General features: G+C 68.8%; 80 protein-coding genes. 39 read left to right on the top strand and 41 right to left on the bottom strand.

Annotated elements, in window-relative coordinates; all coding sequences use genetic code 11:
• Positions 1-244: 244 nt before the first annotated feature.
• Entirely contained in the window at positions 245-1288 is a 1044-nt protein-coding gene (locus ACWGE0_RS27605) for a DUF4192 domain-containing protein (RefSeq protein WP_452263798.1), read from the top strand.
• Here the strand turns inward: ACWGE0_RS27605 and ACWGE0_RS27600 are convergent.
• The 4 genes from ACWGE0_RS27600 to ACWGE0_RS27585 are packed head-to-tail and all read right to left on the bottom strand — an operon-like array spanning position 1258 to position 6134.
• A complete protein-coding gene (locus tag ACWGE0_RS27600) occupies positions 1258-3261 on the bottom strand; it encodes a prolyl oligopeptidase family serine peptidase (RefSeq protein ID WP_452263797.1) in 2004 nt (667 codons plus the stop codon). The two genes, ACWGE0_RS27605 and ACWGE0_RS27600, sit on opposite strands and share 31 nt — an antisense overlap.
• Before the next feature lie 6 nt (positions 3262-3267).
• Positions 3268-4230: a UDP-glucose 4-epimerase GalE gene (gene galE, locus ACWGE0_RS27595; protein WP_452263796.1), complete on the bottom strand. Its 963-nt coding sequence runs from the start codon at positions 4228-4230 to the stop codon at positions 3268-3270.
• A 36-nt stretch (positions 4231-4266) separates the two neighbouring features.
• Complete coding sequence (gene galK, locus ACWGE0_RS27590) at positions 4267-5442, bottom strand: galactokinase (RefSeq protein WP_452263795.1); 1176 nt, start codon at positions 5440-5442, stop codon at positions 4267-4269.
• The gene (locus ACWGE0_RS27585; RefSeq protein WP_452263794.1) at positions 5439-6134 is read right to left on the bottom strand and encodes an iron dependent repressor, metal binding and dimerization domain protein; all 696 of its coding nucleotides are present in this window, start codon (positions 6132-6134) and stop codon (positions 5439-5441) included. Before ACWGE0_RS27585 ends, galK begins: the two co-directional genes overlap by 4 nt.
• 78 nt (positions 6135-6212) lie before the next feature.
• Here ACWGE0_RS27585 and ACWGE0_RS27580 point away from each other — a divergent pair, with 78 nt between their 5' ends.
• Entirely contained in the window at positions 6213-7064 is an 852-nt protein-coding gene (locus ACWGE0_RS27580) for a sulfurtransferase (RefSeq protein ID WP_452263793.1), read from the top strand.
• A 31-nt stretch (positions 7065-7095) separates the two neighbouring features.
• Here the strand turns inward: ACWGE0_RS27580 and ACWGE0_RS27575 are convergent, their stop codons facing one another.
• The gene (locus ACWGE0_RS27575) at positions 7096-7698 is read right to left on the bottom strand and encodes a hypothetical protein (RefSeq protein WP_452263792.1); all 603 of its coding nucleotides are present in this window, start codon (positions 7696-7698) and stop codon (positions 7096-7098) included.
• 156 nt (positions 7699-7854) lie between these two features.
• On the opposite strand from ACWGE0_RS27575, the gene ACWGE0_RS27570 reads away from it, so the two are divergent.
• From ACWGE0_RS27570 to ACWGE0_RS27550, 5 genes are all read left to right on the top strand, one after another.
• Positions 7855-9027 (top strand): acetoin utilization protein AcuC, encoded by a 1173-nt coding sequence (locus ACWGE0_RS27570; protein WP_452263791.1) that lies wholly within the window; start codon positions 7855-7857, stop codon positions 9025-9027.
• A gap of 5 nt (positions 9028-9032) precedes the next feature.
• A complete protein-coding gene (locus ACWGE0_RS27565) occupies positions 9033-11678 on the top strand; it encodes a bifunctional acetate--CoA ligase family protein/GNAT family N-acetyltransferase (RefSeq protein ID WP_452263790.1) in 2646 nt (881 codons plus the stop codon).
• A 146-nt stretch (positions 11679-11824) separates the two neighbouring features.
• Complete coding sequence (locus tag ACWGE0_RS27560) at positions 11825-12658, top strand: glutamate ABC transporter substrate-binding protein (RefSeq protein ID WP_452263789.1); 834 nt, start codon at positions 11825-11827, stop codon at positions 12656-12658.
• Positions 12659-12689: 31 nt separating this feature from the next.
• The gene (locus tag ACWGE0_RS27555; protein ID WP_452263788.1) at positions 12690-13457 is read left to right on the top strand and encodes a GntR family transcriptional regulator; all 768 of its coding nucleotides are present in this window, start codon (positions 12690-12692) and stop codon (positions 13455-13457) included.
• 362 nt (positions 13458-13819) lie between these two features.
• A complete protein-coding gene (locus ACWGE0_RS27550; RefSeq protein WP_452263787.1) occupies positions 13820-14161 on the top strand; it encodes a hypothetical protein in 342 nt (113 codons plus the stop codon).
• A gap of 87 nt (positions 14162-14248) precedes the next feature.
• On the opposite strand, the gene ACWGE0_RS27545 is transcribed toward ACWGE0_RS27550, so the two are convergent.
• The 6 genes from ACWGE0_RS27545 to ACWGE0_RS27520 all read right to left on the bottom strand — a co-directional run bounded on the left by ACWGE0_RS27545 (position 14249) and on the right by ACWGE0_RS27520 (position 19273).
• Entirely contained in the window at positions 14249-14908 is a 660-nt protein-coding gene (locus tag ACWGE0_RS27545) for a hypothetical protein (RefSeq protein WP_452263786.1), read from the bottom strand.
• Entirely contained in the window at positions 14901-15491 is a 591-nt protein-coding gene (locus ACWGE0_RS27540; RefSeq protein ID WP_452263785.1) for a hypothetical protein, read from the bottom strand. Before ACWGE0_RS27540 ends, ACWGE0_RS27545 begins: the two co-directional genes overlap by 8 nt.
• A 68-nt stretch (positions 15492-15559) precedes the next feature.
• Entirely contained in the window at positions 15560-16738 is a 1179-nt protein-coding gene (locus ACWGE0_RS27535; protein WP_452263784.1) for an RtcB family protein, read from the bottom strand.
• Between the two features lie 10 nt (positions 16739-16748).
• On the bottom strand, positions 16749-17459 hold the full coding sequence (locus ACWGE0_RS27530; RefSeq protein WP_452263783.1) for a hypothetical protein: 711 nt from the start codon (positions 17457-17459) through the stop codon (positions 16749-16751).
• 48 nt (positions 17460-17507) lie between these two features.
• On the bottom strand, positions 17508-18308 hold the full coding sequence (locus ACWGE0_RS27525; RefSeq protein ID WP_452263782.1) for an ABC transporter permease: 801 nt from the start codon (positions 18306-18308) through the stop codon (positions 17508-17510).
• Complete coding sequence (locus ACWGE0_RS27520) at positions 18305-19273, bottom strand: ATP-binding cassette domain-containing protein (protein ID WP_452263781.1); 969 nt, start codon at positions 19271-19273, stop codon at positions 18305-18307. The genes ACWGE0_RS27525 and ACWGE0_RS27520 overlap by 4 nt, the downstream gene beginning before the upstream one ends.
• Positions 19274-19372: 99 nt before the next feature.
• Between ACWGE0_RS27520 and ACWGE0_RS27515 the strand changes: the two genes are divergently transcribed.
• Both ACWGE0_RS27515 and cpt read left to right on the top strand, forming a co-directional pair.
• The gene (locus ACWGE0_RS27515; RefSeq protein WP_452263780.1) at positions 19373-20692 is read left to right on the top strand and encodes an NAD(P)-binding domain-containing protein; all 1320 of its coding nucleotides are present in this window, start codon (positions 19373-19375) and stop codon (positions 20690-20692) included.
• Between the two features lie 27 nt (positions 20693-20719).
• On the top strand, positions 20720-21268 hold the full coding sequence (gene cpt / locus ACWGE0_RS27510) for a chloramphenicol phosphotransferase CPT (RefSeq protein ID WP_452263779.1): 549 nt from the start codon (positions 20720-20722) through the stop codon (positions 21266-21268).
• On the opposite strand, the gene ACWGE0_RS27505 is transcribed toward cpt, so the two are convergent.
• The 6 genes from ACWGE0_RS27505 to ACWGE0_RS27480 all read right to left on the bottom strand — a co-directional run bounded on the left by ACWGE0_RS27505 (position 21265) and on the right by ACWGE0_RS27480 (position 26547).
• Positions 21265-22077 carry a radical SAM/SPASM domain-containing protein gene (locus ACWGE0_RS27505; RefSeq protein WP_452263778.1) on the bottom strand — a complete coding sequence of 271 codons (813 nt, stop codon included), beginning with the start codon at positions 22075-22077 and terminating at the stop codon, positions 21265-21267. The genes cpt and ACWGE0_RS27505 overlap by 4 nt on opposite strands.
• Positions 22078-22290: 213 nt before the next feature.
• Positions 22291-22659 carry a heavy metal-responsive transcriptional regulator gene (locus ACWGE0_RS27500; RefSeq protein ID WP_452263777.1) on the bottom strand — a complete coding sequence of 123 codons (369 nt, stop codon included), beginning with the start codon at positions 22657-22659 and terminating at the stop codon, positions 22291-22293.
• A 51-nt stretch (positions 22660-22710) separates the two neighbouring features.
• Positions 22711-23208 carry a class I SAM-dependent methyltransferase gene (locus tag ACWGE0_RS27495; protein WP_452263776.1) on the bottom strand — a complete coding sequence of 166 codons (498 nt, stop codon included), beginning with the start codon at positions 23206-23208 and terminating at the stop codon, positions 22711-22713.
• A 174-nt stretch (positions 23209-23382) separates the two neighbouring features.
• Positions 23383-24888, bottom strand: a complete 1506-nt coding sequence (locus ACWGE0_RS27490; RefSeq protein ID WP_452263775.1) for an aldehyde dehydrogenase (NADP(+)) — start codon at positions 24886-24888, stop codon at positions 23383-23385.
• On the bottom strand, positions 24885-25712 hold the full coding sequence (locus ACWGE0_RS27485; RefSeq protein WP_452263774.1) for an NAD-dependent epimerase/dehydratase family protein: 828 nt from the start codon (positions 25710-25712) through the stop codon (positions 24885-24887). Before ACWGE0_RS27485 ends, ACWGE0_RS27490 begins: the two co-directional genes overlap by 4 nt.
• A gap of 46 nt (positions 25713-25758) precedes the next feature.
• The gene (locus ACWGE0_RS27480; RefSeq protein ID WP_319964660.1) at positions 25759-26547 is read right to left on the bottom strand and encodes an IclR family transcriptional regulator; all 789 of its coding nucleotides are present in this window, start codon (positions 26545-26547) and stop codon (positions 25759-25761) included.
• Positions 26548-26711: 164 nt separating this feature from the next.
• On the opposite strand from ACWGE0_RS27480, the gene ACWGE0_RS27475 reads away from it, so the two are divergent.
• From ACWGE0_RS27475 to ACWGE0_RS27435, 9 genes are all read left to right on the top strand, one after another.
• Positions 26712-27992 (top strand): ABC transporter substrate-binding protein, encoded by a 1281-nt coding sequence (locus ACWGE0_RS27475; protein WP_452263773.1) that lies wholly within the window; start codon positions 26712-26714, stop codon positions 27990-27992.
• 89 nt (positions 27993-28081) lie between these two features.
• Complete coding sequence (locus ACWGE0_RS27470) at positions 28082-28972, top strand: carbohydrate ABC transporter permease (RefSeq protein ID WP_452263772.1); 891 nt, start codon at positions 28082-28084, stop codon at positions 28970-28972.
• Complete coding sequence (locus ACWGE0_RS27465; protein ID WP_452263771.1) at positions 28969-29847, top strand: carbohydrate ABC transporter permease; 879 nt, start codon at positions 28969-28971, stop codon at positions 29845-29847. The genes ACWGE0_RS27470 and ACWGE0_RS27465 overlap by 4 nt, the downstream gene beginning before the upstream one ends.
• Before the next feature lie 8 nt (positions 29848-29855).
• Positions 29856-30758: a 5-dehydro-4-deoxyglucarate dehydratase gene (locus tag ACWGE0_RS27460; protein ID WP_452263770.1), complete on the top strand. Its 903-nt coding sequence runs from the start codon at positions 29856-29858 to the stop codon at positions 30756-30758.
• Between the two features lie 11 nt (positions 30759-30769).
• On the top strand, positions 30770-32029 hold the full coding sequence (locus tag ACWGE0_RS27455) for a glucarate dehydratase family protein (RefSeq protein WP_452263769.1): 1260 nt from the start codon (positions 30770-30772) through the stop codon (positions 32027-32029).
• The gene (locus tag ACWGE0_RS27450; protein WP_452263768.1) at positions 32026-33153 is read left to right on the top strand and encodes a hypothetical protein; all 1128 of its coding nucleotides are present in this window, start codon (positions 32026-32028) and stop codon (positions 33151-33153) included. Before ACWGE0_RS27455 ends, ACWGE0_RS27450 begins: the two co-directional genes overlap by 4 nt.
• Positions 33154-33311: 158 nt before the next feature.
• Positions 33312-33677, top strand: coding sequence for a hypothetical protein (locus ACWGE0_RS27445; protein WP_452263767.1), 366 nt, complete (start codon positions 33312-33314; stop codon positions 33675-33677).
• A gap of 112 nt (positions 33678-33789) precedes the next feature.
• Positions 33790-34320, top strand: coding sequence for a hypothetical protein (locus ACWGE0_RS27440; RefSeq protein WP_452263766.1), 531 nt, complete (start codon positions 33790-33792; stop codon positions 34318-34320).
• Positions 34321-34338: 18 nt separating this feature from the next.
• A complete protein-coding gene (locus tag ACWGE0_RS27435) occupies positions 34339-35136 on the top strand; it encodes an alpha/beta fold hydrolase (RefSeq protein WP_452263765.1) in 798 nt (265 codons plus the stop codon).
• Here the strand turns inward: ACWGE0_RS27435 and ACWGE0_RS27430 are convergent.
• The 7 genes from ACWGE0_RS27430 to ACWGE0_RS27400 form a co-directional block, all read right to left on the bottom strand.
• Complete coding sequence (locus ACWGE0_RS27430) at positions 35086-35478, bottom strand: glyoxalase (RefSeq protein WP_452263764.1); 393 nt, start codon at positions 35476-35478, stop codon at positions 35086-35088. The two genes, ACWGE0_RS27435 and ACWGE0_RS27430, sit on opposite strands and share 51 nt — an antisense overlap.
• 62 nt (positions 35479-35540) lie before the next feature.
• A complete protein-coding gene (locus ACWGE0_RS27425; protein ID WP_452263763.1) occupies positions 35541-35996 on the bottom strand; it encodes a hypothetical protein in 456 nt (151 codons plus the stop codon).
• 182 nt (positions 35997-36178) lie between these two features.
• Complete coding sequence (locus tag ACWGE0_RS27420; protein WP_452263762.1) at positions 36179-37885, bottom strand: fumarate hydratase; 1707 nt, start codon at positions 37883-37885, stop codon at positions 36179-36181.
• Positions 37886-38080: 195 nt separating this feature from the next.
• Complete coding sequence (locus ACWGE0_RS27415; protein ID WP_452263761.1) at positions 38081-39070, bottom strand: sigma-70 family RNA polymerase sigma factor; 990 nt, start codon at positions 39068-39070, stop codon at positions 38081-38083.
• Between the two features lie 262 nt (positions 39071-39332).
• Positions 39333-39758, bottom strand: coding sequence for a D-aminoacyl-tRNA deacylase (gene dtd, locus ACWGE0_RS27410; protein WP_452263760.1), 426 nt, complete (start codon positions 39756-39758; stop codon positions 39333-39335).
• Positions 39755-41224: a DUF7782 domain-containing protein gene (locus tag ACWGE0_RS27405; protein WP_452263759.1), complete on the bottom strand. Its 1470-nt coding sequence runs from the start codon at positions 41222-41224 to the stop codon at positions 39755-39757. The genes dtd and ACWGE0_RS27405 overlap by 4 nt, the downstream gene beginning before the upstream one ends.
• 28 nt (positions 41225-41252) lie before the next feature.
• A complete protein-coding gene (locus tag ACWGE0_RS27400; RefSeq protein ID WP_452263758.1) occupies positions 41253-42737 on the bottom strand; it encodes a PucR family transcriptional regulator in 1485 nt (494 codons plus the stop codon).
• A 76-nt stretch (positions 42738-42813) separates the two neighbouring features.
• On the opposite strand from ACWGE0_RS27400, the gene ACWGE0_RS27395 reads away from it, so the two are divergent.
• Positions 42814-43128: a DUF3099 domain-containing protein gene (locus tag ACWGE0_RS27395; protein ID WP_452263757.1), complete on the top strand. Its 315-nt coding sequence runs from the start codon at positions 42814-42816 to the stop codon at positions 43126-43128.
• Positions 43129-43372: 244 nt separating this feature from the next.
• Here ACWGE0_RS27395 and ACWGE0_RS27390 read toward each other — a convergent pair whose 3' ends face one another.
• Positions 43373-44251, bottom strand: coding sequence for a carbohydrate kinase family protein (locus tag ACWGE0_RS27390; protein ID WP_452263756.1), 879 nt, complete (start codon positions 44249-44251; stop codon positions 43373-43375).
• Positions 44248-45138 (bottom strand): pseudouridine-5'-phosphate glycosidase, encoded by an 891-nt coding sequence (locus ACWGE0_RS27385; protein ID WP_452263755.1) that lies wholly within the window; start codon positions 45136-45138, stop codon positions 44248-44250. The genes ACWGE0_RS27390 and ACWGE0_RS27385 overlap by 4 nt, the downstream gene beginning before the upstream one ends.
• Before the next feature lie 31 nt (positions 45139-45169).
• Between ACWGE0_RS27385 and ACWGE0_RS27380 the strand changes: the two genes are divergently transcribed.
• Positions 45170-45415 carry a DUF3039 domain-containing protein gene (locus ACWGE0_RS27380; RefSeq protein WP_319964678.1) on the top strand — a complete coding sequence of 82 codons (246 nt, stop codon included), beginning with the start codon at positions 45170-45172 and terminating at the stop codon, positions 45413-45415.
• 54 nt (positions 45416-45469) lie between these two features.
• On the opposite strand, the gene ACWGE0_RS27375 is transcribed toward ACWGE0_RS27380, so the two are convergent.
• Positions 45470-46609: a YihY/virulence factor BrkB family protein gene (locus tag ACWGE0_RS27375; RefSeq protein WP_452263754.1), complete on the bottom strand. Its 1140-nt coding sequence runs from the start codon at positions 46607-46609 to the stop codon at positions 45470-45472.
• Positions 46610-46761: 152 nt separating this feature from the next.
• On the opposite strand from ACWGE0_RS27375, the gene ACWGE0_RS27370 reads away from it, so the two are divergent.
• The gene (locus tag ACWGE0_RS27370; RefSeq protein WP_452263844.1) at positions 46762-48447 is read left to right on the top strand and encodes a DEAD/DEAH box helicase; all 1686 of its coding nucleotides are present in this window, start codon (positions 46762-46764) and stop codon (positions 48445-48447) included.
• 15 nt (positions 48448-48462) lie between these two features.
• On the opposite strand, the gene ACWGE0_RS27365 is transcribed toward ACWGE0_RS27370, so the two are convergent.
• Positions 48463-49257, bottom strand: coding sequence for a class I SAM-dependent methyltransferase (locus tag ACWGE0_RS27365; protein WP_452263753.1), 795 nt, complete (start codon positions 49255-49257; stop codon positions 48463-48465).
• Positions 49258-49305: 48 nt separating this feature from the next.
• Here ACWGE0_RS27365 and ACWGE0_RS27360 point away from each other — a divergent pair, with 48 nt between their 5' ends.
• From ACWGE0_RS27360 to ACWGE0_RS27340, 5 genes are all read left to right on the top strand, one after another.
• Positions 49306-49902, top strand: a complete 597-nt coding sequence (locus tag ACWGE0_RS27360) for a TetR/AcrR family transcriptional regulator (protein ID WP_452263752.1) — start codon at positions 49306-49308, stop codon at positions 49900-49902.
• A gap of 130 nt (positions 49903-50032) precedes the next feature.
• Positions 50033-51157, top strand: a complete 1125-nt coding sequence (locus tag ACWGE0_RS27355; RefSeq protein WP_452263751.1) for a sugar ABC transporter substrate-binding protein — start codon at positions 50033-50035, stop codon at positions 51155-51157.
• A gap of 76 nt (positions 51158-51233) precedes the next feature.
• The gene (locus ACWGE0_RS27350; protein ID WP_330277997.1) at positions 51234-52007 is read left to right on the top strand and encodes an ATP-binding cassette domain-containing protein; all 774 of its coding nucleotides are present in this window, start codon (positions 51234-51236) and stop codon (positions 52005-52007) included.
• 23 nt (positions 52008-52030) lie between these two features.
• Positions 52031-53458, top strand: coding sequence for a sugar ABC transporter permease (locus tag ACWGE0_RS27345; RefSeq protein WP_452263843.1), 1428 nt, complete (start codon positions 52031-52033; stop codon positions 53456-53458).
• A 4-nt stretch (positions 53459-53462) separates the two neighbouring features.
• A complete protein-coding gene (locus tag ACWGE0_RS27340; protein WP_452263750.1) occupies positions 53463-54617 on the top strand; it encodes an ROK family protein in 1155 nt (384 codons plus the stop codon).
• 104 nt (positions 54618-54721) lie between these two features.
• Here ACWGE0_RS27340 and ACWGE0_RS27335 read toward each other — a convergent pair whose 3' ends face one another.
• The 5 genes from ACWGE0_RS27335 to ppgK form a co-directional block, all read right to left on the bottom strand.
• Entirely contained in the window at positions 54722-54901 is a 180-nt protein-coding gene (locus ACWGE0_RS27335; protein ID WP_231642793.1) for a DUF7455 domain-containing protein, read from the bottom strand.
• 415 nt (positions 54902-55316) lie between these two features.
• Entirely contained in the window at positions 55317-55859 is a 543-nt protein-coding gene (locus ACWGE0_RS27330; protein ID WP_452263749.1) for a helix-turn-helix domain-containing protein, read from the bottom strand.
• A gap of 133 nt (positions 55860-55992) precedes the next feature.
• Positions 55993-56568 (bottom strand): nucleotidyltransferase family protein, encoded by a 576-nt coding sequence (locus tag ACWGE0_RS27325; RefSeq protein WP_452263748.1) that lies wholly within the window; start codon positions 56566-56568, stop codon positions 55993-55995.
• 84 nt (positions 56569-56652) lie between these two features.
• Entirely contained in the window at positions 56653-57978 is a 1326-nt protein-coding gene (locus tag ACWGE0_RS27320; protein ID WP_452263747.1) for an RNA polymerase sigma factor, read from the bottom strand.
• Positions 57979-58217: 239 nt separating this feature from the next.
• Entirely contained in the window at positions 58218-58979 is a 762-nt protein-coding gene (gene ppgK / locus ACWGE0_RS27315; RefSeq protein ID WP_452263746.1) for a polyphosphate--glucose phosphotransferase, read from the bottom strand.
• Between the two features lie 116 nt (positions 58980-59095).
• Between ppgK and ACWGE0_RS27310 the strand changes: the two genes are divergently transcribed.
• Positions 59096-59890, top strand: a complete 795-nt coding sequence (locus ACWGE0_RS27310; RefSeq protein WP_452263745.1) for an inositol monophosphatase family protein — start codon at positions 59096-59098, stop codon at positions 59888-59890.
• A 1-nt stretch (position 59891) separates the two neighbouring features.
• Here ACWGE0_RS27310 and ACWGE0_RS27305 read toward each other — a convergent pair whose 3' ends face one another.
• Entirely contained in the window at positions 59892-60416 is a 525-nt protein-coding gene (locus ACWGE0_RS27305) for a PH domain-containing protein (RefSeq protein ID WP_452263744.1), read from the bottom strand.
• A 31-nt stretch (positions 60417-60447) separates the two neighbouring features.
• Entirely contained in the window at positions 60448-61179 is a 732-nt protein-coding gene (gene cei / locus ACWGE0_RS27300) for an envelope integrity protein Cei (protein WP_452263743.1), read from the bottom strand.
• Between the two features lie 422 nt (positions 61180-61601).
• Between cei and ACWGE0_RS27295 the strand changes: the two genes are divergently transcribed.
• Positions 61602-61901 carry a DUF4193 domain-containing protein gene (locus ACWGE0_RS27295; protein ID WP_452263742.1) on the top strand — a complete coding sequence of 100 codons (300 nt, stop codon included), beginning with the start codon at positions 61602-61604 and terminating at the stop codon, positions 61899-61901.
• 86 nt (positions 61902-61987) lie between these two features.
• On the opposite strand, the gene ACWGE0_RS27290 is transcribed toward ACWGE0_RS27295, so the two are convergent.
• Positions 61988-62464 (bottom strand): DUF3093 domain-containing protein, encoded by a 477-nt coding sequence (locus ACWGE0_RS27290; RefSeq protein WP_452263741.1) that lies wholly within the window; start codon positions 62462-62464, stop codon positions 61988-61990.
• A 24-nt stretch (positions 62465-62488) separates the two neighbouring features.
• Here ACWGE0_RS27290 and dut point away from each other — a divergent pair, with 24 nt between their 5' ends.
• Together dut and ACWGE0_RS27280 are read left to right on the top strand one after the other, a co-directional pair.
• Positions 62489-62962 (top strand): dUTP diphosphatase, encoded by a 474-nt coding sequence (dut, locus tag ACWGE0_RS27285; protein WP_452263740.1) that lies wholly within the window; start codon positions 62489-62491, stop codon positions 62960-62962.
• A gap of 4 nt (positions 62963-62966) precedes the next feature.
• Positions 62967-63581: a DUF3710 domain-containing protein gene (locus ACWGE0_RS27280; RefSeq protein ID WP_452263739.1), complete on the top strand. Its 615-nt coding sequence runs from the start codon at positions 62967-62969 to the stop codon at positions 63579-63581.
• On the opposite strand, the gene ACWGE0_RS27275 is transcribed toward ACWGE0_RS27280, so the two are convergent.
• On the bottom strand, positions 63566-64234 hold the full coding sequence (locus tag ACWGE0_RS27275; protein ID WP_452263738.1) for an alpha/beta fold hydrolase: 669 nt from the start codon (positions 64232-64234) through the stop codon (positions 63566-63568). The two genes, ACWGE0_RS27280 and ACWGE0_RS27275, sit on opposite strands and share 16 nt — an antisense overlap.
• Before the next feature lie 69 nt (positions 64235-64303).
• Between ACWGE0_RS27275 and ACWGE0_RS27270 the strand changes: the two genes are divergently transcribed.
• Both ACWGE0_RS27270 and ACWGE0_RS27265 read left to right on the top strand, forming a co-directional pair.
• Positions 64304-64684, top strand: a complete 381-nt coding sequence (locus ACWGE0_RS27270) for an OB-fold nucleic acid binding domain-containing protein (protein ID WP_030474780.1) — start codon at positions 64304-64306, stop codon at positions 64682-64684.
• Positions 64681-65445 (top strand): DUF3159 domain-containing protein, encoded by a 765-nt coding sequence (locus ACWGE0_RS27265; RefSeq protein WP_452263737.1) that lies wholly within the window; start codon positions 64681-64683, stop codon positions 65443-65445. The genes ACWGE0_RS27270 and ACWGE0_RS27265 overlap by 4 nt, the downstream gene beginning before the upstream one ends.
• A 309-nt stretch (positions 65446-65754) precedes the next feature.
• Here the strand turns inward: ACWGE0_RS27265 and ACWGE0_RS27260 are convergent, their stop codons facing one another.
• Positions 65755-68346, bottom strand: a complete 2592-nt coding sequence (locus tag ACWGE0_RS27260) for a LuxR C-terminal-related transcriptional regulator (RefSeq protein WP_452263736.1) — start codon at positions 68344-68346, stop codon at positions 65755-65757.
• Positions 68347-68365: 19 nt separating this feature from the next.
• A complete protein-coding gene (locus ACWGE0_RS27255; protein ID WP_452263735.1) occupies positions 68366-70927 on the bottom strand; it encodes an AAA family ATPase in 2562 nt (853 codons plus the stop codon).
• Positions 70928-71122: 195 nt separating this feature from the next.
• Here ACWGE0_RS27255 and ACWGE0_RS27250 point away from each other — a divergent pair, with 195 nt between their 5' ends.
• Complete coding sequence (locus tag ACWGE0_RS27250; RefSeq protein ID WP_319964702.1) at positions 71123-71611, top strand: RICIN domain-containing protein; 489 nt, start codon at positions 71123-71125, stop codon at positions 71609-71611.
• A 9-nt stretch (positions 71612-71620) separates the two neighbouring features.
• Here ACWGE0_RS27250 and ACWGE0_RS27245 read toward each other — a convergent pair whose 3' ends face one another.
• Both ACWGE0_RS27245 and ACWGE0_RS27240 read right to left on the bottom strand, forming a co-directional pair.
• Positions 71621-72277, bottom strand: coding sequence for a potassium channel family protein (locus tag ACWGE0_RS27245; protein WP_319964703.1), 657 nt, complete (start codon positions 72275-72277; stop codon positions 71621-71623).
• Positions 72277-72939, bottom strand: a complete 663-nt coding sequence (locus ACWGE0_RS27240; RefSeq protein ID WP_452263734.1) for a potassium channel family protein — start codon at positions 72937-72939, stop codon at positions 72277-72279. Before ACWGE0_RS27240 ends, ACWGE0_RS27245 begins: the two co-directional genes overlap by 1 nt.
• An 82-nt stretch (positions 72940-73021) precedes the next feature.
• On the opposite strand from ACWGE0_RS27240, the gene ACWGE0_RS27235 reads away from it, so the two are divergent.
• From ACWGE0_RS27235 to ACWGE0_RS27210, 6 genes are all read left to right on the top strand, one after another.
• A complete protein-coding gene (locus tag ACWGE0_RS27235; RefSeq protein ID WP_452263733.1) occupies positions 73022-75007 on the top strand; it encodes an APC family permease in 1986 nt (661 codons plus the stop codon).
• Entirely contained in the window at positions 75004-76209 is a 1206-nt protein-coding gene (locus ACWGE0_RS27230; protein ID WP_452263732.1) for a class I SAM-dependent RNA methyltransferase, read from the top strand. Before ACWGE0_RS27235 ends, ACWGE0_RS27230 begins: the two co-directional genes overlap by 4 nt.
• Before the next feature lie 62 nt (positions 76210-76271).
• The gene (gene dxs, locus ACWGE0_RS27225; RefSeq protein WP_452263731.1) at positions 76272-78176 is read left to right on the top strand and encodes a 1-deoxy-D-xylulose-5-phosphate synthase; all 1905 of its coding nucleotides are present in this window, start codon (positions 76272-76274) and stop codon (positions 78174-78176) included.
• A 238-nt stretch (positions 78177-78414) separates the two neighbouring features.
• Positions 78415-79056 carry an SPFH domain-containing protein gene (locus ACWGE0_RS27220; RefSeq protein ID WP_452263730.1) on the top strand — a complete coding sequence of 214 codons (642 nt, stop codon included), beginning with the start codon at positions 78415-78417 and terminating at the stop codon, positions 79054-79056.
• A gap of 64 nt (positions 79057-79120) precedes the next feature.
• Positions 79121-79804 (top strand): response regulator transcription factor, encoded by a 684-nt coding sequence (locus tag ACWGE0_RS27215; protein WP_253320612.1) that lies wholly within the window; start codon positions 79121-79123, stop codon positions 79802-79804.
• 4 nt (positions 79805-79808) lie between these two features.
• Positions 79809-80936 carry a sensor histidine kinase gene (locus ACWGE0_RS27210; RefSeq protein WP_452263729.1) on the top strand — a complete coding sequence of 376 codons (1128 nt, stop codon included), beginning with the start codon at positions 79809-79811 and terminating at the stop codon, positions 80934-80936.
• Positions 80937-81305 lie beyond the last annotated feature (369 nt).

Raw genomic sequence — 81305 nt, 5'->3', positions numbered from 1 at the left:
TGGGGGGGGGCGGGGGGGGGGGGGGGTGTTTTGCTCGTTTTGGTCGGTGCGTGGTGTGTCCCGGGTCTGGGCGGGCGTGCCCCGCCCGGCGGCGGGCCCCCCCCCCCCGACAAGCTAGCACCCACCCCCGACAAAACCCCGTTCCCGAGCGCTCCAAGATCTCAACCTGTCCACAGCCGCTGAGTTGTCCACAACTTCTCCGCGACCCCGTTGCCGGGCCGTCCCCACCCGCCACTGTGGACCCATGCCCACAACCCTCCCGAAACCCGTCCGAGTCCGCGGCCCCGGCGATCTCTACGCCGCGATCCCGCACCTGATGGGGTTCCACCCGGCCGACTCGCTCGTCGTGCTGGTGCTGAAAGACAATCTGATCAGCATGACCATGCGCGTCGACCTGCCGCGCCCACGACACAGAGGAACGCTGGCAGCCCAGCTGGAAGCACCGCTGCTGGAACAAGGCGCTTCGGAGGTGGTTCTCGCGGTCGTGTGCGCGCCGTCCGAGCACATGCCCGAGGAACTGCCGCACACACCGTTGATCACCGCGCTCAGACACAGGCTGGGCGGTGTGGGCATCGAGGTCGTTGAAGCCGTGTGGCTGCCGTCATGCGAGAAGGACGCGCCGTGGCTCTGCTATCTCGACATCGACTGCCACGGCTCGTTGCCGGATCCTCAGCTGTCCGCCCTGGCCGCCGCGTCGGCCCACGAAGGCAACGTGACGTTCGAGTCGCGCGCGGCCATGGCCGCGATCGCCGCGTTGGACCCACCCGAGGCGCTCGAACGCCGATCCGCGTTGCTCGACGAGCTCATCACCCACTCCGGCGAGCCTGATCCGAGCGCCGAACTGCGTCGGGTGCGGGACGCGATCGACGCTGTGGAAGAGCGCAAGGGACCGTTGCCGGACGCCGAGATCGTCGCGTTGGCGCGGGCGCTGGCGGTGCCCGAGGTGCGCGACGCGAGCATGGGTTTCGCCGCACAGCCCAGGTCCAGATCGGCCGAGCGGCTGTGGCTGGAGCTCACCAGGACGTGCCCGGCGCCGGAGCGTGCGGAACCCGCGTGCCTGCTCGCCTTCTACGCCTACCAGCGTGGTGACGGCGGGATCGCGTCCATCGCGATCGACGCGGCCGAGGACGCCTGCCCTGGCCACGCGTTGAGCAAACTGCTCCGGGCCGCCCTCAGCGCCGCGTTTCCGCCGGACGAGATGAGGGCGTTGTCCATCAAGTACCTGGACAACGCCCGTCAGTTGCTCGCCGCCGGCTCTCAGAGCAGTTCGGGCCGCTCCCAGTCCTGATCCAGGACGTGCTCGGCCAGGAACGCCCACACCGTCTCGTACCAGACCCGAGAGTTCCCGGGGGTGAGAATCCAGTGGTTTTCGGTTGGGAAGTAAAGGTATTTCGCATTGACCCCGTGGCGGACGAGGTCGAAGTACAGCCGATGCCCCTCGCTGATGGGAACCCGGTAGTCCTTGTCCCCGTGGATGACGAGCATCGGGGTCTTGATGTCGGCGACCCGCAGGTGCGGGGAGTTGGCCAGGATCCGCTCCGGCTGGGTGAGGGGATCGCCCATCTCCCGCATCCAGAAGTAGGAGCTGTCGGTGCCGCCGGAGAACGCGTCGAGGTGCCACAGGGACGCGTGCGTGACGATCGCGCGGAACCGGTCGGTCTGAGTGGCGATCCAGTTGGCCATGTAGCCGCCGAACGACCCGCCCATCGCGGCGGTCCGGGAGGCGTCGATGTCGGCCCGTTCGACGGCGACGTCCGTGATGGCCATGAGGTCGGTGTAGGGCTCGGCGCCCCAGCGACCCCAGCCTGCCTTGATGAAGTCGGGTCCGTACCCGGTGGACAGAGCGGGGTCGGGCAGCAGGACGGCGTAGCCGCGGGCGGCCATCAGCCAGGGGTTCCAGCGCCAGGTCCAGCCGTTCCAGCTCATGACCGGACCGCCGTGCACCCACAGGACCAGCGGGGCGGGGGACTCGGGGGAGGCGCCTTCCGGCAGCACCAGCCAGGAACGGACGGTCCTGCCGTCGGCGACGACCGTGGAGATCTCGGTGAGAGTGCCGGGGACCGTGGCGATCGCGCCGGGCGCGCGCAGCCGTTCGGGATCCTGGTCGGCTCCGGTGACGGCGAACCGCACCGGCTGTGGCGGGTGGTCGACCGAGTTGCGCAGTGCGTACAGCGTCTTGCTGTCCGGGCTCACGACCAGGTCGCTGTAGTAACCCGAGAGCGTCAGCTTCGTGACCTCGCCCGTCGCCAGGTCGAGCCGCCAGACCGGCTGGTGACCGAGGTGGCTGGCGACGAAGAAGACCGCCGACCCGTCCGGGCTCACCACCGGGTGGTCCGGCTCCTCCTGGAAATCGGGCGCGAGTGGCGTGATCGAGCCACTGGCCAGATCGATTTGCACCAGGTCGCGCCGGTGCGGGGAGTCCGTGGTGGATTCCCGGAACCGGATCGCGATCACGGCGGTGGCGTCGGGCATGAACGCGGCACCGGAGAAGGAGAAGCCCTCCTCGGAAGCGATGACCCGCGACTGGCCGCCGCTGGTGGCCACGAGCCGCAGTTCGGTCCTGCGACCGTAGGAGGCGCTGACGTCCACGTCGTGGCCGTGAACGGCCCACTTCCCGTCTGGGCTGAGCGCGATGTCCTCGTCGCTCAGCCTGCTTTCGGAATCCTCGCTGAGGGTGGCGACACCCTCCACAGTGGTGTCATCGAGGGGAGCCGAGAACAGACGCGGGTAGGCCGGGCCGAGGTCCGCGTCCCAGTACCTGATCGGGTACGACTCGTGCAGGATCGCTGTCACTCCGGCGTCCTCGCGGGCCTTGCGCTTGGCGTCGTCCTCGTCGCCGAATTCCGTGAAGCGGTACGCGGACGACGTGAAAACCACCGTCTCGCCCGCGGTGCGAAGCTGACCGACTCCGCCGCCCGGCCGCAGCACCTCGCCGGCCTCGCCGTGGACCGGAAGCCGCCACAGCGCCTTCTTGTCCTTTGCCTCGCCTGGCTTCGCGAGCGGGTCCGGGCGCGCCGAGAGGAACAGCAGCGACCCGTCCTGCGCGAACACGGGGGAGGAGTCGCCCTTGGCGGAGCGGGTGAGCCGCACGGCTTCCCGCTCGCCGGTGGGGTCGACCTCCCAGAGAGCGCCCTGCCAGGTCTTGCCGTCCGGGGCGAGGGAGGAGACGACCGTGACGAGCCGGGTGCCGTCCGGGGACAGCGCGAGCGACGCGAGCCGCGGGGTGGCGTTGTAGCTCTCGAAGGAGGCGAAGTCGGTCATGCCGGCTCAGGCTCCGTGCCGGGCGCGGGTGAACTCCCACGCGTCGCGGACGATGCCGGTGATGTCGGCGCGCTCGGGCTTCCAGCCGAGGTCGGCGCGAGCCCGCTCGGCGGAGGCGACCAGCACGGCCGGGTCGCCGGCGCGCCTGGGGGCGACGACGGCGGGGATCGGGTGGCCGGTGACCTCGCGGCAGGTGTCGATGACCTGCTTGACCGAGAAGCCGGTGCCGTTGCCGAGGTTGTAGATCCGGTGCTCGCCGGCGGTGGCGTTCTCGAGCGCGAGGAGGTGGGCGTCGGCGAGGTCCAGGACGTGGATGTAGTCGCGGACGCAGGTGCCGTCCTCGGTGGGCCAGTCCTCGCCGTAGATCGAGATGTGCTCCCGCTGCCCGAGGGCGACCTGGAGCACGAGCGGGATGAGGTGCGTCTCCGTCGCGTGCCGCTCGCCGATGCTGCCGTAGGCGCCGGCGACGTTGAAGTACCGCAGGCTCGTCGCCGCCAGGCCGTGCGCGGCGGCGTACGACGTGATCGCGTGGTCGATGGCCAGCTTGGTGGCGCCGTAGGTGTTGGTGGGCGCGGTGGGCGCGGTCTCGGGGATCGGCACCTCCCGCGGCTCGCCGTACGTCGCGGCAGTCGAGGAGAAGACGAGCTTCGGCGTGCCGTGCTCCTTCATCGCGTCGAGCAGGCGAATCGCGGTGAGGACGTTGCCCGTCCAATACTTGCCGGGGTCCTGCATGGACTCGCCGACGAGGGACTTCGCCGCGAAGTGCAGAACGCCGTCGAACCCTTCCGCGAGGACGTCGCCGATCACCTCGGCGATGTCGCCCCGGACGAAGCGCGCTCCCGCGGGGACGGCGTCCTCGTGGCCGGTGGAGAGGTCGTCGAGGACGACCACCTCGTGTCCGGCTTCGAGCAGCCTGGCGGCGCACACGCTGCCGACGTATCCGGCCCCGCCCGTGACGAGCAGCTTCACCACAGTCCTCGCATTCCCGATGGAGATCGTTGTTCGCTACCGGTCCCGGCCCGCACCCGCGGACGGAACCGCCGTGAAGAGCCTCGGCCGCGTGAGCGAGCGCGAGGCGAAGCCGGCGAGCACGGACCGCTCGACCTCGTCATGCCGGTCGACGGGCACGAGGGCGATGGCCGAACCGCCGAAACCGCCGCCGACCATCCGGGCGCCGAGAGCGCCGGCCGCCATCGCGGAGTCGACGGCGACGTCGAGCTCCAGGCAGGAGACGCGGTAGTCGTCCCGGAGGCTCGCGTGGGAGGCCGAGAGGTGGGGGCCGACGTCGGCGAGCTTGCCCGCGCGGAGCAGTTCGACGGTGCGCAGGACCCTGTCGTTCTCGGTCACGACGTGCCGCACCAGCGGACGCAGCTCTTCGGGCAACCGGACGAGCGCCTCGTCGAGTTCCGCGATGTCGACGTCGCGCAGCGCCGGGACGCCGAGGATGCCGGCGGCACGTTCGCAGCCCGCCCGCCGGGCGCCGTAGCCCCCGTCGACGAGGGCGTGGCTCGCGCGGGTGTCGACGACGAGAACCTCGAGCCCGCTGGCAGCCGCGTCGAACGCGACCTGCTCCGGCTTGCCGGAGCGCACGTCGTAAAACAGGGCGTGCGCTTCGACGCAGCACAGCGATGCCGTCTGGTCCAGGATGCCGGTGGGTGCGCCCACGAAGTCGTTCTCGGAGCGCTGCACCCAGCGCGCGATGTCCGGCCGCTCGGCGTCGACGCCGGCGAGGCCGAGCAGGGCGAGGGCGACGGCGCACTCCAGAGCGTGCGACGAGGAGAGACCGGCCCCCGCGGGCACGTCGCCCGCGATGACGAGGTCAGCGCCTCCGCTGACGGGGATCCCCTGCTCGCGCAGGGCCCAGGCGACGCCACTGGGGTACGCGGCCCACCCCTTGACGGTGCCGGGGACTAGGTCGGCCACCACGACCGGGTCCGCGTCCTGCACCCCGCCGTCGTCGCCGAGCGTGCTGACGGTCATCACGCCGTCGGCACGCGGCGACGCCGCGACCGCGATGCGGTGGGGCAACGCGAACGGCAGCACGTAGCCGTCGTTGTAGTCGGTGTGCTCGCCGATGAGGTTGACGCGGCCCGGTGCCGACCAGACCCCCTCGGGAGCGCGTCCGTGCAGCTGCTGGAACGCGTCGGCGGCCTTCGCCGCCGGAGTGGTCGTCTGGGTCACCGGGCGAGCACCATGACGGCGTGGGCGACCGCGGGGTCGAGTTCGGCGGTGTTGCCGTTGCTGCCGCGCACGTGGATGACCTTGGCGCCACCGAGCGCCTGGACCTCCACGGTGCCGCCCGGCACCACGCCGGCGTCCTTCAGCTCGGCCATCAGGTCCGGGTCGAGCTGGACGTGCTCGGCGATGCGGCGCACCTCGACGCGACCGCCGCCACGGCGGGCCACCTCGTCCACGCGCACCAGGTCCGCCTCGGCGGGCGGGGCGGGTTCACCGTCGCCCAGCTTGTCGAGGCCGGGGATCGGGTTGCCGTAGGGCGAGGTGGTGGGGTTGCCGAGGAGCTTGATGAGCTTGCGTTCGACCGCCTCGCTCATCACGTGCTCCCAGCGGCATGCCTCGCTGTGCACGTGCTCCCACTCGAGCCCGATGATGTCCACGAGGAGGCGCTCGGCGAGCCGGTGCTTGCGCATGACGGCGATCGCGAGGTTGCGGCCCTGCTCGGTGAGCTCGAGGTGGCGGTCCTCCGCCACGACCACCAGGCCGTCGCGTTCCATGCGGCCCACGGTCTGGCTGACCGTCGGTCCACTTTGGCCGAGGCGCTCGGCGATGCGGGCGCGCAGTGGCACCACGCCCTCTTCTTCGAGCTCGTAGATCGTGCGGAGATACATCTCCGTGGTGTCGATGAGGTCGTTCACACCCGCTCCCCTTCGTATGGTGTCGATGGTAGTCGTGCCGGGGGACACAGGTGTCCACGCGGGTGCAGGATGTGAGCCGTGCATCCCTTGATCACTCCTGAGGTCCTCTCCGATGCGCTGAGTGCGCAGCCGGCCACCGTTGTGCTGGACGTCCGGTGGCGTCTCGGCGGACCACCTGGACGCCAAGACTACGAGGTCAGCCACGTGCCCGGCGCGGTGTACGTGGATCTGGACACCGAGCTGTCCGCGCCACCCGGTGCCGGTGGCCGCCATCCGCTGCCGGATCCGGAGCGGTTGCAGGAGGTGCTGCGCCGTGCGGGTGTGCGCGAGGGCGGCCAGGTAGTCGCGTATGACGCGGGGGACGGCTCGGTTGCCGCGCGGGTGTGGTGGCTGCTGCGGTGGGCCGGCCATGCCGACGTCGCGGTGCTGGACGGCGGGTTCGCCGCGTGGGAGGCGGCCGGGCTGCCGGTGAGCGCGGAGGTGCCCGCGCCTCTGACGGGTGACGCCGCCGGGGACGTGGTGGTGCGGGCCGGGCAGATGCCGGTGCTGGACGCGGACGGGGCCGCGGCGCTCGCTCAGGAGGGCGTGCTGCTCGACGCGCGGGCCGCGGCGCGGTATCGCGGGGAGACCGAGCCGGTGGATCCCAAGGCCGGGCACGTGCCGGGTGCACTCAACGCGCCGACGACCGGGCATGTCGGTGCGGACGGCCGATGGCTCGGCGGGGCTGAGCTGGCCGCGCGGTTCGGCGAGCTCGGGGTGTCGGGTGACGTGGCTGTCGGTGCTTACTGCGGGTCCGGCGTGACTGCTTCGTCCGTCGTGCTGGCGTTGGAGGTCGCGGGGATCACGTCGGCCGAGAAGCCGGCGGCGCTGTACGCCGGGTCGTGGTCCAACTGGTGTGCGTTGGACCGGGAGGTCGCCACCGGCGGCTGAGAGCCGGCCTGGCTGGGCGAGCGGCCGGCGGTCAGGCGTTGGGGATGCGGTTGAAGCCCGCGGTGGCGAGTTTGAGGGCGGCGGCGCAGGCGTCCAGGTCGTCGATGGCCACGACGTTCACGGAGAAGGCCGAGGTGATGACGTCCGGGTCGTCGGTCAGCATGACGGTGACCTGGCAGTCCTCCTTGGACGCGCCGACCTGCCACGCGGTGTTGCCACCGATCTCGATCTGCTTCTTCTCGCCTTCCTGATCCACCACGTCGGGGACCGTGACCATCTGGGTGACGAGGGCGGACGGGCCGGTGGTGGTCTGGATGCAGCCACCGTCCGCCGAGGACTTGCCGCCGATCGCGGCTTCGACGTCCGCGGCTTTGAGGACGCCGCAGGTTTCGAGGCCCGCGGCCTTCTTCTTGGTGGTGATCTTCACATCGCCCTGTTTCGGGGCGGTGGGGTCCGCCGGCTTGCTGGCCGGGGTGCTGGCGGGTGGCTTCTTCGAGGTCGAGGTGGGGTCGGCTGGTTCCGGGGCCGCGTTGGCGTCGGCGGTCGCGGTGCCCCTGACCTGTTCGCTGCAGCCTGTGACGGCGGCGAGGGTCAGGCCCAGTGCGAGGAGGATGGCCGCTGGTCGCAGGTTCATGTCGCCTCTGACCCCTGTCCGGTGAGATCGGTTCCGGGTTCGGGGGCCCGGCGAGTGGGGACTGTAGGCGGCGTTCGGGCGGTGGGCACGGGTGGCGGGCCGGTGGCGGGCGATCGTGATCGCCGGTTGGGCCGATCGGTCGGTAGGTTGCAGGTCATGGGTAAGCCAGCCGCGGTTGTCTGGGACAGGTCCTTCCTCGGGTACGACCTCGGTGGCGACCATCCGCTCAATCCTGTTCGGCTCGACCTGACGGTCCGGCTCGCGACGGCGCTCGGGGTGCTCGAGGGCGTGGAGATGCGGGTGCCCGCGGCGGCCAGCGACGAGGAGATCGAGCTGGTGCACCGGCCGGGGTATTTGAGCGCTGTGCAGGCGGCGCCCACGGCCGGGTGGGATGTCGGGCACGGGCTGGGGACGCCGGACAACCCCGTGTTCGAGCGGATGCACGAGGCGTCCGCGTTGGTGGTGGGCGGGTCGCTGGCGGCGGCGCGGGCCATCGCCTCGGGTGAGGCGGATCGGGCGGTCAACATCGCGGGTGGGTTGCACCACGCGATGCCGGACAGCGCGGCCGGGTTCTGCGTCTACAACGACTGTGCGGTGGCCATTGAGTGGTTGTTGCGCAGCGGGGTGGAGCGCATCGCGTACGTCGATGTCGATGTGCACCACGGGGACGGGGTGCAGACGGCGTTCTGGGACGACCCGCGGGTGCTGACGGTCTCGTTGCACCAGCACCCGATGAGTCTGTGGCCGGGCACCGGGTGGGCCGGCGAGGTCGGGGGCGCCGGAGCCGAGGGGAGCGCGGTCAACGTCGCGTTGCCGGCGGGGACGCGGGACGGCGGGTGGATGCGGGCGTTTCACGCGACGGTGCCGTCGTTGCTCAAGGCGTTCAGGCCTCAGGTGCTGGTCACGCAGTGCGGTGTGGACACGCACAAGGAGGACCCGCTGGCGGACCTCGCGCTGAGCGTGGACGGGCATCGGGCGATCTACCAGGCGTTCCGGGAGCTGGTGAACGAGCACGGGTTCAAGTGGCTCGCGCTGGGCGGTGGCGGGTACGAGCTGCTCAGGGTCGTGCCGCGGTCGTGGACGCATCTGCTGGCGACGGTGCTCGACCGCGACGTCGACCCGAACCGGTCGTTGCCCGCGGACTGGGTGGCGCATGCGACACGCATCGCACCTGACTGGCCTTTGCCTGCGTCCATGACGGATGGGTGCGACCCTGGACACCAGCCGTGGGGCGGCGACACGGAGGAGCCGGTGGACAAGGCGATCCGTGAGACGCGCCGAGCGGTGTTCCCGTTGCATGGACTCGATCCCGACGATCCCAGGGACTGACACAAGTGCCAGACAGTGCCGCGGTCAGCGATCCGTTCGACTTCCCCCGGCAGTGGGAGGCGGATGTCGTCCTCAGCGACGGCGGCACCGTCCACCTGCGGCCGATCACGCCGGACGACGGCGAGAAGCTCAGGGAGTTCCACGGCAGGCTGTCCGAGCGGACGCGGTACTTCCGCTACTTCGGGCCCTACCCGCGGATCCCGCAGCGGGACCTCGAGCGGTTCAGCACCGTCGACCACCACGACCGGGTCGCGCTCATCGCGTTGCTCGGCGACCACATCGTGGCTGTCGGCAGGTTCGACCGGCTGCACGGCGGCGACCACCGCGGGGACAGCGCCGAGGTCGCGTTCGTCGTCGAGGACGGGCACCAGGGGCGCGGGCTGGGCAGCATCCTGCTCGAGCACCTCGCTGCGGCCGCCAGGGAGGTCGGGCTGACGCGGTTCGAGGCCGAGGTGCTGGCCGAGAACGGGCAGATGGTCCGGGTGTTCCGCGACGCCGGCTACCAGGTCAGCAGGGCGTTCGAGGAGGGCGTGCTGCACCTGGAGTTCGCGATCGACCCCACCGAGGAGTCCGTCGCCGTCGCCAGGGCCCGCGAGCAGGCCGCCGAGGCCCGCAGCGTGCACAACCTGCTGCATCCCCGGTCCGTCGCGGTCATCGGGGCCTCCACCGACCCGACCAAGATCGGGCACGCGGTCCTCAAGAACCTCCTCGAAGCCGACTTCAACGGCCCCGTCTACCCGGTCAACGCCGAACATCGCGCCGTGCGGGGCGTCCGGGCGTACCCGACCGTGCTCGACATCCCCGACGACGTCGACCTCGCCGTCGTCGCCGTGCCCGCGGCCAGCGTCGACGAGGTCATGGACGCGTGCCTCGCGAAGGGCGTGAAGGCGCTCGTCGTCGTCAGCTCCGGCTACGGTGAGACAGGCCCGGACGGTCTGTCAGCCGAACGCAGGCTCGCGGCCGAAGCGAGAGCGCACGGCATGCGCGTCGTCGGCCCGAACGCACTCGGCGTGATCAACCTCGACCCCAAGGTCCGCCTGAACGCGAGCCTCGCCCCGAAACTCCCCGCACGGGGCCGCACGGGCTTCTTCTGCCAGTCAGGTGCCCTCGGCACGGCCATCCTCGCCAATGCCGCCGGCTGGGGCCTCGGCCTGTCCACGTTCGTCTCGGCGGGCAACCGCGCCGACGTCTCCGGCAACGACCTGCTGCAGTACTGGGAGACCGACCCCTCCACCGACGTCGTCCTGCTCTACCTGGAGTCGTTCGGCAACCCGCGCAAGTTCGCGCGGCTCGCCAGACGCCTCGGCCGCACCAAGCCCATCGTCGCGGTCAAGTCCGGCCGGCACGCCGTAGTCCCCGGACTCGCCGCCACCGCCGCGAAGGTTGACGAGGCGAGCGTCCAGGCGCTGTTCGAGCAGGCCGGCGTGATCAGGGTCGACTCGCTGGACCAGCTGTTCGACACCGCGCTCCTGCTCGCGCACCAGCCGCTGCCCAAGGGCAAGCGCGTCGCCGTCGTCGGCAACTCCACCGCCATCGGCCTGCTCGCCGCCGACACGTTGCTCGCCCAGGACCTCGAACTCGCGGGCGACCCCGTCGACGTCGGCGCCCAGGCCACGCCGGAGGAGTTCGCCAAGGCGGTCGAAGAAGCCCTGGACCGCGCCGACACCGACGCCCTCGTCGTCGTGTTCGTGCCACCGATCGCGGTCCCCGGTGCCGCCTACGCCCGCGCGCTCAAAGAAGCCGCGCACCGCACGAAGCCGATCGTCTCGACGTTCCTCGCGGTCGAGGGCATTCCTGAGGAGCTCAAAATGCCGGGGAAAGGTTCGATCCCCAGCTACTCCAGCCCCGAACGCGCTGTTCTCGCACTGGCCCGCGCCGTCCGCTACGCCCGCTGGCGCGCCGCGCCCCAGGGCAACTTCACGCGCCCGGACGGCATCGACGTCGACAGGGCACGGTCCATTGTGGACAACCCGCAGGCCGAACAACGGCTCGACGACCACACCGCCGTCGAACTCCTGAAGTGCTACGGCATCGACGTGGTCCCGTTCCGCATCGCCCACACCGAGGAGGAGGCGGCGGAGGCCGCCGGCGAGCTCGGCTACCCCGTCGCGATGAAGGCCACCAGCGAACGCCTCCGCCACCGCACCGATCTCGTCGGCGTCAGGCTCGACATCGCGCAGGAAGAATCGGTCAAGGCGGCATACCACGATCTCGCGGCGTTGAGCGGCAAACCGGGCGTGTACGTGCAACGCATGGCGCCCAAGGGAGTCAGCTGCGTGCTCGGCCTGCAGGACGACCCGAGCTTCGGCACGCTGGTCTGGTTCGGACTGTCGGGTCTGGTCAGCGACCTCCTCGGCGACCGCGCCTACCGGGCGGTACCCCTCACCGACACCGACGCGGCGGAACTCGTTGCGGCACCTAAAGCCGCGCCGCTGCTCACCGGTTACCGCGGCGACGAACCCGCGGACCTGAAAGCACTTCAGGAACTGGTACTCCGTTTGGCGGCATTGGCGGAGGACCTTCCGGAGGTGCGTTCGCTGAAGCTCGAACCCGTTCTTGCTTCTGCCGCAGGGGCTTTCGTCAGCAGCGCGCGGATTGTCGTCGGTCCGCCCCCGTCCCTGCACGACGCGGGTCCACGCCGCCTGCGGTGATCGGTTCACCGCAACGATTCCGTTGTCTCATTCACTCCGAGGTATGGACATGCGCCCAATCGCCGCCTAGGTTTCCGGCATCGCCGAGCAACGTTGCCTGAGGTGCATCGGCGCATGCCCGTTGATCGACGCTGTAAGAGGGACGAATGACGCCGAGAGCGCTGCTCCGCCTGGTGGCGACCACATGTGCGGCCGTGCTGCTGCTTGCCTCGTGCGCCGGTGGCGACAAGTCCACCATGGTCGGCAAGGTCAGCTCGGACGACCGCATGATCGTCGCCGTGTCGTTCGACCAGCCGGGCATGGCGGTGCGCAGGCTCGACGGCAGCTACCGCGGTTTCGACGTCGACGTCGCCAAGTTCATCGCGAACGAACTGGGCGTCGACGAGCAGAACATCACCTGGAAGGAAGCGCAGCCCGGCAACCGGGAAACGCTCCTGACCAGCGGTGAGGCCGACATGGTCGTGTCCACCTACTCGATCACGGACAAGCGCAAGGAGATCGTCGACTTCGTCGGCCCGTACTTCGTCGCCGGCCAGGACCTGCTGGTGCGCATGAACGAGACCCGCATCGACGGCCCCAAGTCGCTCAACGCGAGCCTGCGCCTGTGCTCCACCGCGGGCTCCACGTCCGCCGCGTACGTCAAGGAGCAGTTCGCCAAGGACGTGAACCTGGTCGAGTACGCCAAGTTCAGCGACTGCGTCACCGCGCTGCTGGCCAACAACGTCGACGCCGTCACGACCGACGACGTGCTGCTCGCCGGGTACGCCGCCCAGAACCCCGAGCTCCTGCGGGTCGTCGGCGACCCGTTCAGCAAGGAGGAGTACGGCGTCGGCCTGCACCGCGACGACCCCAACAGCAAGGCCAAGGTCCAGAAAGCGCTGCAGAAGATGATCGACACGGGTGCCTGGCGCAAGTCGCTGGAGACGAACATCGGATCTTCCGGCTACAAGATCCCCGACCCGCCGAAGCTCGCGCCCTGATCACACGGGGCGTGACGTAGGCTCACGCCACGTGAACCGCGTCCCGCCGCACCGCGCTGATCGACCCGTTCGCGCGGGCATTCCCGAACACGGCCGAGTCCCGCGCTACTACGCGGTCAAGGCCGAGCTCTTCGACCTCGTCGAGACCCTCGGTGAAGGTACCGTCCTGCCGTCCGAACGCGAGCTCGCCGAACGGTTCTCCGTCTCGCGCGTCACGCTCCGCCAGGCCGTCAGCGAACTGGTGCTCGAAGGCCTGCTCATCCGCCGCCAGGGCAGTGGCACGTTCGTCGCGCCGCCGAAGCTCGTCCAGCCGTTGTCGCTGGTCAGCTACACCGAGGGCATGCGTCGTCAGGGCGTCGAGCCGAACCGCACCGTGATCACCGTCGAGGAGATCGGCGCCGACGACGGCCTCGCCCGCGACCTGATGATCGAACCCGGCGACCCGGTCGTGCACCTCGAACGCGTCCTGCTCGCCGACGACGAGCGCATCGGCCTCGAGTCGACGTACCTGAGTCTTGGCCGCTTCCCCGGCCTGCTGGAGAAGCTCGACCCCGCCGGATCGCTCTACGCGTGCCTCACCGAACGGCTCGGCGTGCGTTTCGCCGAGGCAGAGGAACGCGTCGAGACGGTGCTCGCCACACCCCGCGAGGCGTTGCTGATCGGCACGAACCCCGCGCTGCCGATGCTGTTGCTGCACCGCGTCTCCTACGACGTCGAGGGCCACCCGATCGAACGCGCCCGATCGCTGTACCGCGGCGATCGATTCAGCTTCGTGGCGAGGCTGCACGCGGACCGATAGGCCTTTCCGAGTCAAAAGCGGCAACAACCGCTTTACCGTCCAATATGGATGGAACGGTGAGGGAAAAGGAATTCCTTTCGGGCCCCAACGGATTCGTCCTGCTCGCCAGTGGCGGTGACAGCGTTTTGAGAGGCTGTGCACTGTGCGTGACTTCCCTCGCGCGTCCGGGAGGCTGACGTTCGCCATCCCGGCTCGCACGAGGGCAGATGGCCAGCTGGTGAAGTGACTGCGGGTCACCGGTTCCGGTGCGGGCACAGGAAGATACCGCCCGTTCGCACTCGTTTCCCGCTCAAGTCGCGGAGGTACTGTTGATGCTACGAACTCAGTACGTCCGCAAAGGTGCGGAGGAGCGGGGGTGTGCCGTGTCCTTCAAGTCGGAGTTCCTCGCAGAACTCGAAGACTGCCTGCGCGGTTACGGTGCGGTCCCGGTCAGCAATCCCGACGCACTCGCGTTGTTCATCGAGTTCGTGCGAGCTCTTCCGGAGAGCGATCAGAAGCTGCGTTGCCTCGAAGGCGTCGACCAGGGTTCCGGGTCGTTCTGGAACAACCCGGCGGTGTGGTGGGAGCAGGTGCCGAGGTTCGGCGCGGGACTGCCGCGATGCGGATCGGCGGAGTGCCGCAAGTTGCTGGACGACATGCTCGACGAGGCCATCAGCGACGAGATCGACGTGCTGGAGATGGAGATTCGCGAGCTTCCCAGCTAGAGGTTGCCGGCCAGGGGTGGCCAACCAGTGGTGGAATGCCTGCCGGCGCCGTCGCCTGTTACGGCCACGACGCCGGGGCTTCAACACCTATTTGACGGCAACGAGCGACTTGAACAGTTCCCGATAGCGGTGGAGAGCCAGTCGCAGGTCCTCGGTCTGTGGATCACCGTTTCCCTCGAGCTGCTTGGTGAGGGAGCGGTGGCGAGAGGTGAGTTCCTCCAGCGCCTTCGTCACGAGACCGTCCGCCTTGCGAACAGCCGCCTTCGGGTCGTCGACGAACTCGTACTGCACGGCCTGCCACTCGTCTTCGAGCTTGCTGGACGGCCGCTGCTCAACGCGCTGTTCGGACCGCGGCGTTTCAGAGCGCGGCGTTTCGGAGCGCGAGGTTTCGGTGCGCTGCGACTCGTTGCGCTGCTGATCCGTGCGCTGTGCTTCCGTGCGCTGCTCTTCGGAGCGCTGGGCGTCGGCACGCTGCTGCTCGCTGCGCTGTGACTGCTGCTGCGGCATGCGGTCCGTGTGCTGCGTGCGCTGTTCGGTCTGCGCAGCGCGGTCTGCAGTTCGGTCTGCGGTTCGGTCTTCTGGGCGGTCTGTGCGGCCTTCTGCATGCCGCTCCGCCTGCGCGGTGCGCTCTGCCTCACGCTCCGTCTGGCGCTCGGCCTGAGCGGTGCGTTCGGTCTGCTGCGGGTTCTGCTGGGGTCGCGCCGGGGTGGGCGTCGGAACCCCCGAGTGGGTGGGTGCCTCAGACATCCGTCTTCTCCTTCCGCACGGCCTCACGGTCCTTGTCCTTGCGCGGACCGGCACCGTGTTCGAGCAGGTCGGTGAACAGCTCGCGGTAGTGCACCATCGCGGTGCGCAAATCCTCGGTGCTCGCCTCGCCGATCTCCTGACGTTCGGAGATGTCGTGCGCCTTGCGGTAGTGCTCAAGGGTTTGTGCGTGTTCCACCGACAGCACACTCAGCTGCGCCTCGTAACCCTCGGTGGGGTAGCCGCGCTCGGCCATCAGGTCGGTCACCAGCCGGTCGGCGTCCGCGATCGCGCTGTCCGGCGAATCGACGAACTTCGCTTGCACGTTCGCCCAGTGCCGGCGGTAACTTTCCTGTGCCGTAGCAGAAAGCGGCTTCAGGTCGAACTCGCTGTGGCGGTGCTCCCGCTCGGCGAGCTCCTTCTCCGCGGCCGTTCTGCTGTCACTGTCAGAGACCGCGCGGTCGTATTCAGGGCCGAACCGGTCGCGCAACTTCTTGCGCTGCATGGCGGGCCTCAGCACGAAGGCGAGGACCACCAGCACCACGAGAACCGCGACCACCAGGCCGATGATGGCGCCCGTTGACATGGAAAACCTCCAAGACAGGCAAGTATCTCTGCTGTCCGGAGGCTTCCCATGTGCACGAAAGGGAAACATCAACCCTTGATACAAACCACCTGCTTGAGCTTGGCGACGACCTCGACCAGGTCGGACTGGTTCGCCATCACGGTGTCGATGTCCTTGTAGGCGCCCGGAATCTCGTCCACCACGCCGGAGTCCTTGCGGCACTCGACGCCACTTGTCTGGTCGGCGAGATCCTGCGTGGTGAACGTCTTGCGGGCCTTGTTGCGCGACATCCTCCGGCCGGCACCGTGCGACGCCGACTCGAACGAGTCCGGGTTGCCGAGCCCGCGGACGATGTACGAACCCGTGCCCATCGAGCCGGGGATGATGCCCAGCTCACCGCGCCCGGCCCGGATCGCGCCCTTGCGGGTCACCAGCACGTCCTCGCCGAAGTGGTTCTCCTCGGAGACGTAGTTGTGGTGACACGAGATCGGCTCCTCGAACCGGATCTGCGGGAAGTCGGCGCGCAGCACGTCGCAGACCAGGCGCAGCATGACCGCGCGGTTGCGTCGCGCGTAGTCCTGAGCCCAGTACAGATCGTGACGGTATGCCGCCATCTCCGGCGTGCCCGCGAGGAACACGGCGAGGTCCGGGTCCGGCAGCTCGGCGTTGTGCGCGAGCTTGCGCGCCACCGAGATGTGGTGCTGCGCCAGCTCGTTGCCGATGCCACGCGACCCGGAGTGCAGCATGACCCACACGCGCTGGTCGGAGTCCAGGCAGACCTCGAGGAAGTGGTTGCCGCCGCCGAGCGTGCCCATCTGGTGCATCGCCTTGTCGGCGCGCGCCTTCACCACAGGCGTCAGGTCGTCGAACCGCCTCCAGAACGGCGCCCAGTCGGACGCGTCCCTTTCGGTGAAAGCGGTCGCCTTGTGCTGACCGAAACCGACGGGAACCACGGCCTCCATGCGCGACCGCAGCCCACGCAGCGTCTCCGGCAGGTCGCTCGCCGTGAGCGAGGTGCGCACGGCGGTCATGCCGCAGCCGATGTCCACGCCGACGGCCGCGGGGGAGACGGCGTCGCGCAACGCGATCACCGACCCCACCGTGGCACCCTTTCCGTAGTGCACGTCGGGCATGACCGCGATGTGCTTCACCGCCCACGGCAGCGCGGAGATGTTCTGGAGCTGTTGCATGGCGAACTCCTCGACCTCGTCGGGCCGAGTCCACATTCGGATGTCCACGTTCTGGCCGCGGACCACAGTTGCTGCCATGGACACGAGGTTAGGCGGCGTTCTGGTTGATCCACAAAGGAGTTTCAGTCGTCACGTCACCTGTCACGTCACCTGTCACGTCGACTGCTGACACGAACTCCCACGCCCCCTTGCGCACCTTGGCCTTGCTCATGTCGCCGCCGATGTTCGTGACGAACGCGCGCACCGTCGGGAGGTCGTTGACGTCCGCGATGAGGATCGCCTTGTGCTGCAACGTGACGCTGCCGCCGCCGAGCTTCTCGCGCGCGACCGCGTCCCCGAGCAGACCTTCGCGGACCTGCTTCGCGGTGATGCCGTCGATCTCGACCTGGACGGCGTCGACCTTCGGCGAGTTCGCCGGCAGGAAGCGGAACGTGAGCACCGACTCCTGGCGGAACTGCTTGCTGATCGTCGAAGCCGTGTGCCGCAGGCTGTTCTCGTTGAGGGTGACGTCGAACTTGCGCGAGCGTTCGAACGTCGTCTGCTGCAGATCGCTGGACCAGAACACGCCGTCGAGCAGCGTGGAGCGGGTGGTGACGCCGCCGTTGGCGTGCACGATGCCGCGGACCTCGCGGTCGAACTTCACCAGCTTGTCCTGCAGGCGCGGATCATCGGGGTCGGTGATGATCGCGGTGTTGTTCGTCGCGAAGATCTCCGGGCACGGCAGCGGTGCGCCCGCCGCCGTGCCCGAGGAGACCGTGATCGCCAGTACCGACGTGACTGCCACGAGGAGCTTTCTCATGGGGCACAACGTATTGGCCCAGGGTGCGCGGGGCATACCCCGTTCCACTCAGCGGGCCACGGCGCGCTTGTACTGGTAGTTGGCCAGCGGCACGAAGACCAGCAGGAAGATCGCGACCCAGCCGAGTGACGCGAGCACCGGGTGCTGCAACGGCCAGACGTCCGGCGGCGTCTGCAACGGCGAGGTGTTGCCGAAGAGTTCGCGCGCGGCGAGCGTCACCGCCGACACCGGGTTCCACTCCGCGATGTGCCGCAGCCCGGACGGCAGCCTTTCCGACTGCACGAACGTGTTCGCGATGTAGGTGATCGGGAAGATGAAGATGAAGCTGGCGTTGTTGAACACCTCGGGACTGCGCACCAGCAGCCCGATCCACGCCATCGCCCACGAGAACGCGTAGGCGAAGAGCAGCAGGATCGCGACCGCCGCGAGCGCCTCCAGCGGCGACGAGTGGATGCGCCAGCCGACGATCAGGCCGGTGATCATCATGATGACGATCACCAGCGCGTTGTTGACCAGGTCGGACGTCGTGCGGCCGACCAGGACGGCCGAGCGGGCCATCGGCAGCGAGCGGAACCGGTCGATGATGCCCTTGGTCATGTCCTCCGCCAGGCCGCTGCCGGTGATGGTGGCGCCGAACAGCACGGTCTGCGCGAAGATGCCGGCCATCAGGAACTCGCGGTAGTCCATGCCGGGGATCTCGATCGAGCCGCCGAACACGTAGGCGAACAGCAGCACGAACATGATCGGCGCCGCGGTCGAGAACACCAGCAGGTCCGGCACGCGCTTGATCTTGATCAGGTTGCGCTTGGCGACGACCGCGCCGTCGGCAAGCGCTTGCAGCAGCTTCACTTCTCGTCGTCCCCCGCTGAGTCGTTGTCCGCGTGGTGGCCGGTCAGGGCCAGGAACACGTCGTCGAGCGTCGGCCTGCGCAGCCCGATGTCGAGCACCTTCACCGACTCGCCGTCCAGCCGCCTGATCGCCTCCATCAGCACCCCGGACCCGCCGGCGACCGGCACGGTGAGGTGGTGCTGGCGTTCGTCGGACTCCATGGCACCGACGGCGAGGTCGGCCAGCGCTTCCTTGGAGGTGGCGAGTTCGGCCGTGGTGGCGACGGAGAGTTCGAGCCGCTCGCCGCCCACCTGTTCCTTCAGCTGGTCGGCGGTGCCTTCGGCGATCACCTTGCCCTGGTCGATCACCGCGATCTGGTCGGCGAGGCGGTCGGCTTCCTCGAGGTACTGGGTGGTGAGGAGAACGGTCGTGCCGCCTTTGACGAGTTCCTCGATGACGTCCCACATGCCGAGGCGGGACCGCGGATCGAGGCCCGTGGTGGGTTCGTCGAGGAACAGGACGCTCGGCTTCGCGACGAGCGCGCCCGCGAGGTCGAGCCTTCGGCGCATGCCGCCGGAGTAGCCCTTCACGGGGCGGTCGGCGGCGTCCTCGAGGTCGAACCGCGTGAGCAGTTCGCGGGCGCGTTCACGGCTTCTGGCGCGCCCGAGGTGGTAGAGACGGCCGACCATGTCGAGGTTCTCGAACCCCGTCAGGTTGTCGTCGACCGCGGCGTACTGGCCGGAGAGGCCGATGCACTTGCGCAGTTCGTTCGCCTGCTTGCGGACGTCGAGCCCGGCGACGCGTGCGGATCCCTCGTCGGCCTCGAGCAGAGTGGTGAACACCCGCACCGCCGTCGTCTTGCCCGCGCCGTTGGGACCGAGCAGACCCATGATGGTGCCCTCGGGCACCTTGAGGTTCAGGCCGTTGAGTGCGACGACCGACCCGTAGCGTTTGACCAGGCCCTCGGCCACGATCGCGTCTGTCATGCGGGCATCATGACGAACCGGTCTGACAATTTCGTCCGATTTACCGTACTTGGATCGGGTGATTGACAGCGGGTCTGAACGTGAAAATACTTCAGCCCCATGGACCGCGTGTGCGTCATCGGGGCAGGCTCTTCCGGCATCGCCGCATGTCAGGTGCTCGGTGCCCGCGGCATCGAGTACGACTGCTTCGAGTCCGGATCCGAGATCGGCGGCAACTGGCGCTACCTCAACGACAACGGCATGTCCTCCGCGTATCGGTCGCTGCACATCAACACCTCGCGGCAGATGATGGAGTTCAAGTCCTTCCCGATGTCCGCGAGCCTTCCGGCCTACCCCTCGCACTTCCAGATCGCCGAGTACTTCGACGACTTCGTGAAGCACCACGGCTTCCGCGACCGCATCCGGTTCCGGACCGAGGTCGTCTCGGTTTCGGCCACTTCTGATGGCTATTCGGTCACCACGCGCGATCGCGACACGGGTTCGGAAGTTTCGTCGTCGTACGGCTCGGTCATCGTCGCGAACGGCCATCACTGGTCGCCGCGGATGCCGGAACCCGCGTTTCCTGGTTCGTTCGACGGCGAGGAGCTGCACGCGCACTTCTACAAGACGCCGGAGCGATTCGCGGACAAGAAGGTGCTGGTTCTCGGTATCGGGAATTCGGCGTGCGACATCGCGGTCGAGTCGTCCCGGGTCTCCGCCCGGACGTTTCTGGCGATGCGGCGGGGCGCGCACATCATGCCCAAGTACCTGTTCGGGATGCCGACCGATCACCTGACGACCTCGCCGCTCGCCCGGTTCGCGCCGGCGTGGCTGCAGGCCCTGTCCGTGCGGGCGATGCTGCGGCTGGCGCGGGGCAAGCTCTCCGACTACGGGCTGCCCGAGCCGTCGCACGGGATCCTGGCCGCGCACCCGACGGTGTCGGACGACCTGCTGACCCGGCTCGGGCACGGCGACATCACGGTGAAGCCGAACGTCGCCCGGCTGGACGGCACCGGCGTGGTGTTCGCCGACGGCAGCCGTGAGGACGTGGACGTCATCGTCTACTGCACCGGCTACAAGGTCGACTTCCCGTTCCTGGACTCCGCCTCGTTCCCCTCGGTGTCCTCTCCGGACAACGAGGTGTCGCTGTACCGGCGGGTCGTGGATCCGGAGCATCCCGGGCTGTATTTCCTCGGGTTGATCCAGCCTCTGGGGGCGATCATGCCGCTGGCCGAGGCCCAGGCCGAGTGGATCGCCGATCTGGTGTCCGGGCGAGCCGCGCTGCCTCCCGTGCCGGAGATGAAGGCGGAGATCACGGCTTACCGGCAGTCGCTGCGGAGCCGGTACGTGAAGTCGAAGCGGCACACGCTGGAGGTCGACTTCCTCGGGTACCAGCGGGAGCTGCGGGAGGAACGCCGGGCGGGTGCGGCCCGCCGCTGAGACGGGTGACGTGGGTACGGTCGGGCGGTGAGTGGTGCGGTGGCGGCGAGTGCTCAGGTGATCGTTCTCAACGGTGGGTCCAGCTCCGGCAAGTCGGGGATCGCGCGGTGTCTGCAGGCCGTGCTGCCCGAGGCTTGGCTGGCGATCGGGGTCGACACGTTGATCGACGTGATGCCCGCGAGGTTGCGGCTCGGGGCTGAGGGCATCGGGTTCTCCGACGACGGGGACGTCACCGTCGGGGGCGAGTTCCGGATGCTCGAGGACGCGTGGATGGCCGGGGTCGCTGCGATGGTGCGCGCTGGGGCGCGGGTGATCGTGGACGACGTGTTCCTGGGCGGGATCGAGTCGCGGCAGCGGTGGGAGAAGGTGCTGGACGGGCTCGGCGTGGTGTGGGTCGGGGTGCGGTGTGACGCCGCCGTCGCGGCCGGCCGGGAGCTTGCGCGTGGCGATCGGGTCGCCGGGATGGCCGAGGTGCAGGCCGATCTGGTGCACCGGGGGATGACGTACGACGTCGAGGTCGACAGCGCGCGGTATGAGGCGATCGAGTGCGCCAGGGTGATCGCCGCGAGGATCTAGGCGCGGGGTGGGTCGTTCGGGGCGCAGGAACCGCCGCCTTGAGGCCAGCAGGACGGGCCGGTGACGGCAGGCCCACTCGAGGGTGCGGTCGACAGGATCGTTCGAAGATCCGTGTCCACTATGTTGCCCAGCGAGATCCAGCGGGCGAACACGCACGGCCAGACCTCGCCCGTGGAGGAGATGGCCACGGCGCCGTGACCGCAGCGGCCGCACAGCTGGTCAGCGGCAGGTGAAGCGTTTGCGCCCCGGCCGACGCCGCGCAGGTTGTCGACGCCGACGTGGGGGACACCGAGCTGGACGAGTTCGTCCCGTGCGGCGCGGGTGCGCTGCTGGCCGATGTGGTTGGACGTGCTGACGTCGATGACACCGGCGCGCAGCGGGATGTCGCGGTGCAGGGCCTCGGCGATGTTGGCTCTGGTGCGGGCGTGGCTGCCGCGGCGGCGTGTGATGGCGTCGTGCTGGGACGCGGTGTCGGAGTAGTAGGACGTGGCCAGGCGCACGCCGGGACGGGAGAAGGTGTCCCACAGGCGCGGGCCTATGTGCACGAGATTGCTGAAGATCTCGACCGCGAGACCGGCGCCGAGTGCGCGGTCCACGAACTCCGGTAAATCGGGATGTGATGTCGGTTCGCCGCCGATGAACTGAACCGAGTGCGCCCCGAGTTCGGCTACGTGGTCGACGACCCGCAACCAATCCGGCGGCCTCATCACGCCCTGTGTGCCACGCGGCCCGGAGTCCGCGTAGCAGTGCGTGCAACTCAGCTGGCATTTTCCGGTGATCTCGAGCCATGCGAAACGCAGGTCGGTCATGTCCCGCTCCCCTGGACGTCGCCGTGCGACAACCATCTTGCCCCGGCGAGTCGAGAAAGGAGCTGTCGAATTCATTCAAACATCTGTCTGATGTCGGGCTGATGACATGTCCCGGACACGAATCCGGCGGGCGCCACGCCGGATTGGTGTCAATCGACTGATAATTCGTCGGTCAGCAGCAGTCGCAACTCGTGCAGCAGTCGTCCATCCCGTTCACCTCCCCTCCGGCGGGCACCACGGTGGGCAGTCGGTACCGACCATGCCCACCAGTTCCGAGCGGAGTCGCGCGAGCCGGGCCATCTCGGCGTCGATCTCGTCGATGTGCCGGTGCAGCAGCTCCTCGGCCGGCTCGCACGGGCACTCGCCGGTGTCGCGGACGGCGAGCAACGACGAGATCTCCCGCAACGTCAGGCCGAGGCGCTGACAGTCGCGGATGAACAGGATCCGGTCCGCGGCCGACGACGGGTACTGCCGGTACCCCGACGACGTGCGCGGCGGCGGCGCGAGCAGGCCCGCGCGTTCGTAGTACCGGACCGTGTCAGGCCGGACCCCGACCTGCCGTGCGAGCTCGGCGACTCTCATGTGCCCCACGCTAAACCTGTGAGCGCACTCCAATGTCAAGAGAAGCAGGGCTCAAGCTCGGGTCATCACGAAACAGGCGTAGCCGCTGCCGACCGCGGGCTCCGGCAACCGCTCGATGTCGAACGACGATCCGAACAACCGTTGCTCGGCACCCACGGCAAGTCCGGGGAACCGCCCGCCACGACGCTTCCACCACGAAACCTCGTCGTAGAAGCACCACATCACGAACACCGAACCGGGATGCGACAGCCTCAGCACCGTCGCCGCCATCGCCTCCATCGCGGGCCCGCTCATGTCGTCCAGCACGCTGTAGTCCACGAGCAGGTCGAACGTCCCGGAGACACCGGGAATCGAGGTAGCGGTCAGATCCCCCGGCAACCACGAGATCGACAACGACGGTGGCGTCGCGCGCCGAGCCTTCTCCAGGCCCACGGGGGAGTAGTCCACACCCGTCACGTCGAAGCCGTGTTCCGCGAGGAAGATCGAGTTCGCCCCGCTGCCGCAGCCGAGATCGATCGCGCGTCCCGGCGCGATCCTCCCCGACGTCACCAGCCCATCAGCTCGTCGCGGGGTCCGCCTTCCCACGGCGCCCAGGTCCGGTACATGAAGTCGTAAGCACGACGACCGACCATCGCAAGGCCTCCCAACGAAAAGCGGGGCCACTGACGTTACCGTCAGCAGCCCCGCGGAGAACACGGCCGAAGAGACCCCGTCCGAAGAAACTCAGTGCACGCCCAGCACACCGTCGATGCGGCGCGGGATGCCCAACGGGTTCGCGTCCTGCAACTCCGCGGGCAGCAACGCGTCCGGCCACGACTGGTAGGTCACCGGAGCGATCCACCGGCGGATCGACGTGGCACCCACCGACGTGTGCAGCGGGTTCGTCGTCGACGGCCACGGGCCACCGTGGTGCTGGCCCCACGCCACCGCGACACCGGTCGGCCACGCGTTGAAGATGATGCGACCCGCGACGTGCCGCAGGATCTCGGCGATCTCACCGGCCTCCGCGTGGTCCGACGTCTCCGCGTGCACCGTGCCGGTCAGCGTGCCCGGCAGCTTCGCCAGCACCGAGTGCAGTTCCGCCGGCGAGGAGTACGTCACGGCCAGCGCGGCCGGGCCGAAATGCTCCTCGGTCAGCTTCTCGAGGTTCTCCTCGAACACCGACACCGGCACGCTGAACAGCCGCGGCGCCACGGCCCACGCCTCGTCCGGGCGCGTGCCCGACGACACGACGGACACCAGGTCCGATGCGGCCAGCGCGTCCGTCGAAGCCTTGTAGGAGTCGCACATCCGCTCGTTCAGCATCGCGCCACCGGCGGTCGCCGCGACGGCCTCACCCAGCGCGGGCACCAGCGACTCGGGCGTGAACACCAGACCGGGGTTCGTGCAGAACTGCCCGACACCCATCGTCAGCGACGCCGCGAACCCCGCGGCGATGTCCTCACGAGCGGCCGCACCCGGCAGGATCACCGTCGGGTTCACGCTGCCCAGCTCGCCGTAGAACGGGATCGGGTCCGGCCGGCCCTGCGCCAGGTCGAACAACGCCCGCCCGCCACCGGTCGACCCGGTGAAGCCGACCGCGCGCACCGCCGGGTGCTTCACCAGCGCGACACCGGACTCGGTGCCGAACACGATGCCGAACACACCTTCGGGCGCACCGGCTTCGCGCAGAGCGTCCACGACGACCCGCGCGGTCTCACGAGAAGTCGACGGGTGCGCCGAATGTGCCTTCACCACAACGGAACAACCGGACGCCAGCGCGGAAGCCGTGTCGCCACCGGCCACCGAGAACGCGAACGGGAAGTTCGACGCGGAGAACACCGCGACCGTCCCAAGAGGACGGAGCACACGCCGCAGCACGGGGCGCGGCGGGATGATGTCCGGGTTCGCCGTGTCCAAAGTGGCCTCGACGTAGCTGCCCTCGCGCAACACCTCCGCGAACAGCCGCAGCTGGTTCGTGGTGCGCTTCAGCTCCGTCGTCAGCCGGGGCACGCCGAGAGCCGTCTCGCCGTCCGCGGTCTCCACGAGCAACGAGGACTCGGCGTCCAGCGCGTCCGCGACCTTCTCCAGCACGACAGCGCGGTCCGCCGCCGGAACCACCGACCAAGCGGAGAACGCGACAGCCGCGGCGGAAGCGATCCGGTCCACCTCGCTGTCGGGGGTCTTCGCAACCGGTTCGCCGAACGGCTCACCGGTGCGCGGGTTGTATCCCTGAACGACGTGGCTCAACGCCCTGCCTCCTTGACTGCCGTGTCGAAATCGGGGCCGCACCAGGCCCCGCCCACGTACTTCGCCGCGTACGACGAGGGGTCGAGCTCACCGCCGTGCTTCTCCAGCACCTCGGCGGCGAACTCCTCCGAGTCGTCCTGCGGCTCGTAACCGATCGCGCGGGCCTCGTCCAGCGAGAACCAGCCGCGCTTGTTGTTCGAAACGCCCCACACGATCCGGAACCCCGGCGAGGCGACGGAAAGGCACGCCTCGAACAGGCGCGCGCCGTCGTCCGGTGACATCCACGTCGACAGCATCCGCACGTCACGCGGCTTCTCGAAGCACGAACCGATGCGGATCGCGATCACGTCCATGCCGTAGCGGTCGGCGTACAGCGACCCCAACGCCTCCAGCGCCACCTTGGACACTCCGTAGTAGGTGTCCGGGCGCGGGAAGACGTAGTCACCGGCCTCGCCGTCGGCGCGCTCGACGTAGCCCACGGCGTGGTTGGAGCTGGCCAGGATCACCCGGCGCACTCCAGCACGCCGCGCGGCCTCCAGCACGGTGTGCGTGCCGTCGATGTTGACGCTGAGGATCTTGTCCCACGCCTCCTCGAGGCTGTGGCCGCCGAGGTGGATCACGGCGTCGACGTCCTTCATCGCGGCTTCCATCGCGGCCATGTCGGTCACCGTCGCCTGGACCAGCTCGACGTTCTCGCCGTCAGCGGCCGCGGGTAGCTCCGCGATGTCCAGCAGCCGCAGGGCACGGCCTTCCGCGGCGAGACGGGAACGCATGAGCGTCCCCACCCCACCACCGGCGCCGGTGATCAGGATGCGTGCGGTCACGGGTTGGACCCCTCCGTCTTGTGCAGATGTCTCGGCAGTACTCGTGTCAGCGACCGAACTGGCGGAGAAGCTCGGTGATCGTCCGGGCGGCGTCCAGCAGAGCGGCGATGACCTGCCGCTCGTGCTCGGGGTCCAGTCTGCCCAGTGGAACCGAACAACTCATAGCGTCCAGAACGGGGTTTCGGTAGGGCAACGCGACCGCGAAGCAGCCCAGCCCAGGAGTGTTCTCCTCGCGTTCGTGGGCATATCCGACATTCCGGAACCCGGCGAGCTGCTCGTGCAGCGCCGCCCGATCGATCACGGTGTTCGGGGTCAGAGGTGCCAGTTCCGCGGGGAGGATCAGGTCGACGTCCTCCGGCGTGCGCGTCGAGAGCACGGCTTTGCCCAGCGACGTCGAGTGCGCGGGCAGCCGGCGGCCGACGCGCGAGACGACGCGCAGGTGGTGCTCGGACTCGCGGCTCGCCAGGTAGACGACGTCCGCGCCGTCCAAACGGGCAAGGTGCACGGTCTCGTTGATGTCCTGCCGGACCTGTTCCATCACGCGGATCGCCGCGCGCACCACCGGGTCGTGGTCCAGATAGGACGTACCGACGAGCAGCGCGCGCACGCCGATGCCGTACGTGCCCCGGTCCGAGTCGACCTCCACCCAGCCGCGCGCGACCAGCGTCTGCAGCAGCATGTAGAGGCTCGACTTCGGGTAGCTGAGCTCTCGGTGCAGCTCCGTCAGCGTCAGCCGGCGGTCCGACGCGGAGAGCACTTCGAGCAGCTCCACCGTTCGGTCCGCGGACTTTACTGCGCCCGGACGAGCTGTGCCCTTGTCGATCGGCGACGCCACCTGGCCTCCTTCGAAACCCGTACGCAACATGCCCTTGACACGTCGCTGTGCTGATTCTTACAGTCCTGCACCAGGTTCACAAGTACGACCCCCGTTCACATATATGAACACGAAGGGCTCCGACGATGCGCCGTAGAACAGCCACAACCATCGCCACGCTTGGCGTGGCAGCGCTGCTCGCAGGTTGTGGCAGCAGTGGCAACACGGCGACGTCGTCCAAGGACCCGAACAAGCCTCTGGAGGTGTGGACCCGCTCTACCGAGGCAACCGCGAAGGTCTACGAGAAGATCTTCAAGTCGTTCACCGAGAAGACCGGTGTGCAGGTCGACTACAAGCCGATCTTCAACGACTTCGACAAGCAGGTGCAGCAGCGCGCCGCGTCGAAGGACCTCCCCGACGTCGTCATCACCGACACCGGCTCGCTCGGCAACTTCGTCAAGCAGGGCTGGACGACCGAGGTCAGCCGCGAGGACGTCGCGGGCGGCGGCGACATCGTCGACCGCGCGTGGAACAACGGGAAGGGCGCGGACGGCAAGTTCTACGCCATTCCGTACTCCACCCAGGCGATGGTCACGCTGATCCGCAAGGACTGGCGCGAGAAGCTCGGCAAGCCGGTCCCGACGACGTGGGAAGAGCTCGACGACCTCGCGAAGGCCTTCACCCGCAACGACCCCGACGGCAACGGGCAGAACGACACCTACGGCATGCTCGTGCCGGGCACGACCGACCGCGGCTACCTCGCGTGGTGGGCGGCCAGCTACATCTGGCAGGGCGGCGGCGACATCCTCGAGGAAGAGGGCGGCGGCAAGTTCTCCGTCGGCATCGACTCGCCGGAGTCGACCAAGGCGATCGAACGGCTGCGCAAGCTCTTCTGTGAAGAGAAGGTCATGCAGCCGGGCTCGCTGACGCTGGGCACCAACGACGCGCACCCGCTGTTCGAGTCGGGCAAGAGCGGCATCTACCTCACCGGCCCGTACATGATCGGCCGCTTCGACAAGTCGGTCGGCAAGGACAAGTACGAGGTCATCGCGTCCCCGCGCGGCCCGGCCGGCGCCACGGTGCTCGGCGAGGGCGAGAACATCTACCAGATGGCCGGCTCCGCGAAGACCGCCGACCAGAAGAAGCTCGCCGAGTACCTGATCACGGCAGAGGCGCAGCAGGCAGGCATGAAGGGTGACCCGCAGCCGGTCGTCCGCCTCCCCGTCAACAAGACGGTCGACGTCAACGCCACCTACAAGGACCCGCGCTGGGCGACTGTGGCCGGCGTGTACCAGAGTGAGGCGCGGCCGTTCCCGAGCGTGCCGAACTTCGCACCCTTCCGGCAGAAGACCTCCGAGACGCTCAACTCCATCTTCGCGAAGTGCCCGGCTGACTCCTCGGCCGAACTGAAGTCCCTCGCGGACGCGTTGAAGAAGGAGCTCGAGAACCAGAAGGCGTCGCAGTGACGGCAGTTCAGCCGACCGAGAAACATCACTGGGACACCCGAGACGTGGGCTCGACGGCTAGTGGCGGCGGTGCCGTCGAAACCCACCCCGTGAGGCGGCGCCGCCGGCGTCGCCTCACGGGAGCCACCTTCATCCCGTGGCTGTTCCTGCTTCCCGCCGCGCTGATCTTCCTGGTCTTCAAGTTCATCCCGATGGCGGAGGGGATCCGGCTCTCGCTGTTCGAGGTCCGGCCCTTCCTCGGCGACATCTTCGTCGGCTTCAAGAACTACTCGGCGATCCTGTCCGACGAGAAGTTCCTGACCGCGAGCTGGCACACCCTGGTTCTCGCCGGTGGCCAGACCATCGGCGCGATGCTCATCGGCTTCTTCCTGGCGTTGCTGCTGGAAGGCCACACCAAGTCGCTGTGGTTCGTGCGGTCCGCGGTGTTCCTGCCCGTCGTGGCGGCCACCGCGGTCATCGGCGAGATCTGGCGGCTCTTCTTCTACCCGGCGCCAGAAGGCTTCCTCAACGAGCTCATCTCGTGGGTCGGCCTCGGGCCCTGGGAGTACATCCACAGCACGGACACCTCGCTTGTGTCGGTCATGTTCGTCGGCATCTGGAAGCACGCGCCGTACGACATGGTGCTGATCCTCGCCGGGCTCGCCGGCATCGACCGCCAGCAGTACGAGGCAGCCGCGATCGACGGAGCTTCGACGCCGCAACGGATCTGGAACGTCACGCTGCCGGCGCTGCGCCCGGTCATCACGATCCTGCTGACGCTGGCGGCGATCCGCGGCCTGCGCGTCTTCACCGAGGTCTACGTGCTCACCGGTGGTGGACCCGCGGGGTCGACCGACGTCTGGATGACGCGCGTCTACACAACGGCGTTCGAACAGTCGGAAGCCGGGCTCGCCTCTGCTGGTTCTGTGCTGTTGTTCCTGGTTACCTTGGTTCTCACGGTCAGCGTGCAGTGGTACCGCCGGTGGAAGGAGGCGCGATGAGCGTCAACTCGAGTCGCTTCGACAGTGCCATCGGCTGGTCCACCCGCCCGGACGCGTGGGTCAGCAGGGGCATCCGGGTTCTTTTCAGTGCCCTCGCTGTAATCCTTTTCTGCGGCCCGCTGCTGGTCATCTTCTCCGGTGCGTTCGACCACAACCCGGACCCGACCAAACTGTCGGTGATCCCGGACAACCCGTCGCTGATCAACTTCCAGGTCGCGGCGGAGAACAAGATCTGGCACTACCTGATGAACTCGTTGATCATCGCCGGTGGTGCTCTGCTGTTGCAGCTGGCGGTGAGCGTGTTCGCCGCCTACGCGTTGGCGCGCAAGAAGTTCCGCGGTCAGGCCATCGCTTTGTTGGTCATCCTCGCCACGATGATGTTGCCGGAGGAGGTCATCGCGATCCCGCTCTCGCTGGTGATCGGAGACCTACCGCTGGTGCACGTGAGTCTGAAGGGCACCCTGCTCGGCGTCATCCTCCCGTTGGGGGCTTGGGGTTTCTCCATCTTCGTCATGACGGAGTTCATGAAGGAGATCCCCAGCGAACTGGAGGAGGCGGCCAAAGTGGACGGTGCCGGGGAGCTGCGTCTCTTCGCGCAGATCATCCTTCCCCTGTGCAAGCCCGCGCTCGGTGTGATCGCCGTGTTCGGCTTCAACATGATTTGGGAGCAGTACCTGCTCCCCCTGATCGTCGCCGCTGACCCCTCCGATTACACGCTCACGGTCGCACTTCTCGCGCTCCGGTCCGACGACATGGTCGGGACGGGCATCGTGCTGGCCGGAGCGTTGCTGGCGCTGGTACCGAGCTTGGTCGTGTACCTGTCGCTGCAGAAGTCCTTCCTGCGTGGGATCACCACCGGAGCGATCAAGGGATGAGTCTGGTTATGCAACTCGATGGTGTGCTGTTCTTTCCGGTGACCCCGTTCGACAGCGAGGGGAACATCGCGTACGACGTGCTCGCCGAGCACGTCAAGCACGGTGTCTCCGCCGGGCCGGGCGCGGTGTTCGCCGCCTGCGGCACCGGCGAGTTCCACGCCCTGGGGCTGGAGGAGTTCGAGCGCGCGGTGGCCGTCGCGGTCGAGGCGACCGCGGGCAAGGTGCCGGTGTTCGCCGGTGCGGGTGGCTCGGTCGTGGCGACCAAGCAGTTCGTGCAGGCGGCCGAACGTGCTGGTGCGCAGGGCATCCTGCTGCTGCCGCCGTACCTGGTGACGAACCCGGCCGCCGGACTCGTGCGGTACGTGGCCGAGGTCGCCGGCGTCACCGAGCTGCCGATCATCGTGTACCAGCGCAACAACGCGCGGTTCACGCCGGAGACCGCCGTCGAGGTCGCGCAGATCCCGAACGTCGTGGGCTTCAAGGACGGCATCGGCGACCTCGACCAGATGCAGCGGATCGTGCTTTCCGTTCGTGCCAACGTTGACAAGCCGTTCCAGTTCTTCAACGGCCTGCCCACCGCGGAGATGACCCAGCTCGCCTATCGGGGCATCGGCGTCGAGCTGTACTCGTCGGCCGTGTTCTGCTTCGCGCCGGAGATCTCGCTGGGCTTCTACAACGCCGTGCAGTCCGGCGACACCGAGCTCGTGAACCGATTTCTGTTCGAGTTCTACAAGCCTCTCGTCAAGCTGCGGGACAAGGTTCCCGGCTATGCGGTTGCCCTGGTGAAGGCCGCGGTGCGCGCGAACGGCCTCGACGTCGGTGGTGTTCGCCCGCCGCTGATCGACCCGCTGGACGAGCACGTCGCCGCTCTCGACAAGATCATTGCCGCTGGTAAGGCGTTGCTGGCATGAAAATCCCGTCGTTGAAGATCACAGACATCGTTCTGACGCCGATCGCGTTTCGCGATCCGCCGCTGTTGAACGCCGCCGGCGTGCACGAGCCGTGGGCGCTGCGCACGATCGTCGAGGTGCACACCGACGAAGGCATTTCCGGGCTGGGGGAGACCTACGGCGACCTCGCGCACCTGGAGCGCTCGCGGTCCGTTGTGGACTCTCTGATCGGGCTCGACGTCTTCGCGCTGAACGAGATGCACGCGCGGGTGTCTGCTGCTCTCGGCGGCAAGGCCGGGCCGGACAAGCACGGGCTGACCGGGAAGATCACCGCGGAGAGCACCGTCGACCGGGTGTACTCGCCGTTCGAGGTCGCGTGCCTGGACATCCAGGGCAGGGCTCTGGGGCGTCCGGTGCACGACCTGCTGGGTGGCGCTGTTCGTTCCGCTGTGCCGTACTCCGCGTACCTGTTCTACAAGTGGGACGGGCATCCCGGCGCCGAGCCGGACGAGTGGGGCGAGGCGATCGACCCCGCCGGCATCGTGGCGCAGGCGCGGAAGATGATCGGCGAGTACGGGTTCGGGTCGATCAAGCTCAAGGGCGGGGTGTTCCCGCCGGAGCAGGAGATCGAGGCGATCCGGGCGCTGCGCGAGGCGTTCCCGGACCACCCGCTGCGGCTGGACCCGAACGCGGCCTGGTCGCCGGCGACGTCGCTGAAGGTCGCGGCCGAGCTCGACGGCGTGCTGGAGTACCTGGAGGATCCGACGGCGGAGATCCCTGGGATGGCGGAGGTGGCCGCGAAGGCGCCGATGCCGTTGGCCACCAACATGTGCGTGGTGGCGTTCGAGCACCTCAAGCCGTCGGTGGAGCAGGACGCCGTGCAGGTGTTGCTGTCCGACCACCACTACTGGGGCGGGCTGCAGCGGTCGCGGCAGCTGGGCATGATCTGCCAGACGTTCGGCATCGGCCTGTCGATGCACTCGAACTCGCACCTGGGCATCTCGCTGGCCGCGATGACGCATCTGGCCGCTGCCACGCCGAACCTGAACTACGCGTGCGACACGCACTATCCGTGGAACGCTCAGGACGAGATCGTGGAGCCGGGCGTTCTGTCCTTTGTGGACGGAGCGGTGTCGGTGCCGGTCACTCCAGGCCTCGGTGTCTCGCTGGATCGCGATGCGTTGGCGCGCATGGCCGAGAACTACGTGAAGTGCGGGATCACCGCGCGCGACGACACGGGTTACATGCAGAAGTTCGACCCGAGCTACGAGAGGAAGCGTCCCCGGTGGTGAAGTCGGTTGTCCACGCCTATCCCTGGGACCTGATCGGGGACCCCGAGGCCGTTGCGCGGTATCAGGGTCTCGGCGTCGACGCGATCGCCCTTGCCGCGTCGTACCACACCGTGCGGGCTGCGACACCGTTGCATCCGCAGCACCGGTTGGTCGATGCCCGGCACGCGGCGTTCTACCTGCCGGTCCGGGAGTCGAACTTCGGGCGCCTGGTGCCGGCGGAACCGTCCTGGGTGGACGGTTCGAACTCGTTCGGTGACGCGGCGGCTTTGGTTCGTGCGGCCGGATTGCCGGTGTACGCGTGGACGGTGCTGTCGCACAACTCGCGCCTGGGTGACCTGCACCCGGACGTCACCGTGGTGAACGCGTTCGGGGATCGCTACCCGTACGCGTTGTGCACGGCCCAGCCCGATGTCGTCGAGTACACCTCTGTGCTGGTGTCCGAGGTGCTGGAACTCGGTGCGCCGGACGGGATCATCCTCGAGGCCTGTGGCCCGCTCGGGTTCTTCCACGGCGGGCACCACGAGAAGACCGACGGTACGGACTGGAATCCGGTGCAGCAGAAGCTGTTGTCACTGTGCTTCTGTTCTTCGTGCACCGCCTTGTACGCCGACCCGGATGCCCTGCGTGAAGCGGTCCGGGCCGGGGTTGATCGCGGTGCACCCAGCGTTGAGGAAGCGTTGGGTGCGCTCGCGGAGGACGTTCAGGCCGTGCGCACCGGCGTGGTGAGGTCGTTGCGGCAGAGGCTGGTCGGCGAGATTCGTGCCGCGGCGCCGTCGATCCGGATCGGCATGCACGTGACGGCGGACCCGTGGGGCACCGGGCCGTTCGCGACCGTGGCCGGTGGCCTGGACGCGGACGTCGACGTGCTGACGACGATGTGCTGGCCGGGCCCGGAGGTCGCGGTGCCCGGCATCGAGGCTTTGCAGGCCGCTGCTCCGGACACGCGGATCGCCGCGTACGTGCTGGGGTTGCCGCCGAAGCCCGCCGACGGCGCGGCGCTGTCGAAGGAGTGGCTGGCCTACCTCGACGCCGGCGTCGAGGAATTCCACCTGTACCACGGAGGTTTGGCGTCAGCCGCTCGTTTGGACGCACTGCGTGAGGCCGTGGCCGCCGTAAGCCGGTAACTGTGAAGCGAACTCGCTGCAACCCTTAGTGCTCGCGGTTCCGTCCTCTGAACATGAGGCACATAGGAACCGTAGTTGGCACTGGCGTCCTGCTGCTGGTGATCTCGGCCTGTGGCAGTGCGCAGAACGCGGGCACTGGGGCAGGTGGCGGTCCAACGTTGCCGACCGCCACCTCGGCCTCGGAGATCCCGCCGGGCATCGCGCCCGGAGAGATCCCGCCGGACGGCAAACCCGTGACGAAGCTGGACACCAACGCGTTGTCGTCGGAGTATCCGCGCACCGCGTGGACACAGGGCGACGGGAAGACCGTCGGTGTCATCGCCCAGGAGGGCGGATGCGGCAAGGCCAGCGCGTCCGTGCTGGAGCAGTCGGCGTCCGTGGTGAAGATCGAGCTCGTCGAGACGCTGCCGCTGGACAAGCAGGCGTGCACGATGGACATCCGCTACCCACCGCTGACGGTGCAGCTGAACGAACCCCTCGGTGAGCGCACGGTCGCGTTGACGTCGCGGCAGGAACAGAAGTAGACCTCCCTCCCACGGTGCCCGGTCGGCATCTGCCCCGCCGGCCGGGCACCTCCGCTCTTCACTGCTCCTACTTCACCGTGGCCCCTTGTCCCGGTTTGCAAGGATGGTGCGCATGAGAAACGCCGTCGCTGCCGTTGCTCTCGCCGCTGTGCTCGCCGGCTGCTCGTCCGGCACGCAGTCCGGCGCGCCCGGATCCACCTCGGGCTCCTCCAGCGGCGCGCCCACGACGGGCACGTCCGCGCCTGGTTCCACCGGGTCGTCCGGCGCGAACCCCACGGCCCCGGTCCAGCCTCCGGTCTCGATCTCGGAGGAGAAGCCGGTCGTCCCGCCCAACGTGACGCCGGTGGCCAAGGAGAAGGTTGACACGACATCGTTGTCAGACACCTACCGCGATGAGGCCTACGTCTTCGGCGACGGCCGTGACGTCGAGGTCTTCGGCGTGGGCGGTGGCTGCAAGGAGGCTCGTGCCGAGGTGACCGCGCAGTCCGCGGAGGTCGTCCAGATCACGCTGGTCACGATCACCAAGCAGCCTCCGGGCACCATGTGCACCCAGGAGGTCCGTCAGGTGCCGCTGACCGTCCGCCTGGCCGCCCCGCTCGGCGACCGCCGGCTGGTCCTGGAATCCCGCGAGGAGACCGGCTGACGGTGAGATCCTGACGCCATGGATCTTCAACTGGGGGACCGGCGGCTCCACGTGTACGACGTCGGCGAAGGCGTGCCGGTGTTCTGGCACCACGGCACACCCAACCTGGGCCTGCCGCCGGAACCGCTGTTCCGTCCAGGCCTGCGCTGGGTGTCCTACGACCGCCCCGGCTACGGCGGCTCGACCGCCGTACCAGGCAGGACGGTGGCCTCGGCCGCCGCTGACACAGCGCACATCGCCGACGAGCTCGGCATCGACGAGTTCGCGGTCATCGGTCACTCCGGCGGCGCACCACACGCCCTCGCGTGCGCCGCCCTGTTGCCGGACCGCGTGACCGCTGTCGTCGCCGGCGCGTCCCTGGCCCCGTTCGACGCCCCCGGCCTCGCCTGGTTCGACGGCATGGTCGCTTCGGCCGAAGCGTCGTTGCGCGCGGCCGCCGCGGGCCGTGCAGCGAAGGAGCGCTACGAGGCGTCCGGCGTCGAGTACGACATGGAGTTCTCCGAGGCCGACCTCGCCACGTTGCGCGGCCCGTGGTCGTGGTTCGGCAAGGTCGTCGAACCAGCGCTGGCGAACGGCCCCGGCCCGCTGATCGACGACGACCTCGCCTACGTGACCCCGTGGGGCTTCGACCCGGCCTCCATCCGCGTGCCCGTGCTTCTGCTGCACGGCGACCGCGACGGCATCAACCCGGCCTCGCACAGCCAGTGGCTCGCCTCCCGCATCCCCGGCGCGGAACTCCGCCTGACCGCGGGCGACGGCCACATCTCAGTCCTGGATCACGCCGACGACGCCCTCGACTGGCTGCTGGCCCGCTAGGAACTCGACGCGGTTGCCGGCGCCGTCGAACGTGTGGAAGCGGAGACGGCCGGGAATCTCCGCCGGGTCCGCCCAGACGACCTGATGGCCCGCCGCCGCCACCGCCTCGGCAACCCGCTCGACGTCGACGACGAACGCCGGGTGTGCTTTGCGGGCGGGCCGGAAGTCTTCCTCGACGCTGACGTGCACCTCGCCGCCGCCCGGCACCTCGAACCAGCACCCGCCCCGTGCGGCGAGCAACGGCGGTTTGGCGATCTCGCTCCAGCCCAGCACCCCGCCGTAGAACGCCCGTTGGTCGTCCTCCGCACCCGCCGGACAGGTCACCTGCACGTGATGAATCATCGCGCCACCCCTCGGTTCAATACGGGACAACCGTACTGTTAATTGAGGGGTGGTGCCAGACGCTACGGCCAGTGTTTGTGCTCGGCGACGCCGTCCCGGTTCAGATTGACGGGTCCGCTGCACGTTTCCGGGTGCCCGGTCTCGCACACCTGGATCTTGAGGCGGTCGAACCCGCCGACCAGGCCGGGATCCCCGATGGTGACGTCGCCGAACGGCCTGTCCTCGCCGGGACTCGCGGTCCGCGTGTCGCTGTCGACCTTCGTCGCGCCGGCGTAAGCCGTGAAGAAAACGGTTGTGGACACGATTCCGCCGTCGTCCTGAACGTGGCCCTGGAGCGTGGCGGTCCGGTTTGCCCAGGTCACTGCCCCAACACTGAGCCCTTCGTAGCCGTCGCTGCTGACATCCCACGTGTCGTTGGGCCACGCGCTCGCCCCGGCCTGCCCGGCTTGGACGAACGAGAGCGCCAGCAACCCGGCGGCCATCACGGCGACTCTGGTCGTCCCCCGTCTGCTCGGCATCGACGTGCCTCCCTTGATCGTCACCCCGCACCCCGCAAGGCGTCCTGAACAGAGCACGCGCCGAAGCCGCAGGCCGTTGTCCTGTCACATGCGATTCGTCCTCATGCCGCAAAGCCGTCCGGGTCTCACCGATGCATCGGTGAAACCCGGACGGCTTCGTGAAGGGTTCTAACGCCTGACGATCAACGCCTGAAGCTGATCTGCAGGGTCGGGGCGGAGGTCTCGGCGAAGAAGTCGTTGCCCTTGTCGTCGACGACGACGAAGGCCGGGAAGTCCTCGACCTCGATCTTCCAGACCGCCTCCATGCCCAGTTCGGGGTACTCGAGCACCTCGACCTTGCGGATGCAGTCCTGCGCCAGGCGGGCCGCCGGGCCGCCGATGGAGCCCAGGTAGAAGCCGCCGTGGCTGTTGCAGGCCGAGGTGACCTGCTTGGACCGATTGCCCTTGGCGAGCATCACCAGCGAGCCGCCCGCGGCCTGGAACTGCTCGACGTAGGAGTCCATGCGGCCGGCGGTGGTCGGGCCGAACGAACCGGATGCGTAGCCCTCGGGGGTCTTGGCCGGACCGGCGTAGTAGACCGGGTGGTCCTTGAGGTACTGCGGCATCTCCTCGCCGGCGTCGAGACGTTCCTTGATCTTGGCGTGCGCGATGTCGCGCGCCACGACCAGCGGGCCGGTCAGCGAGACGCGGGTCTTCACCGGGAGCTTGGCGAGGATCTCGCGGATCTCCGGCATCGGGCGGGTGAGGTCGATCTTGACGACCTCGTCGGACAGGTCCTCGCCCTCGATCTCGGGCAGGAACTGCGCCGGGTCGCGTTCCATCTGCTCGAGGAACACTCCCTCGGGGGTGATGCGGGCCTTGGCCTGGCGGTCCGCCGAGCACGACACCGCGACGCCGACCGGGAGGGACGCGCCGTGCCGGGGGAGCCGGATGACGCGCACGTCGTGGCAGAAGTACTTGCCGCCGAACTGGGCGCCGATGCCGAAGTTCCTGGTCAGTTCCAGGACCTGCTGCTCGAGGTCCTTGTCCCGGAACGCGTGGCCCAACGCCGAACCCTCGGACGGAAGATTGTCGAGGTAGCGGGCCGAGGCGAGCTTCGCGACCTTGAGGTTCTGCTCGGCGGACAGGCCACCCACCACCACGGCCAGGTGGTACGGCGGGCACGCGGCGGTGCCGAGTGAGCGGAGCTTCTCGTCGAGGAACGACGCGAGGCGCTTCGGGTTCAGGACCGCCTTGGTCTCCTGGTAGAGGAACGTCTTGTTCGCGCTACCGCCGCCCTTGGCCATGAACAGGAACTCGTACACGGGCTCCTGGCCGGGCTTGTGGAACACCTCGATCTGCGCGGGCAGGTTCGTGCCGGTGTTCTTCTCGTCCCAGAACGTCACCGGCGCCATCTGCGAGTAGCGCAGGTTGAGCTCCTGGTAGGCCTCGAAGACGCCCTGGGCGAGGGCCTGTTCGTCGTTGCCACCGGTCAGAACGGTCTCGGAGCGCTTGCCCATGATGATCGCCGTGCCGGTGTCCTGGCACATCGGCAGCACACCGCCCGACGAGATCGCGGCGTTGCGCAGCAGGTCCATGGCCACGAACCGGTCGTTGCCGGACGCCTCGGGGTCGTCGATGATCTTGCGCAGCTGGGCGAGGTGCGACGGGCGCAGCAGGTGCTGGATGTCGCGGATGGCTTCCTTGGCGAGCAGCGTCAGCGTCTCGGGAGCGATCTCCAGGAACTTGCGGTCACCGGCCTCGATCAGCTTCACCCCGTCCGACGTGACGAGGCGGTACTCGGTCTCGGTGTCCTTCGCGAGCGGAAGGACGTCGGTGTACTCGAAAGTGGTGGGCACGGTACACAACTCCAACGGTGTGCAGTTCGGATCAGAAAACCGTACCGCCATCAAAGGGACGTATTGATGTGATCCCCGACCACCGTGTTCTTCACTACCCCCGACGCACGGAAGGCCGGGGCGGCCCCCGGCCGTCCCGACCTTCCTTCGTGTGCGACTTCCGACTCTCGACGGGCGTCGCTTGGCTTGGTAACGCCCGACCGTGCCGTGAGTTGAGTCACAAGTCAATACTGCCGGACGGGTGAGTTACGAGGCGTAGGCCCGCAGCTTCGCCGCCCGCTCGCCCTGACGGAGCTTCGACATGACCTCGCGCTCGATCTGCCGCACCCGCTCGCGCGACAACCCGAACCGCTTGCCGATCTGGTCCAGCGTGCGCGGCTGACCGTCCTCGAGCCCGTAGCGCAGCCGGATCACGGCCTGCTCGCGCGGCTCCAGCGTGGCGAGCACGCGGCGCAGGTCGTCCTGCAGCAGCCCGGAGATGACGGCGCTCTCGGCGTCGGTGGCGTCCGAGTCCTCGATGAAGTCACCGAGGGGAGCGTCCTCCTCCGTGCCGACCGGCATGTCCAGCGATACCGGGTCACGCGCGTGGTCGAGCAGGTCGGCGACCTTGTCGACGTTGAGGCCCGCTTCCTTCGCGAGCTCCTCGTTCGTCGCCTCGCGGCCGAGCGTCTGGTGCAGGTCGCGCTTGATCCGCGCGAGCTTGTTCACCTGCTCGACGAGGTGGACGGGGAGGCGGATGGTGCGGCCCTGGTCGGCCATGCCGCGGGTGATCGCCTGGCGGATCCACCACGTCGCGTAGGTCGAGAACTTGAAGCCCTTGGTGTAGTCGAACTTCTCGACCGCGCGGATCAGGCCCAGGTTGCCTTCCTGGATCAGGTCCAGCAGCGGCATGCCACGGCCGGTGTAGCGCTTGGCCAGCGACACGACGAGGCGCAGGTTCGCCTTGAGCAGGTGATCCTTGGCGCGGCGACCGTCGCGGACGAGTTCCCCCATCTCGTCACGGCGAGTCGGGGTGAGGCGCTTGGCCGTCTCGAGGATCTGCTGCGCGAACACACCGGCCTCGATGCGCTTCGCGAGCTCCACCTCCTCCTCGGCGGTGAGCAGCGCGGTCTTGCCGATTCCGTTCAGGTAGACTCGAACGAGGTCGGCTGCTGGTCCCTGGGCGTCGAGTTCGTGCTCGACGACGGCGGGCGTGTTCTCTCCGACTTCACGGTCGGAGATCCTCGTGACGGTCATGGATCTCCCTCCCCCTGGTGCGGGCGACGCTGCTGTCGGTCAGGACAGTCGCGCGTGGCGGTCAAGGCGGCGCGGCGCTGCGCCCTGGTTGCCGGTTGCGGCGGGCCCGCTCGGGATCCCATCGCTAGCTGGCTGATACCTGGGTAACGAAGACGATTCCGAATTCGTTCCCGACTTCCATGACTTGAAGACGTCACCGCTGTCACAGCGGTTGCGCGACTAATCTGAGGATTGGCTGAGAACCCTTTAGTCAAGAGGCCGGCTACACCTCGACGAGCACGGTGAACGGACCGTCGTTCACGCTCCGTACCTTCATCTCGGCTCTGAATCGTCCCGTTTCGACCCGCGCGCCCTTTTGGCGGAGTTCCTGCACGACGGCGTTCACCAAGGGTTCCGCGTGCTCGGGCCGGGCGGCCGCCGTCCAGGACGGACGGCGGCCCTTGCGCGTGTCCCCGTAGAGGGTGAACTGGCTGACGACCAGCAACGGAGCACCGGTCGACTCACATGACTGCTCGTCGTTGAGGATGCGCAGACCGTGCAGCTTCTGCGCCATTTTGCGTGCGTGCTCGGCTGTGTCGTCGTGGTGGACGCCGAGCAGCACCAGCAATCCGGGCTCGCTGATCGCGCCGACGACGTCCCCTTCGACTTCGACGCTCGCTTCTGTGACGCGCGCCACAACTGCTTTCACTCGGGAATCAACATTCCGTGCCGGATGAGATCACGAACGATCGGCAACGCGGCTTCTGCATCGATTTCCCCGTAAGCGAACTCGAGCAGTGAGAGCAGGTCCTCCAGCGGCAACGCGCCGTTGCAACCGGCGATCAGCTTCGCGGTCGCCTCGTCGACCTCGTGCTGCCAGCCGGGCCCGTCGGTGCGGTGCAGCCGGGCGACGACCTTGCGCCAGCCCTCCTCGCTCGGCTCCGACACTTCTTCGAGCAGAACGGTGTCCGCGACCCGGAACCGGTGGCCCAGCAGATCGGGGTTCGCGCGCAGCCACGCGACGTTGTCGAGCCACCGCGCCGCCTCCGGACCCAGCGGGTCGTCGTAGGCGTGGCGCAGGTCTTCGCAGATGACCTGGGAGTGCATCTCGTCGGTGCGCCGCAGTGTCACGTACCCGAAGCCGACTCCCTGGACCTGGTTCTCCTCGAACCAGTCAAGCCACGCCGCGGCCTTCCGCTGCCCCTCGGGGCTGCGCTGGTCGACACCCGCGTCCTTGAGCCACGTGCCGACGTACAGAGCGGGCTCGGCGATGTCGCGCTGCACGAACCACGCGTCGATCCCGCCGCGCGGCAACCAGCTGGAGACGCGCTCCTCCCAGTCCTCGCCCTTGCGGTGCACCCACGACGCGAGCACCTGGCCGACGCCGCCCTCGTTGAGGAACGCGGGCAGCTGCCGGATGACCAGCGCCGACGCGTCGTCGCCGCCGAGCCCGGAGTCGCGGTACACGTAGTCGACCCGAGGCGGGCCCACGACGAACGGTGGATTGCACACGACCTGGTCGAACCGCCGATTGCGGACCGGGCCGAACCACTCGCCCTGCAGCGTCTCGACGTCGAGGTCGTTGATCCGGAACGTGCCCTGCGCGAGCCTGAGCGCGCGCTCGGACAGGTCGGTGGCGGTGATGCGCTCGGCGTGCGTGCTGGCGTGCAACGCCTGGACACCACAACCGGTGCCGAGGTCGAGCAACGTGCCGACCGGCGTGCGCTTCGTCGCGCGGGCGAGGCTGATGGACGCGTGGCCGACGCCGAGCACGTGGTCCTCGGGGACCGCTCCGCCGCGCAGGTCGGAGTCGAGGTCGGCGATCACCCACCAGTTGTCCTCGTACGGGCGGACGTCGAGCCCGGCCGTGAACCTGCCTGCTGTGTTGCCCGAGGCCAGCACCTCGTTGGCGACGAGGTCGTCGATGCCGACGCTGCCGAGCGCCTTGCGGACGTCCTGCTCCGGCTCCTGGTCGCCCAGCAGGAAGAGGCGGATCAACGTGCCGAGCGTCCCGGCGTCCTTGCTCGCGCGACGGGCCGGCTCGGGTTCGCCTCGGCCGAGCGCGGAGTGGGCCTGGGCGCCGAGTGCGCCGACGACGCCGTCCGCGGTGTAGCCGGCGTTCTCGAACGCCTCGCGCAAACGGGCGCACAGGTCAACTGAAAGATCAGGGTGCACGGCTGTAGATGCTTTCACGGCACCGTTGTCACCGCGTGATCGACAGGGCGATGGCCATCGCGAGCCGCTGGTCCGGATCGTCGAGGGGGAGTGGTGTCACCTCGGCCATCTTCTGCATGCGATACCGCAACGTGTTCGGGTGCACCTTGAGCTCGCGCGCCGCCGCCCGCACATCGCCCTGGGCCGCGAGCCACGCCTTCAACGTCATCGCATACTGCGTTCCGTATTCAGCGTCGTACCGCAATATGTTGGATATCGGTCCGCGCGAGGGGAGGCGTCCGGCCTCGGCGACGGCGGCGAGCCGTTGCAACAGGACCTGAGCCCACGCGTCGTCGTATACAACCGGTGCACCGGTTGAGAGCGCGAGGCATTCATCGGCCTCCTGCCGTGACGTCGGCAGCTGCGTCGCCTCGGCCGGACCACCGATGCCGGCCAGCACGGTGGCCTCGGCGGGCAGTTCGCGAACCAGGGACCGCACCCAGCCGACGGCGTCGTCGGCGGCCGGGATGACGGTGTAGAGGACGTTGCCGAACAGCGCGCTGCGTCCTGGCCGGGACCACCCGAAGCCCGCGGTGGCCCGTTGGAACGCGAGCACCGCCGCCCCGTGCTCTCCCTCGCCCGCGTGGGCCTGCACCGCGATCACCCGCAGGTCGGCGGACGGCAACCCGAGCCGCGCGACGTCGGCGGACTCCGGGTGTTCGAGCAGCCGGATCACCAGATCCGCCTCGGCCTGCCGTTCCAGATCCGTGGACGCCCGCGACCGCAGCAGGTGCAACGCCGCCGTGCGCGCGCCGTCCACCAACGCGGCCGACCTCGCGGCGTCGACCGGTCCCGTGACTTCCACCCAGACCGAGCCGAGCAGCTCACGGCCCGCGCGCACGGCGGCGACGAGCCGGTTGCCCAGCTGCGGGGTCAGCTTGGGGACGAAGATCGGTTCGTCCGACGACGCGAGGTGCGTGAACACGCCGTATTCGTCGAGCGCGCGACGAGCCTCTTCCGGAACGCGACGGCCGAGGATCGTCTGGACACGCACGGGGTCGACGTCCTGCTGCCGGTAGGAGTAGGCGAGCACGCGGGACTGCTGGTCCTCGATCGTCACCGGCCCGCCCACGACGCCCGCGATCACGTCGGCCAGGCCGAACAGGTCGCCGGTCCGCGTACCGCCGTTGACCAGCGTCTGCGTGACGTTCGCGAGCTGGCTCCACGGCACGGACGGATCCACGAGCAACACGGCCGCACCAGACTTCTTGGCCGCGGCGATCACACGCTCGTCCAGCGGCGGCTTGCCGTGCAACACAACTGCTGACGCCACAGTCGAAGACACCAGACGCGCGGCCGCGGCGACAGACGGAGTGCCCAATCCGAGCAGAACATCACCTGGCGCGGCCGGCGTGTTTTCCGCCGGGTCGTGCAGGGCAACCCCGCGGAGCTCGGCGTCACGACCCCTCGGCGCGCACGCCAAATGCGTGCCCAGACTGCCGAGCACGTCCACGAGGCGATCAAGGGCGACCACTCGCGGATGTTAACCGCCGACCGGGTGTCCCGAGCGTCACTCGGACGTGGGACTATTGACGCGTGGAGGTGGTGTCGTGAGCAGTCCCGACCGGAACGACACCCCGGTGTTGATCACCGAGGCGGCCCCGTCCTACGAGGAACAGCACGCCGCCCGGAGACGCAAATACGCGATCATGATGAGTCTGCGCTTCCCGTGCCTCATCCTCGCGGCCCTGTTCTCCCACATCTGGTGGCTCGCGCTGTTCTTCATCGTGCTGTCGGTGCCGCTGCCGTGGATGGCCGTGCTGATCGCGAACGACAGGCCGCCGCGCAAGGCCGAGAAGGCCAACCGCTACGAGGTCGAGCGCCGCGCCATCGCGCCCAAGAGCACCACGATCATCGACGGCTGACTCGCCACCGAGTCCCGGCTGAACCGCCCAAGTCAAAAACCCCAGGCCACATCCGGCCGTCGCCGAACGCCGCCCACCCCTTAGCAATGACTCTTTGGACTTCGTCCGCAAAAGACTCATTGCTAAGGCGTCCCGCGTGTCTGCCTTTGCAATGAGTCTTTTGCCGTCGCCCGCAAACGTTTTTTGCATCCGGTGGAGGCGGCGGGGACTGATATATCGGCGCTGATATATCGGTGGTAGGGGCCTAGCGGGGTGGTTGGGCTCCTACGAGGCTGACGGCCCGGGAGCCCGCGCGGACGCCGCCGAGGAGGGCGTCGTGCTTCGAGGCGCCGGCCAGCCAGGCGGCCAGGAAGCCGGCGTCGAAGGCGTCGCCCGCGCCGGTCGAGTCGACGCACTCAGTGGCTTCAGCGGGGACCGAGACCAGCTCGTCGGCGTCCACCCACGACGCGCCATCCGGTCCCGTTGTCACGACGACCGCGCCGACGTGGGTCAGCAGGTCCTTGGCGGCGGCCGGGTCGGCCGAGCCGGTCAGTGCCTGGAGCTCGTCGGCGTTCGGCATGAGGATGTCGACGCCGCGCACGTCCTCCATGAAGGCCTCGGCGGAGTGGATCAGCACGGCCGCCTGGGGGTCCACCGACGTCGTCCAGCCGGCGTCGCGGGCGGCTTGGAGAGCCGCCAGGCCCGCGGGGCGGGAGGTGGCGTCGAGCAGGACGTAGCCGGACAGGTGCAGGTGGCCGTGGGAGGCCGCGAGCAGGCCGGGGTCGAGATCGGCGGGGGAGAAGCGGGCGTTCGCGCCGCGGTCGGGCAGCATCGAGCGCTGGCCGTCCTCGTCGACGAGCACGACCACGCAGCAGGTCGCCAGCTCGGGATCGACCGCGAAGGCGCACTGGACGCCCGCGGAGGTCAGTTCGGAGTGCACCTGGCGGCCTGCCGAGTCGGCGCCCACGCGGGCCACCAAAACCGGCGACGCACCGCACGCGGCGAGCCACGCGGCCGTGTTCGCGCCTGCGCCGCCTGGCTCGATGGTCACCTTGGCGCGCACGTCGCCGCCGTGGGCGATGGGGCCGCTGTGGCGGGCGACCACGTCCAGGCCGGCGTCACCTACGACGACCACCGGCCTCACTGGAAGAGCTCAACAGCGACGGCGGCGGCGACGGAGGCGTTGTTCACGACCAGTTCCTCGTTGGCGTCGAGGCTCACGCCTGCGCTCGCGGTGTGGAAGTGCTCCAGGAGGACCGGCGTGACGTCCTTGCCGCGCACGTCCTGGTCGGCGAGCTTCTGCAGGCCCTCGGCCAGCAGGCGGTCGTGCAGGGCGGTGTCCATCTCGAAGGCGGCGGGGATCGGGTTCGCCAGGAGCATGCCGCGGCCACCGGCGGCGAACACCGCGGCGGCTTCGGCGGCGGTCTCCACGCGCCACGGCACGTCGAACTCCGACTCGCGCCGGTAGAAGGCCGGGAAGCGCGAGGTCTGGTAGCCGACGACCGGCACCGAGCGGGTTTCGAGCACTTCCAGGGTCGCGCCCATGTCCAGGATCGACTTCACGCCCGAGCAGACGATCAGCACCGGCGTCGTGGCCACCACGTCGAGGTCGGCCGAGACGTCCCAGGTGTCGCGGGCGCCGCGGTGCACGCCACCGAGGCCGCCGGTCGCGAAGACGCGGATGCCGGCCTGGTGCGCCAGGGCGGTGGTCGAGGCGACCGTGGTCGCGCCGCTGCGGCCCAGGGCGTAGGCGGGGCCGAGGTCGCGCAGCGAGAGCTTCACGAGGTCGCCCGCATTGCACACGCGGTCCAGCTCAGCAGCGGAAAGGCCGATGTGCGGCACGCCGTCGAGCACGGCGATCGTCGCGGGGACGGCACCGGCGTCCCGGACGACCTTCTCCAGGCGTGCGGCGACGGCGAGATTGCGCGGCGCGGGCAGCCCGTGGGACAGGATGGTGCTCTCAAGAGCGACGACGGGCCGGTTCCCGGCCAGTGCGGTGGCTACTTCGTCGGCGATGTGCAGCGTGGTCACGAGGGGACATCATCCCAGGTACCCTGGGCGGGTGAGCACCCAGACTCTCCCCGAGGTCGACGTACGGCCGGAAGGCACGGACCAGACCGGGGACGACGCCCCGAAGATGTTCCACTACGTGCGCAAGGCGAAGATCGCCGAGAGCGCCGTGATGGGAACCCACGTGGTCGCTTTGTGCGGCGAGGTCTTCCCGGTGACGAAGTCGCCGAAGCCTGGTTCGCCGGTGTGCCCGGACTGCCAGAAGATCTACGACAACCTGCCTGCCGGCGGCGAGTAGATCGCGTTCCCCCAAGAACTCCGCGAGCTCGATGAGCAGCGGGGGTGGCTTCGGCTACCCCCGCTGTTTCTCTTCCTCGGGCTGAGGGGGCTGTGACCGCGGCTCCTGGATCTTCAGCGGAGTCGTCAGCTGCGTGTCGGCCGGCGACGGCGCCGAGTAGCCGGTGTCGTTCGTTTCCTGCTGTGACATTTCCTGCTGTGAGATCTCCGGGGACGTGGCGTTCTCGGAACGGATGCGCGACGCCGCACGCTCCATCTCCAGCCTGCGCCAGCGGCGGCGCTGGCGGCGCGTCATCTTCGCCGGCCACGTGTCCTGGATGGCGCTGTTGAAGTACGCGCCGATGGTGATCGCCAGGCCGATGAAGAACACGAACAGCAGGAACGCGATCGGCGTCGCGAGAGCGCCGTAGGTGTAGCCGGTGGTGGTGATCCACTGGATGTACAGGCGCAGGCCGATGGACGACAGGATGAACACGGCCATCGCGAGGATCGCTCCGGGCAGCACGCGGTGGTACGGCAGTCGGCGCGGCAGCGCGACCTTGTAGAGCAGCGACAACGACAACACCAGCAGCAGCGCGACGCCGGGGTAGTAGAACCGCCCCACCCACGTCGTGATGTAGGGCTGCCAGGACGTCGGGAAGAACTGCGGCAGGATGTCCGGCCCCAGCGCCAGCACCGGCAGCCCGATCACCAGTGCCACCAGCGAGATCATGTACAGCAGCAGCGCGAAGATCCGCTGCCACAGCTCGTTGCGGACGCCGTACTGGCCGTGCGCGACGGTGATCGCGTCGACGAACGACGACATGGCCGACGAACCCGCCCACAGCGAGATCAGGAAGCCGATGGAGACGATCTCGCCCTTGCCGGTGCTGAGGATCTCCGCGACCGTCGGCTGGATCACGCCGTTGACGACGTCGCCGCTGAAGATCGTCCGGGTGAACCCGATGATCTTCTCCTGGACGGCGAGGGGCACCTCGGGGCCGAACCAGTCGCCGAGATAACCCATGGCGCCCAGCACACCGAGCAGCAGTGGCGGGAACGACAGGGTCTGCCAGAACGCCGCCTCGGCGGCTTCTGAGAAGATGTTGCCCTGCCACGCCTTCGACAGCGTGCGCGCGAGTAGACGCAGCGGCCCCGTGCGGCCGGACCTGCGTGCGCTGTTGTCGGTAGGCGAACCCATCGCAGTGACAAGCATGGTGCATAGGGCCACGTTTCGCGGCATCGACGCTCGGAACAGGTAGAGTCACGGTGCCCTCGGCCACGGTCCGCCTGAGGGCTGTTGCATGTCAAAGCCATGTCTGACCTGTACAAATGAGGAGAAACACGTCTGTGACAGCGACAGCAGCAATGCGACCGCTGCGGGCATGGCAGCGCCGCGCGCTGACCAAGTACCTCGCCGCCAAGCCGCAGGACTTCCTCGCCGTCGCGACGCCGGGCGCGGGCAAGACGACCTTCGGGCTGCGCGTGGCCGCCGAGCTGCTGGCCGACCGGACGATCGAGGCCGTCACGATCGTCACGCCCACCGAGCACCTCAAGCACCAGTGGGCGAAGGCCGCCGCCGAGCAGGGCATCCAGATCGACTCGAACTTCCGCAACACCAACGCGATGACCTCCCGCGACTACCACGGTGTGGCCGTGACGTACGCACAGGTCGCCGCGCATCCGACGTTGCACCGCGTGCGCACGGAGAACCGCAAGACGCTGGTGCTGCTCGACGAGGTGCACCACGGTGGCGACGCCAAGTCGTGGGGTGAGGCGATCCGCGAGGCCTTCACGCCCGCGGTCCGCCGGCTCTGCCTGACCGGCACGCCGTTCCGCTCGGACGACTCACCGATCCCGTTCGTGCAGTACGAGGAGAGCAACGGCGGCTTCAAGACGTCCAAGGCGGATCACACTTACGGGTACTCCGACGCGCTGCGTGACGGCGTCGTCCGGCCCGTGCTGTTCCTGGCGTACTCGGGTGAGGCGTCGTGGCGGACCAGCGCGGGCGAGGAGTACACCGCACGGCTGGGCGAGCCCTTGACCCAGGAACAGACCGCACGGGCGTGGCGCACGGCGCTGGACCCGGCGGGAGACTGGATGGCCTCCGTGCTGCGCGCCGCCGACCAGCGGCTCACCCAGAAGCGCCAGAACGGGCTGCCCGACGCCGGCGGCCTCGTGATCGCCACCGACCAGACCGTCGCGAAGGCCTACGCGCAGGTGCTCCAGCGCGTCACGGGCCAGATCCCCACGCTCGTCCTCTCGGACGACCCGAAGGCCTCCGGCAAGATCGCCGAGTTCTCCGCGACGAACGAGCGCTGGATGATCGCCGTCCGGATGGTGTCCGAGGGCGTCGACGTGCCGCGGCTCGCCGTCGGCGTGTACGCGACGTCGTCGTCGACCCCGCTGTTCTTCGCCCAGGCCGTCGGCCGCTTCGTGCGCAACCGGAAGCCCGGCGAGACCGCCACCGTGTTCCTGCCGTCGGTGCCGGTGCTGCTGCAGCTCGCGTCCGAGCTGGAGGCCGAGCGCGACCACGTCCTGGGCAAGCCGCACCGGGAGAAGGACGGCTGGGACGACGAGCTGATGGCCGCGGCCAACCAGGCCAAGGACGAACCGGGCGAGGACGAACGCGCCTTCACGGCCCTGGGCACCACGGCCGAGCTCGACCAGGTGATCTACGACGGCTCGTCGTTCGGCGCCCCGACCATGGCTGGCTCGGCGGAGGAGCAGGAGTACCTCGGCCTGCCGGGGCTGCTGGAACCCGACCAGGTGCGCACGCTGCTGCTGCAACGCCAGGAAGAGCAGATGGCCACCGCGGCCAAGCGACCCAAGCCCGAGGCCGCGGTGCGCGAGGTGCGGACCGCGAGCGTGCAGGAACGCCTCGCGTCACTGCGCAAGGAGCTCAACACGCTCGTGGCGATGCACCACCACCGCACGAAGAAGCCGCACGGCAAGATCCACAACTCGTTGCGCGAGTACTGCGGTGGGCCGCCGACCGCGATGGCGACCATCGAACAGCTCGAGGAACGGATCGCGACCCTGCGATCCTGGTGACCGGCATTCGACGTATCAGCTGCGGGTGATGGCGACGGCGAGCGTCTCGTAGGTCATCGTGAAGGCGCCGCCGGCCGCGTCGATGGCGGTGCCGACGCAGTCCAGCACCTCGGTGACCTGCTCGTTCGTGAGCAGAGCCAGCGGGCTCATGGTGAGGATCAGGTCGAGGTACTCGGCGGTCGTGTAGCTCTGGTCCCACTGTGCGCTCCACAGCTCGGAGCCGGAGAACTCGCCCGTGGCGAGGAACGACTCCGCGGTCCGCTCGCAGCCCGACCGGTAGGACGCCACTGCCTCCGCGGCGTTGTACCCGAGTCGGAACGGCATCTCCGGCGCGATCCTCCGGTACACCTCGGAGAGTGCCTCCGCGACCGGGTCCGGCATCGCGAACGCGTGCCACAGCCCCACGAACACGCCGCCGGGCCGAAGCACCCGCGCGGCCTGACGCTGCCCTTCATCGGCGTTGACCCAGTGCCACGACTGCCCGGCGACGACGGCGTCGAACTCACGGCCCGCGGGGTCCCAGTTCTCGAACTTCGACACCTCCACCGGCACACCGGTCGCGACGGCGAACTCGGCCATGAGCTCGTCGTGCTCGACGCCGAGAACATCGAGTCCGGCGGCCTGCAACTGGCGCGACAGCGTGCCGGTGCCGCAACCGACGTCGACCACGCGCGGTCCAGGGCTCGCCGTGACGATCTTCTGAACCAACTCGGCGGGATAGGGCGGCCGGGTGCGGTCGTAGCGGGCGGCGTCGGTGCCGAACGAGCTCGCGAGTCGCTTGCCGAGCTCTTCGTTGTCTAGAGTGGGCATACGCCCACCATAGTGGGCATACGCCCACTCAGCTAGGAGCAAACCAGCGTGCCCACCGGTGTGCACCTGCGCGACGTGCGCGAACAGTTGTTCGGCGCCGCGGAACGTCTCCTGATCGAGGGCGGGCCGAGCGCGCTGACCAGCAGGGCGGTGACGACAGAGGCCGGCGTCGCCAAGGGGGTGCTGCACCGGTACTTCGACGACTTCGACGCGTTCCTCGCGGAGTTCGTCATGGACCGCGTCGACAAGATGGACGCACGGGCGAAAGCACTGCTCGAAGGCGCGGGCACGGGTGCCATCGTCGACAACCTCGCGGAAGCGATCACCGCCGTGTTCGAGTCGGTCGCCGTGGCGATCGTCGCCCTCGTGACGTTTCGCGACGACCTGCGCAGGCGGCTCCGCGTCGCCTGGCCGGCCGGCATCCCGGTGCTGACGGACGCCGCGATCATGATCCAGGCCTATCTCGAGCAGGAGAAGGCGCTGGGCCGCCTCGGCGATCTCGACGCGGAGGGCGTCGCGCCCATGCTCATCGGCACCGGGCATCTGCTCTTCGCCGATCGCCACGTTCCGCCATCGGCGGAGGCGGTGCGCCGGATGGTCGAGTCGGTCATAGCGCCGTGGTTACGCTCTCACAACTCTGAGTGACTAAATGACGCCAGGGTTACCGCATCGTTGCGACTTAATCGATCCAGTGTGGTTCCGGTCACGCATATGTCGGGCATACGTTGTGCGCCACAACATTCTCTGTGACACAGCGCAGTGAAAGGGATGGCGGATGCGCAGCAAGACTCTCGCTTCCATCGCTGTTACCGCGGGCCTCGCCCTGACGGTTACGGCATGCGGCGCCAACACCTCCTCCAACACCGGAGGCAGCACCAACACGAGCACTGGCAGCGGCACGGGCGCGAAGGTCGGCGTGATCCTGCCCGAGACCAAGACCTCCGCCCGCTGGGAGGGCTTCGACAAGCCCCTCCTCGAGGCGGCTCTGAAGGCCGAGGGTCTCGACCCCGACATCCAGAACGCCCAGGGCGATGTCCAGAAGTTCAGCACCCTCGCCGACGGCATGATCAACAACGGCGTCAAGGTCCTGATCATCGCCACGCCCAACAGTGAGGTCGGTGCCTCCGTCGCCAAGAAGGCGCAGGCCCAGGGCATTCAGGTCATCGACTACGACCGCCTGAACACCGGTGGCTCCTCGTCTTACTACGTGTCGTTCGACAACGTGAAGGTCGGTGAGCTGCAGGGCCAGGGCCTGGCCGACGCGCTCAAGAACGCCCCGCAGGGCGCGAACGTCATCGAGATCGAGGGCGCGCCGACGGACAACAACGCGACCCTCTTCGCGGACGGCCAGAAGAAGATCCTCAAGCCGCTGTACGACTCGGGCAAGCTCAAGCTCGTCCAGTCGCAGCCGATCGACGACTGGGACAACCAGAAGGGTGGTCAGGTCTTCGAGCAGATCCTGACCGGCAACGGCGGCAAGGTGGACGGCGTCGTCGCCGCGAACGACGGCCTCGCCGGCGCGATCATCACCGTGCTGAAGAAGGTCGGCCTCAACGGCAAGGTGCCGGTCACGGGTCAGGACGCGACCCCGGACGGCCTGCAGGCCGTCCTGCTCAAGGACCAGTACATGACCGTCTTCAAGCCGATCAAGGAAGAGGCCGAGGCGGCTGCCAAGCTGGCCGGTTTCCTCGCCAAGGGCGACACCGCGGGCGCTGACAAGCTGGCCTCCGGCGTCACCAAGGACACCAAGGCGAGCCGCGACGTCAAGTCCGTTCTCCTCACGTCGCAGCTGATCACCCGCGACAAGGTCAAGGTCGTTGTGGACGCCGGCTTCGTCAAGGCCTCCGAGGTCTGCGTGGCCGCCACCCAGGCTGCCTGCACCGAGCTCGGCATCAAGTAGGACCGCTCGTGACGAGGGCGGGGTGCGCGTCTGTCGCACCCCGCCTCTCGCCGCGTGTTACCCCGGAGGAAACCCAGTGAGCGAGCCGATTCTCGAGCTGCGCGGCATCAACAAGAGCTTCGGTCCCGTGCACGTCCTGCACGACATCGACCTCGACGTCCAACCCGGCGAGGTCACCGCCCTCGTCGGCGACAACGGCGCGGGCAAGTCGACGCTGGTCAAGTGCATCGCGGGCATTCACCCGACCGATTCGGGCGAGGTCCTGTTCGAGGGCCAGCCGGTGCACATCAAGGGTCCGCGCGAGGCCGCGGAGCTCGGGATCGAGGTCGTCTACCAGGACCTTGCCCTGGCCGACAACCTCGACATCGTCCAGAACATGTTCCTCGGCCGTGAGCGCACCAAGGGTGGTCTGCTCGACGAGTCCGACATGGAACAGGCGGCGCGCAAGACGCTGGCGTCGCTGTCTGTGCGCACGGTCAAGTCCGTCCGCACGCAGGTCTCGTCGCTGTCCGGTGGTCAGCGCCAGACCGTGGCGATCGCCAAGGCCGTGCTGTGGAACAGCAAGGTCGTGCTGCTCGACGAGCCCACCGCCGCACTCGGCGTTGCGCAGACGCGCCAGGTCCTCGACCTGGTCCGCCGCCTCGCGGAGCAGGGCCTGGGCGTCGTCCTGATCAGCCACAACATGAACGACGTGTTCGAGGTCGCCGACAAGATCGCGTGCCTCTACCTCGGCCGCATGGCCGCCGTCGTGTCGACCAAGGACGTCACGCACGGACAGGTGGTCGAGCTGATCACCGCCGGCCGTTCCGGTGACCTGGGCATCGCGCGTCCCGAGGCGGCGACGATCTGATGAGTACCGAAGAGGCGAGCAGCATGACCGACACCACCGAAACGCACGAGGCGGAGGCCCCGCAGGGCGCCATCTCCGACTTCGGCATCGACACGACCTCCCGTTCCACCAGCGAGGCCATCAGGGACTACTGGTCCAGTGTCCGCGGCGGCGAGCTCGGCTCACTGCCCGCTCTGCTCGGACTGATCGTGCTGCTCATCGTGTTCAGTTCGCTGTCCGACTCGTTCTTCACCCTCGGCAACCTCGCCAACCTGCTCCAGCAGGGCGCCAGCATCACCATCATCGCGATGGGTCTGGTGTTCGTGCTGCTGCTCGGCGAGATCGACCTGTCCGCCGGCACCGCGTCCGGCGTGACGGCCTCGGTGATGGCGCTGGACCTGATCCACGGCGGCAACCTGCTCGGTGGCATGGGCGACGGGGTCTTCTACGTCTTCTGCGGCTGGCTGGTCCTCGCGGTCGGCCTCTCGCTGCTGATGCGCCTGTGGACCGGCGCCGTGCTGTCCGGCATCGCGCTGGCCATCGCTCTGCTCGGCGTGCCCGCGAACGCGTGGATCGGCATGCTGCTGGCGATCTGCGTCGGTGCGTCGATCGGCTGCATCACCGGCTACCTGGTCGCGAAGATCGGCATCCCGTCGTTCGTCGTGACCCTGGCGCTGTTCCTCGTGTGGAGCGGTGTGGTGCTGCAGTTCATCGGCCAGGGCGGCACGCTCGGCCTGCGCGACGACACGATCTTCCAGGTCGCCAACGGCAACATCGGCTCCGCCGGGTCGTGGATCCTGTGCGTGGTCGCGGTCGGCGGCTACGCGGCCGTCGTGCTCAACCGGCACTTCACCCGGCTGCGCAAGGGACTCGTCGCCCAGCCGACCGCGCTGGTGCTGACCAAGATCGGCGGCCTCGCGCTGCTGGCCGCGGTCGCCACGTTCGCGCTGACGCAGAACCGGTCGCCCAGCACCCTCGTGGTGATCGCGGGCGTGCCGTACGTCGTGCCGCTGGTGCTCGTCCTGCTGGTGATCGGCACGTTCGTGCTCGACCGCACCAGCTACGGCCGTCACCTCTACGCGGTCGGCGGCAACAAGGAGGCCGCGCGCCGCGCCGGCATCAACGTGGAGAAGATCCGGATGAGTGTCTTCGTCATCGCCTCCTCGGCGGCGGCGATCGGCGCCATCGTCTACTCCTCGAAGGTCGGCTCGGTCGACCCGAACGCCGGTGGCGGCAACACCCTGCTGATGTCGGTCGGTGCGGCCGTCATCGGTGGCACGTCGCTGTTCGGCGGCAAGGGCCGGCTGCGTGACGCCGTCATCGGTGGTGCGGTGCTGGCGGTCATCGCGAACGGCATGGGCCTGCTCAAGCAGCCCTCCGCCGTCGTGTTCATGGTGACCGGTCTCGTCCTGCTGCTCGCCGCGAGCGTCGACGCGTTGTCCCGCCGCCGAGCGGCGACCGCGGCTCGCTGACGAGGTGACTGGACCCACGTCCGGCACTCGTCCCGACGAGATCCGCAGGCACAACAGGACGGCGCTGCTGCGCCGCCTGCACATCGACGGACCGTCCACCAGGGCGTCGCTCGCGGCTGAGCTCGGCCTCAACCGCAGCACGATCAAGGCCCTGGTGGACGGCCTCGCCGAAGCCGGTGTCGTCGCCGAACGCGTGCCCGCTCTGCGCAGCGGAGCGGGCCGCCCGTCCCTGCTCGTACTACCCCAGCCGAACGCCGCCGTGGTCATCGCGATCGACGTGCGGGTGGAGCACGTGGCGATGGGGTTCGTCGGCCTCGGCGGGGAGATCCTCGGTCGGGACAGCTGGAACCTGCACCGGACGCGTGATCCGGGGGAGGTCATCACGCACATCGTCGAGTCGGCGCGCCTCATGGCCGACGACCTCGACGCCACCGCCGTCGGGGTCGGTGTGTCGGTGCCCGGTGTGGTCCGGCGCGCCGACGGCCATGTGCACGAGGCGCCGAACCTGCACTGGACCGACGTCGCCCTCGGCAAACGCCTGGAGGCGGTGCTGAAGGTGCCGGTCCAGGTCGGCAACGACGCGGAGCTCGGTGCGCTGGCGGAGCACGTGCGCGGCGCGGCCAGGGCGTCCTCGGACATGGTCTACATCTCCGCGGACGTCGGCGTCGGCGGGGGTGTGATCCTGTCCGGGCAACCGTTGCGCGGCTCCGGCGGCTACGTCGGCGAGCTGGGGCACATGGTGGTCAACCCGCAGGGCCGGCGCTGCTACTGCGGTTGTGACGGCTGCTGGGAGACCGAGGTCGGCGAACCGGCGCTCTGCCGGGCGCTGGGCCTGCCGGACGACGCCCCGCGCGGCGCCGTCGTCGCGACGCTGCGGGCGCTCGACGACCCCGCCGCGCTGACCGAGTTCGCCGGGTGGCTGGCGCTGGGGCTCGCGAACATCGTCAACGTGCTCGGCCCGGAACTGGTCGTGCTCGGCGATCTCTACACGGCGCTGCCGGACTCCGTCGTCGACGCGGTGAGCTCCGCGGTGCAGCAACGCAGCCTGGTCTCGCGCGCGGTCGGCGGCACCCAGGTCGTGATCTCGCCCCTGGGCAGGGACGCGAAGCTGATCGGTGCGGCCGAGCTGGCGTTCGAGCCCGTTCTCGACACGATCTAGAACTCGTCCGAGACGCCCGTGCGGTGCCGGAAAAACGCTCTGGAAAGCGAAGGGGGCGGAGATCCATCCGGATCTCCGCCCCGAGCGGCTAGGTGGGGTGGAAGTCAGCCCTGCTGAATTTCAGCAGCGAGTTCGCGCAATTTCTCACTGTGCGCCCGGGCGTGGTGCCCGCAGAACAGCAGCTCGCCCCCGGACGGGAGCAAAGCGCGAACCTGGGCAGCAGCCCCGCAGCGGTCGCAGCGGTCGGCAGCGGTCAACTCGGGGCGGGTGAGTGCTGCAGTCATGATGAATCTCCCTCCGTCCCGGCACCGATACGGTGTGTTCCGGTGCCCTCTTACCAAGCTGCGACCACGGCGCCCCTGGCTTGGTGCGCGGTGCTCGCTGGCTCCACTCTGACAGACGTTCTGGCGATAGTCAGTGTTCCCGTGTGCGTGGCGACTCGCGTCACTATGCGATTTACCCGGCTGCAGCAGGCTTACACATGTGTTTGCCACCGGTTCACCGTCTTGACAGGCACTCTGCGCAACCGGAAACCCGCTGGTGGAGCAGCATGTTCAGGCCGTTCGGTCGGTTGCGTGCGACCGGGAGTGTGATATCGGTTGCGCTTGTCCGCCCGCAGCGAACAGGTCACGAACGTCCCACAATTCGGACGCGGAACCGTGATCAAAATCCCGATCAAACGCTTGTTCTCCTGCCCGATCAGCTCGCGAGGGCCGCGCTGATCGCCCGTGCCGCGTGTCCCACGGCCTCCCGCAACGCGGCGGCGCTACGACCGTTGTCGAGCACTGCGGAAACGGTCCCGATGACGCTGCTGGACGGCGTGCGCACCGGAGCGCTGACGAACTCCATGCCCGCCGGCACCGTGGCCCCAGGACGCAACCGGGCCACGTCCTCGGCCCGCACGATGCTCGCCGCCGCGACGAGCACCCGGTCACGCCGGGGCACCGCGAGGATCGTCGACGTCCTGATCGTCGCCGACAACGCCCGCAACGGCTGCCGCGCCACCCGCAGAATGCCCGGCGCAGGCTCCCACGCCTGCCCGAACCGGAACATCTGCGCGCCGATGCGGTAGCGGCCACGCGCGTTCTCCACCGCGCCGAGCGCCTCCATCTGGTCCAGAAGGCGGTGCACCGTCGTCTTCGGCATCTCACAGCGGTCGGCGAGTTGCGTGAGCCCCAGCTCACCCTCGTCCATCAGCTTGTCCAGCAGCGAGAAAGCCCCTTCGAGTACTGACCTGCCCATGTTTTCCTGCCCCCTCGTTCCGGTGTCCGGAACTGTCCCTGTGCACCCCTCCGGCACAGCCACACACTGATGGTGTCGCGGATGCATAGGCGGCACATGAGTACATGGGTACTCATCTTTTGCATGCGCACGATCAGGCCTGGTCAGGCCAGGGCAGCACGGTGAGCTCCGGCCACTGTCCGCGCCACCGCCGGGTCTTGGTCTCGTAGACCTCGCGGGGAGCGAGCACGGGGTTGGGACGGACGACGAGGTCGAACACGTCTGCGAGGCCGTGCGGCGCGTAGACGTGCCAGCGGTCGTCGTTTTCGAGACGGATGCCCACGCTGCACGTGGTGGCCGCGAACGAGTCGATGGCTGCTTCGGTGGACGTGTAGGGCGCGCAAGGGACCCCGAAGTGGTCCTCGTACCAGAGGTGAACGCGTGCCTCGTTGCGGATCTCGACGACCGCGGGCAGATCGGCGAAAACGCGCGCGCCGGCCTCGATGACCTCGTTCTCGGCTTCCCAGCTGAGATCGGCATCGTCGAAGTAGAACAGGTCGTAGTCCCTGATGCCCTCGGTCGGCGGCCGGCCGGTGACCACGTTCCACACCGTCTGGAACACGCATCCGGCGGTCAGGTACCACCCGGGGAGATCGAGTTCGGCGGCTCGGCGCAGGACCTCCACCAGAACCTCGTTGCGAGCGAGGGTGGTGCGCAGTGCGTCGATCACACCTCAGGAAAACACAGGCGCGCAAAAACACAGGGGCCCCGCACCGAACCGGTGCGGGGCCTCCTGCGTATGTCCAGGTATGACCTAGTCGAGGTAGTCGCGCAGAACCTGCGAACGCGACGGGTGACGCAGCTTCGACATCGTCTTGGACTCGATCTGACGGATGCGCTCACGCGTGACGCCGTAGACCTGGCCGATCTCGTCCAGCGTGCGCGGCTGGCCGTCGGTGAGGCCGAAGCGCAGCCGGACGACGCCCGCCTCGCGCTCGGACAGCGTCGCGAGCACGGACTGGAGCTGGTCCTGCAGCAGCGTGAACGAGACGGCGTCGACAGCGACGACGGCCTCGGAGTCCTCGATGAAGTCGCCGAGCTGGCTGTCGCCCTCGTCGCCGATCGTCTGGTCCAGCGAGATGGGCTCACGCGCGTACTGCTGGATCTCCAGCACCTTCTCGGGCGTGATGTCCATTTCCTTGGCGAGCTCCTCCGGGGTGGGCTCGCGGCCCAGGTCCTGGAGCAGTTCGCGCTGGATGCGACCGAGCTTGTTGATGACCTCGACCATGTGCACCGGGATGCGGATGGTGCGGGCCTGGTCGGCCATCGCGCGGGTGATCGCCTGCCGGATCCACCAGGTGGCGTACGTGGAGAACTTGTAGCCCTTGGTGTAGTCGAACTTCTCGACGGCGCGGATCAGACCCAGGTTGCCCTCCTGGATCAGGTCCAGGAACGCCATGCCGCGGCCGGTGTAGCGCTTGGCCAGCGACACGACGAGACGGAGGTTCGCCTCGAGCAGGTGGTTCTTGGCGCGCTCGCCATCACGCACGATCCAGCGGAGGTCGCGGCGCAGCTGCGGGGTGAGCTTCTCCGCTTCTTCCTCGGAACGGCGCACGCGCTCGGCGGCGTACAGGCCTGCCTCGATGCGCTTGGCGAGTTCGACTTCCTCCTCGGCGTTGAGGAGGGCGACCTTGCCGATCTGCTTGAGGTAGGCGCGGACGGAGTCGGCCGAGGCGGTGAGCTCCGCGTCCTTGCGCGCCTGGCGCAGGGCCTCGGACTCTTCCTCGTCCCAGACGAAGTCACCCTTGTTGGGGTCCTCCGCCTCCTCGGGCTCGTCCACGACGGGCTCGTCGACGATTTCGACGTCCTCGACCAGGTCCTCGGCGCCGGGAGCGCCTTCCATGTCCTCGGGCTCTTCGCCGTCGGCCTTCTTGGTCGTCGCACCCTTGGCGGGAGCGGCCTTCGTGGCCGGCTTGCGCGCGCCCTTGGCGGCTGCGGCGGCGGGCTTCTTGGCCGCTGCCGTCGCGGTCGTCTTGCGCTTGGGCTTCTCCTCGGCCTCGCCGGCCGCGGTCGCCTTGGTCGTCTTGGCGGCGCTCGCGGCGGAGCTGGAGCGTCGGGATGCGGTTTCTGCGGCTGCCACGTACGCCCTTTCGCGACGGTCGTTCAAGGCAAACCAGAGGGCGCGAAACCTCGGTCGCCAGAGTTCAGGGGATCTCCCCGCCGATCTTGCTTGGCGGGTGTGCGTTCCATTGTAACGACGTCGGTGACGCGGTGTTGCGCCCCGAGGTGGTTCGAGGCGCTCTCACCTGCGTTCTCGCAGCTAGATCGAGTAAGGCGAGTCGGACACGTTTCGGTGTCGAATGGTCGCGATGATCGCGGTCAGGGCCTGATGCCGTGCGCCGCGGCCCACGCGGCACCGACGATGCCGGCGTCGTTCTTAAGGGCGGCCGCGACGACCTCGGTGCGGACCTTGAGCAACGGCAACCACTTCTGCGCCTTCTTGCTCACACCGCCGCCGGCGATCACGAGATCAGGCCAGATGAGGTCCTCGAGCACGTTGATGTAGCGCGTGACCCGGGGCGTCCATTCCTCCCAGGACAGGCCCTTGTCCTCCTTCACGGAGGCGGCCGCACGCGTCTCCGCGTCGTGCCCGTCGACCTGGAGGTGGCCGAACTCGGTGTTCGGGACGAGCTTGCCGTCGAGGAACACCGCGCTGCCGATGCCGGTGCCGAACGTGAGCAGCACGACGGTGCCGTCCTTGCCGACGCCCGCGCCGAACGTCATCTCGGCGATGCCGGCCGCGTCCGCGTCGTTCATCACCACGATGTCCTCAGGCTTGCGCTTGAGGCGCTCAGCGAAGAGCTGCTGGGCGTCGCAGTTGATCCATCCCTTGTCCACGTTCGCGGCACTGAGCGCCACACCGTGCTTGACCACACACGGCAGCGTGATGCCGACCGGCCCGTCCCACTGGAACTTCTCGACGATCTCGGCGACGACCTCCGCGACCGCTTCCGGCGTCGAGGGCTGAGGTGTGGGGATGCGCAGGCGTTCGCCGTCCAGTGCTCCTGCTTCGAGGTCGACCAGGCCGCCCTTGACGCCGGAGCCGCCGATGTCCACACCGAACCCGCGGGTGATGCCCATTCCCCGTGGTCCTTCCTACTCGATCCTGCTGGTTTCGATTCAGTACCTGTGGTGCGCAGACATTAGCCTGACGTTGTCCGATAGTCCCGTGCTAGTGACGCAGGAGGGAACCGGTCGTGTTCGATCCCAGGCCACTCGTCGACATCGCCACGGCCATCGGACAGGAAGCGGGCGCTCTTGTTCAGCGCATGCGCGCTTCCGCCGTGGTCTCGTTCGACACCAAGAGCACATCAACGGACGTGGTCACGGCCGCCGACCGCGCCTCAGAACAACTCGTCCGGACGCGTCTGTCCGAGTCGCGTCCCGGTGAGCCGGTTCTCGGCGAGGAAGAGGGCGGAACCGTCGTCGAGGGGCTGACCTGGGTCGTCGACCCGATCGACGGCACCGTCAACTACCTCTACGGCATCCCCTGGTACTCGGTGTCGATCGCGGCGCAGCTCGACGGCGAGTCCGTCGCGGGCGCGGTGGTGGAGCCGGCGACCGGCCGCGTGTGGACCGCGGCGCGCGGGTACGGCGCCTTCCTGGACGGGGAGCCGTTGCACGTGTCGGCGACCACGGATCTGTCGCTGTCGTTGCTGGGGTACGGCTTCGCGTACCGGCCGGAACGTCGTCAGCGGCAGGCCGACGCGTGGGCGTCGATGGCGACGCGGGTGCGTGACCTGCGCCGGGCCGGCGCGGCCTCGCTGGACCTGTGCTCGGTGGCGGCAGGTCGGCTCGACGCGTACGCCGAGCACGCGCTGGGGCGCTGGGACTGGGCCGCCGGCGGGTTGATCGCCGCCGAGGCCGGTGCCGTGGTCCGGCTGCCGGGTTCTTCGCCGGAGCTGGGGGAGGACGCGACGTTCGCGGCCGCGCCGGGGATCGCCGACGCCATGTACGGCGCGCTCGTCGAGTCCGGCTTCGGCAAGGTCTGAGTCACCGCGCGGTCGGGGTCTGCCCGGTCAGCCGGGAGATCAGGTCGACGACCTCACGCACGTCAGGGACGTGAATCAGTTCGGCCACCGCCTTGTTGCCGAACCCGTCGGGCATGATCCGCTGGTCGAGGCGGACGTACCCGGAGCCGTCCGCTTCCTCCACGTACGCCAGGTTGTCGATCTCGGCGAGCCGCACTGCCCGCGTTCGCCTGCCGGGTACCGACACGACGCGTTGGTCGGTGACGAAGTAGGTCGTGCGACGCAGTGTCAGGAAGCGCCAGACGAACGGCTCGGTGAAATGGGCGACCTCGGGCGCCACGAACACGGCGAGCCCGATGCGCCACAGATCGCCCAGGTCCAGCCACTGGCTCGCCAGCGCGAAGACCGCCACCACCAGTACGAGCGCGACGGCGTGGAACTTCAGGCTGAACCGCATCCACGCCGGATCCCCGCGCAAGAACACCGAACGGTGCGCGGGCGAGCCCTGCCACAGGACGTGCTCGCCCGGAAGAAGATCAACCCCCATGTGCGCAAGGTAGCGAGCGGGAGGACGAAAGTCAGGCGCAGGTCACGTCGCGGGCGCCGGAGAGGTTGTCCGCGTTCAGGGTCGGTGGGGCGGCGGCTGCGGCCTGGCCGCCCTGCTGCTCCGGCTGCTGCTCGGCCCACTCCTTGAGCTGGTCGAGCACCTTGCGGGCGTCGCTGTTCGGCTTGACCTCGTCGAACTTCTTGCCGACCGCGATGTCGACGGTGGCGTCCTGGCGGTCGTCGCGCACGAGCTCCAGGCACGGCTCCAGCAGCGACAGCGTCCGTGCCGCCTGCGAGCCGGGGGCGCCGAAGCGGATCTGGCCGCGGCAGCCCATGTCGCCCGCCGGGTAGATCGGGTCGTTGCCGGGGTCGGCCGCCTGCTTCAGGCCCAGTTCGGTGAACTGGGTCGCGACGGTCTTGGCGTGGTTGCGCTGGGTCGAGGCGTTGACGACCTTGAAGTTGACCTCGCCCAACGGCACCGGGTTGGTGCGGTCCAGCGCGTCGTGTTCGAGCACGGTGCCCAGGGCGGGCGGCGGTGCGGTCGAGGTGGCTCCCGGATCGACCCCGGCCTCGGCCGGGGCGGTCCCCGAGGACTGCACGTGACCGGGCGCGTTGCACTTGATGGCCGCGTCCACGTCGCCGGCGTTGCCGAGCACCTTCACCCACACGAACACGGAACTGACCAACAGCACCGCGAACAGGACTAGCGCGGGCACGGGCCGACGCCGCTTGTAGGGCGTCAAACTTCCCGATGCGGGTCCCACGTGCGAAGCCCTCCCCGTGTTACGTCCCCTGTGATCAGCCTAGGCCCTGCCCAGCTGTTGCGCGCCCCGACGGGCGTGACCCAGCGCACCGGCCTGATTGCTCACAGTCAGGACGGTACCGGCCCGGCGCCAGGTTGCACGCCGGGACGCACGTGCTCCCGCACAGGGTATCGGTCCAGCGTAGAAAGGTTGTGTCACCCGTCCGGTCGGTAAGGGGTAACCCGATGTGGAAGCACTCGGACAATGAGCTACCCTCTGCGCGCTCCGCACACATGTGGATCAAGCCGACGGTCACGTCAAGGGGGTTGGCTTGGCACTCGGGTGTGAGAGACCTACGTCACCTTGACGTGGGGCACAAAAGAGGTCGCTGGAGCGTTAACCAGCGACACGAACAGTCTCCGTAGACCGCAGGGGTGAAGAAGATGGCGACCGACTACGACGCGCCGCGTCGCAGCGAGGCGGACGAACTCGCTGAGGACTCCCTCGAGGAGTTGAAAGCCCGGCGGAACGAGACGCAGTCCGGCGTCGTCGACGTCGACGAGGACGCGAACGCTGAGAACTTCGAGCTGCCCGGCGCCGATCTGTCCGGCGAGGAGCTCACGTTCAAGGTCCTGCCCAAGCAGGCCGACGAGTTCACGTGCTCGAAGTGCTTCCTGGTGCACCACCGCAGCAGGCTCGCCGAGGACAACGGCGGCACGTACATCTGCCGGGACTGCGCCTGACGCAAATTCCGCCGAGAAAGAACTGGGCGCTCACCCGCACGGGTGGCGCCCAGTTGTGTTTTTCAGACTGTGTTCTTCAACGCTCGTCAGGCCGCGTGCTGCCCGGACCTGATCGCGGCGGCGAGCTCTTCCGGGCGCCGCGAGCTGATCAGCCAGTAGGGCGTCGGGTCCTCCGGGTCGTTCACGCGCACCCGCACGAGCGACTTGACCCAGCCCTTCTGCACGACGAACGCGGCCGGGTCGAGGAACGGGCCCATGACCTTGCGCCGGTCCTGCGGGGCGATGATCTCGACGTCGCCGAGCAGATCGAGGGAGATGTGCGCCTCGCCCGCCCGCAGCTCGCCGTCGGCGACCTCCACCTTGGTGGACCCCTGCCGCATGATCAGCACGATCGTCAGCGGCAGCAGGATCGCGTACGGCAGCCAGGAGCGGACACCGGGGAAGCCCATGTGCACCTCGGCGGCCAGCAGCCCGGCGCCCAGCAGCGGCCAGGGCCAGATCCACCACGTCACGTACAGGCGCTCGCGGAAGGTCGTAGTGGCGGTCACGGCAGTCTCACTCACGTCGTCAGGGTAATCTCGCCCGCCGTGTCCAGCGTCGAGGTGTTGCTGACCCGGCTCGATCCGGGGGTTCCCGTGCCCGCCTACGCCCGTCCCGGCGACGCGGGCGCCGATCTGGTCACCACGTCGGACGTGGTCATTCCACCAGGCGAGCGCGCCGTCGTCGGCACCGGTGTCGCGATCGCGCTCCCGCTCGGGTTCGCCGGTTTCGTGCACCCCCGTTCCGGGCTGGCCGCGCGGGTCGGGCTGAGCGTGGTCAACACTCCGGGCACGATCGACTCCGGCTACCGCGGTGAGATCCGCGTTTGCCTCGTGAACCATGATCTCCGTGAGCCGATCGTGCTGTCGCGCGGCGACCGGATCGCCCAGCTCGTCGTGCAACGCGTCGAGCACGCGGTGTTCCGAGAGGTCACCGAGTTGCCGGAAACGGAACGCGGTGCGGGAGGCTATGGCTCGACCGGCGGGCACGTGGTGCTCGCCCGTACGAAGACAGAGGGGTAGAGGCATGTTCGGAAGGCGCCGCAAGCGCGGTCGTCACTCCGCTGGGGCTGTCGACACCGGTCCGGAGCACGACGAGGACTTCGACGACGTCGCCGGACCGTGGGACTCGACGGTGGCGCCCCATGACGAGCTGGAGCGGCTCGACCTGGGATCGGTGCAGCTGCCGATGCCGGCCGAGGCCCAGCTGCAGGTCGAGATGGACCAGCAGAACGGTTCCGTGCGCGCCGTGCACGTCCTCACGTCCGTCGGGCAGCTGACGGTCAGCGCGTTCGCCGCGCCGAAGTCGGGCGGCCTCTGGCGGGAGGTCGGCGCCGAGCTGATCGAGGGCCTCAAGGAGGACGGCGCCCGCATCAACCGCGAGAACGGCGAGTGGGGCGAGGAGATCACCGCTCGCAACCAGGGCGTGCAGATCCTCTTCGTCGGCGTCGACGGGCCGCGCTGGATGCTGCGCGGTGTCGCCGCCGGTCCCGAGGAGCACTTCGAGCAGAACTCCGCGGCACTGCGGGAGATGCTGCGCGGCACCGTCGTCGTGCGCGGCGAGCAGCCGATGCCGCCCCGCACCCCGCTGCCGGTCGAACTGCCGGAAGCGATCGCCAAGCACATTCAGCAGCAGGGCTGACGCGCTTGTTGCCACGCCTGCACCGCGCGCCCTAGTGCGTGCGGGTAGGCGTCAAGCGTCGTTGTCGTGAGCACGGCGCGTGGGATCGCTTCTGCCCATTGCTCAGCGATCTCGATCGGGTGCACCGGGTCGTCGGTGCACCCGACGATGCCCGTCGGCACCGTAAGGCTCCTCAGCTCGTCGAGCGTCGGCGCCGGCGACTCTGCGGCTTCCTCGAAGTGCGGCACGAGCTGGTCGCCGTAGCCCCGCCAGGCCCTGGTCAGTTCCTCGTGCAGCCAGCCGGTCGTGCCGGCGAGCGCGGTGTCGAGGCCGTGGTTCGCGACGATCTCCGCGCTGGCCCTGGCGGCGAGTGCCGCCGGTGCGCCGTTCGGAGCCCCGGTCCAGGCCGGCAGCGCGAGAACCAGGCCTGCGCACCTGTCCGGGTTGTGCGCGGCCCACCTGGCCGCGACGTGCGCGCCGAGTGAGACGCCACCCACCACGATCGGGTGGCCTGCCGAGGCATTTTCGAGGGCCGTCAACCGTTCACTGAGTGTGCGGACGCGAGGAGCGGTGAGAACCGCGCCGACCTGCGACAACGGCTCGGCGAACACGGAACGGACAAACACCTCGTCAGAGGCGGTTCCGGGCAGGAGGAGAACAGTCTCGGCAGGCACGCCCGAGATTGTCCGCCCTCGTGCGTACCCTCACTCTCAGACGGTCCACACCACGGGGCCACTTGAGCAATGCAGGAGTCGGGGATGAGCGGCTATTGGCGCCGCTTGGTGCGTCGCTTGACCAGTGACGTCACCGAGCTCGACGCGGACGACCTCTCGCGAAAAGCGGAGGCCGTCGGCGCGGTGAAGGCCTGCGACTGCAAGTCCGGCGAGGAGGTCACCGTCCTCGGCAGGCTCCGCAGCGTGGAGCTCTGCCCCAGGGACGCGGCCGCCACGCTGGAAGCTGAGCTCTACGACGGCACCGAGGGCGTGACCCTCGTCTGGCTCGGCCGCCGTCGCATCGCGGGTATCGAGCCTGGTCGGACGATCAAGGCTCGTGGCCGCATCGCCGTGCGCGACGGGCGCAAGGTGCTCTACAACCCCTATTACGAGTTGCAGAACGCTTCATGACCTCAGCTGAGACCGAAGAAAAGCAGCCCACCGTCCTCGAGCAGATGGGCGGCGTGAGCGGAATGCTCTACTCGTCGCTGCCCGTCGTCGTCTTCGTCATCGTCAACTTCGCCGCCAAGAACCTGATGGCCGCGATCATCAGCGCACTCGCCGCCGCCGTCGTCATCGGAGTGGTCCTGGCGGTCCGCAAGGGCACCGTCCAGCCCGCCATCTCCGCCGTGTTCGGCGTGGGCATCGCGGCGTTCATCGCCTACAAGACGGGTGAGGCCAAGGGCTTCTTCCTCTTCGGCATCTGGCAGAGCGTCGTCTACGGCGGCGCCTTCCTGCTGTCGATCATCCTGCGCTGGCCGCTGGCCGGCGTGATCTGGACGTTCCTCAACGGCCGCGACCGCTCCTGGCGGTCCGACAAGGCCACGGTCCGCGACTACGACATCGCGACCTTCGTCTGGGCGCTGGTCTTCTTCGCGCGCTTCGTGGTGCAGCGCTGGCTCTACGAGGAGAACCAGGTCGGCTGGCTAGCCGTGGCCCGCCTCGGCATGGGCTACCCGCTGATGGCCATCGCGCTGGTCGCCACGGTCTGGGCGGTCCGCAGGGCCGACAAGCGCCTGAAAGCAGCCGAGGAAGCCCGCGAGGCTGAGGCCGGACTTCGCGCCACCGAGGAAGAGGTCCTGGCCCGCACGGCCGACGACCTCCTCACCCCGGACATGGACGAGCTCCAGCGCGTGGTGGAGAAGGAGTCGCGCGACAAGTCCCGCGACTGACCCGCTCGGCGTTTCCCGCGGCCGGCGTCTCTTCGGAGGCGCCGGCCGCGTTGTCGTTGGAGGCGCCAGCCGCCGTGTTGCTCAGCTCGCCGTCGACTGACCGGGTCGGCGGCGGTATCCCGTATCCCGTATCCCGTACATCAGATGTCTGCGGTGCACGGTCGGCAGTCGACAGTCGCCAATGACAACGTTGTCACCGACGCTGGCGTTGGGATCCGGCATCCCGCATCCCGCATCCCGCATTTCGGATACCGGATACCGGATACCGCCGTCGGATACCGCTGCCGGTAGCCGGGATGCTGTATATCGTCAGGACGGGCCGAGCACCGTGCGCAGCCCGTCGCGCCCCGTCACCCCGAGCACGCCGTATATCGCATGCAGATGGTTGTCGACCGTGCGCTTCGAGGTGTGGAGCTGCTCGGCGATCTGCTGGTTGGTCAGGCCGGACGTGGCGAGGCGGGCGACCTCCACCTGGCGGCGGGTCAGGTGGGTGAGGCCGTCGGCGCGCAGGGCCGGGGTGTGGACGCGGTCGAAGTCGCGCATCACCAGGGCCTGGCGGGCGGAGGCCTGGGAGGCGGCGCGGGCGTTGCCGTGGGTTCGGTGCAGGCGGGCGGCGGAGGCCAGGGCCTCGGCGGCGTAGAGGGTGGCGCCGAGGCGCAGGAAGTCCGTCGCCGTGGCCTCCAGGACGGCCGGTGCGGCGTGGGCGAGTGCGGTCGCGTGTGCCGTGTAGGCCGAGGTCATCGGGTCGTCCATGGTGGACGTGAGGGCCGCCAGGCGCAGGGACGTGTCGACGCCGAAACGGGCCGCGTCGTGCAGGGCCATGGCCTCGCCGCCGTGCACGCCCAGCTCGGCGCATTCGTCCGCCGCGGCCACGGCGGCGTCGGCGGCGGCCCGGATGTCGCCCAGCGCGGCGAGCACCCAGGAGCGGGCCACCGACACCCTCATGCCGGTCAGCCGCCACGCCGGGCGGCGGGCCTTCTCGGCGCGGGCCAGGGCTTGTTCGGCCAGGGCGCCGTCACCGCAGAGCGCGGCGGCGCTCGCCAGGTTCGCGAGGGCGATGGTGTCGAAGATCAGCGGGTTTCCCGGCGTTTTCGGACTGCCCTCACGGGCCAGGCGCAGCGACTGGGAGCCGTGGCCTCGCATGCTCGCGCAGAACGACAACACGCTGTAGAGCGACGTCGTGCCGGTGAAGTCCAAATCGTCGAACAACGTGTCGTACATCTTCAGCGCGAGCTTCTCCGCCTCGGCGATGTGGCCGCCGTACGCCAGCGCGAAGCAGCGCATGCGCATGCCGCCGTAGTCCGGGGCCGGCGACTCGCCGCCCGACGACAGAGTCTCGGCCTCACACCAGGCGACCTCCTCCTCGACCTCGCGGTACCGGCCCGCGTGCAGCAGGCACAACGCCCTGGTGCGTCGCATGTGGATGGACAGGTGCGGCATCACGGGCTGGTAGGTGCTCTCCAGCACCGTGGCCACGTGGTGGTGCTGCGCCTCCTGCAGAGTCCGGACGACCTTCAGCCAGTCGCGCAGGTCCTCCGGGAGACCGGGCACGTCGACACCGGCGAGCACCGCGGCGGCGGCGTCCGCGTCGCCCAGCCCGAAGTGCAGGTTCATGGATCGGGTGGCGCCGAGGCGGCCCAGGTCCGCCGTCGACAACGGGCCGGCCATCACGTCCGCCAGCGTCGCCTCGGCCTGGTCCGGCGCACGGCCGTGCATCAGCACCTGGCCGAACACGTGCCCGACCCGGCTCAAGCCGCCCGCGTCGACGGCGGCGCGGCACAGGCGTTCGGCGAGCGTCACGTCCCGCGCGGCCCACGCCTGTTCGGCGGCCGCGGCCAGCAGTGTCAGCGAGATCGGTGAGCCGCCGTCGAGTCGCCACGTCGCGATACGCATCAGGTCTTCACGACGGCGTGCGCCCGTTGCTTCCAGACCGGCGGCCAACGCGCGTTGGTGTGACTGCGCACGCAACGCCGGGCATGTCGCGCGAAGCAGACTGCCGTACAACGGATGCCCGAGCCGCACGACCGTGCGGCGCCCCGACGACTCGACACGGATCAACGCCCGTGTCTCCAGGTCGTTGAGCGCCTCCTCCTGCACCAGCGACGCCAGGAGGTCCAGCTCGACCGGCTCGGAACAGGCGAGCAGTTCCAGCGCGTGCCGGTGCGCCGGCTCCAACCGGCCGAGGTTCTCCTGCACGAGCTCGCCGAGCCGCCCGCCGAGCTGGATCTCGCCGTGCCACGACCAGATGCCTTCAGTCACGCGCAACGCCCCCACCGCGCGCCCGAAGACCACGAGTTCCCTGAGGTACAAGGGGTTCCCCGCGCTGCCGGACCACAGCAACGACGACGAGCGCGTGTCCACCGGCCCGTCCAACGCCTGTTCCAGCAGCAGATCGGACTCGGCACGCGAGAGGTCGCCGAGCGGATAGCGCCGCAACAACCCCTCCTGCCACAGCTCGGCCCGCTCACCCGGCCGCGACGTCACCAGCACCCGCGCGAACCCGTGCCGGATCACGTGATGCAGCAACCCGATCGAGGCGTCGTCGAGCAGATGCGCGTCGTCCACCACGATCGCCAACGGCTGCGGCTCGGCCGCCAGGTGCTCGACCGCGCGGCCCAAGGGGTTCGCGGTGCGCATGTCGGCGGGCAGCATCGCGGCCAGCGCCCCGAACGGGATCGTCGACGTCGCCACGGTCGCGTAACAGCGCCGCACGGCGACACCGGTCTGCTCCAGCCGTGTCACGACCTCGTCCGTGAGCCGGGTCTTGCCCACACCCGCGGGTCCGACGAGCGCGGCGCCGTTTCCGTTCGGTGAGGTGAGCGCGGACATCACGTCCTCGAGCTCACGCTTCCTGCCCACGAACGGCCACACAACTCGCAGTGTGCCGAAGGTCTGGTCCACCGCGCACATCGTTTTGCCGTCAGCCCTGGCCGAACAGCGCGCGCAATCCACCCCGTCCGGTGACACCCACCGCTGCGTACGTCGTGTGCAGGTGGTTGTCGACCGTGCGTTTGGCAATCGCCAGACGCTCCGCGATCTCCACGTTCGTCAGCCCCGCCACGGCCAGACGCGCGATTTCCAGCTGACGCGGCGTCAACGCGGCAAGAGTGCTCGTCACCACCAGACCGGGTGTCGTCGCACCGTCGAACGACTCCGCGAGCGCCGAAGCCTGCCGCTCCAGCCGGTCCGCGTCCCGCGGCCGGTCGTGCAGCCGCGACAGCCTGCTGGCCTCCGCGAGCGCCTCAGCCGCGTACAAAGTGGCACCGCACGCCGTGAAGGCCGCTGCCACCTCCTCCAACCCCGCCGGGTCACGCAACGCGCGCGCCTGGGCGTGTGAGGCATACGCAGTCGTTAGCGGATCCTTGCGCGACTTGGCGAGCTCCAACAGCCGTGGCGAGGTGTCCGCACCGAACCGTGCGGCGTCGTGCAGCGACACGATCTCCTCAGAGTGCGCGCCGTGTGCACGCGCGGTGGCAGCGTTGTCCAGAGCGGCCTGCATCGCCTCGTTGACGCGCCCGCCGCCAGCAAGCACCCACGACCGTGCAGACCCAACGGCGAACTGCGCGATCCGCCACGCAGGTCGCAACCCGGCCTCTGCGCGCGCCAACGCCCGTTCGGCCCGATCGGACTGCCCCTGCAACGCGGCACCGGCGGCGAACTCGGCCAGCAGCAGCACGTCCCACATCATCGCCTGGGAGTTCGACCGCGCACCGGATTCCGGAATGCCCTCCGCGGTGATCCGCACGGCGGACGCGGCCTGCCCGCGCAACCGCGCGCACTGGCTCAGCAGCACCCGCGGCGGCACCTGGGTGACCGACCAGCGGTCCTCCTCGATCACCTCGGCCAGCGCCCGCGCGGCCCGCGTCTCGGCACCCGCGAGGTCACCGCAGCGCAGGATGCTCTCGTTGCGCACCCCGTTCGCCGCGTTCGTCAGCGACGGGAACCGCCCCGCCGTAGCCAGCACGGCGTCGTGGTTGTCCTCGATCCGCGCGATCGCCTCGGTGTAGCGGCCGGCGAACTGGTCGGCGAACGCCAGCACCTGCCGTCCCGCCGTCTCCGCCCAGCCGCCCTCGGCGATCAGCAGCTCACCCCCGAGCCGCGCGAGCCGCAGCGGCGCGGCCTCCAGCGCGAACGTCAGCGCGAAGAACAGCACCGCGTGTTCCAACTCAGGCGGCAACTCCTGGTCGGTGACCTCGTCGAGCACCGCCACGGCCGCGTCCTCGTCACCGAGACCGAAGAACAGGTTGAACGCGCGCGTACAGCCCACCTGGATCAACGTGAGCATGTCGCCGCCCGCCGCCATCGTCTCGGCGAGCACCTCCTCGGCCTGCACGCACTGACGCTGGTACATCAGCACGAGACCGAGCACGAGCCCCACGCGCGATGTCGCCCCACGCGCTACGGCGGCGCGCGAGAGCCGTTCGGCGAGCTCCCAGTCCTGTGCGGACAGTGCCTGCTCGGCGGCCCGCGCGAGCACGTCCGGCGACTCGGCCGTCCCGCTGTCCAGCCGCCAGGTAGCGAGCCGCACCGCGTCACCTGGCCGGTTCGCGCCCTCCGCCTCCAACCGGTCGGCGAGGGCTCTGCGGTGCGCGCGAGCTCTCAGCGTCGGACAGGTCGCCCGCAGGCGCGCGCTGTAGAGGGGATGCGCGACGCGGGCGCGTCCGTCGTCACCGACGCGCACGAACCCCATGTCCACGAGGTCCCGCGGCACCGGCAGCAGCTCCGGTTCGAGCGGCTCGCCGTACGCGAGCAGCTCCAGCGCCCGCCGCTGCGGATCGGCGAGGCGTCCCAGCGTCAGGTCGACGAGCTCGGCGAGCCGCCCCGACAGCTCCAGCGGCCCGCTCCAGTTCCAGCCGCCCTCGGTCTCGGTCAGCGCGCCCGAGTGCCGGCCGGCGGCCACGAGTTCCTTGAGGTACAACGGATTGCCCTGGCTGTTCGCCCACACCAGGTGCCGGGTCGACGCGTCGGCGGGGCCGCCCAGCGCGGCCGCCAGCAACGTGTCCGCGCGCTGCTGGTCGAGCGCCTCGACGTTGACGACGGTCAGCCCTTCCAGACCCCACCCGAGCCGCGCCGTGCAGATGACTCGCGTCAGCCGGTGGCGCACAACGTGCTGCAACACCAACAACGACGCGTCATCGAGCAGATGTGCGTCATCGATCGACAACACCCGTCGACCGCCACGAGAGAGATGCTCGGCAGCAGCGCGCACAGACGACAACGGCAGGATCGACGGCCCGTGTGAGCTCGCGGGAATGTCCGCGGGAACGAGCGACGCGATCGCCCCGAGTGGAATCCGGGACGTGGCGACCGTGGCGTAGCAGCGCACGGCGGGATGCGGCGCGGCGGCGAGCACCTCCGCGGCCAGGCGGGTCTTGCCGACGCCCGGCGGACCGGACAGCAGCACCGTTCCGTCCACGGCCAGCGCCCGCAGCGCGGCCCGCAGCTCACCCTCGCGCCCGACCAGGGGCAACTGATCGCTCACAGTTGGTAAGTGCTCGCTTCCGTTCCGCAGATACCGGGGTTGAGCCAGGTCATCGCTCCCAGGATGTCGTGGATGACGAAATCCGGCACGAAGAGGGGACGCAGTGAGGACGAAAGCTGCGATCCGCTGGAACGTCTGAGAACCCAGCCGTATCAGGCCGCCCGCGGCGAGCGTCGGGTCCGCATGAAACCTTTCATGCGGAAAGTCGCGCTCCTGGCCTCACTCGCGCTCGTGTCGGGCGGTCTGCTCGTCAGCACGTCCACCTCGGCGGGCGCGCAGGCGGGGTCCCAGTTCACGTCGCGGTCCAACGGCAGATGCCTGACCGCCGCCACCCCGCAGGAGGGTGCCGGCGTGATCATGGTCGACTGCCAGGGCGCGGTCACCCAGCGCTGGTACTGGGACGGGCTGAAACTGCGCAACTCCAGCAACAACAAGTGCCTGTCCGCCGCCTGGGGCAACGGCGACAACGGCGCGGCGCTGCAGATGTTCGACTGCTGGGCGGGCAACAACGCGTTCCAGATGTTCTACCGCCCGGCCTCCCACGACTACGAGGTCGGCCGGATCCGGTCGTGGCTCGGTGGCAACCGCTGCGTCGAGATCGTCGGCGCCAACTGGTGGAACGGTGCCAACGTTGGTCTGTGGGACTGCCACGGCGGCAGCAACCAGTACTGGAACGGGATCTGACCGCCCCCGCTAGTACCCCAGTGCGGACTTGATCTCGTGCTCGACGGCGGCGGTGGTGACGAACAACAGCTCATCGCCGCCCTCGAGCGTGTCGTCCGGCTGCGGCACGATGACCCGCCCGCCGCGCAGGATCGTCACCAGCGCGGCGTCGCGGGGCAGCGTCAGCTCCGAGACCGCCCGGCCGGCGAACGGCGTCGACTCGTCGAGCGTGATCTCCACGAGGTTCGCCTGCCCCTGCCGCAACGTCAGCAGCCGCACGACGTCACCGATCGTCACGGACTCCTCGACCATCGCGGCCAACAACCGTGGCGTGGAAACCGCGACGTCGACACCCCACGACTCGGTGAAGAGCCACTCGTTCGTCGGGTCGTTCACACGCGCGATGACGCGACGGACCGCGAACTCGGTCTTGGCCAGCAGCGACACCACGAGGTTGACCTTGTCGTCACCGGTCGCGGCGATCACCACGTCGCACAGCTGCATGCCCGCGTCCTCCAAAGAGGACAACTCGCACGCGTCGGCCTGCACCCACTCGGCCTGCTCGACGGAGTTCGGGTCGAAGTGCGCCCGGTCCCGCTCGATCAGCATGACCTGGTGCCCGTCCTGCACGAGCTCCTGCGCGATGGACCGTCCCACCGCGCCCGCACCCGCGATCGCGACCCGCATCAGTTTTCCTCCGGTGCCTGCTGCGCCGCCGCCGCGACGTCGGTGATCGTGCCGGACAGCGCCGCCACGTAGATGATGTCGTCGGCCTGCACGACGGCCTTCGCGTCCGGCAGCACACCCGTGCCGAACCGCATCAGGAACGCCACGCGGGCACCGATGGCGGCCTCGAGCTCGAAGACGGGACGGCCCACCCAGCGCTCGTCGACCTCGATCGGCAGCACCGCGACCGTGCCGGACGGGTCGCGCCACGCGGTAGCGGCCCCCTCGGGCAACAGCATCCGCAGGAACCGGTCGGTGCTCCACGGCACGGTCGCCACGGTCGGGATGCCCAACCGCTCGTACACGGCCGCGCGCTTGTGGTCGTAGATCCGCGCGACAACGTGCTCGACGCCGAACGTCTCGCGCGCGACCCGCGCCGAGATGATGTTCGAGTTGTCACCGCTGGAGACCGCCGCGAACGCGCCCGCCCGCTCGACCCCCGCCTCGATCAGGACATTGCGGTCGAAACCGTTGCCGACGACCTGCTGCCCGTGGAAGTCGCTGCCCAGCCTGCGGAACGACTGCGGGTCCTTGTCGATCACGGCGACCTGGTGGTCGAGTCGCTCGAGAGCCCTGGCCAGGGACGCCCCCACCCGGCCACACCCCATGATCACCACGTGCACGACATGCCTCCTCAGGCGAACTCTGAGCAGAACCTACCGAGCATTAGCCCGTCCCGGTGAGCGGACCCCTTACGCTCTGCCGGTGTCCAAGCTCGCCACCGCTGCCAAACGCCTCCTCGTCGGCAGGCCGTTCCGCAGTGATCGCCTCGCGCACACCCTCCTGCCCAAACGCATCGCCCTCCCCGTGTTCGCCTCCGACGCCATGTCGTCGGTCGCCTACGCGCCGGAGGAGATCTTCCTGATGCTGTCCGTGGCGGGCCTGAGCGCCTACGTGATGGCGCCGTGGGTGGGGGTCGCGGTCGTCGTGGTGATGCTCACCGTGGTCGCCAGCTACCGGCAGAACGTGCACGCCTACCCGTCGGGCGGTGGCGACTACGAGGTCGCGACGGTCAACCTCGGGCGCAGAGCAGGGCTCACCGTGGCGAGCGCCCTGCTCGTCGACTACATCCTCACGGTCGCGGTGTCGATCTCGGCCGCGGCGGCGAACATCGGGTCGGCCATCCCGTTCGTCGCGGAGCACAAGGCCCTGTTCGCGGTCGCCGCGATCGTGATCCTCACGGCGATCAACCTGCGCGGCATCCGCGAGTCCGGCAGCGCGTTCGCGATCCCGACCTATGCGTTCATGATCGGCATCATGGTCCTGATCGTGTGGGGCCTGTTCCGCGGGCTCGTGCTCGGTGACGACATGCGTGCGGAGAGTTCCGGCTTCGAGATCCACGCCGAACAGGACCACCTCATGGGCCTCGCGTTCGTGTTCCTCGTGCTGCGCGCGTTCTCGTCCGGCTGTGCGGCCCTCACGGGTGTCGAGGCGATCAGCAACGGCGTGCCCGCGTTCCGCAAGCCGAAGTCCCGCAACGCCGCCACGACGCTCCTGATGATGGGCACCATCTCGGTGACCATGCTGATGGGCCTGATCGTGCTCGCCCAGCTGACCGACGTGCGGATGGCCGAGTTCCCCAAGGACCAGATCGCGAACGCCCCGAAGGACTACGAGCAGAAGACGATGGTGGCGCAGGTCGCGCACGCCGTGTTCGACAACTTCCCGCCCGGCTTCTTCTTCATCGCCGGCGTCACCGCGCTGATCCTGGTGCTCGCGGCGAACACCGCGTTCAACGGCTTCCCGGTGCTCGGCTCGATCCTCGCCCAGGACCGTTACCTGCCGCGGCAGCTGCACACCCGCGGCGACCGGCTGGCGTTCTCCAATGGAATCGTCTTCCTGGCCGGGTTCGCGGTCGTGCTCGTCATCGCGTTCGACGCCGAGGTCACGCGGCTGATCCAGCTCTACATCGTCGGCGTGTTCGTCTCGTTCACGCTGAGCCAGCTCGGCATGATCAGGCACTGGAAGCGGCTGCTCAAGACCGAGACGGACCCGCAGACGCGCAGCCGGATGCGCCGCTCGCAGGCGATCAACACCTTCGGTCTCGCCATGACCGCGACCGTGCTGATCGTCGTGCTGATCACGAAGTTCACCAAGGGCGCGTGGATCGCCATCGCCGCGATGGCCGCCATCTACGCGTTGATGACGGCGATCCGCAAGCACTACGACACCGTCGCCGAGGAACTGCGCAAGCAGGAGCGCGTGCGCACGATGCCCGCGCGCAACCACGCGATGGTGCTGGTGTCCAAACTGCACATGCCGACGCTGAGGGCGTTGTCCTACGCCAAGGCCACGCGCCCGGACGTGCTGGAGGCCGTCACCGTCAACGTCGACGACGGCGACACCCGCAAGCTCGTCCTGGAGTGGGAGAAGGAGAACTTCAAGATCCCGCTCAAGGTGATCGAGTCGCCCTATCGGGAGATCACCAAGCCGGTCCTCGACTACGTCAAGCGCGTCAAGTCGGACAACCCGCGCGACGTTGTTACGGTGTTCATCCCCGAGTACGTCGTCGGCCACTGGTGGGAGCAGTTGCTGCACAACCAGAGTGCGTTGCGGCTCAAGGGAAGACTGCTTTTCCAGCCGGGTGTGATGGTGACCAGTGTGCCGTGGCAGCTCGAGTCGTCGGTGAAGGTCAAGGACAAGGACGTCATCGCGCCCGGCGCTGTCCGAAGGGGACTTGACGACCGATGAGCTCGGCCAAAGAAGACTGGACCGGACGGACCTTCGAAGTAGAGGTTGGTCCGGTCGCGCACGGCGGGCACTTCGTCGCACGCCATGAGGGGCGCGTTCTGTTCGTGCGTCACGCACTGACCGGCGAACGTGTCGTGGTGTCGGTGTACGAGGACAACGGCGGGTCGTTCTGCCGTGCGGACGCCGTGGAGATCCTGGAGGCCTCACCGGACCGTGTCGAGCCGCCGTGCCCGTTCAGCGGGCCCGGGATGTGCGGCGGCTGCGACTTCCAGCACGTGTCGTGGGACGCGCAGCGGGAGCTGAAGGGCCAGATCGTCCGCGAGCAGCTGTCGCGGCTGGCCAAGATCGACCGCGACGTGGTCGTGGAGGCGCTGCCGGGTGGTCCGCTGGAGTGGCGGACCCGGATCCGGATGGCCGTCGGCCGCGACGGACGGCCCGGTTTCCGCGGCACCCGTTCCCACGATGTGATCCCGATCGACCACTGTGTGATCTCCCGGCCGGGCATGGTCGAGGCGGTGGCCGACCGAAAGTGGCGGGCGCACGAGGTCTCGATCGTCCAGGACGGTGACGGCAACCGTCATGTGGGTGAGGTGCGCGGCCGACACACCGCGCGACGCGCCGGAACCGGTACGGCCGTTGAGACGGCCGCCCAACGAAAGTGGCGAATTTCCGCGGAAGGTTTCTGGCAGGTCCACCCGGCGGCCGCGGACACGTTCGCATCCGTCGTGGGGGAGTGGGCTGCTGCTGAGCCGGGGCAACGCGCGTGGGACCTCTACGGCGGTGCGGGGCTCTTCGCCTCGGTGCTCGCACGGCAGGTCGGCGAGACCGGATCCGTGCTGGTCGTGGAGTCTTTCCCCGGTGCCGTGGAGGACGGCCGGCGCAACCTCCGCCGCATGTCCCAGGTGGAGTGGGTGGTGGACAAGGTCGAGCACGCTGTGAAGCGCGCACTGCCCGTTGAGAAGCCTCATGTCGTGGTCCTCGACCCCCCTCGCAAGGGTGCGGGCAAGGTCGTTGTGGCTGAAGTCGCACGACGCCGTCCGCAGCGGGTCGTCTACGTGGCCTGCGACCCCGCCGCACTGGCCCGCGACCTGGCTGAATTCACAGTTCAGGGGTACCGGCTCGAGGAACTGCGGGCGTTCGACGCGTTCCCGATGACACACCACATGGAGTGCATCGCCCTGCTCGTACCTGAGACCAGCTGACAAAGCGTCTCAGTCGAGTCTCCGTAGACTGAGCCGAAGTCTTCAGGAGTGAGGTGGGCGTGGTGACCCTGCTGGAGTCCGTGCATGGACCAGCTGATCTGAAACGGATGGACGAGGCGCAGCTGTCGCAGCTGTGCGAGGAGATCCGGCGTTTCCTGGTCGACAAGGTGTCCAAGACGGGCGGGCACCTGGGCCCGAACCTGGGTGTCGTCGAGCTGACGGTGGCGTTGCACCGCGTGTTCGACTCGCCGCAGGACCCGATCGTGTTCGACACCGGGCACCAGTCGTACGTGCACAAGATCGTCACGGGCCGCCGCGCCGGCTTCGACCGGCTGCGCAAGCAGGGCGGGATGTCCGGCTACCCGTCGCGTTCGGAGTCCGAGCACGACGTGCAGGAGAGCTCGCACGCCTCGACGGCGCTGTCCTACGCAGATGGTCTGGCGAAGGCGAAGCAGATCAACGGCGCATGCGGCCACGTGGTCGCGGTCGTCGGCGACGGCGCGCTGACCGGCGGCATGTGCTGGGAGGCGTTGAACAACATCGCGGCGGACAAGACGCGTCCGGTCGTGATCGTGGTCAACGACAACGGCCGCTCGTACTCGCCGACGATCGGTGGTCTCGCGGACCACCTGTCGTCGCTGCGGCTGCGTCCCGGCTACGAGCGCGTGCTGGAGAAGGGCAAGAGCGCGCTGCAGCAGACGCCGTTCTTCGGCAAGCCCCTCTACGCCGCGCTGCACGCCGCCAAGCGCGGCATCAAGGACGCGCTGGCGCCGCAGGCGATGTTCGAGGACCTCGGCCTGAAGTACATCGGCCCGGTCGACGGCCACGACATGGCGACGCTGGAGTCCGCTCTGCAGCGCGCCAAGTCGTTCGGCGGCCCGGTGATCGTGCACGCGGTCACCCGCAAGGGCATGGGGTTCGCGCCGGCTGAGAACCACCAGGCCGACCAGATGCACGCCACCGGCGTCATCGACCCGATCACCGGCGAGGACGTCAAGCCGTCCAAGCGCACCTGGACGCACGTGTTCTCGGACGCGCTGGTGGAGGTCGGCCGCGAGCGTTCCGACGTCGTGGCGATCACCGCCGCGATGCAGGGGCCCACCGGCCTGGACCCGTTCGCCAAGGCGTTCCCGGAGCGCTTCTTCGACGTCGGCATCGCCGAGCAGCACGCGCTGACCTCCGCCGCCGGTCTGGCGATCGGCGGTCTGCACCCCGTCGTGGCGGTCTACGCGACGTTCCTCAACCGGGCGTTCGACCAGCTGCTGATGGACGTCGCGCTGCACAAGCAGGGCGTCACCGTCGTGCTGGACCGCGCGGGCGTCACCGGCCCGGACGGCGCGTCGCACCACGGCATGTGGGACATGTCGATCCTCGGCGTCATCCCCGGCGTCCACGTGGCGGCACCCCGCGACGCGGGCACGCTGGTCGAGGAACTGCGGGAGGCCGTGGCGATCTCGGACGCGCCGACGGTGATCCGCTACCCGAAGGCGTCCGTCGGCGGCGACCTGCCCGCTCTCGAGCGCGTTGGTTCCGTTGACGTGCTTCGCCGGTCGGGCAACGACGTGCTGTTGGTGACCGTCGGCGCGTTGGGCGAGCTTGGTATCGAGGCCGCGCAACGGCTGGAGGACCAAGGCATCGGCGTGACGGTCGTCGACCCGCGGTGGATTTACCCGATGTCGGTGGACCTCGTGGAGATGGCCGCGTCGCACAAGCTCGTGGTGACCGTTGAGGACGGTGGCCGGCACGGTGGTTTCGGGTCGTCGTTCGCGGCGGCGCTGCGCGATGCCGACATCGAGGTGCCGTTGCGCGACATCGCTCTGCCGCAACAGTTCCACGACCACGGCGAGCGTGGCGAGGTGCTGGCGTTGTGCGGCATCACCGCGCAGGACGTGGCGCGCCGGGTCACGGAGTGGGCCTCCCGCCTGGAGTGCCTGCCCGTCGAAATGGACGCGCCCGCGGACAAGTAGATCGGTTAACCTCCACCCGCGTCCGTTCTTGCGGCCCAGCAGGTTTCCCTCGCTCGGGTCCCGCGTTCTGCGGACGCATGGCGCTGTAAAGGCACCAGGTTCACACCCTGAGTTGCCACGACCCCGGTCGCACACGGGGGCGGCGAGCTTTGCGAGTCCCTTGTGGACTTCCGTTCGCCGTCCCGCCGGCCGGGGTCGTGGTGTGCCTGGCCAGGACGAGTTTCGTGGGGTGGAGACGATGAGGCACACGTTGTACCCGTGGGAGCGGGCAGTTCAGTTCGATCGTGGGGTGCTGGTGGGCGAGGTCGAGCCCGGTGAGCACAAGTTCCCGCGACACGTCGTGCTGCACCGCGTCGACCTCCGTCCGCGCACGATGACCCCAGCGGCGCAGGACGTGCCGACCTCCGATGGCGTGCTGGTTCGTGTGACCGTTGTAGTGCGGTGGGCCGTGTCCTCTGCGACGACGTTCGTGGTCGCGTCGGCCCGACCAGAGGATGAGCTCTACACGGCCGTGCAGCTCGCATTGCGCAGCGCGGTGGTTACGCGCGCGCACTCCGCCGTTGACCCTGAGCGTGACGCCGTTGCGGCAGAGGTGCTCGCCGCAGTTGCCGCACGGGCCGCGGAGCTGGGTGTGACGGTGGCCGAAGTGGCTGTTCGGGATGTCGTCATGCCTGGTGAGCTGCGGCGGGCCGCGCTCGCCGAGCTGGTGGCGGCGTCTGAGGGACGGGCTGCTCTGGAGCGGGCGCGTGGGGAGACGGCGGCTTTGCGGTCGCTGTTGAACGCTGCCCGGCTGGCCGAGGAGCACCCGGCGTTGCTGGAGATCAGGGCGTTGCAGTCGGCGTCGACGGTGGTCGTGGACCGGCCCGCACGCAGGTCGTAGCCCGAAATCGGCCTGTGAAGGTGCCGTTAAGCGCCTTCTCAGGTCGGTATGGCACCTTTGAGGCGTGCGGATTCTGGTAGTCGAGGACGAGGCGCCTCTGGCCGACGCGATCGCTCGCGGCCTGAGGCGCGAAGGCATGGCCGTGGACGTCGCCTATGACGGCGAGACCGGGCACGAGAAGTCGACCGTGACGCGGTACGACGTGGTCGTGCTCGACCGCGACCTCCCCGGGATGTCCGGCGACGAGCTGTGCAAGGAGATCCTCAGCTCCGGCGCGCTCACCAGGGTCATGATGCTGACCGCCAGCGGGTCCATCGAGGATCGCGTGTCCGGGCTGTCGCTCGGTGCGGACGACTACCTCGCGAAGCCGTTCGCGTTCCCCGAACTGGTCGCGCGCGTACGGGCGTTGGCCCGGCGCGCGACGCCGGCGACACCGCCCGTGCTGTCGGCTCAGGACGTCGAACTGGATCCGGCGCGTCGCACCGTGGCGCGTGGCGGGCAGCCGATCGAGCTGACCCGCAAGGAGTTCGGGGTGCTCGAGGTCCTGCTCGCGGCCAAGGGGTCGGTCGTCAGCAGCGAGGAACTGCTCGAGCGCGTGTGGGACGAGAACGCCGACCCGTTCACCACGACCGTTCGCGTCACCGTCATGACGTTGCGCAAGAAGCTCGGCGAGCCGGGCATCATCGACACCGTCGTGGGCTCCGGATACCGGGTGCCGAGTGCGTCGAACGGATCTGCTGAGGACTGAACCCATGCGAAGGCGCGGGCCGGGGCTTCGTCTCCGGATCACGCTCCTCACCACCGCGCTGGTCGCGGTGGTGAGCGCTGTGCTGCTCTTCCTCGGGTGGACGCTGGTCGGGCGGGTCTTCGACTCGTCGCCGTCGTTCCCGTCCGACACCCAGGTGACGGTGGACGGCGTGACCGTCACCGTGAAGACGTTGACGGACGCGCTGACGGTCGCCGCCCGGCAGGACCTGCTGCGTGCGGGGTTGATCGCGTTCGCGTGCATGGTGGTGGCCGCCGTGGTGCTGGCGTGGACCTTCACCGGCCGTGTGTTGAAGCCACTGCACGACGTCACGGGTGCCGCACGCCAGTTGTCGGCCGAGTCGCTCGGGTCGCGGTTGCGGCTGGAAGGGCCGCGCGACGAGGTCGCGGAGCTCGCGGACACGTTCGACGCGATGCTCGACCGGCTCGAAGCGGCCTTCGACTCCCAACGCCGGTTCGTGGCGAACGCATCGCATGAACTGCGCACTCCTCTCTCGGTGGTGCGTACGGAGCTGGACGTGACGTTGTCCGATCCGGACGCTGACGTCGAAGAGCTGCGGCGCATGGCCGGCGTCGTGCGCGCGGCGGGGGAGCGGGCGGAGCAGTTGGTGTCCGCGCTGCTGCTGCTCGCGCGCACGGACGGTCTTGGGCTCGCGGTGCGTGAGCCGGTCGATCTCTCTGCTGTTGTCGAGTCCGCGTGGAAGGCCGTGCGCGCGGAGGCCGGGGCACGCAACGTGCGCACCGTCTTCCGGTGCGTGCCCGCGCTCGCCGTCGGGGATCCCGCGCTGTTGGAGCGCATCGCCGGCAACCTGCTGGAGAACGCCGTTCGGCACAACCACGTCGGCGGGTGGATCGAGACCGTGGTGGAGACAGGGCCGCAGTGGTCCGTGCTGAGGGTGTCGTCATCGGGCCCGGTCATCGCCCCGGACCGCGTCGAGGAGCTGTTCGAGCCGTTCCGCCGCGGGGTCAAGGACCGCACCAGCCAGTCCGGCACGGGTCTCGGACTCTCGATCGTCCGCGCCGCGGTGGCGGCGCACGGCGGGTTTGCGCAGGCAGTGGCCGTGCCGACCGGTGGTTTGTCGGTGTCCGTGCACCTCCCTGCCGCACCCCGCTGAAGCCAGATACGAGATTGTCGGCGTGGCCCCGGTCACACTGTGCGTCGATCTTGCGAGGTTTGGGCCGTCCGCGTGGCGCCTGACCTGCGGTTACGCCGTTAGTGACCCCCGATTTGGATGTTGGAAGTCCGGCGTGTAAATTTCTCTCTGCCAGCACGGAACGGGCCGGAAAACACCGGAACGGAGTGCGGCGAAAGACTTCTAAGCCTGACACAGCCCCGGAAGTTCCCTCCTCGCGGAGATGAGCTGCGGTGTGCGCGTGTTCTTTGAGAACTCAACAGCGTGCCGATAACACAGCCAGTAATATATGAATTACCTCCTCGTCGAGGTAGTTCCTTTGAGAGCAAGACCAGATTGATGCCAGACATA

It is taken from the genome of Lentzea sp. NPDC054927, assembly GCF_053610285.1.
Note: the sequence above shows the minus strand (reverse complement) of the source record. Positions and strands in the feature narration are given on the sequence as shown.

What these genes read in the sequence shown, in the direction of transcription:
- ppgK (WP_452263746.1), bottom strand. Translation starts at nt 58,979, where the DNA reads ATGGGCATCACCCGCGGGTTCGGTGTGGACATCGGCGGCTCCGGCGTC.
- ACWGE0_RS27435 (WP_452263765.1), top strand. Translation starts at nt 34,339, where the DNA reads ATGGATCTTCAACTGGGGGACCGGCGGCTCCACGTGTACGACGTCGGC.
- ACWGE0_RS27600 (WP_452263797.1), bottom strand. Translation starts at nt 3,261, where the DNA reads ATGACCGACTTCGCCTCCTTCGAGAGCTACAACGCCACCCCGCGGCTC.
- ACWGE0_RS27545 (WP_452263786.1), bottom strand. Translation starts at nt 14,908, where the DNA reads ATGTCTGAGGCACCCACCCACTCGGGGGTTCCGACGCCCACCCCGGCG.
- ACWGE0_RS27460 (WP_452263770.1), top strand. Translation starts at nt 29,856, where the DNA reads ATGCAACTCGATGGTGTGCTGTTCTTTCCGGTGACCCCGTTCGACAGC.
- ACWGE0_RS27305 (WP_452263744.1), bottom strand. Translation starts at nt 60,416, where the DNA reads ATGGGGGTTGATCTTCTTCCGGGCGAGCACGTCCTGTGGCAGGGCTCG.
- ACWGE0_RS27210 (WP_452263729.1), top strand. Translation starts at nt 79,809, where the DNA reads ATGCGAAGGCGCGGGCCGGGGCTTCGTCTCCGGATCACGCTCCTCACC.
- ACWGE0_RS27575 (WP_452263792.1), bottom strand. Translation starts at nt 7,698, where the DNA reads ATGAACCTGCGACCAGCGGCCATCCTCCTCGCACTGGGCCTGACCCTC.
- ACWGE0_RS27530 (WP_452263783.1), bottom strand. Translation starts at nt 17,459, where the DNA reads ATGAGAAAGCTCCTCGTGGCAGTCACGTCGGTACTGGCGATCACGGTC.
- ACWGE0_RS27265 (WP_452263737.1), top strand. Translation starts at nt 64,681, where the DNA reads ATGACCTCAGCTGAGACCGAAGAAAAGCAGCCCACCGTCCTCGAGCAG.
- ACWGE0_RS27220 (WP_452263730.1), top strand. Translation starts at nt 78,415, where the DNA reads ATGAGGCACACGTTGTACCCGTGGGAGCGGGCAGTTCAGTTCGATCGT.
- ACWGE0_RS27560 (WP_452263789.1), top strand. Translation starts at nt 11,825, where the DNA reads ATGACGCCGAGAGCGCTGCTCCGCCTGGTGGCGACCACATGTGCGGCC.
- ACWGE0_RS27370 (WP_452263844.1), top strand. Translation starts at nt 46,762, where the DNA reads ATGCGACCGCTGCGGGCATGGCAGCGCCGCGCGCTGACCAAGTACCTC.
- ACWGE0_RS27270 (WP_030474780.1), top strand. Translation starts at nt 64,304, where the DNA reads ATGCAGGAGTCGGGGATGAGCGGCTATTGGCGCCGCTTGGTGCGTCGC.
- ACWGE0_RS27515 (WP_452263780.1), top strand. Translation starts at nt 19,373, where the DNA reads ATGGACCGCGTGTGCGTCATCGGGGCAGGCTCTTCCGGCATCGCCGCA.
- ACWGE0_RS27440 (WP_452263766.1), top strand. Translation starts at nt 33,790, where the DNA reads ATGAGAAACGCCGTCGCTGCCGTTGCTCTCGCCGCTGTGCTCGCCGGC.
- ACWGE0_RS27330 (WP_452263749.1), bottom strand. Translation starts at nt 55,859, where the DNA reads ATGGGCAGGTCAGTACTCGAAGGGGCTTTCTCGCTGCTGGACAAGCTG.
- ACWGE0_RS27420 (WP_452263762.1), bottom strand. Translation starts at nt 37,885, where the DNA reads ATGGCGGTACGGTTTTCTGATCCGAACTGCACACCGTTGGAGTTGTGT.
- ACWGE0_RS27605 (WP_452263798.1), top strand. Translation starts at nt 245, where the DNA reads ATGCCCACAACCCTCCCGAAACCCGTCCGAGTCCGCGGCCCCGGCGAT.
- ACWGE0_RS27430 (WP_452263764.1), bottom strand. Translation starts at nt 35,478, where the DNA reads ATGATTCATCACGTGCAGGTGACCTGTCCGGCGGGTGCGGAGGACGAC.
- ACWGE0_RS27280 (WP_452263739.1), top strand. Translation starts at nt 62,967, where the DNA reads ATGTTCGGAAGGCGCCGCAAGCGCGGTCGTCACTCCGCTGGGGCTGTC.
- ACWGE0_RS27465 (WP_452263771.1), top strand. Translation starts at nt 28,969, where the DNA reads ATGAGCGTCAACTCGAGTCGCTTCGACAGTGCCATCGGCTGGTCCACC.
- ACWGE0_RS27250 (WP_319964702.1), top strand. Translation starts at nt 71,123, where the DNA reads ATGCGGAAAGTCGCGCTCCTGGCCTCACTCGCGCTCGTGTCGGGCGGT.
- ACWGE0_RS27570 (WP_452263791.1), top strand. Translation starts at nt 7,855, where the DNA reads ATGGGTAAGCCAGCCGCGGTTGTCTGGGACAGGTCCTTCCTCGGGTAC.
- ACWGE0_RS27540 (WP_452263785.1), bottom strand. Translation starts at nt 15,491, where the DNA reads ATGTCAACGGGCGCCATCATCGGCCTGGTGGTCGCGGTTCTCGTGGTG.
- ACWGE0_RS27345 (WP_452263843.1), top strand. Translation starts at nt 52,031, where the DNA reads ATGACCGACACCACCGAAACGCACGAGGCGGAGGCCCCGCAGGGCGCC.
- ACWGE0_RS27365 (WP_452263753.1), bottom strand. Translation starts at nt 49,257, where the DNA reads ATGCCCACTCTAGACAACGAAGAGCTCGGCAAGCGACTCGCGAGCTCG.
- ACWGE0_RS27520 (WP_452263781.1), bottom strand. Translation starts at nt 19,273, where the DNA reads ATGACAGACGCGATCGTGGCCGAGGGCCTGGTCAAACGCTACGGGTCG.
- ACWGE0_RS27505 (WP_452263778.1), bottom strand. Translation starts at nt 22,077, where the DNA reads ATGACCGACCTGCGTTTCGCATGGCTCGAGATCACCGGAAAATGCCAG.
- ACWGE0_RS27535 (WP_452263784.1), bottom strand. Translation starts at nt 16,738, where the DNA reads ATGGCAGCAACTGTGGTCCGCGGCCAGAACGTGGACATCCGAATGTGG.
- ACWGE0_RS27295 (WP_452263742.1), top strand. Translation starts at nt 61,602, where the DNA reads ATGGCGACCGACTACGACGCGCCGCGTCGCAGCGAGGCGGACGAACTC.
- ACWGE0_RS27425 (WP_452263763.1), bottom strand. Translation starts at nt 35,996, where the DNA reads ATGCCGAGCAGACGGGGGACGACCAGAGTCGCCGTGATGGCCGCCGGG.
- ACWGE0_RS27335 (WP_231642793.1), bottom strand. Translation starts at nt 54,901, where the DNA reads ATGACTGCAGCACTCACCCGCCCCGAGTTGACCGCTGCCGACCGCTGC.
- ACWGE0_RS27355 (WP_452263751.1), top strand. Translation starts at nt 50,033, where the DNA reads ATGCGCAGCAAGACTCTCGCTTCCATCGCTGTTACCGCGGGCCTCGCC.
- ACWGE0_RS27230 (WP_452263732.1), top strand. Translation starts at nt 75,004, where the DNA reads ATGAGCTCGGCCAAAGAAGACTGGACCGGACGGACCTTCGAAGTAGAG.
- ACWGE0_RS27245 (WP_319964703.1), bottom strand. Translation starts at nt 72,277, where the DNA reads ATGCGGGTCGCGATCGCGGGTGCGGGCGCGGTGGGACGGTCCATCGCG.
- ACWGE0_RS27415 (WP_452263761.1), bottom strand. Translation starts at nt 39,070, where the DNA reads ATGACCGTCACGAGGATCTCCGACCGTGAAGTCGGAGAGAACACGCCC.
- ACWGE0_RS27500 (WP_452263777.1), bottom strand. Translation starts at nt 22,659, where the DNA reads ATGAGAGTCGCCGAGCTCGCACGGCAGGTCGGGGTCCGGCCTGACACG.
- ACWGE0_RS27375 (WP_452263754.1), bottom strand. Translation starts at nt 46,609, where the DNA reads ATGCTTGTCACTGCGATGGGTTCGCCTACCGACAACAGCGCACGCAGG.